Source organism: Bradyrhizobium sp. CIAT3101 (genome assembly GCF_029714945.1).
Classification (GTDB): domain Bacteria; phylum Pseudomonadota; class Alphaproteobacteria; order Rhizobiales; family Xanthobacteraceae; genus Bradyrhizobium.
The window spans coordinates 2,942,633-3,057,975 of record NZ_CP121634.1 but is presented as its reverse complement, the minus strand read 5'-3'; the positions used below and the strand labels follow the sequence as shown (position 1 = coordinate 3,057,975).

The following is a 115,343-nucleotide window of genomic DNA, read 5'->3' as shown; positions in this document are numbered from 1 at the left end:
GCCGAGCACGAAGATCGGATAGCGGATCGCATCCGTCAGACGCCGCTTCAGCGCCTCGCCGCGCGCGCGTTCGCCGGCCAGCACCTCCAGCACCTGATCCAGCGATCCCGACGCCTCGCCGACCCGCACCAGCGCGATGTACATCGGCGGAAACAGTCCCTCATGCCGCGCCAGTGCCTCGCCGAAGCTCTCGCCGGAAACGACGCGCGCCCGGATGTCGGCGACGACGGATCTCAGCCGTCCGAAATCCGGATCGGCGGCGAGCAGCTCGAGCCCGTCATTGATGCGGGCGCCGGCGCGCAGCAGCAGCGCGAGGTCGCGGGTGAAGATGGTGACGTCCTCGGCCGTCGGCCTGTTGAAGAGGCTGAGCGCGCCACGCGCCGCGCCGCCCTCCTCCGGCGTGACGTTGTCGACCAGCACCAGGCCGAGCCGTTCGATCCGCTGCGCCACGTCGCCCGGCGCCGGCGCGGCGATCGCGCCGGAAACCAGTTCGCCGTTGGCATTGAGCGCGCGGTAGCGAAAATTCGGCATGGTTTCTAGGACACCTGCATTCTCTGAGACACTTGGACGTCAAGACATTTGGATGTTAGCGCACCGTGGTGACGCGGAAGACCTCGGGCACCGTCGTCAGCCCCGAGCGGCATTTTGCGACGGCATCCTCGAGCATCGTCGTCATGCCGCCCCGCATCGCGGCGGCATCGATGGAGTGGGAGTCGGTCTGCGGCCCGATCAGCGCACGGACCTCGTCGGACATCTCGAGGATCTCGAACACGCCGTTGCGGCCGCGATAGCCGGTACCGCCGCAGCGCTCGCAGCCGCCGGCCTCGTGCACGACCTCACCGCACTTGAAGCCGATCACGGCAAAGCGCGGGTCCTTGGCGAGATCGGCCTCGGTCAGCGCGTGCGGCACTTTGCAACGGTCGCACAGCATACGCACCAGTCGCTGCGCCACCACCGCGCGCAGCGTCGACTTGAGCAGGAAACCCTCGATGCCGAGATCGATCAGGCGCGGCACGGCCGCAGCCGCGGTCTCGGTGTGCAGCGTCGTCAGCACGAGATGGCCGGTGAGCGCGGCATGGATCGCGATATGCGCGGTCTCGGCGTCGCGGACCTCGCCGACCATGATCACGTCGGGGTCCTGGCGCACGAAGGAGCGCATGGCGGCAGCGAAGGTCAGGCCGATCGACGGCTTCACCTGGGACTGGTTGATGCCGGGGATCTCGTACTCGACGGGATCCTCGATGGTGAGGATCTTGCGCGTCGGCTCGTTGAGGATCGACAGCATGGTCGCAAGCGTGGTGGTCTTGCCGCTGCCGGTCGGACCCGTGACCACGATCATGCCGTGCGGCATCGCGAGCAGGCGCGTCATCACGCTCTCGTCGCGGGTCCGCAGACCGAGCTTGCTCATCTCGAGCAGGCCGCGATCCCGCGGCAACAGGCGGATGACGGCACTCTCGCCATGTTGCGTCGGCATGGTGGCGACACGTACGTCGAGCTCGCTACGTCCGACGCGGACGCGCGCCGCGCCGTCCTGCGGCAAACGCCGCTCAGCGATATTGAGGCTTGCGAGAATCTTGATGCGCGAGATCAGCGCCTGCGGCGGGATGCCATGCGGTGACGGCAGCGGGCGCAGCAGGCCGTCGACGCGCATGCGCACTACGAGACCAGCCCGGAACGGCTCGACATGGATATCGCTGGCACGCAGATCGACCGCGCGCTCCAGCAGATCGTTGAGCGCGCGCACCACAGGCGCACCGCTGGCGAGATCGCGCAGGCTCTCGATGTCGTCGTCGGACTGCCCCGCGCGGCCGGTGCTTTGGTCTGCATTCGCATCGTCAGCATCGGTTCGCTGGTCCAGGACCGTCGTAATGTCCTCATATGACGCTACGACGACATCGACCGGCGTTCCGAACACGATTTCGGCGGCACGAATGGCCGCCGTGTCGGAGGGATCGGCAACAGCCAAGCGAAATCCACCATCCGGCGCGCCAAAGGGAAAGATGGTGGATTCGCGTAAAAATCGCCGCGAAAAACCTTCAAGGCTGGGCGTGGTCGTAAGCAGTTGCGGAAGGCTCATCCGCGGCAGGGCAAAATAATCGGACAGTTCGTCGGCGAATTCCGCCGCCGACAGATCTGTGGTCTCCCAAAATTCTCGCAGTGGATGCGTCTGCGCCGGATTGGCTGACCGCTCGACACGAACATGCGCTCGCGGCGGCAGTGAATATTTTTCCAGGAGATGCTGCCTGAAGCTATCGGCGGAGCGGTCGCGCATCGCATTCACGGCGTTGACCTTGTTACTTGAATACAACAGCTTCTATGGAGCACGGAAGGTCCTTTGCCCTTGACTTATTTCTTAGCAAAAACATAATCGTGCGGCAAATTATTGCGCGTCCGAGCCAAGGGGGATCGGGCGCTTTTTCTCGCAGCGTTGGTAGGCGTATCTTGTTCGAAGTGGTCCGACCGCTTTTGCGCCACCGCTCAGCGTTGACTGGAACGCTCGTCCTCCTGTCGTCTGCCTTCCTGCTGACAGCGTGCATCGTCACCGCCGACCAGTCGGTCGAGGCGGACCCGAAGGACCCGCGCGCCCAGGACCTTGTCGACAAGATCCGCGGCATCGATCTCCAGCCCCGGCAACCTGCGGATGCAGGGGCAACCGGTGTTGGCCAGCCGAGATCGTCGAAACCTGCGATCTATCTGAGCGATGGTGCGCCGCAAGGCGGCGCGCTGGCCGAGCGCGATGATGGCGGCGGCAGCGGATACGACCTCAATTTCGAGAATGCGCCGGTCGCGACCGTGGCCAAGGTCATCCTCGGCGACGTCCTCAATGTCGGCTACACGATCGATCCCCGCGTACAGGGCACCGTGACGCTCGCCTCGGTGCGTCCGGTTCCGAAGGCGGACGCGATCTACGTTTTGGAGAATGCGCTGCGCATGTCCGGCGTGGCGCTGGTGCGCGACCGCACCGGCTATCGTCTGCTGCCGGCGCCGGAAGCCGGCCCCGGCGGCATCGACCGCTCGGCCAGTACCGAAGCCGGCCAGGGCATCACGGTCGTGCCGCTGCGCTACACGTCGGCGCAAAACATCTTCAAGCTGCTCGATGCTTTCGGCGTGAAGGCCTCGACCATGCGCCCCGACAATTCCCGCAACACGCTGATCGTCAGCGGCAGCGGCACGGATCGGGCGACCGCGGTTGACACAATTCTGTCATTCGACGCCGACTGGATGCGTGGACAATCGGTCGGCATCTTCCCGGTGCGCAATTCTGCCCCCGAACCTGTGATCTCCGAGATCGAGAAGATCATGGATTCCGGCGAAGGCGGCATGGGCCAGAACGTCATCAAGCTCCAGCCGATCGCGCGGCTCAACTCGATCCTCGTGGTGAGCCAGAAGCCGGAATATCTGAAGCGCGCGCAGACCTGGATTGCGCGACTCGACCGTTCCGATACCGATGGCGTGAACCTGAAATCCTATCCATTGCGCTACGGCAATTCCAAGGTGGTCGTCGCGCTGTTGAACGACATGTTGTTCAACCAGAGCTCGGCGAGCAACTCGTCGCTCGACAGCGCGTCGAGCCAGGTCGCTCCCGGCGCGGGTCTCACGACGTCGACCTCAACCAATCCTATCGCCTCGCTGAGCGCACTGCCGACCGCCGCTTCAGGCGCCGCAACGCCGGTGACCGGACCGGCGGGCTCGGCGCTGGGTGCCCGCGCCGCTCCGGCGGCAGCCGCGACGCCGGCGCAGGACAACAATAACTTCGGTAGCCCCAACGGCAATGGCGCGAAATCCGGCGTCAACGGCATCCTGCAGAATGTGCGGATCACCGCCGACGTCACCAACAATGCCGTTCTCGTCTATGCCAACCAGGACGCGCAGCGCATCGTCGAGCAGACCATCCGCCAGATCGACAGGCCGCAGCGCCAGATCGCGATCGAGGCGACGATCGCCGAGGTGACGCTGAACGACCAGTTGAACTATGGCGTGCAATTCTTCCTGGCGAGCCAGAAGGGTTCGGTCTCCAACGTCATCTCCGGCGTCAGCAATGCTGCGACGGTCGGCAGCGGTGCCGTCGAAGCGGCGTCCAACGCCGTCAACGCCGCCTCCGGCGCGCTGCTGGGACGCGTTTTGCCCGGCTTCAACTTCCTGATCGGCTCGGAAAACTCGCCGCGCGTCATTCTCGACGCGCTGCACGGCGTCACCGACGTCAAGGTGTTGTCGAACCCGTCGCTGGTGGTGCTGGACAACCAGGCCGCGACCTTGCAGGTCGGCGATCAGGTGCCGTTCTCGACCGGCACCGCGACGGTGCTGACCGCCAACAACACCGTCGTCAACACCATCGATTACAAGAACACCGGCATCATCCTGCGCGTGCTGCCGCGCGCCAATGCCAACGGCAATGTCGTGCTCGATATCGAGCAGGAGATCTCGAGCGTGGCCGCCGGCAGCGCGAACTCGCTGACGCCGACGATCTCGCAGCGCCGGGTCAAGAGCTCGATCGCGGTGACGAGCGGTCAGACCGTGCTCCTCGCCGGCCTGATCAGCGAGACCGAGAACAAGCAGCGCCAGGGTATTCCCGTCCTCGATTCCATTCCCGGCGTGGGCGACGCCTTCTCGCACCAGACCACCGCTCGCGCCCGCACCGAGTTGATCCTGTTCATCCGCCCGACCGTCATCAAGGACGGCGTCGATGCCCATGTCATCGCCGAGGAGATGCGCTCCAAGATGAACAGCCGCCTGGTCGGGACCAGCAATCCCGTGGTCACCGTCAGCCCGCCCAGGGCCGCGCGCTGACGGCGTGACCGGGGAAGATGCGCATGACGGGATAAGCGCCCCGCTGGCCCTCAGCCTCGCGCTGCTCGTCGCCGTGTTCGCAAGCCTCGTCGCGGCCCCCGCCGCGGAAGGCCTCTATGGCGCGTTCCTGGCCGCTCTGATGCTCGCCATCGCCACGAACGATGCCCGCCATTACCTGATCCCGAACGAGCTGACCGGGGCCGCGTTCGCGCTTGCCCTGCTCCGCGCTGCCGCTGCCGTGCCCGATGCGGGCGCCCAGGCGCTGCTCTGGCCGGTCGCGCGCACCGTAGCCGTGGCGCTTCCGCTGCTGCTGCTGATGCTGGCCTACCGGTACTGGCGCGGCCGCGACGGGCTCGGGCTCGGCGACGTCAAGCTCGCCGCCGTCAGCGGGGCCTGGCTCGATCTTGCGACGGTGGCGGCGGTGATCGAGCTCGCGGCGCTGCTGGCGATCGGCGCCTATCTCGCCAACGCCGCATTGCAGCGAAAACCGCTGCGCGGGACCGCCTTCCTGCCGTTCGGACTGTTTTTGGCGCCATCGATCTGGATCGGGTGGCTGGGCGAGACCTGGTATCTGAACTGGCTCGGCGGCTGGGCTGGCTAAAGCCCGGTGCGCTCGGGGTGAATCCTCACCGCGGCGCAGGCGGAGGCATCCGGCCTCCTACCGTCGTCTACTGTGCATGGGGTTGTTTTCGACTTTTTTGCCAGAGGCGTCCTGGAACCCCCGGGCGGCCAGCGTCAGCGCTCGCGGCTCGGCGCCCATTCCAGCGCCCGCAGGCGGGCCTGGGCGATCTCCCCGCGCGTCATCTTGGTGGTGACGGCGTCGCGGATCCGGGCCCGGGATTCCCGAACCCGCGGCGGCGACGCGGCGGCCGACAGGTTCAGCCATTTGGAGGCTTCGACGATGTCCTGCGGCACGCCCTGGCCGCGGTCGTAGAGCAGCCCCAGCGAATACTGCGCGCGGGTATCGCCCTGCTCCGCCGCCCGCCGGTACCACATCGCGGCTTCCGTGTAGTTCTGCGGCACGCCGCGCCCGGTCTCGAACAGGAAGCCGAGATAGGACTGCGCCGCCACGTTGCCGCGCTCGGCGAGCGGAATGAAGACGCGGGACGCCGCCACATAGTCCTGCCGCTTGAAGGCGGCGAGGCCTTGGCCGAGGGATTGGGCGTGGGCGGGAGCAACGGCGCAGAGTAGAAACAGCGCCACAGCCAAGCCGTTTGTGAGCGCAGCGCGGTTCGACACCAAGCCGCGCCCCGACCGCTGCGCCAAGCTTCCAGCCCGACAGTTATCAAAGACTCGCTTCATCGCCGCTCGCATTGGCCTCCCAACCTCCGCGAAATCTTAGACGTGCCGGCCGGTGAAATCCATACCACCCGCCTATGACGATCCCGTTGCCGCGCGACCGCCTACTCGATCCGCATCAACCTGCCGATGAATTCCGCACCTTCGATTGTGAGATGACCATAGTCCCACGTCAGCAATTCCGTCCGCGACGATGCCGTGTGCGTCAGGCAGCCCGCTTCGTTGCACAGCACCGCAAACGGCGAAACGAACCGCACGCCCGTCTCGGCCGCCATGCGCGCCAGCCCCATATTGATGGACTGATAGTTTTCGGTGCGAGGCGGCAAGCGATCGGGAAGCTGCCCGTTTGATCGCCAGAAATCGTAAACCTGTATTGGCAGATCAGGTGTCCAGAGCGGCGGCGCACCAACCAGGATCACCTCACCGACTTCGGTCTTTAGCTGGCGAAGTATCTCGGCCAGACTACTGCTCATCGCGTTTTCCGCGTTGAGCCCCTTGTACTCCGGGTAGCTGGTCCAGACCGCGAAAAGAATGACCCTCTTTGGCTTCAGTTCAGCGATCTTTGCGAGAATCGCGCGATTGCTGACGGCGCAAGCCGCTCCTCCTTCGAGCGCCGAGGGCGGGCAACTGTCTCGCGTAAACTGCGCGATCTCGCTGGTGCTTTGCTTTAGCGCCGCCAGCCCCGCATAAAGGCGCCCGGCGTGAGAGTCCCCCCAAACCAGGGTGGAACCCTCACTGCATTCGGGACGATAGCTTTCGAAACTCGTCGTCAATTCCAGCCAGCATTTAAGAACCCGGCCACCTAACGCCGGATTGTATTCCATGACCGCTAAAACCGGACGGATCTGCTCGGGGAATCGCGCGAAAACACCATCATCGCCCCAGACCGCCGTCGACAGGACGAGCACCGAGGCCATCAACGAAAGCGAAACGGCAACGCTCGACGGACGCAGCCAGCCAAACCGGATCGGGCGCTCGATGAACGCGGTCGTCAGCGCCGCCAGAACCAGGCTTGACACTATCACGGCGAGCTTCGCCGGCACCGACACGAAGCCGGCCAACGCCGCGAACGTCAGCAGCGGCCAGTGCCACAGATACAAGGGGTAACTGATCAGGCCGATCGATACGATCCACTTCTGCCGCAGAATACGCGAGCCGAAGATGATCACGAGCGCCGCGCCCGTTACCGGGATCAGGGCCGCAGGGCCGGGGAAAGCGTTCGACCTCTTGAGAAAGAACCCGCCTGCGACGATCAGCACGATCCCCGCAAGCGACATGAAGTCGGACCGCTTCGTGGCAGGAAATTTAGCCGTTGCGAGGAATCCGCCAATCGCAAGTTCCCACAGCCGTGATATCGGAGAATAGAACGCCGTGGCCGCGTGGTATCGCGTTGCATAACAGCAATAGAGGAACGACACGATCGCCACGAATATCAACCCGACCGTCGACCATTTCGGTATCTTCTTCAGACCCAGCAGCAGCAGCGGCCAGACCAGATAGAATTGCTCCTCGACACCGAGCGACCAAAGGTGCAGCAGCGGCTTGGTCTCTGCCGCCGCGTCGAAATATCCGACCTCGTTCAAAAGCAACAGGTTGGGAAAGAACAGCGCGCCGGCGATAGCGTGGAGACCGAGATTGTGAAACGGCAACGGCAGCATTGCCACCCATCCGATCGCCAGCGCGGCAAGAAGCACAGTCGCAAGGGCAGGAAGAATTCTTCTCGCGCGCCGCGCATAGAATTCCCTGATGCTGAAGCTGGATGAATTAATGCCGGAGAGAACGATACCCGTGATCAGGTACCCACTGATCACGAAGAACACGTCGACGCCGATGAATCCTCCACTCATGGCGCGCGGGAACGCGTGGTAGACGACGACCAAAATCACTGCGACCGCCCGAAGACCGTCGATATCGGCTCGATACTTCTCGGTCATCTTGCAGGGGCGGAATCATACCGAAGCGGCCGATCGCGCGCTGGCCCCCGGGCATGCCGGCGGCCACGATCCCGACGGACTATGGACACCGGAGGCAGGAACGGCGACAAGCAGCCCGATGTGGTAATCGTATGGGAAGTCCTGAAGATCATTGAATTCCAACTTACCATTTGTGTTACCAAGTCTGTCAACCATACACTCCTCAGGTCACCACTTGCGCATCTGCATCATTCAGTCCTGCTACATTCCCTGGAAGGGTTTTTTTGACCTGATCGGGCAATGCGACGAGTATGTAGTCTTCGACCGCGTGCAATATGCCAAACGTCACTGGCACAACCGCAACAAGATCAAGACCGCCAACGGCGTGCAATGGCTGACCATTCCCGTGCTCGCCAAGGGCCGGTTTGAACAACCTATCGACGAGGTCGAGATCGAGCAGCCGTGGGCAGAGAAACACTGGCGCACACTTGAGCTGGCGTACAAACGAGCCGCGTGCTTCGAGCAGTTCGCGCCAACGGTGAAGGGCTGGTACGAACGCGCCGGCAAGGAACGTCTGTTGACCGATGTCAATGCGATCTTTCTCCACGGCATCGTCGAACTGCTCGGGCTCAAGACGCGCATTACCCGGGATACCGCCTATCCGGCGCAGGGCATCAAGACAGAGCGACTACTGGAGATCGCCCGCGCGGCCGGCGCGGACCGCTACCTTAGCGGGCCGTCGGCGCGTGGCTATTTCGACGAGTCGATGTTCACGACCGCCGGCGTCACTCCGGAATGGATGAGCTATGAGGGCTATCCGGAATATCCGCAACTTCACGGCGGCTTCGAACACGCCGTGACCATACTAGACCTGCTGTTCAATACCGGGGCGGACGCGCTGCGCTATATGAGCCGCACCGGCCAGGTCGATCGCCAGCCGGCCTCATCCTGACCGCGCCACCGCTGACTGTCCCGCCGCCAGAAGAAGAGCCTCGGACATCGCTGTCCGGGGCTCTTCATCCACTGCCTGGCGACGCGACGGCCAGATGTTGAGCGAATTGCTACTGCTCGCCGAGGTTGGACGAGGCTCCACCGGCCGGCGTCACCGCAACCCCGAAAGTCGTATTTCCGGCCAAACGATTGTTTCCATAGGAAACTGTCGCCGAGCCGGCGAACCCTGTGGCGTTGAGCGTCACGTCGGAATTCGACAGCCGGATGATTCCGTTCGCCGTGACGCCGGTACCGTTGCTGGTGATCGAGCTGCTATCCACATTGATCGCCGAGCCACCGTCGTTCACGATCCCGCTGGCTGCGTTGCCGGCAATCACGGTCCGCGTGACATAAGCGTTATTGAGATTGCCGACGCCGAGGCCGCTACCGACGCTGTTGATCAGACTTGAGTCTTCAATAACTGCCTTGTTGGCGGCGGTAGCAGTCAGACTGATGGCGTTTCCAGTATTGTAACTGATGATCGTGTTGCGAACGAAAAGCAGAGTATTGCCCGCAGTCCGGACATCGCTGATGCCGGCTTGCGAGAATTGCGTGATCACGCAGTTCTCGATCGAAACCGACGCCGCAGTGAGGATACGGACGCCGTTGAGACCAGGGGTAGCGGTACCCGCAAGGCCTTGAATCTGGATGTTGCGGAGGATGACTTTGTCGGTGGCCGCCGCACTGATGACGATACCATTCGTGCCTGCGACCAGCACTGATCCGATCGTGGCACTGCAGTTCAGGGTCATCGACTTGGTGATCGTCACGGCGCCGTAGCCGCCCGGATCCAGACAGTTGATCTCACCGAAGGCTGCTGTTTTGGAAATCGCGCCGGCGAAGGTCTTGCATGGCGCAGTGCGGCTACAGGGATTTGCGTCATCACCCACACCCGACACCCAAGTGCGGGAGGCCTGGGCATGTGCCGGGGCCGACGCGAATATTCCCAAAAGAACCGCGAGTAAAGCTATACGACGCATTATCGTCCTCCTCAAATGAGCCGGGTTTCGCCCGGCCGGCTGAATAGCTGCTTAGGTTGGTTCGACGAATGAAACGGGGGTGGTTGGGTCGGCTGACATCCGCAGGGAATAGACAAAATACCCCTCTTCCCCAAGACGGCAGGCCTTTAGACGGTGGGCTTCTGAGTGGCAGGCTTAAAACTGCAATTCCAAACTACACTTAGCAATACTTTTGCGGCAAACTCCCCTGGAGATTGCGTGCTGAGGGCAGGCACAACTCGCCCCAGTGGTAAGTCGCCGACAGCCACACCTGAGGTTCAACGTCAAAGACGCTTATTTGGCGTGCTGGATTGATTGACCTTTTCTCCTCACGCCGCGGAGGACGGATTTGAGGAGACGCGCCCGGCGTTTGCGGCTTCAGGCAAATTGCCCTATTAACTGCCAGCGCGCCGAGGCCTCCCGTGGAAACTCACATAAGATGCTGATGGTAATTGTCTTTTATATCGTCACGGAGACATTTGGGTGAAACTCTCCATCGTGACAACTCTCTATCGATCCGCCGCCAGCATCGAGGAGTTCCACAACCGCGCAATGAAGGCCGCGGAAGCCCTCACCGACGATATCGAACTGATCATCGTCAACGATGGCTCACCGGACAACAGCCTCGAGCTCGCGCTTGAAATTCAGCGCAGCGACCCACGCGTCGTCATTGTCGATCTGTCCCGCAATTTCGGACACCACAAGGCGATGATGACGGGTCTCGCCCAAGCCTCCGGCGACATGGTCTTTCTCATCGACAGCGATCTCGAAGAGCAACCGGAAGATCTCGCGGCTTTGTATCAACGCTTCTCGCAAGGCGACTGTGACGTCGTCTATGGGATCCTGACGACGCGACGCGGCAATGTTTTCGCCAGGTTGCCCGGCGCAACCTTCTTCAGTCTGCTCGACCTCCTGAGCGACCATCCGGTTCCGCGTAACGTCTTCACCGCGCGCCTGATGACACGGGAATACGTCAAGGCTCTCGTCCGGCATCGCGATCGTGAGTTCTCGATATCCCATCTCTGGGAGGTGACGGGCTTTCGCCAGCAAGCACTTACGCTCAAAAAACTCTCGCTGTCGCCCACCAGCTATACTTTCCGGCGACGGGTCGAAATGGCGATACGCGACATCACGACAACGTCGAGCAAATTGCTGTATTTGATCTTCTACGTCGGCCTTTCGATATTCGGCCTGTCAATTGCGGTCATCATCTTTTTTCTGGGCCGGTATTTCACACGGGGAGTTGGCGTCGACGGGTTCACGTCGGAGATCGTCTCGATCTGGTTTCTTGGCGGACTCATCATCCTCGTCCTCGGCATCTTTGGAATCTACATTGCGAACATCCTGGCCGAGACAAAACGCAGGCCGTACACGATCATACGCCGGATCTATCATCCGGAAAGCGCGACAGTCCTGCAATCGAGCGCGCCAGACAAGGACATCAACGGATGAAGGACCGGGTTGACGCTGCAATCCTGCCTCAAGTGGCGTCGTATTACGCTTCGAAGCTTGAGCAGCACGGAACGACTTCGCAAGGCGTGGACTGGAACGGGACTGCTTCGCACGATCGGCGCCACAGGCAATTTCTTCGTCTGCTCGAGGGTAGTCCAAACGCCAGCGTCATCGATCTCGGCTGCGGGTTCGGAGACTTCCTGCGCTTCCTCCGCTCCGAAGGGTTTCAGGGCCGCTTCACCGGCTATGATATTGCCGCGAGCATGATCGAGAAGGCGCGGGAGCTATATGGCGAGGGCGAGGATCGTCAGTGGCGCATCGGCAGCGAACCGGAGGAAGTGGCCGACTTTGCCATCGCGAGCGGCATTTTCAACGTCAAGGGCGACGTTCCCGCGGAGGCCTGGATCGACTATGTCAACGACACGCTCGATACTCTCGCGCGCGCCGGCCGCCGCGGATTTGCATTCAACATCCTGAGCCTGTCGAGCGACCCCGAAAGGCGGCGCCCCCACCTTTATTACGCCGACCCGGTTGCCATGCTGCGCCATTGCCTTGCGAAGTACGGACGCTCGGTCGCTCTGTTGCAGGACTACGAGCTCTACGAGTTCACCGTTCTCGTCCGGCACCCCGACCGGGGGTGATTCGCCCGCCGACTTAGGGGGTTGCAGAACGCCGGTCAATTGATATCAATCGACCGGTGAATGCTCGAATTTTCTCCGGAAGGGCTGATCTTGCGAGGCAACGACTGCCTGGATGCAGGCTCTTCCGAGCCGAGGTACTGAAAGATGAACATAGCCGAAATCGATCCCGCCGAGATTGATCGCGAACTGAACTCGAACGGATACATGATTTTTCGCGATCCGGAGATCGCTCAGACGAGCGTGCAAGCCCGGGCCGAATATGTACGCTGCCTGCAGGCGTCCAAATTGCATCCCACGCGCGAGAAATTCCACTACACCACGCTCGCAAGCGAGCCTTGGAGAAAACTTGCGATCGGCTCGAGCAACGGTCTTGGCGAGAGTTACGCCCAGAATTTGCAGTCGATCTACTTCGACGCGAATGACAAGAATTACCCGGCGCTCGGATCGCTGTTCAAGACCATGATCCAGATCCGAAACAAGCTGATGGGCGTCGACCTGTCGTTCGGGTCCGATCCGGAACGCGAACGTTTCTGGGACGCCTGCCGGGTCCATCACTATCCGCGCGGCGGCGGTTTCATGGCGACGCATCGGGACACGCATTTTCCGCAGGTCATCAGTGCCGAGATCGCCAAACCGTTTTATCAGATCTGCGTGCTTCTCAGCCGCAAGAATACCGACTTCTTCACCGGCGGCGGCGTCATCTATGACGGCAACAAGCAACGCATCGACCTCGAAACCGATGCCGGCTTTGGCGCGCTGGTCCTGTTCGACGGGCGCACCTATCATGGTGTGGAGGACGTCGACCTCGATCAGGTTATCGACTTTTCCCGGACCGACGGACGGCTGGCCGCCTTCGTGAATCTTTACTCCGTCCCGGCGGCCTGACGTATCCGGAAGCAGCACGAGGTCACATGCAACCGGCCAATTCCAAACGGTACGGCGTTATCGAGCAAACCGCCTCGGAGACAGACATCGCGTATGCCTGTGAAACGATCCGGCAGCTCGGCTACGCCGTGATCGATGGCGGCTACGATTCGGGCTGGCTTGGCAGTTTATCGGATGCATTCGAACGTGCGCGGCAGCGTCACTACGCCGAACACGGCGGCATCGAGGCCCTGAAGGCGCTCGACGAGCATAACACCGTCAGATTGCCGATGGCTTATGAGCCGCTATTTCTCGAACTCGCCACCAACAAGACCATACTCGAGATCTGCAATCGGCTGATTACCGGCTACAGCATCCTCAATCAGCAGAACGGCGTGATCAATCCGCCGCACGCCGAACGATACAATCAAGGTGCGTGGCATCGCGACTTGCCGTATCAGCACTTCGTCTCGTCCCGCCCGCTTGCGATCAACGCGCTGTTTTGCCTGGATGCCTTCACGATCGAGAACGGCGCAACCCAGGTGTTGCCCGCTTCGCATCGGCTTGAGGCCTTTCCGTCGGACCGTTTCCTGGCGAGCGAAGCGGTCACCGTGGTGGCGCCGGCCGGCTCCTTCATCATTCTCGATTGCATGATGTTTCACACCGGCAGCGTCAACACGACCGATCGGCCGCGACGCGCCGTCAATCACGTCTATACGATCCCGCTGCTGCGCCAACAAATCGATTTGCCGGCCGCACTCGGCGAGAAATTCACGACCGACGCTCAGCTCCGCAAATTGCTGGGATATGAGGTCCGTACGCCCGGCTCAGTTACCGGATATCTGGCGTCGCGCAGCAAGAAGTCATAGCGGGTACGCCGGACGGAACCATTTTGGTCGCAACATGCAAGCAGCAGAACATGCTGAGCAGGACCGGCTCCCAGGGACATCACCAAAATGAAATTCGTACGGATCAACCCGCCCGGCAGCTTCTGCACTCAGGAGGCGCTTCGCGACGCGTTCAGGCAACGCGGCGGGGCGACCTTTCTCGATGTCGGCTGCGGTGGCGGCGATCTCTCCAAGCTGTTATGCGATGAAGGCCTCACCGGCGTCGGAATCGATTTTTCCGAGCGCGCGCTGGAAGTCGCCGCGACGCTGCTCGATCCCTACATCCAGCAGGGCAAATACCGGCTGAAACTTGGCGACCTGCACGACCTGCCCGACGATTTCGTCAAGGTGGACCTTGCCATCAGCTACATGGTCATGGAGCACATCGAGGACGATGTGGCGTTCCTGCAGAAGATCGCGAAGTTTGTAAAACCGGGCGGCAACATCATCCTCGGGGTTCCCGGACGTCGCGACCACTGGTCCCTGGAAGACGAGACCGTCGGCCATTTCCGCCGTTATGACCGCGACGACCTGGACGCGGTTTTGCGCAAGGCCAATCTGGACCAGACCTCGGTCTGGTCGGTTGGCGTTCCCACCATCAACATGCTGTTCAAGGTCAGTCTGTGGATGATCATCCGCAGCGGCGCGGCCGCGAAAAAAAACGAGAGCCAGAGAGAGCAGACCGAGACGAGTGGCATCCGGGAAATACCCTGGAAGACGGTGTTTCCCTCCTGGGTACGGATCATTCTGAACCGGGTGACGCTGTACCCCCTCTTCCTGATCCAGAGACTGTTTTACCGAACCGGCCTCGGCGTCGTCATGATGGGTATGGGCCGGGTACCCGATTAGAGTACAACTCGAAAGGGCGAAGCCGACTTCCCGGCAAGCATGCCGCTACCTGGTTGAAGCACGCCCTAGAGTGGAAGTTCGCCTTCCCAGACCGCCAGGCCGAAACCGGTCGCGCCATAGCCGTTGCCGTTATGAGCGAGCCAAAGCCGTTCCCGATGCCAGAACAGGGCCGGATAGCAGGTCATCTCGCTATCCCATCCGCTGCTTGACGGGCTCAGTCCCATCGCTTCGTCAAGCCGCGTCCAGTTCAAGCCGTCATGGCTCGATGCCGCACCGATACTGTAGCGCTCGCCACGACAGGCGAAACACATCAACAGCTTTTCGCCGATCTGCACGACGCTGGGACGTGCGAGCGCATATTCCGCGGCCGTCGCAAAACCGACGGCAACTGTGCCATCACGTGTCCAGCGAACGCCATCTCTGGAACGCGCGACCTTAATGGCATGCTGCATGTCTGCATTGCCGACGGCGGGCGCAAGGTTGGAGCCGTACCACATCCACCAGTCGCCGGGTCCGAGCCGCAATACGCTTGGATAAGAAAGGGTGTAGGGGTCCTCGGGCGAACGATCGAGGATCGGCCCCGGCGAAAAACGATCGAACGCCCTCGACAGCGTCTGCGATTGCGCCAATCCGATTGCATTCCGCCACGGCGAACGAATGCCGAGATTCCAGCCCATGTAATACAGTGAAAAACCGTCTGCTGTTTTGACGACGCAACCGACCCCGACACCGCTGTCGTCGAAGGCGCCGTCCTCACCCGGCGCCATCACAGGCGCATGTGCAGCGGCGTCGACGCGCGGTCGATCAGAGACTTCGACGTCCACCCATCCGACATGCGAACGTCTATCCGTATCGCGCGAGCTGTAGAAAAAGCGAAAGATGTCGCCCGCGAGGTGGACAGGCGCCGGAAGCGCGGCATGGCTATGCGCCCAGGGCGATTTGCCGTCGGGAGCGAAGACTTGGCCGAGACGCCGCCAGGCCATTCCTGGTCTCACAAATTTCTAAGGCGTGTGCTCGGTACCGCCGAGCGCTCGGTTCCGCGCGGTGCCACGACTGAAAAATCCGGCTGATCTTCCAGCACCAAGGCCCCGGCGCCAAGCACGCACTTCTTGCCGATCGTGACGTGATCGCGGATCGTGACATTGACGCCGACGAAACTCCCCTGCCCGATCCGCACGCCGCCGGACACCACGACATGCGACGCCAGAAAGACGTCGTCCTCGATGGTCGAGTGATGGCCGATATGGTTGCCGCTCCAGAGCGTCACGTTGGCGCCGACCGTCGCGAATGGCTGGATCGTATTGTCTTCCAGAATGAAGCAATTCTCCTTCGCCTCGAACCCGGGAAACACCGTGGCGCGACTGCTCAGATAAGTCGCAAGCCGGTAACCCTTGGCGCGGACGGCCGCGACCTTTTCGGCCCGAACCGCATTGATCTTCGCGTAGCTGACAGCGACGAACATATCGTTGCTTTCGGGCGCGAATTTCGTAGCGACGTCTTCGAACGCCACGACCGGCCGGCCGCGAAATTCCGACTGCTTCTGGAACGCAGCATCGACGGTAAAGCCCGCTACTTCGTAGCGTGAATCTTGTGAAAAATAGAAATCTGCCAGTTCCGCAATTTCGCCTGTACCAAAAATGACGATTTGCTGCTTCTGCAATGGAATACCCTCACCGGGCCGTTATATCCGTTTACGGGCCGACCGCAACAAAAGACGCCCCATGATGGTCGTCCGCCCAGGGGCATGCAACAAGATCGGCCCTATCGGCAGTGCCGATCGGTGGTCCCGTCGGATCTAGACAATGTGCCAATGGCTTGCGAGCAGGCCGGGACCGGAAACGGCGGCAGCATTCGGATCGGGGATATTTGCATGGGCGCCGATCACGGTGTCACCGTTCAGGTCCTGATGGAAGCTTGCCTCGAGCGCTTCGAACGCTGCACTGGACCCGGAACCAGGCATGTACAGATTTCCGGTATAATTGCCGCTGCTATCGGTGCTCCACACCGAATACAGATCGGCGCCGGCCATCTTCCACGCCACCTCGTAGCCGGTTGAAGTCTGCTCGACGCCGAGCGGCGTGTAACCGCCAAACTGACCGGCGGTCACGGCCGCCCCGCCATATTTCAACGTTGGGCCGGTACCAGTGCTGATGTCTTTCAGATAGAAATTCTGACCGACCTGCACGAGGCTCGTTGCCCCCTGCGCTTCGATCACAGTGCCGACAATAGTCGCCACGCCGATCACACCATCACCATTCAAGTCCTGATGGAAGCTTGTCTCCAGCGTTTCGAGCGCCGCGTTGGAGCCGGGACCAGGCTGATAGGAGTTTCCGGTGTAATTGCCGTTGCTGTCGGTGCTCCACACCGAATACGTATCGGCGCCCGCGACTTTCCAGGCCACCTCGTAGCCGGTCGAAGTCTGCTCGACACCGATGGGCGTGTAACCGCCGAACTGGCCGGCGACCACAGCCACCCCGCCATATTTCAACGTCGGGCCGGTACCGGCACTGATGTCTTTCAGATAGAAATTCTGACCGGCCTGCACCAGGCTCGTCGATCCCAGTGCCTCAACCACGGTGCCGGCAGGCACCGGAACGCCGATCACGCCATCACCGTTCAGGTCCTGATGGAAGCTGGGCTCCAGCGCTTCCAGCGCTGCGCCGGAGCCGGGACCGGGCTGATAGTAGTTTCCGGTGTAGTTGCCGTTGCTATCGGTGCTCCACACCGAATACGTATCGGCGCCCGCGACCTTCCAGGCCACCTCGTAGCCGGTCGAAGTCTGCTCGACACCAATCGGCGTGTAACCGCCGAACTGACCGGCGACCACGGCCACTCCGCCAAATTTCAACGTTGGGCCGGTGTTGGTGCTGATGTCGTCGAGATAAAAATTCTGACCGACTTGCACCAGGCTGGTCGATCCGAACGCTTCGGTCACAGTGCCGACAATAGCCGCCAGGCCGATTGTGCCGTCACCGTTCAGGTCCTGATGAAAGCTTGACTCCAGCGCTTCGAACGCTGCACTGGACCCGGAACCAGGCATGTACAGATTTCCGGTATAATTGCCGCTGCTATCGGTGCTCCACACCGAATACAGGTCGGCGCCAGCCATCTTCCACGCCACCTCGTAGCCGGTTGAAGTCTGCTCGACGCCGAGCGGCGTGTAACCGCTGAACTCGCCGACCGTGACGGCTGCTCCCTGATATTTCAGCACCGGCCCGCTGCCGCCGGCCGTCGGATTGAGCAGATAGTTACCGCCACTCTCCACCAGGCTGGTGACGCCGACCGCCTCGACCACGACCGGGGGAAGGAGCTGGCTGATCAGCAAGGCGCTCGAGATCGTCCCGTCGGCGAACTGAAAATTCTCGACGTTGGTGACCGTATCGGTGCCGTCGGGCGAACCCGAACGTAGATCCGTGAATGTAAATGTCTGCGAATTCGCATTGTAGGCGATGCCGTAGTTCGCGCGGCTGCCCGAATACACCGCCGTATCCGTACCGGGACCGCCGTCGATGGTGTCGTTGCCGCCACCGCCGGTGATTGTGTCGTTACCGGCACCGCCCTTCAGGATATTGGCGATGGCATTGCCGATGATGATGTCGTTGCCGGAGCCGCCCGTGGCGTTGTCGATATAGGAGCGCGCGTCGCCATTGTAGAGATAGGCGTTGTAGACGTTGCCGGCGGCGTAATGGCCGTTGCCGAGATAGGCCAACTGCGTGGTGGAGAACACCGACGAAGCGCCGGGATTGAGATTGATCGTGAGATTCGTCGTGTAGTTCGACAGGTCGTAGGTATCGACGCCATTGCCGTCCCAGACCGTGTCGTAGATGCGGTTGGCCGAGCCGCCGACGCCGCCACCCGGCGCGAGCTGCCCGACGCCGTTGATGAACTCCTGCCCCGTCGTCGGGCTCCAGGTGTAGACGGTGTTGCCGCTCTGAGTATTGTAGTTCGCGCCATACAGTGTCTGCAGGGCGAGGATATCGTTGGCCATATAGGTCTGCGGATATCCGTAGGCTTCATTGGTGTAGCCGGTCAGGGGCCCACCGACATAGCTGCGATAGCTCATGACGGTGTATTCGCTGTCGTCATGCGCGCTCGGCACCGCGACATTGGCGACGCCGCCGGTCTCCTGGCTATGCTTGAGGCCCATGGCATGCCCGAGCTCGTGCAGAGCCGTCGTGAAATAGTAGTTGCCGAGCTGTGCCTGCGTGTAGTCGTACTGCGTGCCGAACCAGACGTCGCCGCCGGCCGCGTAGTTGCCGGGGTAATAGGCGTAGGAGGTCGGATTGGCCGCGGGCGATTGCGCGACCATGATGTCGGCGGAGCCCGAGCCGTTATACGTGATGCTGGCGTTGGTGTAGCTCTGGATCAGCGCAATGGCGTAGTTGATCGCCGCTTGCATCTGGGTCGGCGCAGCCGAAAAGCCCGACGTCGTCGGTTCGCCACTGCCGCCGGAGTAGGGATTGGCATAGGTGCTGGACGACGTGGGGAAGCTGTAGCTGATCGTGCCGGACCATTTGGTACCCGCCAGCAGGCCGTCGATGTCTGCGTTGTTGGTCGCACTAACGTTGACGGAGGTGGCCAAGGGTATCTCCGGAGCAGCAAGCCCCCGGTCGATTCGGGGCGCGGACGGTTGATTCTATCTTCAGAAACACACGTTTGGTTTAAATTTGGCGATGCGGCCAGACCTCTTCCATAATGCCGTGTGAGGAGCCAGATTCAGTACTTATACGGGCAACGACCACAAGGCCGGTTCCAGCTGCCCCACCCATGATTATAAAGGGCAATCATGAAACTACGCCTGCTCTCGGCCGGCTTTTTCGGTGCCCTGGTGACATTCGCCGGGATGGATCACCTACCCCTCGGAGGAGTGCCTGTCATGGTCGGAAAAGCCAATGCGGACGACGGCAGCAACGCGCTGCGCGCGCCCTCGGTTCCACCGGCCCGCGCCCCTTCGGCAGCCGTCGCCGAGGAATACGAGCTTGCCCGCCAGAAGGGGACCCCGGAGGCGTTCGAGCTGTTCATCGCGCGCCACGGCGACGCCCCCCTGGCCGAGAAGGCACGCGCCGAGCTGAAGCGCTTGGCGCGCTGATCGCTCCAAGGGACCCAGGCAGCACGAGGCCAGCATTTTGGCAGACGGCATCGGCGCCGGGCCGGACTTGCCGCATGATGTTTCGGCACTATGGTAGGCCCGCAATCTGTTCCCGGAGCCGCCCAAAATGCCCTTTCCGCATGCCTCGGAAGCCCTGTCGCGCTTCACCGTGCTCGATCTGACCCGCGTCCGCTCCGGGCCCACCTGCGTGCGCCAGCTCGCGGACTGGGGGGCCACGGTGATCAAGATCGACGCGCTCACCGAGGATTCCGGCGGTGAGCAGCCGGGCGGACCGCGGCGGGGCTCCGACTTCCAGAATCTGCACCGCAACAAGCGGGCCATGACGCTGAACCTGAAGGACGAGCGCGGGCTCGCCGTCTTCAAGCGCCTTGCGGCCAAGGCCGACGTCGTTGTCGAGAATTTCCGGCCCGATGTGAAGAAAAAGCTCGGCATCGACTATGAGAGCCTGCGCGAGATCAACCCGCGCATCGTCTATGGCAGCATCTCCGGCTTCGGCCAGGACGGCCCCTATCACAAGCGGCCGGGCTTCGATCAGATCGCACAGGGCATGGGCGGGCTGATGTCGATCACCGGTGCGCCGGGCGAGGGCCCGATGCGGGTCGGTATTCCCGTTGCCGACCTCACCGCCGGCCTGTTCTGCGCCATGGGCATCCTCACCGCGCTGCTCGAGCGGGAGGTTTCGGGCAAAGGCCAGTGGGTCCAGACCTCGCTGCTCCAGGCCCAGATCTTCATGCTCGACTTCCAGGCCGCGCGCTGGCTGATGGAGAAGGAAGTCGCCAAGCAGGCCGGCAACAACCATCCGACCAGCATCCCGACCGGCGTGTTCAAGACCTCGGACGGCTACATCAACATCGCCACGACGGGCGGGCGTATCTGGGAGCGCTGCGCGCAGGCGATCGGCGCGCCGGAGCTCTACAGCCATCCCGATTATGCGACAGCCCCTGCCCGTTCCAAGAACCGCGATGCGCTCAACGCCGAGATCGAGAAGCGCACGGTGACGAAGTCGACCGAGACCTGGGTCCGCGAATTCAACGAAGCCGGCGTGCCCTGCGGGCCGATCTACGCCATCGACCAGATGTTCGAGGATGCGCAGGTCAGGCATCTCGGCATCGCCCAGGACGTGCCGAACGACGAGGACCGCCACATCCGCCTGGTCGGTCAGCCCGTGACGCTGTCGCGCACACCGAGCAAGATGGTGGCGCGGCCGCCGGAATTCGGCGAACAGACCGACGAGGTGCTCGCCGAATTCGGTTTCGATGCCGACGAAATCGCAAAACTCAGGCAGGCCAAGGTGGTGTAGGCATCCGCGCGGCCGCCCCTTGCGGAGCCCGCGCAGGTGCCGAGCGACACATCGAACTCGTTCGCTCTAGCCATCAAGCCTGTAGATCACGAACGAGTGGTTCGCAAAGACGACGGGAAACGACAGCGAATTCCAACCGGCTTTGCGGACCAGGTAATCTCCACCAAACTCGCTTTTGAACGCTCGCCATTGCTTTTCATCAAGCCTGGCCCAGCCTTCTGAATCATCGACGATCATGTTCTGCGTTTTGAAGTCGGCCATCCGGGCGTTGTAGCTCTGCGCCTCGGGCGTCGAAACATAGACGTTTCCGACAGCATAGGTCACGATCGTCTGACGCCTGCTGACCCCGCGCCAGGCCAATGGCGCCAACCCGGTGTTGATGAAAGCCGATCCAGGCCGGGTATGATCGCGCGCCCAGACCTGCGCGTCGTACAGGTCACGATGTTCACCCGTCGTCTCCGTCAGACCCATAGCATCGTTGTCCAGCGACATCGCGACGATGAGGGCGCAGGCCACGACGGCAACTGCCACGCGAAACTCGACAATCTTCCTTGCAGGCAATGCGATCAGATCCTGTCCCCAGGAGGTCCGGGCAAGGATGCTCGCCAGCGCGATCATCGCAGCGCATGAGATCACCAGATCCCATCTGAACAGATTGAGCCTGTTTTCCGTCAGCATCCAGCCGATGGTTTGCCCCATCCAGAACAGCACATTGTGATCAACGGCTGTCGAATAACCGGCCACATGACGAACGAGCAGAATGGCTGACGTCACGGAGGCGACAGCGCTGCCCAGCCACGCCAAAGCAGTTCTGACACGGCTCCCGGCGATCCCGGCAGGATACGAGGACAGCGCAACGAGGCCCAGGATCGAGAGCGTGCAGCAATTGAAGAGGAGTAACAGTGCGGCAATCACACGGAGCGCCGACCCGCTCACGAGATCAGCCACCACTCGCCGCATGACAAAGGGAACACTCACGAGAAGAAGAAGAATGCAGGCGCGCGACAGGATCAGATTCATGACCGGAGCGAACTGAAAGATCACCGCAAGAGCATGCAGCGCACAGGCGACGCCGGTCATCGCGCCCGCGCTGAACAGGAACCAGCGCGCCTGGCGGCTCGCGCCGTTCAGGCCGGACAGCCCGAGCAGAAACAGTCCAACCGTCCAGAATATGCCGTTGATGAAGGCTGCCAGACCATAGGGATACTCGGCCCCCAACGGATAGATGTGCGCGTTGTTCAACAGCGCCTTGGCCGACATCGAAATTGTCGCCAGTCCGCGTGTCGAAATGTACCCCGGAACATAGGCCACGAGGAGAACCGCCGTCCCCATGCCAGCGGCGAGCAACAAGGTGCTGAAATCCAGTCTACGCTGCGTCAGGACATAGGCGACCACGAACATGGTGGCGATCAGCGCCATGATCGGATGAATGGCGGCACCAACGGCAAGCCATATCGTGCTGGATCCGAGGCGCCCCTCGATCACCGTCGCCGCCGCCATGATGAGGCAGGGCAGCGCGAGCCAATTGGCATAGGGCATCCAGTCGAGCCCCCCGATGAGAGCGGGACTGAAGAAGTGTGGCCGCCACATCAGCACGAACAGCGCGGTCAGCCAGGAGATGCCCCGCGACTTGAACAACGTCATCGCGAAATAGTAGCAGGCACAGCTGAGGCCGGCGGCCTGCAAGATGACGAAGAGCGCGTAGAATATCTCGGGCGGGACGGAGAGGTATTTGAAGAGAAACGCCGGAAGCCAATTCGTGACTGAGCTCATCGCAACATGAGACCAGATTTTCATGTAGGCATCTAACGAGAAGTCGCCGGGGTTGGCGAAGAAATAGGCGTGCGCCACCGGACTTTCGTCGATCGGCGGCTGCGACAGCCGAACTCCGAAATCCCGCACGAGAAGCCAGACCTCGACCGTGCTCAGCAGCGCAAGCAGGGTCATATCGACGGCGCCGCGGCTTACTTTCCGCGGACTCAGGAAGTCCCACCTCCAAGGCATTCTCAGACTTTTCCTGATCTCGCCGACGAGCTCAGAGCAATCGAGCCCCCAACTGCTCCAGCTTGCTTGCTCACCACGGCCAGCATCGATGGACCGAAGACGGGACCCATCGGACTGGCGCGTGGGATGGTTCAGGACGGCCGCGTTCCGATGGCCGCCCAGCTGTAGCCGTGCCTGTGAACCATCTTGATGTCGGTAAATCCCGCAGCTTTGAACAACTGCCGCAGCTCTGGCCCCCGATAATAATGCGCATAGGTCGGATTCAACTGGTCAAACACGAGCATGACCCGTTCATGCCACGCGACCTTCATGAAAACCGAACGAAAGTAGACATGCATCGGCAAGGGAGCGACTCGACACAGCGAGCCGTAGATCGATGCGCAACCAGCGAAGAACTTCGATACGCCCACCAGCCAGGAATCGGGCAGCTTGGTCGTCATCCATCGCAGCGGAAGCACGAAGTAATAATAGAAGGCGTTTCCTTCCCGCGACATCAGCAGGACATAAAACCGGCCGCCAGGACGCAACGCATTGCGGATGGCACGAAACGTCGGCAGCGGGTTCTCGATATAGCTCACGACGCCGAGCGAAATCGCGATGTCGACATCGGAGTCGATATCGATCTTGTCTCCGGTGCAGTTCTTATAGGTAATTCTTTCGGATCGCTCGCGCGTGTTCTCTTTCAGGATCTCGATCGTTTCCGCGGGCTCGACCGCGTAAACATGCTGCGCACCCGACTTCAATATCCAGCGCACGATGCGACCGGTGCCGCTGCCGAGATCAAGAACCCGCTTGTCCGAAAAATCATTCAAGCTCAGCAAGCCGGCGAGCGAGTCCTCGAACAGATCGATAGAAACGAAATAGCCCGAATTGTCCGGGAACGTCGTCCATTGGCTCGAAAAGTCGGCGACTGTCCTCGAGCTCCGCGGCTCACCGTTCATACTCACACCCTGGCCCTCGCGATGCATGATGCTCACTTGTCAAGCAAATTTCGGCATTTGACGCCTCTGTAGACCGCGAACCCTCCAGTATCAAGAGAACAAAAAGAGCCATCCCAAGGCCTCCGGAACCTGCCTTTCGGGGACGCCGGACCGAGCCTGCATCCAGCACGATGCGGGGCCAAAAGCCCGACTGAGATGCACTTGCTTGCACCATCTGCCCGGCGCCTGGCCCGTCGATGCCGAAGCCGCGGCAACCGCGGCGCCCCGATTCCACGGCACGCTCCGCGAGAGCTCTGTTGGCTACTCAAATAGCGAATTGACAAATCGGGCCGTTATGGCCATGGGCAAATGGGACCACGATTTTTTGGAATCCCGCACTGGCCGCCGTCTCTCACCGCCTGGCCGTGCTATGGTGCGCGAGGTGCCACAAGGCCGCTACGTTGGCGCTGGCGGCGATCGTAAGGGCGAAGCGGATCGAGGCGGAATGTTGGGGCGGCGCGGCTTTTCGGTTTTTACAATTTTCGCAAAACACGAATCCGATCGAAACGACCGAAGACTTCTCGGACGTTGCGCGCTGGCCGCAATCTGCCTGATCGTGGCCGCATTTCCAGACGTCATCTTTTTCAAAGCCAGCCTGAGCAACGCGAATATCGTCAACATCACCTATGATCAGCAAAGGAAGGTTCGGTTTTTTCCCGAGCGGGAGAACCGCAGCGTCGCCGACGGGCTGACTGATCCGGGAGGTGCGGCATTCCAGTCCGAGCCGGGCATACAATTCGTCCGACGCAGTTTTCGCGATGGGCAATCGATCTACTGGAATCCGTATTCGGCGACCGGTTCATATGGTCCTGAAACACTCGTCGATATCAAGACGTCGCCCCTCTCGATCGCAACCGCGCTTCTTGGCGGCAGCGACGGGGTGTTCCATGCCGTCTTCCTGTTCTTCAACCTGATCGCCGTCTTTTGCCTGCTCGTGTTGCTGACGATCGAATTCCGGCTCTCATTCATCGCAGCACTGGGCGGAGGCGTCGCATATCTGCTGAATGGATATTTCGTTGCCAATATGGGCTCGAATGTCTCGCAGACATGGCTCTACTTTCCGGTTTTGACGTTGGCGCTGGTGAGCTTCGCCCGGCGTCCGAGCGCCCTGAAGATGACGGGAATTTCGTGCGGGGCAGGATTGATCCTCGCCACGACGTTTCTGCCAACGACGATCCTGGCAATGGCGACCGCTCTGTTGGTCGGCGCGGCCGCGTCCGTCGGACATTCAATCTTGCGGGAGCGAGGGCTGGGCTCGATTTCGAGGTCTGCCGGACGGTTGATTGCAGGCCAGCTTGGCGGCGTCGCGCTGGCGCTGCTCGCGCTTGCAATCGTGTATCTGCCGATTTTCGAAGCGCTGAAATACATGGGCACCGGCGACTTCTATGCAAAACGGCAATTCTTCCCGACCAACCTCTTCAACCTGATCTCGCTCTTCACGCCGAAGCATGCCTTCGAGTCCTATGTCGCCGCCACGCCGCAACTCGCGGCGATGCGCGGCAACTTCGCATTCCACCAGGGCATCATCGGCGCCCTGCTCGCGACCCAGGTTGCGCGGCCATGGCCGGTTTTTCAGCGAACCATCCTTATTCCACTCTGCGCGATGCTCCTGTTGCTCATCGGGCGGGTCTACGGAGTGGCCGGCGTAACGTCGGTCGTCGATGCGCTGCCGGTACTTGGCAATCTCGGTGAACAATATGTATGGATCAGCATCGGGCTGATCTTCGCGATCATCGTCGCATTCGGGCTGCACGGCTTGCAGAATGGCGGACTGCGATGGATCCCGTTGCTGATCGGCGCGGCGGTGATTGGAGGAGCTTTCGCTTATACAACGCTCCTTTGGGGCAAGGAGAATATCAAGCAGCCGCTCTATCTTGCGGTCACACTGGCCGTTCTCGAGGCAGGCGTGGCACTGATCATTCTGAGACGAACACGGGTCGCTTCGATCGTCGTGGCGTCGAGCCTGGTCGTGCTCTCGTGGGGCGAGCTCACGTTCGACCTGAATCACTATAAGCCGGTGCGGTACGACCGCTTCCTCGAGCCTGCGCCTTTCATCGGCGTCCTGCAAAAGCAGGGCGGCCTGCACCGGATCGCGAGTTACGGGCAGCCAGGCGTTCCGCCGGAATACGGTAGCGCTTATGGATTGTATCAGATCGGATCGATGAACTTTCAGCTGTTCCCCCGATATGAGGATCTTTTCAATCGCCTGGTCCTGCCCAATCCGGCCCAGCGCTGGGAGACATTCGCAACGCTGGTGCTGGCGCCTGACACCGATTTTCTCAACCTTCCCGGGCTCGATTTCCTGGGCGTCAGGTTCCTGGTGTTGCCGGCGACGTACGGGCGCCTTCGTCACTTCGTGGCGGATTCCGGCTGGAAGACCATTTACGAAGACCCCAAGTTTGCGATCGTCGAAAACCCCAACCCACTGCCGCGCGCGCTCATTGTCCATCAGGTTTCCGAAGGACATCAGACGCCGCTGGATATCGACAGGTCGCCGCGCGACGTCGTGACCTCCGACGATCCCGTTTTCATAGCGGAGGCAAGAGCGCGTGGAATTCTGGGCCCGAATGCGGAGCCTCCGAGCCAACCCGAGCATGCCGAAATCACGCGCTACGACCATACCCGGCTCGAGATCTCGGCCAGCGTGTCGCAAAAGGGCGTCCTGGTGCTCAACGATGCCTGGCACCCGAACTGGAGGGTCTGGGTCGATGGCGAGGAGCGCCATCTCGGCCTGGTCAATCAGGCCTTCCGGGGCGTGCTGCTGGACCCGGGCAAGCATGTCGTCGAGATGCGCTATGCCCCCCGGACATTCTTGATAGGCAAGATATTTTCGGGCATTGGGCTTGCCGTCTTGGTTTGTCTCGTTCTATTCCGGCGGTGGATTGATCCGCGGCTGGCGGCCCTGATGGGAAGGGCCGCTGACGGCGCCTCTGCACAGGTCCGGCATGCCGGATAGTGGATCCTGTATCGGTTAGCCCTGTTGGAGATCTGCACTTGCAAGACCCCGCCGACGCTTCGTCCCGTGCTGCGAGCTCCCCCCCGGCGGAAAGTGCCGACACGTTGCCGAGCTTTTGTATTGCGCTGCCCACCTACAATGAGGCGGCTGCGATCGAGAACTGCGTCACCAACATTTCTTCATTCCTGAGCACGGTCCCCACGCGGACGGCAATCATCGCCGTCGACGACGGCAGCAGTGACAAGACCTGGGAGATCCTGCTTCAGTTGCAGCGCAAGTTCCCGTCGCTCATTCTCGAACGCCACGCTCAGAACGGCGGTTACGGCGCAGCTCAGCGGACCCTTTGCAGGGTCGCGGTTGAAAATGGTTTCGAGTACGCGCTGGTCATGGATGCGGACGGAACGCAGGCGCCGCATTTCATCGCCAACTTTTTCGAACCGATGCGGCGCCATATCGATCTGGTGAAGGCGACCCGGTACGATAAGGGCGGCACCGTCAAAGGCGTTTCCTGGCAGCGCTACTGGATCTCTCGTGCGGGAAATCTGCTTGCCCGGATGGTGATGGGCCTCCCGATCACCGACTTTACCAACGGCTTTCGCGCGATCCGCACCCAGGCCTGGACCAGGATCTCGACGACCGAGCGAGGCTTCATCGTCCTGATCGAGGAGGTCTATCTTGCGGGCAAGCTGGGCTTCAGCTTCGCCGAAGTGCCCTACGTCTTGACCGTGAGACAAGAGGAGGGATCGGAGTCGAAATTCACCTACCAGTGGAGCATCTACTGGCGCTACCTCCACTACATCTTCAAGAGATGATGCCGCCGGAGACCGTCGTCCGGTCTCCAGCATCCGGGGTCCGGGATAGCCGGCCTCCGCTCGAAGCCGGCACCCCGTCCATCCGTTCGGCGCGCCCGCTCAGAACCAGTTGGTGATCTGGCTGCGGATGCAGTTCACGACAACCGAGGACGCCGCGAAGTTCTCGTTGAAGTCGTAGCGCACCTGCCAATCCTGACCGGTCACCGTTTCCACGGCGTCGACAAGGTTGGATACTTCCATGCCGCCGACAACGACGGCGCCAGCCTCGACGGTCTCCGGCCGTTCCGTGGTCATGCGCAGGCTGACGCAGGGCACCTTGTAGAACAACGCCTCTTCCGGGGCAGTGCCGGAATCCGAAAGCACGCAGAAGCTCTCTGACAGCAGCTTGTTGAAATCGTAGAATCCGAGCGGTGCCATGACGCGAACGCCGTCCGCGATCTTGATATCCTTCAGCTTGCTCTTGGTGCGCGGGTGCATGGGATAGATCACCTCACGCTTGAAGCGGCGCGCCATCTCGCCGAATGCCTCGAAGAGACGGGCAAGATAGACCGGATTGTCGACGTTCTCGCTGCGGTGCGCGGTGACCAGAATGTAGCCCTTCGGCGACAGGTTCATGCGCTTGAGGACGTCGCAAGCCTGGATTTGCGGCAGGAAGTGACGCATCACCTCGAAGGTCGGATTGCCGGACAGGAATATCTTCGAGGGATGAATGTTCTCACGGAGCAGATTCTCCCGGTGATAGGCATTGAACGGCAGCAAGATGCTGCTCATGTGGTCGATCAGGATGCGGTTGCGCTGCTCCGGCATCCGCTTGTCCCACGCGCGAAGCCCGGCTTCCATGTGGAAGATCTTGATGCCGCGCTGTGCAGCCGGCATCACCGACAATCCGCTGAACGTATCGCCGAGGATCAGCAACGCGTCCGGCTTGTGCTGTTCGAACAACTGATCGGACTTGATGATCACGTCGGCGACTTCGCGCGAATAGCTCGAGGTGTCGATATTGAGCTGATGATCCGGCTCGCGCAGTTCGAGATCGCGGAAGAAGAAATCCTTGAGCTCCGGCGTGAAATTCTGGCCGGTATGAACCATGATGTGCTCGAAGTTCAGCGCGTCGAGCTTCTTGAACGTCGACCACATCTTGATCATTTCCGGCCGCGTGCCGAAAATCGACATAACTTTCATTCTAGTCTCCGACTTTTACCGGGCAGTTCATTTTCTAGAGCAGGTCATCCGAGGTCGGATAGAACGTTATCCGCACATCGGGAAGCGGTACCATCAACCGGCCGCCTTGCGCGACGTAATCCGCGCTCTTCGCTGCAATTTCGTTGAAGAAACTCCAGGCAAAGATCAGCAGATAATCCGGAGGATCCGTGCGCAGCACGTCGTTGCTGCGGATCGTGAGATGCGAACCGGGCGTCGAATAGCCGTGCTTTGCCGGCGCATCATCGATCATGTATTCGAGATGCTCGCGTCCGATCCCGCAATACTGGATGATGGTGTTGGCACGGCCGGACGCGCCGTATCCGGCGATCGTGCGGCCCTTTGCGCGCAGCCGCGTCAACAGGTCCATCAACCGTTGGCGGCGGTCGGCGCAGTTCGCCGCAAAGGTCGTGTAGGTCTCTGGACGATCGTAGCCAAGCGCCCGCTCCTCGTTCCGCAGATTATGCACGCGGACCGAGATGTCCTTGGCGTGGAAACTGTTCTTCTTGCAGACATAGTAACGCATCGAGCCGCCGTGGATCGGTATCGGCTTGATGTCGAACACGGTCATGCCGTGACGGGCGAAATGATTTTCGAGCGCGAGCAGGGAGTAATAATACAGGTGCTCGTGATAGATCATGTCGTACTGGAGATCCTGGATGATCTTGCCGAGATAGTGCACCTCGAACACAAAGACGCCGTCGTCCTTCAGGATCCTCTCGACCGCCCGTGTCACGCCGTTGATGTCAGGGATATGCGCGAACACATTGTTGGCGAGAACCAGATCGGCCTTGCCGAAACGCCCGATCAACTCCTCGACGAGCGATTCGTTGAAGAAGCCATGGACCGTGTTGATTCTCGGATCATCGATCGTCTTCAGAATGTTGAGCGCGGGATCGACGCCGATGAGATTGGCGATGCCCTGGTCCGCCAGCGGCTTCAGGAGGATGCCGTCATTGCAACCGAATTCGAGCACCGTGGCATGGCGCGGCGTGACAAATCGCGCCACCACCTCCGTCGCGTAATCGTTAAAGTGCTCCCGCAACGTCCGGATCGCCGACGAGAAATAGAAATAGTCGGCGAACAGGAGGTTCGGATCAACCTTGTCGGGAACCTGAACCGCGTAGCAACTCGGGCAGAAGCACACGCGCAGGCGGAATTTCGATTCCCGGGCGAACGCTTCTTCCTTCAAGAACCCGCCGGCCAGCGCCACGTCACCGAAATCAATGACTTCTACCAGACCCTCTGTCTCACAAAATGCACATCGCTCATTCTGGGGGTCAATCGGATGCAATCTTTCCATAACGACTGTCGAGGTCCTACTTGATGGGGGCGAACCCCGAGATTAGGTCCAGATGCGCGGCAGTTAGCGAGTTTTATAGCCAGCAAGCCCTATGCACCAGCCGTGCGCCTGATGGCAAGAACTTGTCAAGCGGGACCGAACCGCCGGACGGACGGGAAATGACACATCAAGTTACCCTCGGTCTGGGCCGGCCCACGCGAAATCCGGAATTTCTTGACAGACCGGTGAGATAGATGCCATCCGCTGAGATGCTCAGCCACGTCAATCGTGAGTGGAAATGAAGAATGTCGTCGGAATTGCCGCCTGATCCACACACGGCTCGCCGCGTCCCGCACGTGCTGGTGCTCGGAGCAACCGGCATGCTTGGGCACAAGCTTGTCCAGAGGCTGGCGGCACAGGGCCTTCAGGTTTCCGGAACGATCCGTTCGTCTTCGATTCCCGACACGCCCGCAGCGCGACTGGCCCTGGCTGGCGCTTACCGAATTCAGCCGAATGTAGACGTGCTGCAGGACGCAGACCTCGAGGCCGCGATCGAGACGACGAGTCCCGACGTCGTCATCAATGCGGTCGGCGTCATCAAGCAGATCGATCTGGCGAAGGACGCCATTACTTCGATTGCCGCCAACGCGATGCTTCCGCACAGAGCCGCAGCGCTCTGCCGGAAGCGCGGCGCTCGCCTGATACAATTCAGCACCGATTGTGTGTTCGCCGGTCGGAAAGGTCCGTTTTCGGAGAGCTCGCCTACCGATGCGGAGGATCTGTACGGACGCAGCAAGCTGCTGGGCGAAGTCTCTGGGCCCGGCTGCCTGACCATTCGATCGTCCATCGTCGGCAGGGAACTGCGCGGACGCTCCAGCCTGGTCGAATGGTTCATTTCGCAACGTGGCGGGCACGCGAAGGGATTCGCCGGCGCTCTCTATACCGGCCTTACGACCAACGCCATGTCGGATCTGGTCGGAAAATTGATTACGGAACATCCAGACGTCGATGGCGTCTGGCACGTCGCCTCGGATCCGATCAGCAAATTCGAGCTTTTGCAGATCGTGAACGCGCAATACGGGCTCGGCGTGACCCTCGAGCGCGACGAGAAGTTCTTCTGCGATCGCAGGCTCGATGGCAGCAATTTCGCCAAGCGAACCGGATTCCGTGCCTCCGACTGGCAAACCATGATCCGGGACATGCATGACGATCCGACGCCCTATGATGGGCATTGATCGCATTGTGACGTCACCCTGATCCACGACAGGGACAGCCGTACATCGTCCATAGAGGTATAAAAATACCCCCATCCACCTCTCGCCGCCGGCAGTCTTTACGGCCGAAATTGCGCCCGATCTTCAGGCCGACGAGGTCTGTCAGTCGTGCCTCGCACGCAACCTTGCGGACCTGCCCGTCATTAGGGAAGAAACCTGCGATGGCACCGTGACGATGCGGCAACCGCGCTTCATCCTCGTCGCGGGGCGCGCTCTATCCGCCGGCCTTGTCCCAGTTCCATCTCGGCGGAACAAACGCCTACAAGCTGCATGTCGAACCCGACATGCAGACCATTGAGGTGCAGGTCCCCTTCCCCAAAGGCTTGGCTGACCTTGGGGCTGAGGTCTCAGCCCGGCGGCCCCGGAAGCAATTCGTCGATGCGGCCGGTGGCCCGATAGGTGATCAGGCCGAGCCACTCGCGGACCGCGATGTTGGTGCGCGACAGACCGTCCTGTGCAACGTCCGTGAACGAGAGGGCGTCCCATCCCGTGCCGACACGCCAATCGACCGGACAAGGCTCGACCGCAAATCCCACTTTCCGAAACAGACCGATCGACCTCGGCATGTGAAAGGCCGACGTCACGAGCAGCCAGCGCTCGCCGGGTTTCGGATCAACCAAGGCTTTGGTGAACAGCGCGTTCTCGTAGGTGTTGCGGGCGCGGCTTTCGAGGATCAGCCGGCTCTTGTCGATCCCCAGGCTTTCGAACAGCCCGGCTGCGAAGTCAGCCTCCTTCGCCTCGCCGGAGATCAGGTTGGCGTTGCCGCCCGTATAGACCACGCGCGCGTTGGGATATTTCCGAGCCAGCGCAGCGGTGACGATGATCCGGTCGGACGCCGCCGTTACAACCGGCGTACCGTGAGCCGCGGACAGATCGACGTCGATCGACGCACCGAGAACGATGATGCCATCCGGCGCGGCCTGGGACGGGCTCCAGGCCGGGAAGCGGGACTCCAGCGGATAGAGCAGAAGGTTTCCGACCGGTGCGAACCCGCACACCGCGAGCATCAATGCAGCCAGGACCAGAAGCGTGCGACCGAGCCTGAGGAATCGCGTCATGAGCAGGAGCGAGCCGAGTACGCCGAGGGCGATCAGGAAATTAAGCGGCAGCGCCATGATGCCGAGCGTCTTGGACAGAACGAAGAACACGATTTTCCTCCGGTCACAAAGATGGCCGTCATATCATCGATTGACGGAGGAAGCAGGCGTCGCTCCAAGCCGCCAAGCGAGGTTCGACGAAGCGCATCGACAGAAATGGTCCGACTGATCCGGTTGCTCAGCCCTAGCGCGATGTCGTCCTGGTCCGCTGCGTCCATCCGACACGGCCGAGCAACCCGTCGATCGCCGGCCAGAACAGCAGCACGATGGCCAGCGTCGTGATCGAGCCGACCAGTCCGTTCGACCAGAACACCTTCAGGTCGCCGCCTGAGCCGATCATCGAGAGGCGGAAGGCGTCCTCGGCGCGGTTGCCGAGCACGAGTGCCAGCGTGAACGGCGCCAGCGGAATGCCGATCTTCTTGAAGACGTAGCCGACGACACCGAAGCCGAGCATGAGCCAGATGTCGAACATCGCATTCTGGATCGCATAGGCCCCGATCGCGCAGGACACCACGATCATCGGCGCGACGGCCGCGAACGGCACGCGCAGGATCGAGGCGAAGATCGGCACCGTGGTCAGCACCAGCACGAGCCCGACGACGTTGCCGAGATACATCGAGGCGATCAGGCCCCAGACGAAATCCTTGTGCTCGACGAACAGCAGCGGTCCGGGATTGAGCCCCCACACCATCAACCCGCCGAGCAGGATCGCAGCCGTGCCGGAGCCGGGAATGCCGAGCGCCAGCATCGGCAGCAGCGCCGAGGTGCCGGAGGCATGCGCGGCCGTCTCCGGCGCGAACACGCCCTCGATGCGGCCCTTGCCGAAACTCTCGGGCTCCTTGGCAAAGCGCTTGGCGAGATTGTATCCCATGAAGGACGCCGCGATCGCGCCGCCCGGGGTAATGCCGAGCCAGCAGCCGATGAAGGAGGAGCGCAGCAGCGTCACCCAATATTTCGGCAGGTCCTTCCACACGCTCAGCACCACGCGCAGCGAAATGCTCGCCGCATGGCCTCGCAGCGCCAGCCGCTCCTCCATCGTCAGCAGGATCTCGCTGATGCCGAACAGGCCGATGACGGCGACGAGGAAGTTGATGCCGCGCAGGAGCTCGGACGAGCCGAAAGTCATGCGCAGCTGGCCGGACACGGTGTCCATGCCGACGCCGGCGAGCAGAAGCCCGAGCGACATCGAGATGACCGTCTTGTGCTTGGCCTCGCGGCCGAGGCCGACGAAGGAGCAGAAGGTCAAGAGATACACCGCGAAGAACTCGGGCGGGCCGAACTTCAGCGCGAAGGACGAGATCATCGGCGCCAGGAAGGTGATGAGCAGCACCGCGACCAGCGAACCGATGAAGGACGACGTGAACGCCGCGGTCAGCGCCTCGGCCGCCCTGCCCTGCTGCGCCATCGGATAGCCGTCGAAGGTGGTCGCGACCGACCAGGCTTCGCCGGGGATGTTGAAGAGGATCGAGGTGATCGCGCCGCCGAACAGCGCGCCCCAATAGATGCAGGACAGCATCACGATCGCCGACGTCGGATCCATCGTGAAGGTGAGCGGCAGCAGGATCGCGACCCCGTTGGGGCCGCCGAGGCCGGGCAGCACGCCGACGAAGATGCCGAGCACGAGCCCGACCATCATCAGCACCAGCGTCTTCCACGTCAGCAGGACGGCGAAGCCGTGAAGCAGGAGACCGAAAGCTTCCATCGCGGGTCCGCCTAGTAGCCGAAGGCCGCTTCGAGCGGCCCCTTCGGCATGATGACGTCGAAGGCGATGTCGAAGGTGACGAACATGATCGCCGTGAACAGGAAGGCCGTGAGCAGCGACTTCCACAGCGCGATCTTGCCGATCGCCCGCATGAAGCCCGCGATCAGGAGAAAGCTCGCGACGTAGAGGCCGAGGAACTGCGTCACCACGCAGAACAGCAGCGTCGGCAGGAACACCGCCATCACCCGGCGCGCCTGCGCACGCGTGACGAAGGTCTCGGCGGCCCCGCGGCGCGCGACCAGCGCGGAGATCAGGCCGTAGAGGCTGCCGCCGCCGAGGATGAGCGACAGATAGAACGGGAAATAGCCGGGCTCGGGCCCGGTCGAGTCCCAGGAGGCGCCGGTGCGCCAATTGTCGTAGCCGAGGGTCGCGGCCAGCGCGAGCAGCAGGAGGCAGACGATGATTTCGACCGTGCCTGAGCTCGTGACGGAGGGGGAATTCTCTTCGGGCGCGGTCGGATCGTCGACGACGATTTCAAGATCGGTTTGGGACATGCTCTGCCAGATTAAATTACGCTGTCATCATCCGCGAAAGCGGATGATCCAGTACGTCGTGCAGAAGCCGTCTTTCGTCGAACTCTGTGCAAGACTGGATGCCCCGCCTTCGCGGGGCATGACGTGGAGGATGTGGTCACTTCGCGACGAATCCTGCTTCCGTCATCAGCGCCTTGTTCTGCGCATCGTCCTCCTCGAGGAACTGCACCATGTCCTTGCCGGTGAGGAAGATCGGCTTCAAGGCCTGCTTTTCCATGTAGTCCTTGTACTCCGCGGTCTGCGTCACCTTGTGGAACAGCTCGACATAGAACGCCTGCTGCTCCGGCGTGACCTTGCCGGGCAGGAACATCGCGCGCAGCATCAGATACTGGACGTCGACGCCCTCCTCCTTGCAGGTCGGGATGTCGGCCCAGGACTGCGTGTCGGTCACCTTGCCGGTGTAGGAGATGCGCTCCTTGTCGAACACGCAGAGCGGCCGCACCTGGCCGGCACGCCAGACCTCGAGATTTTCGCTCGGGTTGTTGACGTTGGATTCGGTGTGGTTGCCGACCAGCTGGGTCGCGGCCTCGCCGCCGGACTTGTAGGGCAGATAGGAGAATTTCGCGCCGGTCTTCTGCTCCAGGAACACGGTCAACACGTGATCCTCACGCTTGGAGCCGGTGCCGCCCATCTTGAACGGGGCGCTCGCCGCTTTCGCGGCGTCGACGAACTCCTTCACCGTCTTCGGTCCCGCGCTGTTGTCCCACAGCACGAACTGGTCGAGCGCGATCACCGAGACCGGGGTCAGCTCACGCCAGTTGAACGGGATCTTGGCCGACAGCGGCAGCATGTAGATCAGCGAATAGGCGATCAGCACCTTGTTCGGATCGCCCTCGCTGGACTTCATGTACATCAGCGCTTCCGCGCCGGACGCGCCGCCCTTGAGCGAGACCACAATGGGCTGCTTCATCAGATTGTTCTTCTGGATCGCGGCCTGCATCATCCGCGCCATCTGATCGGAGGCGCCGCCTGCGCCCGCCGCCACCACGATCTCGACGGGTTTGGTCGGTTCCCAGCCGGCGGTCGCCGGCGCGACCCAAAGCGCAGCCGCCAGGGTCATTGCGGCCTTCAGTCCATGTCCCACGCGCGTCTTCCTCAATTCTTGTCTATGTTCTTGTTCGGATTGGCAATTCGTGAAAGCCAAAGACCAGCTGCATTGTGCGGGCGAACGCCGGCCAGTTCAAGCCGCCCGGCGTCGCACCGCTTATGACTTTGGAATGAGACCGATTGCAAGCGCCGCCGGCCCGCAAAAAAGCGCGGACCCCTTGCGGAGCCCGCGCCCGGTTCGCAAGGCCGGTGCGGCGACGGCTACACGATCAGGATGTCATGCGGATTGATCACCGCCGCGGCCTGGACTGCGACGATCGCATGCGCCGAGCCTTGCGTCCCGTCCGCGCTGAAATAGAGCGTCTGGTTGGCCGTATCGAAGTGGAATTCGGCCGCGCCGGTGAACGTGTCGTCGGCCGAGCTTTCGAATATCGACGTCACGTCCATGCCAGCCGTCAGGCCGCCGCCGAAGCCGCTCGCCGAGATCGCGATGCGATCGTGCTCGGTGGTGGTGTTGAAGTCGGTGATCTGGCCGGGCGCGGTCGGCGGCTGGAGGAAGGCGAAAGTATCGTTGCCGCTGCCGCCGGTCATGACATGACCGGCCGGCGTTCCGATCAGGACGTCGTTGCCTGCGCCGCCATTCAGAGCCTCGGTCCCGTTGGTGGCGATGAGGATGTCATCGCCGCCGGTCCCGTTCAGCACTGAGGCGCCGGCAGCGTTGTTGATGATGGTCGCGGTTGCAGTGTTGGCCGATGTCGTCATCCCGTCCGAAGCCGTGTAGTCGAACGAACCGCCGGGCGTAGCATCGTCGGTGAAAGACGCCTGACCCAAGGTTGCGCTTGCGCTGCCGCCCGAGCTCGCCGTGATCGCGCCGAGCGCGAGGTGGTCCGTCGTATCGGGGTCGGTGTCGTTCAGGGCCAGCGCCCAACCGGGTATCGCGACGGAGCCTCCGGCACCGACATCCGTGACCACGGTTTCGCCGACCGCGGTCGGCGCGTCATTGGTGCCGTCGAGGGTCACCGTGACATCCTGCGTGGCCGTACCGCCATGACCATCGTCGATCGTGACGAAATAGTCCTGGGTCAGCGTCTGGCCCTGTGCCAGGAACTGGATGTCGGCGTTGTTCACCGTGAAGTGCCAGCCGACCGATCCCGTTCCTCCGGACTCGCTGAGCGGATCGAGCGAGAACGTGCCGAGATAACCACCGCCCGCGGGCGCAAAACTCGCGGTGTGGGTGTCGCCGATCTCGGCATCGGAGAACGAGATCGAGCCTGCGGTGGCCTCGGTTGCCGGACCCGTCGCAGGGCTGACATTGACGGAATCCAGGATCATTCCGTCGCCATCGTCGGCATAGGTGAATTGCAGCGTCGAAGTCGACAGCGTGGGGTCACCGGCGACCTCGAATGCATAATGATGGACGCCCGGCTCGATATTGCTGACCGAAAGCAGCGGCACGACGGCATCGTCCCACGTCACCGTGAGCGGCGTGCCGAACCCTTCGGGATCGCCGATGATGTCGAAGCTGACGAAGTAATGCTGCCCGGGCGTCGTCGCGATCGCCTGAGAGAGTGTCTCCGCGCTGCTGGTCGGGGCAAGCTGTGCCGAGAAGTGTCCGAAGCTGCCGCCTAACTCGTAGTTCAAGACATGGATGTGCGAGCCGCTGGCGGTCCATCCGGTGAGATCGCCGGTCTCGAAATCACCGTTGATGATGGAAGCAGGACCGGCGTCCTCGGTCACCGATCCGCTGGCACTGGCCGCGGTGATGAGGGGATTGTCATCGGCGCCTGTGATGTTGATCGTCAGCGTCGTCGTGGCCTGATGGCCCTGTCCGTCATCGACGGTGTAGCTGAACTGATCGCTGATATGGTCGCCGGAATGGAGCGCATCGACGGCTGCATTGGCGATGTAGCTGAAGGAGCCGTCAGCGTTGAGGACCAGGAAGCCATAGATGCCTGCGACAGGCACGCCGACGTCTCCTGTGCTTCCGTTCACTGCCGTGATCGTCCTCGGCGTCGAGAGATCGACGGGATGACCGGCGTCCGAGACGGAGCCGCTCAAAATCGGACTGCCGGCATCGGTGGCGGCCGTGTCGGTCGCCGCGACCGTGACCGGCGTCAGGACCAGCGGATCGGACGCGCCGTCGATCGTCACGGTCACAGTCTGGGTTGAACTGGTGGTCGCATCCGCGACCGTCACGTCGTACTGGACCGTAAGGGTCTCCCCGACACTGAGGAAGTCGAGGTCGGCATCGGGAATGGCGAAAGTCCAATCGATGCTGCCGATGCCCGTGCCGGTGGAATCGTGCAGCGCAGTCGCGAGTGCTGTCTGGAGGTCGGCGAGGGTGTCTGCCGGCATCGAGCCGGGGTTGGCCGACCACACCGCCGAATCCAGCGCGACGCTGACGGAATGGGCGTCCGACAGATCGACATCATTGAAGCTCAGCGTTCCCGTCGGCACTGGGCTCGTGGTGTCGATGGCACTCGATCCGGTCACGCCGGGCTGCTCGGACAGCGACGCCGATTGCGGCGCGCTGGTGATGACGGGCGCATCGTTGGCGCCGGTGATGACGACGGAGACGGTCTGGGTCGAGCTGGTCGAGCCGTCCGCGACCTTGATGTCGTAGTTCACCGTCAGCGTCTCGTTGGCCGCGAGATAATCGAGATCCTTGTCGGGAATCGCAAAATTCCAGTCGATGCTGCCCGTGCCCGTGCCTGTGGAATCGTGCAGCACCGTCGTCAGCGCCGCCGCAAGATCGGCCTGCGTCGCGGCCGGCGGCGTCGCGCCGGAGGTCGAATCCAGCGTCACGGCCACCGTGTGCGTGTCGCTGGTGTCCTGGTCGGTGAAGGCGAGCGTGCCGGCCGGCGTGGTCGGCGTCGTGTCGGGCGCGGACGAACCCGTGGTGGCGTCCTGCTCGGCCACGGTGGAGGATTCTGGAGCGCTGGTGATGACGACGGGATGATTGACGCCGAGGATGGTGATGGCGACATCCTGCGTGGCGGTGCCGCCGTGACCGTCGTCGACCGTGACGTGATAGACGAGCTTGAGCGTCTCGCCATTGCCAAGGAAGTTGGCCTCGGAATTGGGAAACGCGAAATTCCAGTCGATATCGCCGATCACATGCCCGGTCGAATCGTGGAGCGAGGTGCCGAATGCGGCCAGCAATTGCGCATTGGTCAGCGGGATCGCGCCGCCGCCCGAGCGGGTCGCCGTCACCGTCGTCGAGACAGTATGCGCGTCGGCGAGATCGATGTCGGTAAAGAGCAGGCTGTCATGCGCGGTCAGATTGCCGGTCGGATCGACATGATGATCCTCGACGAGGGCGGCCGATTCCGGACACGACAGGAACGCCGGCTTGTCGTTGGTGCCGATCACGGTGACCGTGACCGTCTGCGTCGAGAGTCCACCGGCGTGATCGTCGAGCTGCACGGTGTAGGTGATGTCGAGATGCTGGCCGGCCGCAAGATAGTCGAAGGCGAGGTCGGGCGCCGAAAAGGTGGTGTTGATGGTGCCGGCGCTCGAGCCGGAATTCTTGATGACATTGTCGACATGATAGAACGCCATCAATTCGGCGTCGCCGAGCGCGCCCGGCAACAGGCCCGCGGTGGCGCCGGATGCGGATACGCCGATCACGGTCGCGGTGTGGCCGGTGTTGGTGAGATCGTCGTCGGTGAAGTTGAGCGCGACGTGGACCGTGTCGGGCGACAACGACAGCGTCTGGTTGGCCTGCTCGCTGACCGTCGCCGTCGTCGTCATGTTGATGACGGGCTTGTCGTCGGTGCCGGTGACGGTGACCTTGACGGTCTGGATCGCGGTGCCGCCGTGATTGTCGGACACCGTGATGTCGTAGGTCAGAACCAGCGTCTGGTTCTTCGCAAGGAAATCGAAATCCTCATCCGCGTCGCTGAAATTCCATTTGAGTTGGCCCGAGCCGTTGGAATCGCTGAGAATCTGCGAATGCATCGCAGTCTGGAAATGCGCCAGGGAGGCCGCCGGAATGATCGTTCCGCTGGACAGCACCGCCGACTGCAGCGTCGCCGACGTGGTGTGGATGTCGGTCTTGTCGCTGTCCTTGAAACTCATCGTGCCTGACAACGTGTGCAACGTCGTGGAATCGGTGGTGTCGGCGAATTCGGTGAAGCTGCCCGTTGCGGATGAGGACGTGAAAACCGGCGTATGATTGGTCATGGAAAAATCCCTGCCTGCGTTTGTCATCAAGGCGCCGCCGCACGAGGGCACGGCGACGCAACTAATCGCGTCCGGGAGATCGGACGTGACTCAACGTTCGGGAAAAAAGGCCTTGGCTTAAGGGTCTTGGCTTAGGGGCTTGGCTTAGGAGCTTGGCGTGTTCGCGATGCCGTGCCTGGCTTCGGGAGGTCAGCAGCAATGAATTTTGGCGCGGCTCGCGTCGTCGAAAGCTAGTTCATTACGTCTACAGTTCAATTTCAGTTCAATGACGTCGGGTTGCAGCAAGGTCGGCCGGAACGCTTCACGCAATTCACGTCACTCAATTTGACTGGACTTGAAATCACTTGCCGGCCGGCCCGTCAAAAATGCGAGACGGCCCCATGCAACCTCTGCGATATTATGCCCGGCCGCATCGCGGCGTCAACGTGAACGCGCAAGAGCGCACGCTTGCAATTGCGGTTCCGGGCAACGGAACCGCTTGACTCATTTGTGACATCGGGAGTTGTGCTGAACGACTGACGATTGACGCCAGAGATCGCCTTGGCTTTTCGTGCCAGTGCAATGGCGCGAAAAGCAAAGTGCCGGCGCTACTTGCCCTTCCAGTTGGGCGTGCGCTTGTTGAGGAAAGCGTCCATGCCCTCACGGAAATCCTCGCTCATATAGGCCTTGAGGATCAGGTCCTCGCCCTGCTCGCGCGACAGCGTGGGGCGAATGCGGCGGACCGCTTCCTTCGTCGTTTCGAGCGTCAGCGGCGCGTGGCTCGCGACGAGCTTTGCCGTCTCGTCAGCGCGGCGCTGCAGGGTCTCGACATCAGGCACGATTTCGGTGAGCAGGCCGAGCGACAGCGCTTCCTGCGCCTCGACCAGCCGCGCCCTGAAGATCAAATCCTTGGTGCGGGCGGGACCCACCAGCGAAACGACGCGGCTGATGTTGGACATCGACAGGCAATTGCCGAGCGTGCGCGCGATCGGGAATCCCATGCGCGTCGTCTCGGTGCCGATGCGCAGATCGCAGCAGGCGGCGATGCCGGCGCCGCCGCCGGTGCAGGCGCCGGCGATGGCCGCGATCACGGGGACGCGGCACTGCTCGAGCGTGCCGAGCACGCGATCGATCCGTGCCTCGTAGTCGAGCGCATCCTGCGCCGTCTTGAACGCGCGGAATTGCGAGATGTCGGTGCCGGAGGCAAACGCCTTGTCGCCGGCGCCGGTGAGGATCAGCGCCTTGATCGAACGGTCGGCGTTGATCTCCAGGCAGATCTCCGCCATGCGGTCATACATGGCGAAGGTCATGGCGTTGCGCGCCTGCGGGCGGTTGAAGGTGATCCGCGCGATGCCGTCCGTGACGGAGTAGAGCAGGTCTTCGTTGGTCGTCGTCGGTGCGTTCATCGCGCTATCACCTTCCAAGTTAGTTCAGGCCACCTGAGCCTTGGTCATCGGCACCGCGTCGCGTCCCTTCAGGACGTCCATGGCCGCCAATACGCCGCCGCTCCGGTGCGGAATCTTTGCAAGATCCAGGCCCATCTCGACGCCGGCGAGCGTGCCCATCAGCATCAGATCGTTGAAATGACCGATATGGCCGATGCGGAACACCTTGCCCTTGACCTTGTTCAGGCCGGTGCCGAGCGACATGTCGAAGTTCTCCAGCACCACCTTGCGGAAGGCATCGGCGTCGTGCCCGTCGGGCACGCGCACGCCGGTCAGCGCCGGCGAATGCGCGGCCGGATCGACGCATTGCGTCTCCAGGCCCCAGACCTTGGCCGCGGCGCGGGTCGCGGCGCTGTGGCGCTTGTGGCGGGACCAGACGTTCTCCAGCCCTTCCTCTTCCAGCATCTTCACCGCTTCACGCAGGCCGTAGAGCAGATTGGTCGCGGGCGTGTAGGGGAAGGTGCCGAGCTTGTTGAAGCCGATCACTTCCTGCCAGTCCCAATAGGAGCGCATGCCGGGGTTGGCCTTCGCCACCGCGAGCGCCTTCTCCGAGACGGCATTGAAGCTGAGGCCCGGCGGCAGCATCAGGCCCTTCTGCGAGCCGGCGACCGACACGTCGATGCCCCAGGCGTCGTGCTCGTATTCCATCGAGCCGAGGCCGGAGATGGTGTCGACCATCAAGAGCGCCGGATGCTTGACGCGGTCGAGCAGCTTGCGCACATCGAGCGGCGGCGTCACGCAGCCGGTCGAGGTCTCGTTGTGAACGACGCAGACCGCCTTGATCGCGTGCTGCTTGTCGGCGACGAGGCGCTTCTCGATCTCGGCGAGGTCGGCGCCATGGCGCCAGTCGCTCGGAATGAAGTCGACGTCGATCTTGAATTTTTCGGCAATGCCGCGCCACAGCACGGCGAACTGGCCGGTCTCGCACATCAGCACCTTGTCGCCGGGGGCGAACACGTTGACCATGGCCGCTTCCCAGGCGCCGGTGCCGGACGAGGGGAAGATGATCACGGGCTGCTTGGTGCGGAATACCCGCTGCATCGAGGCCAGGACCGCGAAACCGAGCTCGGCGAACTCCGGACCGCGATGGTCCAGCGTCGGCATGTCCATTGCCCGCAGCACGCGGTCGGGCACGTTGGTCGGTCCTGGAATCTGGAGAAAATGCCTTCCAGTATGCACGGTCATAGGCGTCCTTCCCGGTCTAGCCTTGTTTTGATGGCCGCCGAATAGCACCATTTGACCGGCTTGTCCCCTCTCCAAAGGGCTGCTCCCATGCATAAGCGGGGCCCCTCCGCCGCCCCTACTCCGCGGCCACCACGTTGCCGGACGGCAGGCGCCCTTCGGCCTCGGTAAACGGCCGTTCCGGGTGCATCAGGAAGGCCGAGACACCGCCGAGCAGCAGCAGCCCCATCGACATCAGGAACGGCAGGTACCAGTTTCCGGTCGCGTCGATCACGAAGCCCGCGACCAGCGGCGAGACGATGGCGGCAAAGGCAGAGCCGGTGTTCATCAACCCCGACGCGGTCCCCGAATATTTCGGGGCGATGTCCATCGGGATCGACCACATCGGGCCGATCACCAGTTCGGCACAGAAAAACCCGGCCGACAGGCACAGCGCCACGATCGTGATGTCGTGGACAAACAGGATCGGGAACAGCGAGAGCAGCGCTCCCGCAAATCCCGCAACGGTGACGCTGAGCCGCGCCAGGCGGACATTGCCGGTGCGATCGAGGATCTTGTCCGAGATCACGCCGCCGACGCTGTCGCCGATCACGCCGGCGAAGAAGACCCCGGAGGCGAACAGCGCCGAGTTCTTGATGTCGAGATTGTAGTTGTTCTTGAAGAACAGCGGCAGCCAGTTGAGATAGAGCCACAGGCACCAGCCGTAGCAGAAATAGGTCAGCGTCACCGGCCACATCCGCCCCAGCAGCGGGCCCCACGGGACGCGCGGCCGCTCGCCGGTCGGGCGCGGCGGCAGCGCGGCAAGCTCGGCTTCCGTGATGGAAGCGTGTTCTTTCGGCTCGTTGCGGAAGTACCAGACCCAGATCACGCCCCAGACCAGGCTGACGAGGCCGAGCACGACGAAGGCGCCGCGCCAGGTCAGCCAGAGGATCAGGAGCGCCACCACCGGCGGCGTCACGGCATTGCCGAGCCGGGCAAAGGAATGGGTCAGGCCTTGCGCAAAGCCGCGGCGATTGGCCGGCGTCCAGTATTGCATCGCGCGCGTCGCGGTCGGGAACGTCGCGCCCTCGCCGAAGCCGAGCGCGAAGCGGGCGACGAACAGCGCCGTCAGCCCGTTGACGAAGCCGGTCGAGATGGTCGCGACCGCCCAGATCATGCCGCACCAGAACAGCGTCTGGCGCGGCCCGAACCGATCCCCGACCCAGCCGCCGATCACCTGGAACAGCAGATAGGGATAGGCGAAGGCCGAGAAGACGAGGCCGAGCTGGGTGTTCGAGAGCGCGAGCTCCTTCTGGATCTCGCTCGCCGCAGTGCCGATGTTCACCCGGTCGACATAGGTGATGAAATACATCGCGCAGAGCATCGCCAGCACGACATGCGTGGCCTTGAACCGAATTCCCATCTCCACCCCTCCTGATCGTTCTTATGATTGGCCTTGCGTGTCCCCGCGCAATTCTAAGTGCCGACCACTTTCAGATGCGGCGATGCATTGCCCTGCGGGCGTTGCTCCAGGAGCTTCATCGCGACGTCGACGCCGCCTGAGCGGTGCGGCACGCCGGCAACCGACAGGCCCATCTCCACGCCTGTGAGCGCGCCGAGCAGCGTCAGCGCATTGCATTCGCCGAGATGGCCGATGCGGAAGACCTTTCCGGCGACCTTCGACAGGCCGGAGCCCAGCGACATATTGTAATTCTCGAGCACGATCTTGCGGAACTGGTCGGCATCATGTCCCGGCGGCATCAGCACCGCGGTCAGCACCGGTGAGAACTCCGACGGCTCCTGGCAAAGCACTTCGAGGCCCCAATGATTGACGGCGGCGCGCGTCGCAGCCGCGAGCCTCTCGTGTCGTGCGAACACGTTGTCGAGCCCCTCTTCGAGCAGCATCGCGATCGCTTCGCGCAGGCCGTAGAGCAGATTGGTCGCCGGCGTGTAGGGGAAGAAGCCGTTGGCGTTGGGCTTGAGCATCTCCTCCCAGTCGAAATAGGAGCGCGGCATCTTGTTGGTCTTCGCCGCCGCGCGCGCCTTCTCCGAGATCGCGTTGAAGCCGAGACCGGGCGGCAGCATAAAGCCCTTCTGCGAGCAGCTGACGCTGACATCGACCTTCCACTCGTCGTGGCGATAGTCGACCGAGCCGAGCGAGGAGATGGTGTCGACCATCAACAGCGCGGGATGCGCGGCGCGGTCGATCGCGGCGCGGATCTCGGCGATGCGGCTGGTGGCACCGGTCGAGGTCTCGTTGTGCACGACCATCACGGCCTTGATCGCGCGCGCCTTGTCTTCGGTGAGTTTTGCTTCGACCACGGCCGGGTCGGCGCCGCGACGCCAGTCGCCGGGCACGAAATCGACCTCGATGCCGAAGCGCCCGGCCATCTGCCGCCACAGCGTGGCGAAATGGCCGGTCTCGACCATCAGCACCTTGTCGCCGGGCGACAGCGTGTTGACGATCGCGGCCTCCCAGGCTCCCGTCCCCGAGGAGGGGAAGATGATGACCGGGCCTTTGGTCTGGAAGATCTTCTGGCTGCCTTCGAGCACGGCGCGGCCGAGCGCGCCGAATTCGGCGCTGCGGTGGTCGATGACCGGCATGTCCATGGCGCGCAGGACGCGCTCGGGGACCGGGCTCGGACCCGGAATTTGAAGGAAATGGCGTCCCTGATGCATGAAAACCTCCCTGGCAACGGATTCTGGCTGGCTCGATCGCCATTTTGCATTCATTTTTTGTCATTTCAATCGAAATTTGGTATTCGATTGTGGACGTCGACGCGGTTAATCGAGCAAACTATTGTGCTGCAAATGAAATCCACGATTCCCGACACCGGGGTCCCGATCGCCCCACCCGCCACGAATGGCGGCGACCGCGAGGCGGCCTCGCTCCATGGCGAGATCCTGCTGCGGCTGCGCGACTACGTCGTGGAAGGCAACATTCCCGACGGCGCCCGCGTTCCCGAGCGGCAGCTCTGCGAGATGCTCGGCATCTCCCGGACACCCCTGCGCGAAGCACTGAAGGTGCTCGCGGCCGAGGGCCTGATCGAGCTGCTGCCCAACCGCGGCGCCCGCATCCGCCAGCTCAGCCAGCGCGACCTGGAGGAGCTGTTCGACGTGATGGCCGGACTCGAGAGTCTGGCCGGGCGCCTTGCCTGCGAGGCGATTACGGACGAGGAAATCACCGCGATCGAGCAGCTGCATTACGAAATGTACGGCCACTATCTGCATCGCGACATGCACGGCTATTTCCAGGCCAACCAGCGCATCCACGAGAGCATCGTCGCAGCCGCGCGCAATGAGACGCTGAAGACCGCTTACGCCAATTTCGCCGGACGCATCCGCCGCGTCCGCTACTCCGCAAACTTCGCCCGCAAGCGGCAGCGCTGGGCGGAGGCGATGCGCGAGCACGAGGCGATCCTGGACGCCCTGCGCCGGCGAGCCGGCAGCGAGCTGAGCGACATCCTGTTTCAGCACCTGCGCAACAAGCGCGTGGCGGCGATCGAACACCTGGCCGAGCCCGAAGCCGACGCACCGGCAGCGCCTTAACAGGCAGCAGGCTTGCTCATTTTGAATTCATAATATATTCGGTCAGAAACAAGAATGAATGCCCGGCTTAGCCAGCAGCCGCGCGGATCGCTCCAGGACCAGGGATGACAAACGCCTCTTCGCTCGAACGGCGCCTGCGCGCGGACATGACCGGCGACGTCCTGTTCGACGGCTTCAGCCGCGGCCGTTACGCCACCGATGCCTCGTTCTACCAGATCGTGCCATCCGGCGTCGTGGTCCCCAAGACCATGGACGAGGCGCTGCGGGCCCTGGCGATCGCCCGGGACGAGGGCGTGAAGGTCACCCCGCGCGGCGGCGGCACCTCCCAATGCGGCCAGACCGTCAATGACGGCCTCGTGGTCGACCTCTCGAAGCACCTCAACCGCATCCTGTCGCTCGACGTCGCGGGCCGGACCTGCGTGGTCGAACCCGGCATCGTGCTGGACGACCTCAACCGCCAGCTCAAGAAACACGGGCTCTGGTTTCCGGTCGACGTCTCCACGGCGTCCCGCGCGACCATCGGCGGCATGGCTGGCAACAATTCCTGCGGCGGCCGCTCGCTGCGCTACGGCACCATGCGCGACAACACCCTGTCGCTGGAGGCTTCGCTCGCCGACGGCACGCTGAGCCGTTTTGGCGAGGTCTCGCGCGATCTCTCCGACCTCGATGCCGGCGACGGCATGCGCGCGCTGTTCCGCGACATGCTCGATCTCGGCGCCCGCGAGGCCGACGAGATCGCGGCGCGCTTTCCCAAGGTGCAGCGCCGCGTCGGTGGCTACAATCTCGATGCGCTGACGCCGCGCAATGCGCGCAACAACATGGCGCATCTCTTGGTCGGCTCGGAAGGCACGCTGGCCTTCACCACCAAGGTCGAGCTGAAGCTGTGGCCCGTCATCCGCAACAAGGCGCTCGGCGTCTGCCATTTCGGCAGCTTCTACGAGGCGATGGATGCGGCCCAGCATCTGGTCAAGCTCAAGCCGATCGCGGTCGAGCTGGTCGACCGCACCATGATCGCGCTCGGCCGCGATATCGCGATGTTCAAGCCGATCATCAATGCCGCGATCAAGGGCGACCCGGACGCCGTGCTGGTCGTCGAGTTCGCCGAGGAAGACCAGGCTGACAACCTCGCACGCCTCAAGCAGCTCGGCGAGCTGATGGGCGATCTCGGCTTCGGTTGGAACAACGACACCCGCAAATGGGGTGGCGTGGTCGAGATATCAGAGCCCGCACTTCAAAGCGGCATCGCCGATTTCCGCGCCGCCGGCCTCAACGTCATGATGTCGATGAAGCAGGAGGGCAAGCCGGTCTCCTTCGTCGAGGATTGCGCCGTGCCGCTGCCGCATCTCGCCGACTACACTCAGCGCCTGAACGAGGTGTTTGCCAGGCACGGCACCAGCGGCACGATGTATGCGCACGCCTCCGAAGGCTGCCTGCATGTGCGCCCCGTGCTGAACCTCAAGCTCGACAAGGACGTCAAGGCGATGCGCGCCATCGCCGAGGAGGCCTTTGCGCTGGTGCGCGAGTACAAGGGCTCGCATTCCGGCGAGCACGGCGACGGCCTGGTGCGCTCCGAATTCCACGAGACCATGTTCGGCGAGCGTCTCGTCGCCGACTTCAGGGAGGTGAAGCACCGCTTCGATCCCGACGGCGTCCTCAATCCCGGCAAGATCGTCGATGCGCCGAAGATGGACGACCGCTCGCTGTTCCGCTTCAAGCCGGACTATCGCGTCGCAGACCTCAAGACGAAGCTCGACTGGTCGGCTTATCCCGGCGCCGGCGGCGGTTTCCAGGGCGCGGTCGAGATGTGCAACAACAACGGCGCCTGTCGCAAGCTCGAGGGCGGCGTGATGTGCCCGTCCTATCGCGCCACGCGCAACGAGAAGGACGTCACGCGCGGGCGCGCCAACACGCTCCGGCTCGCGATCTCCGGCCAGCTCGGCCCCGATGCGCTGGCCTCCGACGAGATGATGGAGACACTGAAGCTTTGCGTCTCCTGCAAGGCCTGCCGCCATGAATGCCCGACCGGCGTCGACATGGCCAAGATGAAGATCGAGGTGCTGGCCGCGCGCGCAACCTCCCACGGCCTGACGCTGCGCGATCGCCTGGTCGGCTACCTCCCGCGTTATGCCGGCCTTGCCTCGCGTTTTGCACCGCTCGCCAATTTGCGTAACCACAGCCCGCTGCTGCGAAAGCTGTTCGAGCGCTTTGCCGGCATCAGCGCACGCCGCGCCCTGCCCGCGTTCCGCAGCGACGTCTTTGTGCCACCCGCAGAAACGGTTGGTCCGGAGACCGGCCGCGAGGTCGTACTGTTCGCCGACACTTTCAATCGTATCTACGAACGCGAAAACCTCGACGCTGCGCTGCGCGTGCTGACGGCCGGTGGCTATCGCGTGCATCTGCCGAAGCCCGCGAGCGGCAACCGGCCGCTGTGCTGCGGCCGCACCTTCCTCTCCGCCGGTCTCGTCGACGAAGCCAGGTCCGAGCTCGATCGTCTCGTCGCCGCCTTCGCGCCCTTTGCCGCGCGCGGCGTGCCGATCGTCGGCCTCGAGCCGAGCTGTCTCCTGACACTGCGCGACGAGCTCGCCTCGCTGCGCAAGGACGACGACGCCAAGGCGGTCGGCGCGCATGCGCTGACCTTCGAGGAATTCCTGATGCGCGAGGCCGAGGCCGGCCGGCTGCAACTGCCGCTCGGCACCGTCGCCGAGAAGGCGATGGTCCACGGCCATTGCCACCAGAAATCCTTCGGCGCGTTCAAGCCGGTCGAGCAGGTGCTGCGGCTCGTCCCGGGCCTTGAGGTCAAGACCATCGAGTCGAGCTGCTGCGGCATGGCGGGCGCTTTTGGTTACGGCGCCGACACCTATGATGCCTCGATCGAGATGGCCGAGCTGTCGCTGCTGCCCGCGGTGCGGACGGCTGATCAGGCCACGCTGGTCGTCGCCGACGGCACCTCCTGCCGCCACCAGATCCACGACGGCGCGCAACGCGAGGCGCTGCACGTCGCCCGCGTGCTGGCGATGAGCCTCGATCGCGCCACAACCAATTCCACTTCAACCGCTGTAAAGGAACCCAGCCATGGCTGATCTCACGCTCGACACCGCCCGCAAAATCCTCGACGCCGCATTCGCGAAGGCGACCGAGCTGAAGCTCAAGCCGCTCGTCGTCACCGTCCTCGACGCCCGCGGCGTGCTCAAGATCGCAGCCGCGCAGGACGGCACCAGCCTGATGCGCGCCGAGATCGCCCACGGCAAGGCCTATGGCGCGCTCGCCATGGGCCTGGGCTCGCGCGCGCTGTTTCAGCGGGCGCAGGAGCAGCCCTATTTCATCGACGCCGTGAACACGATCGCCAAGGGCGCGCTGGTGCCGGTCCCCGGCGGTGTGCTGATCATGGACGGCGCGACACTGCTCGGCGCGGTCGGCATCTCCGGCGACACGTCCGACAATGACGAGGCCTGCGCGGTGGCCGGCATTCAGGCGGCGGGGTTGAAGGCCAACGCGGGGTAGCTCGTCATCCGGGACGCACCACCCGGCGCGCGCCGACAAATGACGTCAGGCGAGAAACCCGATTCTGCCTTGATACAGCTGTTTTGCCCGACGGAGCAAGCAATTTTCGGTAAGACCGAAAATTGTCCAGGCGCTTGAACTCCATCTCTACTGTGCATGGGGTTGTTTTTTCGTTTCTTGCTCCGTCACCGTCCCGTCCAGACCGGCTTCCGCTTCTCGCCGAACGCCTTCAACCCCTCCTTGGCGTCCTCGGTCATTGCGAGCAGTGCGATCTGGCTCTCGGTGTAGGCGATGCTCTCGTCGAACGACATCGAGGCGATGGCACGCATGGCGTATTTGCCGCGGCGGATCGCGGTCGGGGATTTGTCGACGATGCGGCCGATCAGCCAGTCGACCTTGGCGTCGAGCTCGGCTGTCGGCACGACATAGTTGAGCAGGCCCGCGGCTTGCGCGGCATTCGCATCGAACGGCTCGCCGGTGAGCGCCCATTCGTTGACGAGACGTCGCGGCGCGATCTCCTGCAACAGGCTCAGCACCTGCATCGGGAACACGCCGACCTTCACCTCCGGCAGGCCGAAGATGACATGATCGGCCGCCACCGCCATGTCGGTCATGCAAAGCAGGCCCATGCCGCCGGCCATGCAGACGCCGCCGACGCGCGCGATCGCGGGCTTCGTCGCGTTCTGCGACAGGCGCAGCAGATCGGCATAATCGACGTTCGGCCTGGAATGATCCATCGCGAAGGCCGCACCGGAGTTCTGCAGATCGGCGCCGGCGCAAAACGCCTTGTCGCCCGCGCCGGTCAGCACGATGACGCGAACGTCCTTGTCGTCATGGGCATCGCGATAGCCGCGGGTGATACCGGCGATGACATCGCCGTTCAGCGCGTTGCGCTTCTCCGGCCGGTTGATGGTGATCCAGAACGCCTGCCCGCGCTTCTCGGTGATGACGCCTGTGGTGTCGGTCATGACGCAGCTTCCTTGCTTCCGGTTTGCAGCCATTTGCGGCAGCTCGGGCGCGCGGTGCAAGGGCAATTTATCACGCGCTGCGGCTTTAGCGCCTCGACGCAAATTTGCGCGCGATCAGGGCACGAGCGCGGCTCAGGCCGCGGCCGCTTTCCTGATCCAGACCTTGTTGTCGTGGAACGCAGCGCCGCCGATCGGGGCGATCGTATCAGCACCGGTCAGCATGTTGATGCCGCGGCCACCGATGTGATTCTTGTTGGGATGCACGGACTCCGCGATCAGCACGCCGCGCCGCACGCCCTCGAACAGCGCGGCAATCAACGTGGTCTCGCCGCGGGTGTTGCCGAGCGTCACGGCGTCGCCGTCGGCGATATCGAGTGCAGCCGCATCCAGCGGATGGATCATCACGCTCGCCTTCCCCTCGCGCGCCTGCGAGGACGGGGTCTCGTTGAAGGTGGTGTTGAGGAAGCTGCGCGACGGGCTGGTCGCGAGCCGGAACGGATGAGCCTGATCGGTGTGCTCGATCACCGCCCAATGGTCCGGCAGAGAAGGCATCTTGTCGAAATCGCCCATGGTCTGGCCGAACGGCGGATGCGCCCAATCCGCCTTAAAGTGGAACTTCTTGTCGGGATGCGCGAAGCCGTCGAGATAGTGCGAGGTACGGAAGTCCGGCTGCAGATCGCGCCAGATGTCGGCCTCGAGGCCGGCGATGTCGCCGTGGTCGCTGAGCTTCAGCGTCGCGTCGATCAATTCGCGCGGCGTCATCTCGAAGCCCGGATGCTTCGCGCCAAGCCGCGGCGCCAGCGCCTGCAACACCTGGTGGTTGGAGCGGCATTCATCGGGCGGGTCGATCAGCTTGGGGCCGACCGAGATGTGCTGATGCCCGCCGCCGTAATAGAGATCGTCATGCTCCATGAACATGGTCGCGGGCAGCACGATGTCGGCCATCAGCGCCGTCTCGGTCATGAACTGCTCGTGCGCCGCGACGAACAGATCCTCGCGCGCAAAGCCCTGCCGCACCAGCGCCTGCTCCGGTGCGACCGTCATGGGGTTGGTGTTCTGGATCAGCATCGCCTTGACCGGTCCCTTGCCCAGCAGGGCCTCGGCATCGCCGGTGAGGATGCGCCCGATCTGCGACTGGTCGAGCGCACGGACCGTCTTGTCGATCGCATCATGGCCTTCGATGACGGCTTCATTGAAGTGCCATAGCGCATAATTGTTGAAGAAGGCGCCGCCGCCCTCGTACTGCCAGGCACCGGTCACCGCAGGAATGCAGTTCGCCGCATGCATCTGCGTCGCGCCGTTGCGCGACCGCGTAAAACCGTAGCCGAGCCGGAAGAAGGTTCGCTTGGTCTCGCCGACAGCCTTGGCGAAGGCCTCGATCTCCGCCACCGGCACGCCGCAGATCGCAGATGCCCATTCCGGCGTGCGCGTCTGCAGATGCGCCTCGAGCTCGGTGGGGCAGTCAGTGTATTTGTCCATGTAAGCGCGGTCGGCATAGCCGTCGCGGAACAGAACATGCATCACGCCGCAGGCAAACGCGCCGTCGGTGCCGGGCCGCAGCAGGATCTTGATATCCGCCTGCTTCATGGTCTCGTTGTCGTAGATGTCGACGGCTGCGATCTTCGCGCCGCGCTCCTTCCGCGCGCGCGCAGCATGCGTCATCACGTTGACCTGCGTGTTGACGGGGTTGGTGCCCCAGATCACGACGAGATCGGACAGCGCCATCTCGCGCGGATCGACGCCCGCGATCTTGCCGGTGCCGATGGCAAAGCCGATGCGCCCGACATTGGCGCAGATGGTCTGGTAGAAGCGCGAGTATTTTTTCACATGCGTGAGACGGTTGAGGCCGTCGCGCATCACCAGCCCCATCGTGCCGGCGTAGTAGTAGGGCCAGATCGACTCCGCGCCGAACTCGCGCTCGGCCTGATTGAAGCGATCGGCGATCTCGTCGAGCGCCTCGTCCCACGAAATCCGCGCAAACTGGCCGGAGCCCTTTGGCCCGATCCGGCGCATCGGAAACGTCACCCGCTCCGGATGATGGATGCGCTCGGCGTAGCGAGCGACCTTGGCGCAGACCACGCCGGCCGTATAGGTCTGCTTTTTCGAACCGCGAACGCGGCCGATGCTGCGGCCCTCGACCACCTCGATATCGAGCGCACAGGCCGACGGGCAATCGTGCGGACAGGTGGAGTGGCGGATCTCGATCTTGGCGTGCTGGTTCATGACCAATTTGGTAACACCAAAATAAGAGGCAGCCGAGGGCATTTATCCGGCAATGCCCATGCAAAATGCTCAAACCGTGCGCCCGGCCTGTTCCTCCCGCGACCGCGAAATGCCCCGCGGCCACACCGAAAACGGCCCGATATTCCAGCCGAAATCGACTTTGTGAGGCGTCGACAGTCTGCGCCCGCTGCCGCTACAGTGCCCGCCAATAAAAACGAGTTCAGGGAGGTGGGTGTGACGGCCCGACAATTGATGCTGGTGCTGGCCGCCGGCCTGCTCACCGCTTTCTCCGCGACCCCGTCCCTGGCGCAAGGCTACCCCGCGCACGCAGTCCGCATCGTTGTTCCCTTCGGCGCCGGCGGACCGGCGGATGTCGCGGCCCGGCTGATCGGCCAAGTGCTGCAGGAGCGCTTTGGCCAGCCCTTCGTGGTCGAGAACCGCACCGGTGCCGGTGGCGTCATCGGCACGGTCGAGGCCGCGAAGTCGCCGGCCGACGGCTACACGTTGCTGATGATGTCCAACACCCAGACCGCGAATGAATCGTTGCTGACGCCGGAGCAGCGCAAATACGAGTTGATGCGCGACCTCGCGCCGATCGCACCAGTGAACTATTCCGATCTCGTCATCGTGGTGAACCCGCAAGTTCTCGCGAAGACGCTGCAAGAGTTCATCGCGCTCGCCAGGACGCAGCCGGGCAAATTGAACTATGCCTCGTCCGGCCAGGGCACGCCCTACCACATGGCGGGCGAACTGTTCAAAGCGATGGCCGGTATCGAAATCGTCCATGTCCCCTATCGCAACAGCGGCGAGGCGCGCAGCGGCGTGATCGGCGGGCAGGTGCAGATGATGATCGACGCGGTGCCCGCGATGGCGCCGAACATCGGCGAGAACCAGGTCCGCGCACTCGCGACCACCGGCCAACAACGCTCCGCAGTGCTGCCCAATGTGCCGACCGCCGGCGAAGCCGGTGTTCCCGGCTATGAGGCGACGATCTGGCTCGGCCTGATGGCCCCTGTGGGCACGCCAAAACCCGTCATCGACAAGCTCAACGCCGCCGTGAACGCGATGGTGAAGCGGCCCGACATCGTCAAGCTCTGGACCGAACAGGGTGCCGTGCCCATGTCGATGACGCCGGAGGAGTTCGACAAGTTCCTGCGGGGCGACATCGCGAAATGGGCGGATGTCGTCAAGAAGTTCGACAAGTCCTGAGGCAGGTCATGCCCACCATTCAGTTCCAGCTCAACGGCGCGGCAGTGGCAGTGGACGCCGATCCAGATCAAGCGCTGCTCGACGTGCTGCGTAACCGGCTCGGCATCACCAGTCCCCATTTCGGCTGCGGCGCCGGCGAATGCGGCGCCTGCTACGTCCTGGTCGACGACCGCGCGATGGCCTCCTGTGACATGCCGATGTGGTCGGTGGCGGACAAGCAAGTCGTCACACTGGAGGGCCTCGGCACGGCCGAACAACCGCATCCGCTGCAACGCACCTTCATCTCCGAACAGGCGATGCAATGCGGCTATTGCGTCTCGGGGATCCTGATCAGCGCGGCGGCGTTGCTGAAGCGCAATCCGTCACCGACAGAGGCGGAGGTTAGAACGGCGCTCGATCGCAATCTGTGCCGCTGCGGATCGCAGAACCGCATGGTCCGCGCCGTCCTCCGGGCGGCGACGGAGATGGCGACGTCATGAGTGCGCCGGCGCCTACCCCGAAACTGCCGGTCAGCCTCGCCGCCAATCCGAGACTGTCGTCCTGGGTGAAGTTCACCGGCGAAGGCCGTGTCGCGATCTCGCCCGGCAAGGTCGAAATCGGCCAGGGCATCGTCACGGCACTGGCGCAGATCGCAGCCGACGAGCTCGACGTCGAGATCGGCCGCATCGAGATGATCCGCACCTCGACGGCTGCGAGCCCGAATGAGGGTGTCACCTCCGGCAGCCTGTCGATCCAGCAGTCCGGCCGGGCGCTGCGCCACGCCTGCGCCGAGATACGCCAGCGCTTCCTCGCGGCAGCCTCGGAACGTCTCGGCGTCGACGCATCGCTGCTCGGTGTCGAGGACGGCACGATCTCCGGGCCCGGTAATGTCAGAACCAGCTATTGGGAGCTGGCCGGTGACGTCTCGCTGGATCACGATGCGACCGCAGGGGCTTCGGCGAAGACTGCCGCCAAGCGCGCGGTCGCCGGGCATTCGGTCCAGCGCGTCGACATACCCGACAAGGTGTTCGCGCGGCCGCGATTCATCCATGACCACGCGTTGCCGGGGCTGGTCCATGGACGCGTGCTGCGGCCGGACACCGCGGGCGCCAGGCTGACTGCGCTCGACGAAAAAGCCGCGCGCGCTGTGTCCGGGCTCATCGCGATCGTCCGCGACGGTCGCTTTGCGGGCGTCGTCGCCGACAGCGAGATCGCCGCGGAAGCGGCGCTGAAAGCCCTGCGTAAGGGCGCGACATGGACGGCCGGCGAGCCGCTGCCGGATGAAAACGATCTCGCTGGCTTCCTGAGAAGCCAGCCGGTCGAAACGACCGTCATCGACACCAAGGCGGCGGTGACGACAAAGGCTGCACGCACGCTCCGCCGGCAATATACCCGCCCTTACATCGCACACGGCTCCATTGCACCGTCCTGCGCGATGGCGCGATGGGATGGCGAGCGGGTCCATGTCTGGACGCACAGCCAGGGCGTCTATCTGCTCCGCGCCGATCTCGCGATCGTGCTCAAGCTGCCGGCCGAGAACATCGTCGTCGAGCATATGGAGGGCGCGGGCTGCTACGGGCACAATGCCGCCGACGATGTCGCGCTCGATGCCGTGCTGCTGGCGAAAGCTGCCGGCGGCCGTCCCGTACGGGTGCAATGGTCGCGCCACGACGAGATGTCCCATGCACCGTTCGGCGCCGCGATGGCGATCGAGATCGAGGCCGATCTCGATGCGGATAACGAGGTCGTCGGCTGGCGCCATGCGATCTGGAGCAACGGCCACGCGGCGCGGCCCGGGCGTGCGGCGCAGCCTGCCCTGCTCGCCGCATCCGAGATCGCAAGTCCATACCCTCGCATGATCTCGACGAATCCACCGGCCGCCAATGGCGGCGGTGGCGACCGCAACTCCGTTCCGCTCTACGATCTACCGGCCTGGACGATCACGAGTCACCGCCTGCTGACCATGCCGGTGCGCACCTCGGCTCTGCGGACTCTCGGCGCACAGGGCAACGTGTTCGCCATCGAATCCCTGCTCGACGAAATCGCAGCCTTGCGCGGCGAGGACCCGATCGCGTTTCGCCTGCGGCTCCTCCGCGACGAGCGGGCACGCGAGGTCATCTGCGCAGCGGTGCGACGCGCGGCCTGGAAACCCGAGAGGCGATCCGGCATCGGCCATGGCGTCGGCTTTGCCCGCTACAAGAACACCGGCGCCTATTGCGCTGCCATCGCCGAGATCGAAGGTACCGACGACATCCGCGTGAGGCGGCTCACGCTGGTGGTGGACGTCGGTGAGGCCATCAATCCGGACGGCGTCATCAACCAGATCGAGGGCGGCGCGATCCAGGCGACGAGCTGGGTGCTGAAAGAACGCGTCCGGTTCGATCCGTCGCGCATCACATCGACCTCCTGGACGGGCTATCCGATCCTGACCTTCAGCGAGGTGCCCATGGTCGATGTCGAGATCATCCAGCGACCGGAGATCGAGCCCGTCGGCGCCGGCGAAGCCGCGCACGGACCGGTGACGGCGGCGATCGCCAACGCGGTTTCCGATTGCCTCGGCGTGCGCGTGCGCGACCTCCCGATCACACGCGACAAGATCATCGCAGCCATGGAGCTTGCATCGTGACCACAGTCAACATCTTGAGCGGCGGCGCGGCGCAAGGCCTGGTGCGCGGCCTCAGCGAAGCCTTCAAGGCGAAGACCGGCTTCGGCATCGACGGCGAGTTCGGCGCGGTCGGTGTCATGGCGGACAAGCTGCGCGCGAGCACGCCGGCCGATCTCGTGATCCTGACGCAGGCCCTCCTCGCAAAGCTTGCCGCGGAGAAGCTTGTCGTTCCCGCCTCGATCGCCGATGTCGGCCGGGTCGAGACCGCGCTGGCGGTCCGCAGCCGCGATCCCAGGGTGACCGTAAGGACGGAAGCCGATTTGCGCGAGGTCCTGCGCTCCGCCGACGCCATCTACGTTCCCGACACCAAGGCCTCGACCGCGGGCCAACACGTTGCAAAGGTGCTGGATCAGCTCGGCATCGCCTATGAGCTCACGTCGCGCCTGAAGATCTTTCCGAACGGCGCAACGGCGATGCGCGAGCTGGCGACGTCCACTGCGACGCGGCCGATCGGGTGCACGCAGGCGACCGAGATCATCGCGACCGACGGCATCGCGCTGTCGGGTTCGTTGCCGCCGGGCTGCGAGCTAGTGACGATGTACACGGCTGGCGTGACCACACAAGCGGCGCACCCGAACGAAGCGTCCGCGCTGATTGCCCTGCTCACTGGCGCAGATCACAAAGAGCTGCGCCAGCGCGTCGGATTTGCCGGCTAGATGCGAACCTTATGTGTGCAGCTGGGTGAGACCGGTCGGCGGGCCATCGACCCCGGTCCAGCCGCCGTCGACAAAGAGCGTGCTGCCACTGACATAGCTCGCGGCATCGGAGGCGAGATAGGCGACGGCGGTGGCGACCTCGTCGGCGCTGCTCCAGCGGTTGAACACGGTGTGGCCGGCGTAGAGATTGTAGATGTCGGGCCGCTGCTTGAACGGGCTGGTCAGCGCGGTCTCGGCGATGCTCGGCGCGATCGCGTTGACGCGCACGCCGGAGCGGCCGACCTCGGAGGCAAAGCCCTTCACCAGGAGACCGATCGCCGCCTTGGTCGATCCGTAGACGCCAAGGCCGGGCTCGATGGTCACCGCGCGCACTGACGAGCAGGCGATGATGCTGCCGCCCTTTTGCTCGACCATGATGCGGCCAAAGGCTTGGAAGAACCACACCGTGCCCTTGACGTTGAGGTTCAGCACGCGATCGAGATCCTCCTCGGTATAGTCGAGGATGGTCTTGCGGATATTGAGCCCGGGCGTGGTCACGGCGATGTCGAGCCGCGAAAATTTCTGCATCACGGTTTTGGCGAGCGCATTGACGTCGCCAGCGCTCGCGGCGTCGCAGCTAGCTTCTTCCGCCCAGCCGCCCTTGTCGCGGATGCCCGCAGCCGTCGCCTCTGCCGCGTCAAGCGCACGATCGGCGCAGACGACGCGGGCGCCAAGCCCGGCCAGCGCCTCGGCCGACGATTTGCCGATGCCCGATGCGGCGCCGAGCACCACGGCCGTCTTGCCGGTGAGGTCGAAGAGCTTGCGATAGTCAGTCACGGACAGATTCTCCCTGTTGCTGTGACGCAAACTATCGCAAGCGCGGTTCGCCGGCCAATGCCGGCGAACGCACGACAGCTATCCCTTGTATCCCATCAGCAGACGGGGCAGCCACAGCGAGAAGGCCGGGACGTAGGTCACGAACATCAGCGCTGCGATCAGGGCGGCGTAGAACGGCAGGATGGTCCGCATCACCGCGCCCACCGAGATGCCGCCGATGGCGCAACCGACGAACTGCGTGGTGCCGACCGGTGGGGTGTTCAGCCCGAGCGCGCAGTTGATCAGCATCAGCATGCCGAACTGCACCGGATCCATGCCCGCCTTCATCGCGATCGGCAGGAAAATCGGGGTGCAGATCAGGATGGTCGCCGCCATGTCCATGAACGTGCCGAGCACGAACAGGATGATGTTGATCAGCAGGAAGATCATCCAGGGCTGCGAGGAGACCTTGCTCATCAGGTCGCCGGCGAAGTCGGCCACCTCATACAGGCCCATCAGATACTGGAACATGGTGGAGACGCCGATCAGCAGCAGCACCACGCCTGTCGTCTTCACCGCCTTGGCGGCGGCGTGCAGGAAGTTGTTCCAGGTCATGGTCCGGTAGATGAAGAACGTCAGCACGATCGTGTAGGTGACGGCAACAGCGGCAGATTCAGTTGCCGTGAACACGCCGGACAGGATGCCCGTCAGGATGATGCCGACGATCAGGAGGCCCGGCAGAGCGGCCGCGAACGAGCGAAACACCTCGGCCCAGCCGGGAAACTTGCCGGCGGGATAGCCGCGCTTCACTGCGACGGCGTAAGCGGCGACCAGCATGCAGATCATCAGCACCAGCGCCGGCAGGAGGCCGGCCGCGATCAGCGCACCGATCGAGACCTTGCCGCCGGCGGCGAGCGCGTAGATGATCATGTTGTGGCTGGTCGGCATCAACGCGCCGACGAGCGAGGCGTGGGTGGTGACGTTGACGGCGTAGTCGGTGTCGAACCCCTCTTTCTTCATCATCGGGATCATCACCGCGCCCATCGCCGACACGTCGGCCACGGGCGAGCCGGAGACGCCGCCGAACAGCGTGCAGGCGACCACGTTCGACATGCCGAGACCGCCGCGGATGTGGCCGACGAGATTCTTGGCGAGTTGCACGATCTTGTCGGCAACGCCGCCGTGCAGCATCAGCTCACCGCTGAAGACGAAGAACGGGATGGCCAGGAACGAGAAGATGTTCATCCCCGACATCATCTGCTGGAAGATGACGGCGACCGGCAGGCCCTCATAGAGGATGGTGCAGATGGCCGAGAGACCGATCGCAAAGGCGACCGGTACGCCGAGGATCAGGAAGCCAAAGAACGTGGCGCCGAGAATAATCAGTTCCATGAGGGGACGACCTCTTCGCCACGCAGGAGAGCAATGATGTGCTCGATTGAAAAGGAGACGATCAGAATGCCCGAGGCAACCAGCGGCACGTAGCGAACGACCTCAGGGAAGCCGAGATTGGGGATATGCACGGTCCCGACCGAAGCACCGAGGATCCAGCCGTTGTAGACCATCGCCACGCCGAACAGAGCCACAAGGACATGGATGACGAGCTCGACCTTCTCGCGCAGGTGATCCGGAAGCATCACCAGCAGACTGTCCATGCCGATGTGTCCGGCATCGCGAACGCCGACGGCGGCGCCGATCAGCGTGACATACAGGATCAGGACCAGCGCGAGATTTTCAGTCCAGGTCGGACTGGAGTTGAGAACGTAGCGCCCGAACACCTGGTAGAACACGATGGTGACGATGACGAGCAGTCCGGTCACGGACAGGTACATCCCCGCCCGGGCGATGGGCGCATTGATCCGCGACAGCAGACTGGTCGACGGACGTCCCGCCTCCTGCTCGTTGTCTGCGACGTGTGGGTCTGTCATCTCGCCCCTCCTTGTGAGGATCCGGTGTCACCTCGCGGCGACACCGGACCCGATCCCCGCTGTGTTTTACTTGGTGTCCTGGATCCGCTTGACGAGGCTCGAGAGCTTCTCGTCGCCGGCGAACTTCTGGTAGACCGGCTTCATTGCGTCCACGAACTCCTGCTTGTTCGCGATCGTGACGACCTGCACGCCGGCCGCCTCGACGGTCTTGCGCGACGCTTCCTCACGCTCGTCCCAGAGCTTGCGCATGACCGGCACCGATTCCTTCGCCGCCTTGCGGATCATCGCCTGATCCTCCTTGCTCAGCGTGTCCCAGACCTTCTTGGACATCACGAGGACCTCGGGGGCCAGCGAGTGCTCGGTCACGTTATAGAACTTGGCGGCCTCGAAATGGCGCGAGGACTCGTAGGAGGGCCAGTTGTTCTCGGCGGCGTCCACGAGACCGGTCTTGAGCGCGGTGTAGACCTCGCCGTACGGCATCGGCGTCGGATTGGCGCCGAGGCTCTGGATCATGCCGACCCACAGGTCGGACTGCTGGACGCGGATCTTCAGGCCCTTGACGTCTGCGAGCGACTTGATCGGCGCCTTGACGGTGTAGATCGAGCGGGCGCCGCTGTCGTAATAGGCAAGACCGACCAGGCCCGCCGGCTCCATGGCCGCCAGGATCTCGTCGCCGATCGGACCGTCGAGCACGTTGCGCATGTGCTGGGTGTCCCGGAAGACGAAGGGCAGACACAGGGCGACGGTTTCCGGCACGAAGTTGTTCAACGGCGAAGCGTTGATCCGCATCATGTCGAGCGCGCCGATCTTGAGCTGCTCGATGGTGTCCTTCTCCGACCCCAGAGCGCCGTTCGGAAACACCTTGACGCCAAGCTTGCCGCCGCTCGCGGTGGCGAGCTGCTTGCCCATGAACTTCACGGCTTCGACGGTCGGATAGTCGGCGGGATGGACGTCGGCCGAGCGGAAATCGCGTGCGGTTGCGAGCGGCGCCGACACCGCCAATGCAGCGGCTGCGATGATACCGATTAACGTCTTCATCTGGGGTCTCCTCCTGAGTTGATTATGTCGTCGTTGGGCACGTATTGCGGGCCGCCTTGGGTCGCTCCACTTCAGGTGTGAAGTCAAGCGCTGCAACTGCACCACCTTCGTAGGATTGCGTGGCGGAGTCGAGGGGATTTGGCTGACTGGTAATGTCTGCCCGGGACAGTGCGACGCGCATCGCGCCCGCTGCTGCGGGGGACCTGTGCGGCAAATGCCGGCTCCCCGGCAATCGAGCCGCGTCACCGGCCGATGCCGGATGCGCGGTAACGATGCTCATCGTATCCATGGACGTTCCTCGGGTTTCGTGCTCGACCGCTATTGATTGCGGCTTGAGGTTCGGGCGAGACGATCGGCTCATCCTGTACGAACGCGCCGCATCGGCGCGATATCGCCAGTGTCGTCCCTAGGGCGGGCGGCATTCTGAGTCCAAGCCAAATGCGGCATTGATCGATGCTGGAGTTGCATTGATCAATCACGCGGCTCCCCCGAGAACGATCGGCGGAAAATTTCAATTTTCCGAATATTGCCCCGAGGAAGCGTTACTTGATCGACATCTCGGTGCCGTTGCAGAACGACGTGCCGGCCGATCCGTCGGACAATCACCCGACGATCCAGTACATCGATGACCAGCAGGGACTGCCGCGCATGCTGCAGTTTTTCGACGGCCTCAAGGCGGAGGACCTGCCGGACGGCCAAGGCTGGGCTGTGGAGCAGGTCTCGCTATCCACCCACAACAGCACCCATCTCGACGCGCCCTGGCACATCTGCCGGATGGCTATGTCGCAACCGCCGACGACGTCGCGAAGGAGTTCAAGCGGATCGGCCACACGCCCTCGCCGCTCGAGATCGTCGTCGTCGACACAAGCGCCGGCGCAAAATTCGGCCAGGCGAATTACGTCAACTCCGGCTGCGGCTAGGTAAACGCGATCACTCGCCGTCGAGGCCGCTTTCGGCAAGCTCGCGCAGCGCATCGGTATCGAGCACGACGATCGCGCCATGCTCGAGGCGCACCCAACTCCGTCCGGCCCAGGCGCGCAATTGCTTGTTGATGCTCTCGCGAGTCATGCCCACCATCTCGCTGATCTCCTGCTGGGTGATCGCGAGCGTGCCACTGCCGGAGTCGAGCTTGCGCTCCTCGGTGAGGCCGAGCAGCGCGCTCGCCAACCGGCCCGGCAGATTTTGCAAGATCACCTGCTCGACCTGCTGGCTGGTCCAGCGTAGCCGCGCGCAGAGCAGTTCGATGAATTTCATCGCCAGCGCCGGCTGACTCTTCACGAACGGCAGGAAGTCGCGGCGGTCGATGATGTAGAGCTCGCAATTGGTGTTGGCGGTCGCATCCGCCGACCGCGGTGCACCATCAAGCACAGCGATCTCGCCGAAGATTTCCCCGGGACCGATCAGATTGAGAATGGCGTTCCGTCCGTCCGGCGATGAAGAGGAAATCTTCACTGTTCCGGAGATCACCGCGAACAGATTATTGCCGGGGTCACCCTTGGCAGCGATCGTCGCGCCACGCTTGACCGTGGTGTGTTTGGCATAGCGGCAGAGCTGATCGAGCGCGTCCGGATCCAGATCTGCGAAGATCGGATGCTTGCGCAGAACCGACAGTTTGTTACCCGACGGCTGCCGGGGGTCGCCGGTCTTGTCCTGAGGCACGCCGGGACTCCTAAGACTGCGAGGCACTTGCAGTTCCTGCGTAGTCAACGTTAGCAGGCTTTTCAACCGGAAAGCACGGACACAGTTTGAGGCAAATGCCGCTAAAGTGCCGCGTTCGTGCTGCGAAATCGCACCCGCAGGGTGCGTCGATACTTTTCACGCCATGCAGAGTTGCATGGACGGCAAGCTACAGTTGGGCCTGCCAACCAAACTTACCGGCTGTCGCGTCAAAATGCGACAATGATCTCAGGAGCTTCGGCGCTGCGTGTCCGAATCGAGCCGGCCCGCGCTGGTTTGTCGATCCGCCCAAGCCAGCGCGGCTGCGAATGTCACAAAGATCGCCACGACGGCAATGATTACCAGCAATGCGTCAATCGGCATCGCACCCTCCCACCTTGTTCCGGCCATTATTCGCGACGCGCGACCGGCGTCATTGATCGGAATCAAAAATGGGCCGGGGTCGGGCTGGGCTGGGACTTAGGCCGCAGCCAACGCCTCGACGCGTGCGGGATCGCGCAGGCTGATTCCGCCATGGAGGATCTCGATCGCTCCATGCCGTTCCAGTTTGGTGAAGGTGCGGCTGACGGTCTCAATGGTCAGACCGAGATAATCGGCTATGTCCTGCCGGCTCATCGGAAGCGGGACAGTACGCGACGATCCCTTGAGCGAAACCAGCCGCTCGCGCCAGCCAAGCAGAAACGTCGCAACCTTCTCCTCCGCGGAGCGACGGCCGAGCAGGATCATATGGTCGCGCGCCTGGCTCAGCTCACGGATCGCCAGCTCGTTGATTCGCCTGAGCAGATGCGGCCGGTCCTCGATGAAGCGACCGAACGGCCCCTTGGCGAACTGGCACACAGTCACCGCCCCAATCGCATCAGCCGAGAAATTGTGGCGCCCGGATATATTCATCCCCAGGAAATCACCGGGCAGCGCAAAACCCACGATCTGCCGCCTGCCGTCAGGCAGCAACTTGTAGAGCCGCATGACGCCTTCGAGCAGATTGTAGAACGAGGTCGTGATGTCCTCCTCGGAGAACACGGTCTCTCCCGCGACGAAATGAACGCGACGCCCGAGATGCTCGAACTCCCTCAGCTCGGCCGGGTCCAGCGACGAACAAACCGCGAAGCCGCGAACCGCGCAATCGCTGCAAAAATGACCATTCGGCTCGATCCTCACCACGGAAGTCCTCATCCATCGTTCAAGCGCCGGCTGCATTTTACTGCACTGCGCCAAAGTCGATTGACCCAGATCAATTTCGAGTGTCAGACCGCCTGCACCGTCCAGCCAATCAGCTCCTTGGCGATGCGGGCAAAGGCCGCGTCGAACGCCGCAACCGCTGCAGCAGGCTCGACCTTGTCGAGCTTCTCGCTGGTTTCAACGAGGCGTGAGGCGATGACCTTGCCGGCCTTGTCGACGATCCGCGCCGACAGTCCGATCTCGACCCGGGTCTCGCCCTCCGTCGTGATCCGGAAGCGCCGGATGTCGATCAGGAGCTGGTAGTCCGCTTGCCCCAGGTCGGTCGTCCGCAGCGGCGCATGCGCGATGTCGTAATTCTCGAAGCTGTCGATCAACCGCGCCTGCACCAGCTTCGGAATGCTGTCGGCCCACATGAAGTCGGCAAAGCCCTGGTTGTCGCCAACCGGTGCGAACAGCATGCGCTGCGTCTGCAGCATCGCGACAGCGGTCGGCTCGGGAATGGCCAGCGACGCCGAGAGCGTCTTGCCGGCCGGCCCAAGATTTTGCGGCGCGCGGAGATCATAGGTGATCTTCTGCGCCGGTGTACCGCCACCGGTCATCTTTTCGAGGCCCGCCAAAATGCCGTCAAGCTTGCCGGTGTTGCGCGCCAGGCCGTCGGAGAATGTCTTGAAATTGGCGATAGTATCCTTCAGTGGACCGGAATTGTCCTCCAGCACGGTGTCGACGCGCCGCAAGGCATCGCGCGCCGCCTGCGTCATGCTCTGGCCTGCGCCGGCCTCGGCGATCAGGATCCGCGGCTCGCCGGATTTGGCGAGGATCGTGCCCCCCTCCAGCGTCACCACCGGCACGCCGGTCAGCCCCTGGAAATCGAGCCCGACCTTGGTGTCGGTGTGCACCGGCGTTGCCGATGCGACCGAGATCGTCGCGTTGACGAAGCGAGGATTGTCAGGCGCCAGGCCGAGTTGGGTCACCTCACCGACACGGATGCCGTTGAACAGCACACCGGCCCCGACCAGAAGACCCGGCACCGGCCCCTGGAACTGCACGTGGTAATTCGTCCGTGGGCCGACGCCGCCGCTGTTGTTCAGCCAATAGACGAAGCCAAACACCGCGACGATCGCGGCCAGCACGAAGCTGCCGATCAGCACGTAGGGAGCGCGCGTTTCCATGTCTCATCTCATCTCGTGGTGAAGCATCTGCGAGCGTTTGCCGTGGAAATAGGCCCGCACCCAAGGATGCTCGGATTGCAGCAATTCGCGCATCGGGCCGATCGCCACGATCTTGCCGTCGGCAAGTGCGGCGACGCGGTCGCAGACCGTCGTGAGGCTCGCGAGATCATGGGTCACCATGAAGACGGTGAGCCCCAGGGTCTTTTGCAGGGTCCGGATCAGCGCATCGAAATCGCCAGCTGCGATCGGATCGAGACCCGATGTCGGCTCGTCGAGGAAGAGGATCGGCGGATCGAGCGCGAGCGCGCGTGCCAGCGCCACGCGCTTGGTCATGCCGCCGGACAGTTCTGACGGATATTTGTCGCCGTCCTGCGCCCGCAGCCCAACCATCTCGAGCTTGGCCGTCGCGATCTCGTCCATCAGTTCCTGTGACAGCGCGAGATTTTCGCGGAGCGGAAATTGCACATTCTGCCGGACCGTCAGCGAGGAGAACAGCGCGCCCTGCTGGAACAGGATGCCCCAGGTCGCTGCCCGGCTGCGGTCCTGCGCGCCATCAATCGGCCGTCCCATAACTTCGATAGTCCCGCTGCGACGCGAGATGAGGCCGATGACAGTGCGCATCAGCACCGACTTGCCGCCTCCGGACGCCCCCACCAGCCCGAGGATCTCGCCACGGCGGACGTCGAGAGACAAATGATCGAGCACGGTCTGGCGACCGAAGCCGACCACGAGGTCATGGACGCGGATCGCGAACTCATCCTGAGGCTCGGGCATCGTCACATCCCGATCGAAGCAAAGAAGATCGCGAACAAGCCGTCCAGCACGATCACCAGGAAGATCGACTTGACCACCGACGTCGTCGTCTGCCGACCGAGCGACTCTGCGCTGCCCTTCACGCGCAATCCCTCGCTGCAGGCGACGATACCGATCACCAGCGCCATGAACGGCGCCTTCAGGATGCCGACCTCGAAATGGGTGACGGAAATGGCCTCGTGCAGCCGCGCGACGTAGATCGCCGGCCCCATATCGCCGTAGAACTGCGCGACCAGGCCGCCGCCATAGAGCGCGGCAATCGATCCGATGAAGGCGAGAATTGGCAACGCGATAACAAGCGCGGCCACGCGCGGCAGGATCAGAACTTCGACGGGATCAAGCCCCATGGTCGAGAGCGCATCGATCTCCTCGCGCATCTTCATCGAGCCGAGCTCGGCCGTATAGGCGCTCCCTGAACGCCCCGCGACCATGATGGCAACGATCAGCACGCCGAGCTCGCGCAAGATGAGGATGCCGACCATGTCAACAGTGTAGGATTCCGCGCCGAACCGGCGGAAATGAAAGAATCCCTGCTGGGCGATGATGGCGCCGATCAGGAACGTGATCAGCACGACGATGGGAATCGCCTGAAACCCGATCCGGTTGAGCTGATAGACCAGCGACGTCAGCCGTAGCGAGCGCGGCCGGCGCAAGACGCCGATGAGCGCCATGAACAAGGCGCCCAGCATTTGCAGAAAAATCGTGACGTCTTCGCGGGCATCGATCGTGGCCTTGCCGAGATCGTTCAACCTGAGCAGCACCGGATTGGTCGGGGCCGCTGGCGGCGGCGTGTGCCGGTTGACCTGGCGCACTTCCTCCAGCAGGCCGCTGAAACGATCGGCCACACCGACGATCTCGGCTGGCCTGCCGGATGATGCAGCCTTGCGCGACAATTTCTCCAGGATCCAAGCACCGAGCGTATCGAGCGCGCTGATGCCGGACATGTCCAGCGTCACGGTCCTCGACCGATCGACATCCGTTCCGACAGATCGGGACAGGGTTTCAAGCTTTGCGACGTTGGCCGCAATCCATGGCCCCTCGGGCCGCAATTCGAGCGCATCACCCGACGGGGTTGCCAGCAGCAGAGGTTCCGAATTCACGCGCATATCCTCATGGGACGACCGGCCCCAATGGTTCTGTTCTAGGCCGGCAACGAGCGGGTCGATTGACTTGCCTCAAACAGACTTGCCTCGAACAGACCTGTCTCAAACAGATCTGCCTCAAACACAGGCGCACTCTCGCCCCCTTGACCCAAATCAAAGGCCGTCAGGCTTGTCCGCATAGGCTCGCGCCATTGAATGGAGACCGCCAATGTTCGACACCGGCAGAATGAGCGACGAGCTGAAAGCGCTGAAGATCGACGTCACAAATCTGCTGAACACCGCTGGCGAGGGGATGTTCGAGACATCGAAGGATCGTACCGAGGCCCTCGCCGCTCAGATCAAGGCCGCGCTGGCCGAACTCGGCGAAACCGTCGGCGACGAGCAGGAGCAGCTGCATGATCTCGTCGCCGAGCGTCCAGTGGCTTCGCTCGCGTCCGCCTTTGCGCTCGGCGTGGTCGTCGGCTTCATGCTGAGGAGGCACTAGGTGAATACGGAGAATGTGGTCAAGCATCTGCGCGCCTTGTGGCGCACGGACAGGATCATCGCGGATATCAGGCTCCACCATCTGCTGACCGGGCTTGGTCTGCGCGCCTTCGCGGCGCTGATCGCCGCATTCGGACTGCTGATGCTGGAGTTGTCCGCCTATTTCGCCCTCGTCCAGATCTGGAGCGCAATCGCCGCGGCGGCGGTGCTCGGAGCGATCAATTTCGCCATCGCGGCGGTTCTGTTCATCATCGCCGGACGCCCGCCCTCGGGCCGCGACATCGAGCTTGCCAATGAAATCCACGGCACGTCGATCGAGGCTCTCCAGGTCGAAGCCCGGGCGCTTCAGGCTCAATTATCGGGCGCGGTCCATCATCCGCTTAGCACGATCGTACCGGTATTGGTGCCGCTGATCGCAATCATCGTCAAGAACATGCGAAAGACGGCCAGAGAACCCGCCGCAGATGCAGCGCCCGAAGCACGCTCTTAGCTGGCCGCACGTCAGAGTTTCAGGCGGACGTCGCAGATATCAGGTTCCGTCGGATCGGGCTTGATCTCAAAACCGAGCTGCCGGCACATCTCCAGCATCACGACGTTCTCCTTGAGCACGTCGCCAGAGATGGTCTTGAGCCCTTCCGACCTGGCGTAGTCGATGATCAGCTGCATCAGGGCCCAGCCGAGCCCTCTGCCCTTGAGGTCGGAGCGCAGCAGGATCGCATATTCGCCGCTCTCGTAGATCGAATCCGAGTGAAGCCGCACCACGCCGACCATCTCGCTGTTCTCGTCAAACGCGATGAAGGCCATGGCACGGGCATAGTCGAGCTGGGTCAGGCGCGCGATGAATTCATGGGTGAACTCCTTCATCGGCGCGAAGAAGCGCAAGCGGAGATCCTCAGGCGTGACGTGACGCAGGAATTCGTGGATGGTCGGCTCGTCTTCGGGCCGCAGGGGCCGCACGAAGATACGCCAGCCGTCCTTGAGCGCGAGCCGGCGCTCCCATTGCGAAGGATAGGCGCGGACGGCGAAGTTGGCGGGGCCGGAGCCCGCAAACTTCCGCTGTGGCGGCCCCACCGCGACGCGGGCGTCGACCGCCGTCGCACCGGTCTCATCCGCGAGCAACGGATTGATATCGAGCTCGCGGATTTCGGGGATGTCGGTCGCCATCTGCGCCAGCTTGACCAGTACCAGCGCGACGGCGTCCTGCTTGACCGCCGGCACGTCCCGGTAGGCGGGCAACAATCGCGACACGCGCGTGCGCTCGATCAGGTCGCGGGCGAGCTGGAGGTCGAGCGGCGGCAGCGCCAGGGCCTTGTCGTTGATGATCTCCACCGCGGTGCCGCCCCGGCCGAACACGACGACGGTGCCGAACGTTGGATCGTCAGCGAGGCCAAGAATCAACTCACGCGCCTTCGCCTTGACGACCATTGCCTGGACGATGAGGCCATCAATACGGGCTTCAGGACGCAGCTTCCTCGCCCGCGCGAGAATGCCGGCGGCGGCCGCGCGTACCACACCCGGATTGGTCAGATTGAGCACGACACCGCCGACGTCGGACTTGTGCACAATGTCGCGCGACATGATCTTGAGCACGACGGTGGCGCCTTGGGCGAATATCTGATCCGCACAGGCGACCGCCTGCTCGACATCTGCAGCCGCATAGGTCGGCACCATTGCGACGTCATAGCAGCCAAGCAGATGCTTGATCTCGACGGGATCGAGCCATTTGCGCCCGTCAGCGATGGCCGTCGTGACGATCTGCTTGGCAGCCGCGACATCCGGCACGAAGGTGTCCGGCATCGCCGGCGGAACCTGGCTTAGCTCGTCCACGACCTCGCGATGCCGGACCATATGCATGAAGCCACGCACCGCGTCGTCTTCGGTCGGATAGTTCGGAATGCCAGCGGCGGACAGCTTTGCAATGATGTCCTGATCGGCACCGACCCAGGCGGCGAGCACGGGCTTGGCCCAACTACGATGCTTCGCGCGATACTTGAGGACGAGTTCAGTCACGGTCGTCGCGATCTCGGCGGCCGATGCGATCGCGGTCTGCACGTTGAGCACGAGAATTGCGTCATTGCCGGGATCGTCGACCAGCACCTCCAGCGCAGCGGCATAGCGCGCCGCATCGGCGTCGCCGACGATATCGACGGGATTGGCGCCGGACCAGGTCGACGGCAGCACCGCGTCGAGCTTCCCGCGCGTATCGGGTGTCATGGGCGCGGGAATTCCGCCGAGATCCGCGAGCCGGTCGACCGCCAGGACACCAATGCCGCCACCATTGGTCAGGATAGCGAGGCGCTTTCCCGCCGGCGATCCGATCCGGCCGAGCGTCTCGGCACAATCGAACAGTTCGCGCAGATCGGATACCCGGAGGACGCCGGCGCGCCGGAAGGCCGCATCGTAGACGGCGTCGGCACCTGCGAGCGCGCCCGTATGCGTGGCCGCAGCCTTCGCGCCATGCGCCATGCGCCCGGATTTCACCACGACGACCGGCTTCACGCGCGCCGCAGCGCGCGCCGCCGACATGAATTTTCGCGCGTCCTTGATGGCCTCGATGTAGAGCAGAATGGCACGGGTCTTGTGGTCCATCGCGAAATGGTCGAGCAAATCAGCGATGTCGACGTCGATCTGATCGCCGATCGTAACGATGCCGGAGAAGCCGACGCCGCGCTGCGCAGCCCAATCCACCATGCCGGCCGCAATCGCCCCCGATTGCGAGATCAGCGCGAGATTTCCAGCCCGCGGCATGTGCGCGGCGAAACTCGCATTCAGATTTGCGCCAGGCATCATGATGCCGAGGCAGTTGGGGCCGATCAGCCGCATGCCGTATTTGCGGGCAGCCGCGATGGCGGCCTCCTGAAGCGATCCCGGTCCATGACCGAGTCCCGCCGAGACGATCAGGGCGCCGGCCGAACCGCGCCGACCGGCCTGGTCGATGATGTCAGGGATCTCTCGCGCCGGCGCGGTGATGACGACGAGCTCAGGTACGAAGGGCAGCCGGTCCAGGCGGCTCACCGTCGCGACGCCGCCGATCTCGGCATGGCGTGGGTTCACCAGGCCAAACTGCCCCTTGAATTCCGCCTTGCGAATGTTCTCCAGGACAGCGCGTCCAACGGAGACCGGGCGGGAACTTGCGCCGACCAGCGCAACCGACCGTGGCGACAACAGGTTTTTCAGGCGATAAGTCGACATGATCACAATCATCCGATCGGGCAACGGACCCGATAGATGCGATGCTAGCCCGGTTATGGAGTGAGCGCACCTGGTGTCCTGAACCGGATGTTGCGGAATCGCGTCGCGCTCTGCTGGGGCATTGTATCGGCAGAAGCGCTCGATGAGGCAAGGATGTCGTCAGTGGACCAGTCTCCCGCGGGAACGACTTGGGATCGGCGTTGTGTCGGTCGATGGACGAGGTGATGTCAGCCCTGAGGGCGGCGACGTTGCGATAGGCGTCGCGCCCGACGGCCTTCCGATCAGGTCAGCACGATCGGGGCTCTTGGAGCCAGCTCACCGCCTCCCGCCGCAGCGACTTCAGTCCGCCGAGCCCGTCATCGCTCGATATCAGGGCGCAAGTTGCTAGACCGCCATCAGAAACTCTGTCGCTGCTGCAGTCCCCATCCTAGTGGAGCAACGCGAACCTTCTGCAAATCGTCCCAAGCTTTGCTTATGCAATGTGCCAATCGTTAGGGACCAAGGTCCCATTGGCGACGATATGCGCGGCGCCAAGCTGCCCATTATCCCAGATCGACACCGCCCCATTGTCGTTACGCCAGAGGATGTCACTGTGGCCATTACCGTCGTAGTCGCCTGTGCCGGCGATATGCCAGCTATTGGGAACGACGCCCGCCGCGGCCACGATATGGGCCTTGCTGATGTCGCCGTTATCCCAAATCGACACTGCGCCATTGTCGTTGCGCCAGAGGATGTCGCTCTGGCCATTGCCGTCAAAGTCGCCGGTGCCGGCGAAATGCCAGCTATTGGGGACGACGCCCGCTGCGGCCACGATATGGGCCTTGCTGATGTCGCCGTTATCCCAAATCGACACTGCGCCATTGTCGTTGCGCCAGAGGATGTCGGTCTTTCCATTACCGTCGAAGTCGCCCGTGCCGGCGAATTGCCAGTTATTGGGGACGACGCCTGCTGCGGCCACGATGTGGGCCTTGCTGATGTCGCCGTTGTCCCAGATCGACACTGCGCCATTGTCGTTGCGCCAGAGGATGTCGCTCTTTCCATTGCCGTCGAAGTCGCCCGTGCCGGCGATATGCCAGCTATTAGGGACGACGCCTGCTGCGGCCACGATATGGGCCTTGCTGATGTCGCCGTTGTCCCAGATCGACACTGCGCCAGTGTCGTTGCGCCAGAGGATGTCGCTCTCGCCGTTACCGTCGAAGTCGCCCGTGCCGGCGATATGCCAGCTATTGGGAACGACGCCCGCTTGGGCAACGATATGAGCCTGGTTGATATCGCCATTGCTCCATATCGACACTGCGCCATTGTCGTCGCGCCAGAGGATATCGCTATGGCCATCGCCGCTGAAATCGAAATTGGCGGTCAGGCCGAAGGTGGTCACTGCAAGTGCGTTCGACGCGATGCTGGTGTTCCCGGCTGCGTCAGTTGCCTTCGCTGTGATGCTATGAGTTCCCTCCGCCAACGTCGATGTCGCAATGCTGAACGCGCCAGTCGTCGGGTCCGCGGTGCCTGTGCCAAGCACCGTCGTGCCGTTGCTATCATACAGCGTCACCGTACTGCCGTGCTCGGCCGTGCCGTCGATCAACACATGAGTGAAGCTGGTGATACCGTCGCCTTTGATGCCGCTGTCCGTCGTCGCGTCGAGGGACAAGCCGGTCGGCGCGACCGGCGCCGCGCTGTCCTCCGTCACGGCAAGGACGGCAGATGCCGCACCGGTGTTGCCCGCCGCATCGGTCGCTTTCGCGGTGATATTGTGCGTCCCGTCGGCTAGCGCCGTAGTCGTAATGCTGAACGCACCAGTCGTCAGGTCCGCAGTGCCCGTACCAAGCACGGTCGTGCCGTTGGTGTCATACAGCGTCACCGTGCTGCCGTGCTCGGCCGTGCCGTCGATCTTGACGTGCCCAAAGCTGGTGATGCCATCGCCGATCGTACCGCTGTCCGTCGTCGCGTCGAGGGACAGGCCCGTCGGCGCGACGGGCGCCGTGCTGTCCTCCGTCACGGCAAGGACGGCGGACGCGGTGCTCGCATTCCCCCACGCATCGGTCGCCTTCGCGGTGATATTATGCGTCCCATCAGCCAGCGCCGATGTCGTGATACTGAACGCACCAGTCGTCAGGCTCGCGGTGCCCGTGCCAAGCACTGTAGTGCCGTTGCTGTCATACAGTGTCACCGTGCTGCCGAGCTCGGCCGTGCCGTCGATCTTGACGTGCGAAAAGTTGGTAATGCGATCGCCGATCGTAGCGCTGTCCGTCGTCGCGTCGAGAGACAGGCCGGTCGGCGCGACCGGCGGCGTCGTATCCGGATGGACACTGACCTGAGCTACCGCCGTTTGCCACCATCCGTTGGCAATATATTCATTCGATATCCAGAATCCGCCCGGGTTGTTCGGATCGGCGATTGCGGTCGAATAGGTGCCCCAGCGCTGGTCGTTCAGAGCACCGGAATCGAAAAACGTAGTGCTCGCCTGGTAAAGCGTCGGCGCGGTGAAGGCGGAAGCGCCGGCGCCGAGCACCGTATAATAGTCGGCGGGATACATATTCGACCCGGAGGCCGAAAAATTGATGAGCACGTCGCCGTTGTGGTCGACCGCAATCGAAGGATTGAACACAGCGACACCCGTGCCGATGGAGGCGCCGGAAATCACGTTCCCGATGACAAATTGCGGATTCGTGGGATCGGTGACATCGAGCTTGAACCACTCGATTTCCGCGGGCGCCCCCGCGCTCGGCATGACTTCGCTCACGCCAAAGACGTAGTTGTGTCCTCCGGAGGAGGTATAGGCAAGGCTTTGGAGGCGCCCGTCGTTAATGTCGAGCGTCTTGGCCGTGCCTAGCTGCGCGGCGGTGAAGTTGTTTCCGCCCCCTCCCACATCGGCGTCGCCGAGGAAGAGCGTTTGGGTCCCGCTGAAGCCGTGCGTCGGATCGTAGGTTTGATATGTGAGCCCTGTCTCCCTGCCGGTCGAATAGGTGCTCAAATAGTAGGTTTCCCCGTTATCGCCGGCGATATTGCGCACGATGCCGCCGGTCGGTGACACGCTTTGGCTGGCGTCGGGTGCGATCGCGGCGTTTCCGGCGGCTATGACGCTGCTTTCGTTGATGACGAATTCGCCGTTGTTGTAGCCGCCTCCCGCGTCGAGATATTCGGGCGTGGAGATGTAGATCTTGCCGTTGCTGACCGACAGATAGGGCATGTCCGCTTGGGTCGTGTTGCCGTTGGACGTGTCGATCGAAGCCAGATACCAGCCGTCGTTCGGATTGCTGTCCACCGACACGGCGATATCGATGTTGGTGGCGAAATTCCCGGTTCCCGGCTGGAAATTTTCCGCGATGATCACATAGTGACCGGTCGAACTGTCATAGGCGGCGCGCGCGTCGAGCAGCCTGTTGTCGAGCGTGGCGCCAAGCGGCGAGAACAAGGTGGACAATGATCCATTGGATACGATCGGATGCCCGCTGAGGTCGGTTATCTCGTAGTGAGTGGTCTCCGCGGTGAGAATGTAATTCGAACCGACCGCTAGCGCATTTTGGGGCGGAGTGTTGGTCAGATCGGACAATCCGGAAAATGACAGGTCGACCGAGGTGGAGCTCGTCGGCGGCGTCGCCGAATAGAAATTGAGCGCCGGCACGCCGGCGCTGGCACCGATCGCCGTGGCGCCGTAAAGGCTTTCGATCGTGGCAAGCAGGGAATATTGATCCGCCGGCGAATCGTTGACGACCCCCGCCGGGACACCCGCGCCGACGACGATCCCTGCAATGTGATCGGGGTAGGTCACCGCCGGATTGGTGTTATTCTCGTCGAAGGTGACGATCAGCAGCGAATTGTTTGCCTGCGCCCAGGCAACGTAGGAGGAGAGATTGGCCTGGACCCAGGCGTCGCCCGCCGGAATGCCGCCGCCGTTGTCGCTCGTCGGCGTCATGTTGTGGGCGTCGTTGGGCGAAACAAAGGAGACGGTTGGAAGGTTGGCGAAGCCGGCCGCGGTCTGAGGAAAAGTGCTGAAATCGTGACCGTCGTTGGCCGAATTGGCGAAGTCCATCCAAGGTTGCCGTTCGGGATCCGCCGTCGTCTCGGCGTAACCGCCGAAGGTGTAACCGTGCGCGGCGAGCGTGCTCGCCAGTGTCGGCACGCTGGCCGGAAGCTGGGTAACGGGACCGTTGGTGGTGACGCCCTGTGTCGAGCCGGAAAACAGGGCAATGTAATTGGGCTGGCTCGGATGGGTCACACCGTAGAAGTTGGTGAGCAGCATCCCCTGGGAGATCAGCGAGTTCAGGTAAGGCGCCTGGGCACTCCCTACGATGTCGGAATAGTTCTCATTTTCCAGGGAAAGGACGACAATGTGGCTCGGAGTTGTGGTCATGATCGTCAGCCCTCCATTGCGGTTCGATCGCAGTGCCTGTTGGTCGAGAGTGCAGGTTCCAAGACGACCGCTGCCACGGTCTCGAAACGCGGGCTACTTGGCGTCCGCATGAATTTCCCTCCGGAGCGCGGCAATAGACATCCAGGCGCACCGCTACCGCGGCTCGCTCGGCCTCTCCAAAACAGCAGCTAACAGAAAGTCCCAACTCGCTGAATCCGAGACGCGACAAACTGCGATTTGTCTCGATACTCGCTGAGTTCACCTATCGAGCCAATGGCTCGGAGGGGGTACCTCATTCAATCACATGAGGCATGATGTGCTGAGAACTCAATAACCATTTCGGTTATCAGCGCCCACCAAAGGCCTGCTTGCGACCGACGATGAAGCTTGTAATTGCAACAAAGAAAACGATCCGGCTCGCTATCGTGCAAGAGCATTTCATGGTCCTGCACGCGCCCGAGCGCGGGAGAGTCCCGATGTGACCAGCATCGCCCCTTATCGCAGGCCGCAGCTTGGACCTGGCTCAATAAGAGATTTGCGGCGTGTGCTGCTGATCCAACGCAAGATGAAATTAGGGATCATTTTCGGGCACTGGCTGCCGTTCAGCGAAAGTTCGCCTGCTAGATCGGGCTCGAGGGCACAATCTCAAAAATACGCGACAGCATCGACGCGATGTTGCGAACTTCCGGTTCAGGACGCTAGTGCGACATCATCACCCAGCACGGTGGCTGGCCGATGATGGTCTTCGTTACGCCGCCCCAGACGATCTCGTTCAGACGCGAATGGTGGTAGGCGCCCATGACGATGGCATCGACAGCATGCGACTGCGCGAAGCTTCCCAGCACCTTGCCGATCGAGCTGCCACCGCCCTTCACGGTTTCGAAGGATGCATAGACCCCATGCTCCCTGAGATGATGGACGAGACTGGTGCCGGATTGCGTGACCGCTTCGTCCTTGTCGTCCGCCACCGTGATCACCCGCACCACAGCGGCAGCCTGCAGGATCGGTAACGCGTCGCCGACCGCACGTGCCGCGCGTGCCGAATGGTCCCAGGCAATCACGACGTTCTCGAATTCCGGCCGCAGCGCCTCTACGTGCTGCTCCGGACAAAGCAGCAATGGCCGGCCGGATTCGAACAGGAGCGTGTCAACGATGTTTTCCGTTCGGCTGTCGTGCGGCTTCACGGGGACCATGGTGAGGTCGCTGAAGCGCGCGTGCTCGGCCAGGGTCGAGGCGATCTGGTCCGCCGGGACTCTGCCTGACCGGCTTTGGGCGCGAATCCCGGCACGCGAGGTCGCAGTGGAGAACGTGTCGAGGAGTTGCTGCATGTCGTCCGCCTCGCGCGCGGCACTGAATTCGGCGGCCTCCGGATCGTCAGGGAACACCACCTTCGGTCGCGCGAAGGCATCGTCCTCGAGCGCAAGCCCGGTTATCCTGGCGCCGAGATCGGCGGCAACGGCGACGCACTTCTCAATCGTGGCCAGCGTGGACGAGCGCGGCTGGCCAATGAGCGGCAGAAACACGTCCTTGATGGGCATCGGATTCTCCTTGCCGGCCAGAATAGGCCGCCTTCGGTCCGGGGCCTTGATCTTCCTCAAGCCGGGAAAACTCCACATCGCCAACCGACGACCGGCCTTGACGGAAGTCAAGGACTGGTCGCAGTCCCGACCTAAAGGTTACCTTGGTGTGCGGCCGGACCGCTTGGCGCCCTCATCTGCAATAGGCCGGAAGGGATGACCGACAATTCTGCGACCCAGGAACGGATCTTCGCGGCACTGACCGCACATCCCGGCGCGAAGCGGATCGACACACACGCGGCCTCGGTCTTCCTCGACGGGACGCGCGCGCTGAAGATCAAGCGGGCGGTCAAATATCCCTTTCTCGATTATGCGACACTTGGGAAACGCAAGATGGCGTGCGAGGAGGAGGTCAGGATCAACCGGCCGCATGCGCCACAGATCTATCATCGCGTCGTGGCCATTACTGAAGAACCGGACGGGTCGGTGAAGGTCGACGGCAGCGGCAAGCCGATCGAATATGCCGTGGACATGTCGCGTTTCGACGAGAGCCGAACGCTGGATCATCTGGCGAAGGCCGGACGGTTCGACGCGGACTTTGCGTCGGCCGTCGCCGACGCGATCGCGGCTTCGCATGCGGCAACGACGCCCGCCGACGGCAAGGCCTGGATAACCTCCATCCCCGCCCTGATCGACGGCAACAGCAATGGCCTGCGAATCGGCAATCATCTCCCGGCCATAGAGATCGAGCAGCTTGCGCAGGCCTCGCACGCGGCATTCCTGCGCACCCGTCCCTTGCTCGAAGAGCGCAGCCGCCAAGGCTTCGTGCGCCGCTGTCACGGCGATCTGCATCTTGCAAATATCGTGATGATCGAGCAGCAGCCCGTGCTATTCGATGCCATCGAGTTCGACGCACAGATGGCGACTGTCGACGTATTCTATGACCTCGCGTTTACGCTGATGGATCTGCTCCGCCACCATCAGCCGCTGGCAGCCAATACCGTTCTGAACCGATATCTTGCCGCGACACCGCTGAATAATCTCGACGCGCTCGGCGCGCTGCCGCTGTTCATGTCAATGCGCGCAGCGATCCGGGCCCAGGTGGCGTTGGCACGGCTGAAGCCACCACATTCCGACGATGCCGGCATTCTCGATGAGGCGCGCCATTATTTCGACCTTGCCCAGGCGCTGATCCAGCCTCCCGCTCCCCATCTGATCGCGGTGGGTGGACTATCTGGCACCGGCAAGACAGTTTTGGCACGCGCGCTCGCGCCTACCGTCGCTCCGCAGCCTGGCGCCGTCGTGCTGCGCAGCGACGTCATTCGCAAGCAGATGTTCGGTATTGCCGACACGGACCGGCTGCCGCCGTCCGCCTATACGCCCGAGCTTGCGGCCCGCGTCTACGAGGCAATGGCCGAGCGCACCCGGCGTGTGCTGGCTCAGGGCCATTCAGCAATCGTCGACGGCGTGTTCGCCCGCGATTTCGAGCGGGATGCCACCGCCACGTTGGCGAGGAATTGTAAGGTACCTCTCACCGGCCTCTTCCTGGTCGCGGATCTGGCGACCCGCCAGGCCCGAATCGGCGGTCGCAGCGGTGACGCATCCGACGCGACGCAAGAGGTTGCCGCGTTGCAAGAGCACTATAATATCGGCCATATCGGTTGGACGACCATCGATGCATCCGGGACACAAGCGCAGACGCTCCAGAGCTGCCAGGACGCGATCGCTGAGGGCAGGTAAGGCAATCTGATTGGCGCGGGCTAGGATGGCGCGACCCACCACGAGTTCGACGGCGACCGCCCTCGCCAGGCCGGCGGGGAGCCGCAATACGCTGCCCGGACGCCTCAGCCCCGGCATGGCCTGCGACACCGCCTTTCGGATCATCGCCCGCCGTCACCTCGCCGCCGTCCTTGCCCAGCACGACGGGACCTGTCGAGGCGATCCGGAGGCGCTGCATCAGATCCGAATCGCGCTGACGCACCTGCGGACCGCGATTCGCTTCTTTTCGCCCATGGTCGACGATGCGCTGCGCCCCAAGGTCTGGGCCGAGTTGAAATGGCTGAACAGCCAGCTCGGCATGGTGCGGGATCTCGACGTCGCCATCGAACGCGTCGTGGCCGAGACCGGGAACGAGCTCGCGGTGATCGCCGAGCTGCAGCACTGGGACGACAAGCGCGCCGAAAGCCATCGCCTGCTGGCCCGCGCGCTGCAATCGGCGCGATATCGCCGCCTGGTCGAACAGACCTCGAGCTGGATCGAGAGCGGCCCCTGGTCGACCCGGCGCGGCAAGGAGGCCATCAGGCTGCGCCGTTGCCCGCTCGCCGACCACGCGACGGCGCAACTGACCGAATGGGAAAAGACGCTGCTCAGGAAGGCCAAGAAGCTGCGCAAGCTCGACGTCGAGAAGCGGCACAAGCTGCGGATTCTCAACAAGCGACTGACCTATTCGATCGAGTCGCTGGAGGACCTGTTCGCCGAGAAGTCGCTGACGAAGCAGAAGTCGATTCTCAAACAATTGCGCAGGGCGCAAAAATCGCTCGGACAGCTGAACGACGATGCGCGCGGCCAGACGCTGGCCGCGTCGTTGAACGAAGCCGCCCCCGAGGCCGCCGTTCGCTTTCTCGACCGCAAGCGGGAAAAGAAGCTGTTGCGAACGGCTTCGACGGCCTATCGCAAGCTGGACAAGGCAAAGCCCTTCCGCTCCTCCGACCTGACGCCAGACCCGGAGCCGGAGGACTAGTTCGACGCCAGCGCTGCTTGACCTGCGTCAAACCAGGCCGCTGCCGCTGATCTAAGCTCCGCACATCGATATTCGTGTGAACTTGCGGAGCCCCCCATGCGCGCCCACCAGATCATGACTCGCTCGGTTATCTCGGTCACCCCCGACACCAGCATCGTCGAGGCCGCGAACATCATGCTGAAGCGCCACGTCAGCGGCCTGACTGTTGTCGACGGTAGCGGCAAGCTGGTCGGCGTCGTCTCGGAGGGCGACTTCATCCGCCGCAGCGAAATAGGCACCGGGCGCAAGCGCGGCCGCTGGCTGCGGTTCATCCTCGGTCCCGGCAAGACAGCCAGCGATTTCGTCCACGAGCATGGCCGCAGGGTGTCGGAGGTCATGACCGCCTCGCCCGTCACCATTACCGAAGACGCCGCGCTTGCGGAAATCGTCGATCTCATGGAACGGAACAACGTGAAGCGGCTGCCGGTGGTTCGCGGCGACAAGCTCGTCGGCATCGTATCACGCGCCAACCTTCTGCAGGCCGTGGCGGGCCTCGCTCGCGACGTGCCGGACCCGACCGCCGACGATGATCACATCCGCGGGCGCATCATCGATGCCATGGAGAAGAACGATTGGTGCCCGTTCGGACTGAACGTCATCGTTCGCGACGGCATCGTTCATTTGAGCGGCGTCATCACCGAGGAGCGCGCGCGGCAGGCTGCGGTCGTTGCCGCGGAGAATGTCGCGGGCGTCAGGAAGGTGCACGACCATCTATGCTGGGTCGACACCATGTCCGGCGTCTATCTGAACTCACCCGAGGACGATGATCTCGCCAAGGCAAGCTGACAAGGCAAGCTGACGCGGCGAGCTGAGTGTCGTTCAGCGAGGAATGACGGCGGTTGCTTCGATCTCGACGCGTGCCGCTTTCTCAACAAGGCGGACGACCTGGACAAGCGCCATTGCCGGATAATGCGCGCCGAAGATCGTGCGATAGATCTTGCCGAGCTCCTTCAGGTTCGTCAGGTATTCGTCCATGTCGACGACATACCAGGTCAGGCGCACGAGGTGCTCGGGCCGCGCACCGGCCTCGGCAAGGATTTCCGCGATGTTGCTCAGGGTCTGACGCACCTGCGCGACAAAGCCGTCCGCGAGACGCTCCTCGGCATCCCAGCCGATCACGCCGCCGGTCACCACGAAGCGCCCTTCGGCAGCCATGCCGTTGGCATAGCCCTTCGGCATCGGCCAGCCGGATGGCTGGAGCACCTGTGCCCTCGGGCTGACGTCATCCTCGGCTGCACCGGGCAGCACCGCGAGCTGTGGGCCTTTCGGCGTCGTCACGGACAAATCCTGATCCTCATCTCATTCTGCCGCGACGCCCGAGGACGTCGCCGCCGCTTGCGCCAATTGCCGCAAGGCGAAGCGCTTCAATTTTCCGGTCTCGGTTTTCGGCAGCTGGGTCACGAACTCGATCGCGCGCGGATATTTATACGGCGCGATCTCGCGTTTGACATGCTCCTGCAACTCGGCTGCGAGCTTTGCATCCGGCGTCACGCCGGGTGCGGCAATGACATAGGCCTTCACAATCATCCCGCGCGCCTCATCCGGCGCACCCACGACGCCACACTCGGCAACCGACGGATGGGTGAGCAGCGCTGCTTCCACATCCGTTCCCGCGATATTGTATCCGGATGACACGATCATGTCGTCGGAGCGCGACTGGTACCAGAAATAACCGTCGCTATCCATCAGATAGGTGTCGCCGGTGATGTTCCAGCCGTTCTGGACATATTTGCGTTGCCGCTCGTCGGCAAGGTAGCGACAACCGGTCGGCCCGCGCACTGCAAGCTTCCCCATCGTGCCCGGCGGCAGGTCATTGCCATCATCGTCGACGATCTTCGCCTCATAGCCAGGCACGGGCTTGCCGGTCGCGCCGGGGCGAATTTCGTCCTCCGTCGCGCTGATGAAGATGTGCAGCAGCTCAGTCGAGCCAATTCCGTCCATCAGCTTGATGCCGGTGGCCTTGAGCCAAGCGTCGAATGTCGGCTTGGGCAGCGTCTCACCCGCGGACACGCACTTCCTTAGCGAGGAAATGTCGCGCCCCGGAAGCTTGCCGATCATGGCGCGGTACGCGGTCGGCGCCGTAAAGCAGACCGTGGTCCTGTACTGTTCGATCGCCGTCAGGATGTCGTCGGGCGTCGTCTTCTCGAGGACGACAAAAGAAGCGCCGATGTGCATCGGGAACAGCACGCCGCCGAAGCCGAAGGTGAAGGCCAGCGGCGCGGAGCCGACGAAACGGTCTTTCTGCTCGGCCTGCAGGATGTTGCGCGCATAGCCGTCGCACACCGCCAACATGTCCCGATGGAAATGCATGGTGCCCTTTGGATCGCCGGTGGTCCCCGACGTGAAGGCGATCAGGCAGATATCGTCAGCGGCGGTATCGACCGCGGCGAACTCGGCGCTCGCATCCGCGATCAGTGCTTCGAGCGAGTCGGGTGCACCGTTGCCCCAATAGACCACGTGCCTGAGATCCGGCGCAGCCAGCTTCGCCTTCTCCATCTCGTCGGAGAGTTTTCCGTCGCAAAGCGCAATCGTGATCTCCGCCTTCTGGATCGGATAGGATAGCTCCTTGGCGCGCAGCAGCGGCATCGTCGCCACGCAAATGCCGCCGGCCTTGATCACCGCAAGATAGGTCGCAACCATCATCGGGCTGTTGGCGGAGCGCAGCATCACGCGGCCGCCGGTGACGAGACCGAGTTTTCCGACCAACACATTGGCGATGCGGTTCACGAGCGCCTGCAACTCGCGATAGGTGTAGCTGACGGCGGGGCTGATGACGCAAGGCGCATCGCCCTGCCCCTGCTCGACCCAGCGGTCGAGGAAATAGCTGACGCAATTCAATCGCTGCGGATAGCGCAGCTCCGGCCGTGTGAAGATGAACTCCGGCCACAGCTCTGGCGGCGGCAGATGCTGCCGCGCAAACGTGTCGACGTGGGCAGTCACGGCGTTGCCGTCATGCGAGCCCGAAACTTGAACCTTGGCGGCGTTGGCCATCGCACGCTCCTTTCAGCATGGAAAGCACCCGGCAGCACTCAACGGAAAACATTTTAGGCTTAAAACAATTCGGCGCAATAGCGGATTTTGGGCATCCCATGCATTTTCGTGCGGCAAAAGGGATTGGAGACCAGTCGCCCGCGGACCTAGGGCCGGCGGCGGCCGGCCGATTTCTGCGCCGACGCCTTGGTCTTGGCCAGGAGCCGCATCAATTCGCGAACGTCCTTCGGCGTCAAATCGGCAAAGAGATCAGCGATCCAGGTCTCGTGTTCCGAGGCCATCCTGCGAAACTCGGCACGACCAAGCTTCGTGAGGCGGATCACCTGGACGCGGCGGTCGGTCTCCGAGGTCCGGCGATCGAGATGGCCGGATTCGACCAGGCGCTCGACGAGGCCGGTGACATTGCCGTTGGACACCATCATGCGCTTGGAGACATCCGACAGCGTCATGCCGTCAGGCGCCTTGTCGAGCTGCGCCATCAGATCGAAACGGGGCAGCGTGACGTCGAAACGTTGCCGCAGCCGGCCGCGGACTTCTCCCTCGATCAGGGTCGTGCAGGTGAGCAGGCGCAACCACAGCCGAAGCTCTTCGGCATGGTCCTCCGGCGTTTCGACGGCCTTGGTCTCGGAATCGAGCATCTCGCTGCAGTCACTCACGGCCGGCATTGGCGCCGGCACGGATTCCCAACGTTTTGAGCTTCAAATAAATCGACGCCGGCCGCAAGCCCAAAGCTGCAACAATCGACCGCACATCAATTTCTTTAGGCTTCAAATAATTGGCGCGCGGCTTGCATGCGCCGCTTTCGCGCGCGATGGCGACGCCTTGAGCTCAGCTTGCCGCGGTAGCCATCATCGGCATAAGCTTGGATCGAAGTATGCGGCCTGCAGCGCAGGCCCGATCGCCACGGGGGGACAGATCATGAAGACGCAAATGACTTTGGCCGCAGCCGCCTTGCTGCTCGGCACAACGATGAGCCCTGCCCTCGCACAAGAGAAGATCAAGCTGGGCGTGATCGTGACGCTGTCGGGGCCCGGCGCGGCGCTCGGCCAGCAGGTTCGCGACGGTTTTGCCCTCGCGGTAAAGGATCTCGGCGGCAAGATGGGTGGCCGCGACGTCGAGGTCATCGCGGTCGACGACGAGTTGAAGCCTGACGTCGCCGTGACCAAGGTCAAGGGTCTTCTGGAGCGCGACAAGGTCGACTTTGTGGTCGGGCCGATCTTCTCCAACATCCTCCAGGCCATCCACCGGCCGGTCACGGAATCCAAGGTATTCCTGATCAGCCCCAACGCCGGCCCATCGACCTTTGCCGGCAAGGACTGCAACCCGTTCTTCTACGTGACGTCCTATCAGAACGACCAGGTGCACGAGATCCTCGGCAAGGTGGCGCAGGATCGCGGCTACAAGCGCATGTATCTGATGGTGCCGAACTATCAGGCCGGCAAGGACTCGGTCGCCGGTTTCAAGCTCGACTACAAGGGCGAGATCGTCGAAGAGTCTTACATGCCGCTCAACACGCTGGACTTCCAGCCGGAGCTTTCCAAGATTTCCTCGCAGAAGCCCGATGCGCTGTTCACGTTCATGCCGGGCGGCCTCGGCGTCAACCTCGTCAAGCAATACAAGCAGGCCGGTCTCGCCGACAACATTCCGGTGCTCTCAGCCTTCACGGTGGATGAATCGACCCTGCCGGCACAGCAGGACGCGGCGGTCGGCATGTTCGGCGGCGCGAACTGGGCGCCCAATCTCGACAATCCCCAGAACAAGAAGTTCGTCGCCAGCTACGAGGCCGCCTATAACGGCGTGCCCGGCACCTACGCCTTCCAGGCTTATGACGCTGCAATGCTGATCGACAGCGCGGTCAAGGGCGTGAAGGGCGATCTCTCCAACAAGGACGCCGTTGCGGCCGCCCTGAAGAAGGCGGACTTCACGTCGCTGCGCGGGTCGTTCAAGTTCAACACCAACGGCTATCCGATCCAGGATTTCTACCTGACCAAGGTCGCCAAGCGTCCGGACGGCAAATTCCAGACCGAGATCGTCCAGAAGGTTTTCGAGAACTACGGCGATCGCTATGCCAAGGACTGCAAGGCGGCAAACTAACGCCGCGCGTCGCGTTAAGGGAGGACTGCAATGAAGAGCGAAATTACCGGCATCACGCGGGCTAACGAGGGGATCCAGGGCATCTCCTGGAACATCCTCGGCCAGACCTATGTGCCGAAGAGCAACACCGAGAACAGCTTCTCCTGGCACGCCACACTGCCGCCGGGCACGTTCGTGCCACCGCACATTCATCCCGACCAGGACGAATATCTCTACATGCTGGAGGGCAAGCTCGACTTCGTGCTCGGCAATTCGGAGGCGCAGGCGACGCCCGGCGATCTGATCCGCCTTGGCATGGGCGTGCCGCACGGCATCTTCAACAAATCGGACCAGACCGCAAAAGTGCTGTTCTGGGTGTCGCCGACCAAAAAGCTGTTCGACCTGTTCTGGGGCCTTCACAACATGAAGGAGCAGAAGCCCGAGGATGTTGTGGCGATGGCCGCCGAGTTCAACATCCACTTCCTGCCGCCGCCGCCGGGCGCCGGCTAAGGGCTCACGTCAGGCGCGCACCGCCGCGAGGCCGGGTACCGCGGCAAAGCCGGCTTTTGTGGCATAACCACGCACGATCGCCTCGCGCTGGGAGTAGCTCAGCACGTTGTCGACATTGTCAAAGCCGTCGGGCGCCAACTGCTCGACGGCGTCGATGACGCCCTCGGGCCCGCCGCGCCGGTTGGAGCGGACGATGTCCGCCGTCATCGGCAGGCGCTTCTTCTCATATTCCATCAGGGCCTGACGCGGATGCTCGGCGCGTACCAGCGCGTCCGCAAGGCAGCGCGCATCGAGGATCGCCTGCGAGGCGCCGTTGGAGCCGACCGGATACATGGGATGCGCGGCATCGCCGAGCAGGGTGACGCGTCCGGACGACCAATAGGGCAACGGATCGCGGTCGCAGGTCGGATATTCATAAAACTCCGGCGTCGCCGAAATCAGGCTCTTCACGTCGATATAGGGCACCGAGAAGCGCGCGACATGCGGCATCAGCTCCTCGCGCCGGCCCGGCCGTGACCAGTCTTCCTTCCGCGGCGGCGGCGCATTGCCCTCGCCCACTTTCACGAGCACCGCCCAGTTGGTAAGACGGCTCGCCGAGCTCGATCCCTCCGCGATCGGATAAATCACCACCTTGGCGTTGAGGCCACCGGCAACGATCATCGATTTTCCGGTGAGGAACAGCGGCCAGTCGCGCGCACCGCGCCACAGCATCAGGCCGTTCCAACACGGCGGTCCTTCGTTCGGGAACAGCGTGTCGCGTACGCGTGAGTGGATGCCGTCGGCGCCGATCAAAATATCGCCGCGCGCGGTGTGGATATGCGAGCCGGCACGATCGAAGAAATAGGCCGTGACGCCACCCTCGTCCTGCGTGAAAGCGCCAAGCCGGCAGCCGGTGTGGATCGTCTCCGCTCCGAGCCGCTCCTCGACGGCGCGATGGATGACACCCTGAAGGCGGCCGCGGTGGATCGAGAACTGCGGCACGTCGTGACCCGCATCGACGCCGCGGGCTTCGCGCCAGACCTCCTGGCCATGGCGGTTGAGGTAATAGAGCTGGTCGGTGCGGATCGCGACGTCGTCGAGCTTTTGCAGTAGGCCGAGACTGGCAAGCTCACGCATGGCGTGGGGCAGCGTATTGATACCGACGCCGAGTTCGCGGATCGTATCCGATTGCTCGAAAATCTCGCAGCCGATGCCGCGGGCCCGCAGCATCAAAGCCGTGGTGAGACCACCGATACCGCCGCCGACGATAATCGCCTTCATCGCCCTTAACTCCACTCAATACACAGGCAACCGGGTTAACGTCGCACGAGCGGTCACTCCGCCGCAAGCGGCTTTGTCGCCTCCGCCTTGAGCTCAGCTCGGGTCTTGGGCTTAGCCTTAATTCTCAGCTCCTCGAGATCCTGCCGATCGCGCACGCTGTTGCGGAAAATCTGGTCCTTCCCGGGCAGATATTGCGGCGGGCAGAATGCGTCGTTTGCGCCATACCAGGCCGCCGCCTTCATGGTGAAGAAAGGATCAACCAGGTGCGGCCGCCCGAGCGCGACGAGGTCGGCCCGACCAGCTGCCAAGATGGTGTTGGCCTGGTCTGCGGTCGTGATGTTTCCGACGCACATGGTTGCCACGCGCGCCTCGTTGCGGACCTGGTCGGAGAATGGCGTCTGGAACATGCGGCCATAGATCGGCTGTGCATCGCGCACGGTTTGCCCGGTCGAGACATCGACGAGATCGACACCGGCCTCGGCAAAGGCGCGCGCGACGGCCACCGCATCATCGCCGGTAATGCCGCCGTCGGCCCAGTCGGTCGCAGAAATACGCACCGACATCGGCTTGTGCCTCGGCCACACTGCCCGTAGTGCCTCAAATATCTCGAGCGGGAAGCGCAGCCGATTTTCAAGCGAACCGCCATACGCGTCAGTGCGGGTGTTCGTCAGCGGTGAAATGAAGCTGGCAAGAAGATAGCCGTGGGCGCAGTGCAGCTCCAGCATATCGAAGCCGCAGCGCTCACCACGCTCCGCTGCGGCGACAAAAGAGCCCTTCACCGCATTCATGCCGGCGCGGTCGAGCTCGCGGGGCACTTGGCTGTCTGGAAAATAGGGTAGCGGCGACGCCGAGACGACATCCCAGCCGCCTTCGTCCAGCGGACGGTCGATGCCATCCCACATCAGCTTGGTCGCCCCCTTGCGGCCGGCATGGCCGACTTGCAGGCAGATTTTTGCGGCGGAGTTACCGTGGACGAAATCGACGATGCGCCGCCACGCCGTCTCCTGCTCGTCATTCCACAATCCGGCGCAGCCGGGTGTAATCCGGGCGTCGCGGCTGACACAGGTCATCTCGGTGAAGATCAGGCCGGCGCCACCGATGGCGCGCGAGCCGTAATGCACGAGGTGGAACTCACCGGGAACACCTTCCTTCGCCGAATACATGCACATCGGCGACATCACGGCGCGGTTGGCGATCTCCATCTCGCGCAAGCGGAACGGCTGGAACAGCGGCACCATCGGCTTGTCGGTGCTGACCTCGAACCCATTGCCGCGCACTTGCCTGGCGAAGGACTTCTCGACCTCGGCGACGAAATCCGGCGCGCGAAGCTTCAGATTGTCGTAGGTAATCGCCTTCGAGCGCGTCATCACGCCAAAGGCGAACTGCACGGGATCGAAATCCCAGAAGCGGTCGACATGCTCGAACCAGACCAGCGAGACGTCGGCCGCGTGCTGGGTCTTCTCAACCTCTTCGCGGCGACCATGCTCATAGACGTCCAGCGCAGCTTTGATGTCGGGCGCCTTCGCCATCGCTTCGGCCAACGCGATCGCATCTTCCATCGCGAGCTTGGTGCCGGAGCCGATCGAGAAGTGCGCGCTGGCCTTGGCGTCGCCGAGCAGCACCATGTTGTCCTTGACCCAGCGCTTGCTGCGGATCATCGGGAAATTTCGCCACATCGAGCGGTTGGTGAGCAACTTGTGCTCGCCCAGGAACCAGCCAAAGATCTCGGCCATCTGCGTGGCGGATTGGCTCTCGTTCAGCCCCGTCAGCCCCGCGCGCTCGAACGTCTCCGGATCGGTCTCGAAGATCCAGGTCGAGTGACCGGCTTCGTATTGGTAAGCGTGGGCGATGAACGGCCCCCACTCCGTCTCCTGGAAGATGAAGGTGAAGGCATCGAGCGGCTTGGTCGAGCCCATCCAGGCAAATTTGTTGGTGCGGAGGTCAATCTCCGGCTCGAAGTGATCTACATGTTTCTCGCGGAATCGGCTGTTGATGCCGTCGGCGAGCAAGACGAGATCCGCATCGGCAAAGCGCGACTCGTCCTCGACATCCACTTCGAAATGCAGGCCGACACCGAGCTCTCTCGCGCGCTCCTGCAGGATCAGCAACAATTTCTGCCGCGAGCAGCCGCAAAAGCCGTTGCCCCCGACCCGATGCACGGTGCCGCGAAAATGCACGGCGATATCATCCCAATAGGCGAACTCCTGGGTGATACGACGGTAGCTTGGAAGGTCGTGCTTTTCGAAATTGTCGAGCGTGGCATCCGAGAACACCACGCCGAAGCCGAACGTATCGTCGGCGCGGTTGCGCTCATAGACAGCGATGTCGGCGCCAGGGCGCTGTTTCTTGAGCAGGATCGCTGCGTAGAGACCCGCGGGTCCACCACCGATGATCGCGACTTTCATGGGAGCCTCGCCAATTCACCCGGCCATGAAAACTATTTTAAGCCTAAAATAATTTCTGGCAAGTCCCCATTCCAGGCCTTCCCGCAGGAAAAGGCTGGTCAGTCGCCCCGGAAGACCGGCTTGACCTTGTTGGCAAAAGCCTCGAAGGCGCGCTCGAAATCGGCCGTCGTCATGCATAGGGCTTGAGCCACGGCCTCCGCTTCGATCGCTTCCTCCACCGACATCGCCCATTCCATGGCCAGCATCCGTTTGGTCATGGTGTTGCCGAAGGTCGGGCCTTCCGCGACCTGCTTGGCCAACAACTGCGCCTGGGGCAGAACCTGCTCCGGCGTGACGATGCGGCTGAAGAACCCCCAGCGCTCGCCCTCCTCCGCGGTCATGAACCGGCCGGTGAACAGAAGCTCGGAGGCGCGGGACTGACCGATGATCCGCGGCAGGATCGCACAGGCGCCCATATCACAGCCGCCAAGACCCACCTTGTTGAACAGGAACGCGACCTTGGCCCCGCTCGCGGCGAGCCGCATGTCGGATGCCATGGCGATGATCGCGCCGGCGCCGGCGCAGATGCCCTCGACCGCCGCCACGATCGGCTGCGGGCAGGCCCGCATCGCCTTGACGAGGTCACCGGTCATCCGCGTGAACGCGGTCAGCCCCTTGGTATCCATCTTGACCAGAGGCCCGATGATCTCGAACACATCGCCTCCGGACGAGAAATTTCCGCCGGCGCCGGTGATGACGATCGACTTGACCGCGTCGTCAAATGCGCAGGCGCGAAAGAAATCCGTCAGTTCGCGATAGCTCTCGAACGTTAGCGGATTCTTCCGCTCGGGCCGATTGAGTGTCACGGTGGCAACGCCATCGACCACCGCCAGCAGGAAGTGTTGCGGCGAATAGTCCGCGAGCGGGACGGTGACGGGATTGGCTGGTCTGCTCATGAGATTTCCTTCCTTGTTCCGCGCGGTTAGATCTCGCCACCGGCGACAGCAATCGCCTGCCCCGTGATCGCACTGGCGTTCGCGCTGCACAGCCAAAGCACGGCATTAGCCACTTCCTGCGGCGTGATCAGGCGTCCTTGCGGATTGTGTTTTGCGAGCTCGGCGATCGCCTGCTCACGGGTTCGCCCGGTCTTCTTCATGATGTTGTCGATGCTGCCGGCAACGAGATCGGTATCGGTAAAGCCCGGGCAGACCGCATTCACGGTGATGTTGCTGCCGGCCATCTCCAGCGCGAGCGAACGCACGAGACCAATCACAGCGTGCTTGGCCGCCGCATACGCGCTCACATAGGCGTAACCCTTCAGCCCCGCCGTCGATGCAATCGCGATAACCCGGCCATAGGGGCGATCCTTCATTCCCGGCAGGACTGCGCGGACGGCATGGACAACGCCCATGAAGTTGACGTCCATCATGCGCGCAAAAAGGGCGCTGTCCGATTTCGCGAACGGCGCGGATTCGGCGCTGCCGGCATTTGCGATCAGGATATCGATCGGCTTTCGCGCATGCGCCGCGGAGATAGCCGCCTTCAGCCCAGCCTCGTCCGAGACATCGGCAACGGCTGCATGATGCGCGGCCCCTGCGCTTACCGCCTCTTCGAGAGTAGCCGCGTTCCGACCGAGCACCGTCACGATGGCACCAGCGTCGACAAGCGAAGCTGCGATCGCGCGGCCAATGCCGCGACCGCCACCGGTCACCAGCGCGTGCGGCGAATGCGGCAATGCGGACATGAGCGGGCTCCCTCGAGATCTGCTGATCCTTCCTCCGATATATTTTAACCTTCAAACTTTTGCAACGAAAGCGCAGATCGGCGACGCAAACGCGCGCGCGCGAAGCGGCCCGAAAATTGCTTTAAGTATAAAATTATCTCTTCCCATCGCCCGCAGGCCTGTTAGCATCGCCGGGCCAAGCAAAAGGATGTCGCGTGTCGCAGCCTGCGCCAATGATAACAAGGGACGGACGTTTCGCCTATGAAGCTGCGGGCGATCCGACGGCGATACCCCTTGTTTTCCTGCATGGCATTGGTGGCGCGGCGCGGGCCTGGCGGCAGCAGCTTGCCACGTTCGGCAATCGTTTCCGCGCGATCGCATGGGACATGCCGGGCTATGGCGGCTCGGCACCACTGGCCAGCGTCAGCATCGCTGCCCTGGCCGATGCGCTCCAGCAATTCATCGAGCAGATCGGCGCGACAAGCCCCATTCTGGTCGGCCATTCGATCGGCGGCATGATCGTCCAGAAATGGCTGGTGCAATCGCCGACACTCGCGCGCGCTGTCATCCTTGCGCAAACCAGCCCGGCCTTTGGCAAGACCGACGGCGACTGGCAGAAATCGTTCATTGCGGCACGCCTGGGTCCACTCGATCGCGGCGAGACCATGAAATCGCTGGCGCCGTCGCTGGTGAAGGAGCTCGTCGGCGACGAACCCGATCCCAAGGGGATGGAGCTTGCGCGCGAGTGCATGGGGAGCGTGCCCGAAGCGAGCTATCGCGCCATGATGCTGGCCCTGATCGGATTCGACCAGCGCAGCACGCTCAAGGACATTTCCGTACCGACGCTGTTGCTCTCCGGTTCGAAAGACAACAATGCGCCTGCGCCAATGATGGCAAAAACGGCAACTTACATTCCCTCGGCCGAATATGTCGAACTCCCCGGCGTCGGCCATCTCGCCAACCTCGAGCGGCCCGATGCCTTCGACAAGGCTCTTGGCAACTTCGTCGACTCCGTTGCTGCAAAACACCGGTAACTGCGCCATGACCATGCAAGTCAGCAAGACCATTGGCACGAGCGACAAGGTCGCGCTGGATGCGCCGATCTTCGATCCCGTGGCTTTCCGCTTGAGCGACGAACAAGCCGGGATCATCGCGCGGGCGCGCGAGATCGGCCAGAGCGTGTTCGCGGGTCGCGCGGCGGCTTACGATCGCGAGGCGATCTTCCCGACCGAGAATTATCGCGACCTGCACCGCGTTGGCCTGCTCGGCATCGCCATACCGAAGAAGCATGGGGGGCTCGGAGCTGACTACCAGACCTACGCCCTTGCAGCGGCGGAGATCGGCCGCTATTGCGGCGCGACCGCGCTGACCTGGAACATGCATGTCTGCTCCACCCTGTGGTCGGGCCCTTTGGCAGATGATCTCGACATGGATGCGGAGACCCGCGCGGAACACGAAAAGCGGCGGGCCGTCCACTACAAGCGCATCGTCGAGGACGGCGCGATCTATTCGCAGCCATTCTCCGAAGGTGGCGCGGCAGCCGCAGGCGGCGTTGCCTTCGGCACGGAAGCGAAGCCTGTCGAAGGCGGCTGGATCGTCAACGGCAAGAAGATCTTTGCATCCCTCTCCGGCCACGCCGACTATTACGGCGTGCTCTGCACGGAAATCGAGGAAGGCGCGAAGGCCTCACGCCGCAATACGCTTTACCTCGCGATCTCCGCCAAATCACCGGGTGTTTCCGTCGTCGGCGACTGGGATCCGCTCGGCATGCGCGGCACGGTCTCGCGGACGCTGCTGTTCAAGGATGTGTTCGTGCCGGAAGACTCTGCGCTGATGCCGCGCGGCGTCTACTTCCAGGCGGCCATGCGCTGGCCGCATATGTTCCTGACGCTGTCGCCTACCTATATGGGGCTCGCGCAAGCCTCTTACGATTTCACGGTGCGCTATCTGCGCGGCGAGGTGCCGGGCATGCCTCCGGTCAGGCGCCGGATGTACCCGACCAAGCAGATCGCGGTCGCGCAGATGCAAATCAAGCTCGAGCAGATCAAGGCAATCTGGTTCCAGGCCGTTACCGAAGCGCGCGCCAATCCAAGCAAGGAGCAGACCCTCCGCGCCTATGCCGCGCAATATTCGGTGATGGAAGGCGCCAATGAACTCGCCGCGCTTGCGATCCGCACCTGTGGGGGACAGGCGATGCTCCGCTCGCTGCCGCTCGAGCGCATCTATCGTGACAGCCGCTGCGGCTCACTGATGCTGCCCTGGACGGCCGAGCTCTGCCTCGACCGGATCGGTCGCGAGGCGCTGTACGAGGCCGGCGAAACGGACGACTGACGGTGGACCTCTGCAGTCTGATCGATCGCAACGCGGCGTTTTCGCCGGACAAGACCGCCATCGCCTTCGAGGGAGAGCGGCTGAGCTATGCTGCGTTCGCCGATCGCATCGAACGGGCGGCAACAGCCCTGAAGCAGGAAGTCGGTGTCGGCCGAGGCGACCGCGTCGCGATCCTGAGCCTGAATCGGCCGGACTATCTGGTCCTGCTCTATGCATGCGCGCGGCTCGGCGCGATGCTGGTGCCCTTGAATTGGCGGCTGGCGGTCGCCGAGCAGCTCTTCATCCTCACCGATGCCGGCGCCAAAGTGCTGGTGCTCGAGCAGGCATTTGAGGGAATTCTTCCTGAACTCGCGCCGGGCACCACCTGCATCGGCCTCGATTTTGCGCCAGCGCACGGCACGGCCTTTGAAAGCCTGCTGGCGCGCAAGGGAAGCAGCGGACGCAATCCGCACACCGATCTCTCCTGCCCGCTGCTGATCGTCTACACGTCAGGAACGACCGGGCGGCCGAAAGGCGCGGTGCTGCGCCAGGAGGCGCTGTTCTGGAACGGCGTCATGAGCCAGCACATGCACAACATGACATCCGACGATCATGTGCTGACGGTGTTGCCGTTCTTCCACGTCGGCGGGCTCAACATCCAGACGACCGCCGCGCTCCAGCTTGGCGCAACCGTCACGATTCACGCCCGCTTCACGCCCGACGCGGCGCTCGCGAGCATCGAACGGGAGCGGCCGACGCTGACAGTCATGGTACCGGCGATCATCCAGGCCGTCAGCGAGCACCCCGCCTGGGCCACGACCGATCTCTCATCGCTGAAGGCCGTCGCCACCGGCTCGACCATCGTGCCTCCGCACCTGATCAATCGCTTCGTCGCGCGCGGCGTGCCAGTGCTACAGGTTTACGGCTCGACGGAAACTTGCCCCATCGCCGTCTACACCCGCCTCGGCGGCGACCTGTCGCACGCCGGATCCACCGGGCTTGCCGGCCTGTGCTGCGAAGCGAAGGTGATCGATCAGGCCGGCAACGAGGTGCCGGCGGGCACGCCGGGCGAGATTGCGGTCCGCGGCCCCAACGTCCTCTTCGAATACTGGGGCAATGCTGACGCCACACGCGAAGCGCTGCACGACGGCTGGTACCGCACCGGCGATATCGGCCTGTGCGACGCGGACGGCTACTTCTGGGTCCGCGACCGCAAGAAGAACCTGATCATTTCCGGTGGCGAGAACATCTATCCGGCCGAGGTCGAACGGGTGCTGCTCGAGCATCCTGACGTCAGCGAATGCGCCGTGATCGGCCGGCCGGACCCGCGCTGGGACGAAGTCCCCGTCGCCTATGTCATCCGGCGAGCCGACTGCCATCTCGAAGCGGACGAGCTGAGAGCGCACGTTCAGGCGCAGCTCGCCCGCTACAAGGTTCCACGCGACATCGTCTTCGTCGCTGACATGCCGCGCACAGCGCTCGGCAAGGTCCAGCATTTCTTGCTGAAGCAGATTGATGCGCAGTCGCGCGCGCAAGGAGAAGCATCTTGAAGATTGCGGTTCTGGGTGGGGGAAACGGCTCTTTCGCGGCCGCAGGCGACTTTGCGCTGTCGGGACATGAGGTCCGGCTGTGGCGCCGGGACGCAGAGCAGGTCGCTGCACATGGTGCCGCTGGCTCACGCATCCTGGTGAAGGATCACAACGGCCAGCACGATGTGAAGCTCGCGCTTGCGACGACCGATATCGCTGAAGCCGTCAACGGGGTCGAGCTGATCGTGTGCCCTGCTCCCGCCTTCGCGCAGCAGGACATCGCCCGGGTCCTCGCACCGCATCTTCGGGATGGTCAGGTCGTGTTTCTGCCACCCGCGACGTTCGGCTCAATGATCTTCGCGCAGGCCGCGCGCGACGCCGGCAATCGTGCCAAAGCAAGCTTCGCGGAAACGGGAACGCTGCCGTGGCTCACCCGCAAGCACGGGCCATTCGAGGTCGCGATCACCATCCGTGCCAAGCGGCTGCCAGTCGGCGTGTTCCCGCTCGACCGGGCGTCACATGCGCTCGAGGTGATCGGACGCGCCTTCCCAGGCGTGATCGAGCCGTGTGGTGACGCGCTCTCGGGCGCGCTGATGAATGCAGGCTGCATCATCCACCCGCCGCTGATCGTGATGAACGCCGGCCCGATCGAGCATTTCGAGCGGTGGGACATCCACAAGGAGGGAACGCAAGCCGCGATCCGGCGAGTGACCGACGCACTCGACGCCGAGCGGATCGGCGTGCGCGAGGCGCTCGGCTATGGCGCGCCGCATTTTCCGCTCGCGCACCATTACGCCAAGGAAGGCGAGATCTGGATGTATGGCCGTGGCTCCCATGACCGCCTGACGGATTCCGGCGACTGGCGCGAGCGGATCGTGCTGAGAGAACATCGCTACATGCGCGAAGATCTGCGGCTTGGCCTGTCGCTGCTGGTGTCGGTTGCGGGGCTCGCGGGCGTGGCCACGCCGCTCGCCAAGGCTCTCCTGGCCATCGGCGGCGCAATCTGCGGCGAGGATTTTACGCAAGGCGGGCGGACGCTGGAGACGCTGGGGCTTGGCAAGCTTCACAAGGCCGAATTGCAGTTGCTGCTTCGCGAAGGATTCTGACCGATGACTCGTCGCGCCAACATTGCCTGCCTCGGGGCCGGACGCATGGGCCGCGGTATCGCCGTCGCGTTCGCCTATGCGGGGCATACGGTCACGATGATCGACATCAAGGCCCGTTCAGCCGACGATTTCGCCAGGCTGGAGGCGGACGCGCTCAGCGAAGTCCGTAAGACCTTTACCAGCCTCGCAAAGCTGGGGCTGCTGACCGAGACCGACGTCGATCCGCTGATCGCGCGGGTTTCGGTGGTGCCGGCGAGCCAAAGCAGCGCCGCGCTGTTGGAAGCCGGAATTGTGTTCGAGGGCGTTCCTGAGGTCGTCGAGCTCAAGCGGGAGGTGCTGGGAGCGGCTTCAAAACAGGTCGGCCCCGACACGATCATCGCATCGACCACGTCGACCATCCTGGTCGACGATCTCTCCGGCGCGATCGTGAACCCTCGCCGCTTCCTCAACGTGCACTGGCTCAACCCGGCCTATCTGATCCCGCTGGTCGAGGTGTCGCCCGGCAAAGCCACCGATCCCGCCATCATCGACGAGGTCAAGGCGCTGCTCGAAGGCATCGGCAAGGTGCCCGTCGTCTGCGCGGCGACGCCCGGCTTCATCGTTCCGCGCATCCAGGCGCTGGCGATGAACGAGGCCGCGCGCATGGTCGAGGAAGGCGTCGCCAGCGCGGAGGAGATCGACAAAGCGATCCGCTACGGCTTCGGCTTCCGCTATGCGGTGCTTGGATTGCTCGAATTCATCGACTGGGGCGGCGGCGACATTCTCTACCACGCCAGCCGCTATCTCGAAGGCGCGCTCGGCAGCGACCGCTATCGGGCGCCGGACGTCATCTCACGCAACATGCATGAAGGCCGGATCGGCCTCCGCACGGGCGCAGGCTTTCTCGACTATTCAGGCATGGACGTTGACGCCTATCGCGCAAAGCGGCTCCAGGCCATGGTCGACCTGCTCCGGCACTTCGACCTCGCTCGTCCGCCGGTGCTCGACCGCGACTAGCCGAAGACGTCCTGAAGCACGCCGTCCCGCACGACCGCCACGCCATCAAGCTCGATGGTCGTCCCCATCATCGGCAGGTCGAAATGGCCGGCAGTATAGCGGCCCGCGAATTCATTGGCACCGGTCGAGAACAGGAAGTTGCCGGAGACGGCGCGGATCTCCGTGCCGTTGGTGTCGCGCTGGTCGTACATCGACAACGCCTCGTAGCGCGCACCCGGGTTCATGCCGAAACCGACGTGCGACACAGCATAGGCCTCCCGATCGCCCCAGGCGGCAAGATAGGCGCGCATCATGGCGGCATCCGTGCCCTCGCCCTCCAGCTCGACCACGTAATCGTCCTTCAACGTCATCTTCACCGGCGACGTCAGGTAACGCTTGAACGTGAGATTGATGTCGCCCGGGGCCATCACCAGCGTGCCATTGATCGTCCCACTCTTCGGGAAGCTGACGACGATGCCGCCCGGCCAATGCGCCAACGTGCCCGGCTTGTCGGTCCAGCCCCACACGCCGACCGTCGAAGCGCCAACCATGTCGACATCAAGTGACGTGCCGGCCTTCGAGGTGACCCGCATGCGCTTCGTCCCACGCAGCATTTTGGCCGCTGCGCGAACGCGCTTCTCCAGCGCCGGGTCCGGCACCATGCGCTCCAGCGCCTCGGGATGTTCGTTGGAGATCACGAGTATCCGCGCGCCGGCCTTCAGGATTTCTGGCGTTTCCACCGCATGCATCAGGCCTTCGACGGTGCAATCCACCACGAAGCCGGCTTGCTGAAGTGCAGTGATGACCGGCCCAAGCTTTTGGATCGCTTCGCTGGCGCCGGTTGAGCGGACCGGAACGATGTTCCGATTGCGCGGCGTCGGCATGACGACGTGAAAAGGCTTCGCCCCCATGCGCAACAGCGCGAGCTCCGCCAGATGTACATTCAACGCGCGCGACTGCGTCTCTGAGAGAATCGCCGCGGTATCGCCGGCCTTGACGGCGCAACGCTCAAAGATCTCGCAAAATGCGTCGATCCATTTTGCCTCGATGCGATCAGCCAGCATGGTTCACTCCCGGTCTTCTGGTTTCTTGTTTGTCAGGTCACGCTTCGGGGAAGCCCCGCAAGAGGTACGACCGCACGGCGCCCAACAGGCCGTTCAAGATCAACCCCAGCAGCGAGATCGTAATCAACGGCACGAACATGTCGACGGCCTGGAAGGTACGCGCCGCCGTCACGAGGGCATGGCCCAATCCGTCCGTCGACGTGATCATCTCGGCCAGAAACACCACGATGCACGAAATGACAAGGCCGATCCGGCACCCCGTCAGGATCGACGGCATCGCAGCCGGCAAGACGACCTTGAACAGGATTTCGTAGCGCGGCGTTCCCGCCGCCATGGCCGACCAAATCAGCTTCTGCTCCACCGTTGAAGCCCCGTAGTAGGTCGACAGCAGAATGGGAAAGAGCGCGTCCGCCGCTACCAGCGTGATCTTCGATCCGTGGCCAAAGCCAAGCAATAGCAACAGAGCCGGATAGAGCGCGACCTTCGGCAATGGCGCCAGCACCCGCACAATCGGCCGGACGATGGCATTGATCGCCGGACTGGCAGCAGCCGCGATGCCAATGCTGACGCCAAGCACGACCGCAATCGCAAAACCGGCGAATAGCCGGATCAGGGTCGCCGCGATCTCCTGCTGGAACGTCCATGTCACGAGTTGCTGGAGCAGCCGACTGAAGACGACACCCGGCGGTGGCAGCAGAACCGCGGGCGCGAAACCGAATGACACCAAGCCTTGCCACAAAGCAATCACCAATACGATTGGCGCGAGCCCAAAGATGACATTTGCTGAGAGAGAGCGCGACATCATGAGAAGCTCAACGGCATGTCGAACTGAGGTTCGGACCAGCGCACCAGTCTTGCGCGGACGCGCTCGAAGACCGCATCGAGACAGATGCCCATGGCGCCGACGATGATGATCATCGCGTAGACCGTATCGTATTGGCCCATGTCGAGCGCGTTGAATAGGATGTTCCCCGCTCCCGATTGACGTGCGATCATCTCGCTGGTGATCATCGTGATCAGCGCCAGCACCAGGCCGGTGCGGCACCCCGTGAGGATCTCCGGGAGCGCGGCAGGCAACACGATCCGGACCAGACGCTGCAAGGGCGAAAGCCCCATCGCCGCGCCCGACCACAGCATCTTCTCTTCAACGGCCTTCGCGCCTTCAAAACTGTGATAGATCACCGGAAGGCTGACGCCGAGGAAGATCACCAACGTCTTGGTGATGTCACCGACGCCGAGCCACAACATGATGATCGGCATCAGCGCCGCCTTCGGCACCGGATAGATCACCATCAGGAGCGGATTGAAGAAGGCTGCGACGGCCCGGCTACGGCCCATCAACAGGCCCAGTGGGATCGAAACCAGCACCGCTATGCCGAACCCGATCGTCATGCGACGGAGCGAAGCCAGGATGTTGATCAGGGATTCCTTGTCGCCGAGGATATCCGGGATCGCGCGGATCGCTTCGATAGCCGTCGGAAAGCTGTCATTCTTCAGCGCAAGCGACGCGACCTGCCATACCGCCAATAGTCCGATGCAGGCCAGCACTGGCGCAGCACGTTTCGCCATGGCGGCCGGCGAGATCATGAGGGCGAACCCGCTTCGTCGCTTTCATCGAACATGCGCTCGATGTCGACGACATATTTCTGGTAGCGCGGATCGAGCAGCAGCTCTTTGCGGCGCCTCGGCCGCGGCAGATCGATATCGATGATTTCCCGGATGCGGCCCGGAGACTTCGACATCATCACAACCTTGTCCGAGAGGAAGACGGCTTCGTCGACCGAATGGGTGACGAACAGCACGGTCTTGCGGTCACGCTCCCAGATATTCAGGAGATCGTTCTGGAGACGCGTCCGGGTATGAGCATCGAGCGCACCGAACGGCTCGTCCATCAACAGGACTTCTGGATGATAGGCGAGCGTCCGGGCCAGTGCGACGCGCTGCTTCATGCCCCCCGACAGCTCCTTGGGATAGAAATTCTCGTAGCCCTTGAGCCCGACCATTTCGATCAGAGCGCGGCTCTGCGCTTCCGCCTCTACGGCTCGCACACCCTGCTGGCGCGGGCCATACATCACGTTGCCAAGTACGGTCTTCCAGGGAAATAGCGCAAACTCCTGGAATACCGGCCCGCGATCCGGACCCGGGCCTGCGATCGCCTGTCCTTTCATCTTCGCCGCGCCGCTGGTCGGGCTGACGAAACCACCGACGATGTAAAGCAACGTCGACTTCCCACAGCCGGACGGACCAAGGATGGAAACAAACGCCCCCTCATCGATCGTCAAGGAGATGTCCGACAGTGCCACATGATCCTTGCGCGCCGAGGTCTGGAAAACCTGCGAGACGCGGTCGATCTCGATGATTGCCGAAGCCGGCTTCTGTGACGTCACCGGTCTCACCCATTCGCTCGATCTCGAAGGCACTACCTTCATCCCCGTCTCTCGCTTCACTCGCGCGCAAACGTCACGCAACCGACCTGCTGAATGTCCTCCATCAGCGGAACAAGCTTAGCAAGAAACCTGCCAAACGGGTCGCCATTTTCGCACGCGCACGACTTCTCAGTCGAACCACGGCCACTCCGCCGGTCCCTCATGCGTGACCGCTCCACCCGGTGCCTGGCCGACAAGACGCGCATATTTCGCCAGCGCACCGGCGCGATGACGCGGCGGGCGTTGCTTCCAGTCGCGTCGGCGTGCAGCGAGTTCCTGCTCATCGACCAGCAGGTCCATGCGGCGACCGGCGGCGTCAATCCGGATCTTGTCTCCATCGCGGACAAGTGCCAGCGGACCGCCGACAAATGCTTCTGGAGAGACATAGCCGATACACATGCCGCGCGTCGCACCGGAGAACCGACCGTCAGTAATGAGGGCCACCTTCTCACCCATGCCCTGGCCGTAGATCAGCGCGGTGACGCCGAGCATCTCGCGCATGCCAGGACCACCCACCGGCCCTTCATTGCGGATCACCAGGACCTCGCCAGCCTTGTAGCTGCGGTCACGAACGGCCGCGACGCAAGCCTCTTCATCCTCGAAGACGCGCGCTACGCCCTCGAAGAACTGGCTCTTCAAGCCGGCGACTTTGATGACCGCGCCGTCGGGACAGAGATTGCCCTTGAGGACCGCGACACCGCCGTCGGGCATGATCGGCGCGCGGGCCGTGTAAACCACCTCGCCATCGGGCACGTTGGCCGCGCCATATTCTTCCGCGAGCGTACGGCCGGTGATGGTGAGGCAACTACCGTCGATATGCCCGCTTTGAATCAACTCGCGGATCACAACGGCCGCACCGCCGATATCGTAAACATCCTTCGCGGTGTATTTGCCCCCCGGCCGCAGATTTCCGATCAGCGGCGTCCTGGCAAAGACCTCGCCGACATCATCGATCGTGAACGCAATGCCGGCTTCGTTTGCGATCGCAGGCAGATGCAGCGCCGCATTGGTCGATCCGCCCGTGGCGGCAACGATTGCGGCTCCATTCTCCAGAGATTTCCGCGTCACGATGTCACGCGGCAGCGGCCCACCTCGTTCGAGCATCTCCATGATCAACCGCCCTGCGTGGCGCGAGATCTGCGCACGCTCCGCATAGACGCCGGGCACCATCGACACATTGGGAATGGTCAGGCCCATGGCCTCCGATACCATTCCCATGGTGTTCGCGGTGAACTGACCGGCGCAGGCACCAATGGTCGGCAGGCAGGCGCGCTCGATCCGCTCGAGCGTCGGGGCGTCGATCTCTCCGGTCATGAAGCTGCCGACAGCCTCGTACGAGTCGAGGACGGTCAGCGTCCGTCCATCCACGCGACCCGGCAGCGAGCTGCCGCCATAGATGAAGATGGAAGGCACGTTGCAACGAACCATGCCCATCATCACGCCCGGAAGCGTCTTGTCGCAGCCGCCGTATCCGATCAGCGCGTCGTAGGCGAGACCATGGACGACGGCCTCGATGGAGTCGGCAATCAGCTCACGCGAGAACAGGGAGAACTTCATCCCCTCGTGATTCATGCTGATGCCGTCGGACACGGAAATGGTCGAGAATTCACGCGGTGTGCCACCGGCTTCCTCGACCCCGGTCTTGGCTGCTGCCACCTGAAAATCGTGGGTCATGTTGCAGGGCGTCTGCTCGCCCTTCATGCTGACGATGCCCACCATCGGTTTGGCGATGGCCGCGTCGTCCAGCCCCATGGCGCGCATGAACGCACGGTGCGGAGCCCGGTCGAGGCCGTCGGTCGTTATCCGTGATCGCAACTTCTTCATGCCTGCATCATCTTCATGCAATGTCCCGCACGTGGCGGGACATTGCGACCTCATGGTCCTGCAAACACCTATTGCAGTGGCGCGACGATCGTCGGGTGCTTGAACTGAGCAACATCCAGCTTCGGCAGCATTCCCGTTTCCGCGTAGATGTCGAGCATCTTCTGGATCGCCGGGAAATTCGGTGCCGCGCCGGGATCGCGACCGAAATCGTTGTCCTTGAGCAGATAGGTCTCGAGCACCGGGATGGGTGCTTTCAGGACTTCATTGACGACCTTCAACGTCTCTTCGCGGTTCGCAAGTGCCTTTTTCATGCCCGACGTGATGTCACGGACATAGGCCTTAACCAATTCCGGGTTCTTGTCGACGAAATCGGCGCGGCAGGCTTCCAGGATATGCACGATGTTTGGCATGGCCTGCGACAGCGAGAACAGTTTTCTCGTGCCGCCCTTGGCCTCAGCTCGCGCCGCAAACGGCTGGTTCATGTTGACCGCATCGACCCGACCCTGACGCAGAGCATCCTCGGAGACGGCAAAACCGACCTCGACCAGCTTGATGTCCTTGGCCGGATCGACGCCGTTCTGCTTCAAGAGCAGGTTGAACGGGCCCTGCGTGCCGCCGCCGATGACGGAAATGCCGACCGTCTTGCCCTTGAGGTCTGCAATCGTCTTGATCGGCGAGTCATCCATGACCGCCCAGTAGACCGAGAAGCCACCGGGTTTCTCGAAGACGTGTTGGGCCACGATGTAGGCCTTGAGATTACCGCCGACCACGCCGTTCGCAAGTGAGAGCGGCGCCTGCGTCGCGCAATCCAACGCACCAGCCGCCAACGCCTGCGTCATCGGCGCCGTACCCTGAAACTGGGTCCACTCGATGTTATAGGTCTTGCCGATATCGGGAAATTCGGCCGGCCTGCGCATCATCCAGTATTTGGATTCCTCGGCCGGGATGGTCCAACCCACGCGGATCGTCTGCTGCGCCCATGAGGGGCTCGCACCGGCGATCATAGCCGCCACAGCCCCTGCTGCCAGCATCCACCTCGAAACTGCCCGCATCGCGCCCACTCCGTTGCTCCGGCGTCGACCGACGCCACCCAACCCGACCACCTCAAATGTTTCATGGTTCAAACAATCAAGCAAGCCATGCAAGCGGACCCGGTTTCGCTACGGGATGCGTTATGTATGGTGCGCAGCGGTCGCGCGGCGTTGCGCCGCGACAGAAGGAGGCAACCTATGGCTGATGCGAGCAAGGCAAACCCGCAGGGCGTCGAGAGGCTCGGCTATCTCGGCCTGGGACTGATGGGGACGCCGATGACCCGGCGCCTCCTCAAGGCGGGCCATCACGTCAGCGTCTGGAACCGCTCGGAAGGCAAGGTCGTTCCACTCGTCGAAGCTGGCGCCAAGCGCGCGGGCACGCCACGTGACCTGTTGGCGAATTGCGACATCGTCTTCATGTGCGTGACGGATGCCGCAGCCGTCGAAGAGGTGATCTTCGGACCGGAAGGTTTTGCAGCGGCTCCCGGCGCAGGCAAGCTCGTGGTCGATTTCTCGTCGATCCATCCCGACGCTGCGCGCGAACTGGCAGCGCGGTTAAAAGCTGCGAACGGCGCAGGCTGGATCGATGCGCCAGTGTCAGGCGGCACCAAGGGTGCCGAAGAAGGCACGCTTGCCATCATGGCCGGCGGAGAGGCCTCCGATATCAAGCGGGCACGGCCCTATGTGCTGGCTATGGCGCGCAGGTTCACTCATATGGGTCCCACCGGCGCAGGCCAGACCACAAAGCTTTGCAACCAGGTGATCGTCGGCTGCGCGATGGCCGTGCTCGCAGAGGCAACGCGCCTTGCCTCAAACGCCGGAATTGATGCAAGCCGGCTGCCTGAGGCGCTCGCCGGCGGCTTTGCGGATTCGATCCCGCTTCAGCTCTTCGTGCCGCGCATGGTCCAGGGCATTCATTCGCCTCCTCTCGGCCACATCGCGACGATGCTGAAGGATCTCGACACTGTCGCCGACGTGGCCCAGACAACGTCAACACCGGTGCCGATGGCGACCCTCGCGGGACAGATCTTCAGGCTCGCGAAGGCTGCGCGTGGCGCAGACGCGGACGCTCTGGAAATCTACAAGCTCTCGGCCACGGACCGTTGAACCGACGAGCGTCCGTGGATCGCCCTATGGCGACTTCTTGCGTTCGTCGTCGGACAGAAACCGGCCATATCCGCCCCGCGCAAACAGCAGCGGCTCCTTTGCGTTGTAGGCATAGGCCTCGACCGCACCGAGAAAGATCACGTGATCGCCGCCATAATAGCGATTGACGGACCGGCACTGGAAATTGGCCACGCTCTCGGCGAGCACTGGCGCATTGCCGAGGCCCGGCGCCCAGTCGACGCCGGCGAACTTATCCTCGGACGATTTTGCGAACTTGTTGGCAAGCGCCTGTTGCGCTGTGCCGAGCACGTGCACGGTGAAATGGCTGGCGTTCTGAAACACGCTCAAGCTCGAGGAATAAACTCCAAGGCTCCAGAGCACGAGGGGAGGATTCAAGGAGACCGATGCGAATGAATTACAGGTGATGCCATACGGCTTACCATCAGCGGCCGTGGCTGTAATGATCGTTACGCCCGTTCCATACGTGCCGAGCGCATTGCGAAAATCACGCGGATCAATCTGCGAGCTGTCGCTCGCGAACTCGTTGGCTGGATCGGGAGCGGCAGGCTGCTTTGGCTGGTCATTCATCGGCCGGCCTCACAAGGTGAGATTCTCGGACGGCAGGCCGAGTGCCACGCGTCCATAGTTGGTTCCGGCCGCATCGAAATTGAATGCGAGGTGCGAATTGATGGCATGCGCATCTCGGAACTGCCGTTGCAACACCCCCGTCGTGAACAGGCCGCGCGCGCCACTTGCCGCGAACAGCATCGAGACGGCATCCGTGCAGAGATTGACCGAGAACGCCCCATCACGCCGATACCTGGTCTTGATCGCCATGTCGGGCGTGTGCTTGCCGCGCGCGTGCTCCATCGCCTCGATGCAGGCCGCACGCATGATGAGGCGCGCAGCATCGATCTTGGCGGAAGCCTCCGCGATCTTGATTTGCGTGCTTTGGAAGTCGCTTAGCTTGGCGCGGTTGTATGTTGATATGCGGTGACGTGCGACCTCCGCATAGTCGTCGAGGCACGCCTGCGCATTTCCGAGCGCGACGCCGGAGAGAACATAAGGAAACAGTGAGAACACCGGCAGCGCGTAGAGCGGATTGGGATTCATACCGCTTCCGGGCGTTGCGCCTCCAGCCAAATCACGGACAGCGACCGTCATATGCTCGGGCACGAAGGCGTCCTTGACCTCCACATCCGACGATCCGGTGCCGCGCAGTCCGGCGACGTTCCAAGTGTCGAGGATCTTATAATCGGCCTTCGGCAACAGGAAGATGCGGTATTCGATGCCGTCAGCCTCGTCGTCGGACGACACGACGCTCGCGAGCATGTTCCATTCACAGGAGCCGACACCAGACGAGAACGGCCAGCTTCCGTGCAATCGGTATCCGCCCTCGACCTTACTGGCGCGGCCGGCGGGGAAGATGAACGATGATGCGATCAGAACGTCCGGATCACGGCCCCAGACCAGATCCTGCGCGCGCGGCTCGAACATGCCGAGCATCCAGTGGTGGCTTGCCAGATTGGCCAGATTCCAGGCGACCGACGCATCAGCGCAACCGAGCAGCTCGGCGCAATCGATCAGGGCGACGTAGTCGAGCTCCGAACCGCCGATGCGCCTCGGCTGAAGCATCCGAAACAGGCCGGCATCGTGCAGGTCTCGTTCAGTTTCCGGTGGCAGATGCCGCAGTTCCTCGGTGCGAGCCGCGCGTTCCCGCAATTGCGGCACGAGCGACTGGGCCTTGGCAATCATCGTCGCATAGGCTCGTTCGCCGGGGTCCGTCGCTACCGACCGACCCATGTTCGGCTCCTGACCAGGCACCATTCGTGTCCCTCGCTCTGACGCATTTATGCGGCGGGAACCTTGCCAAATCAAGCCGTGCAGCGCGCCGTCTAGGTCCCCGGCTTGCGCTGCCCGAATGCGCCTTTTTGGGCCAAAGCCGCAATCCGGCCCTCGTCATAGCCGAGCGTTTCACGCATGATGCCGTCGGTATGCTCGCCCAACAAAGGTGCAGCCACGGGATCAATTGCTGCCGTCAGGCTCATGTTGATCGGCGACTCAATGTTCGGCACCCACCGCGCCGTGCGATGCGGGATACGGCTCAAGCGCGCGCGTTCGCGTGCTTCGGGCGCATTGAATCCCTCTTCGACGGTCCGGAGATAGCCGACCGGGATATTGGCCAGCTTCATCCTTGCCATCCAGTTCTCAAGCGTGTCGCTCGCGAACACCTCGGCGATGGCTGCGCGCAATAGCTCCTTGTTCTCGGATCGCGCCTTGCGCGTGGCGAACTGCGGCTCGTTGATGAGATCCGGGCGATTCATCACCTCGACCACCAGTCGCCGATACAGCCGATCATTGGCGCAGGCCATGTAGAGCGGACCGTCGGATGCCTCGTAGACACCGACAGTGGGAGAGCCACTCGGCGAATTGCCGAACCGGCCGGGATTCTCGCCGCTGATGAGATAGGCCATGCCGTAGAATCCAGTCATCCCCATGGCGACGTCGAACAGCGCGACCTCGACATGCTGTCCGCGGCCGAGTCGATCCCGCGCTATCAGTGCCATCAGGATTGCATTGCAGGCCGACATCCCCGTCGCCATGTCGACAATCGGCGGGCCGGTCCGAACCGCCGGACCATCGGCAAATCCGTTGAGCGACATGAAGCCGCTCTCGGCTTGCGTGATAGGATCGAAACCGGGGCGCGAGGCAAATGGTCCGGTTCGTCCGTAAGCGGAGATCGAGCAATAGACCAGCCGCGGGTTGAGCGGCGCAACGGCCTCGTAGTCGAGGCCGAATTTTTTCATGACTCCGCTGGAAAAGTTCTCGACGACCACGTCCGCCTTGCGGATCAAATCCAGTGCAATCTCGCGCGCCTCCGGCACGGCGAGATCGAGCGCGATGCCGCTCTTGTTGCGGTTCAGGCTGAGATAAGCTGCACTCTCACCGCCGATGTCGGCATGTTCATAGGCACGGGTGTCGTCGCCCCCATCGGGATTCTCGATCTTGATGACGCGCGCGCCGAAATCCGCGAGCGTCTGCGTGCAGGCCGGACCCGCGACCACGCGGGTGAAATCGACGACCAGAAGACCATCAAGCGCGGTTGGTCCTCCCGCCGCCCGCGAGGGCCGTTCCGGCAATTGAGGCTTGGTGGACATCCTAGGCGCTCCTTTACATCGGCTTGTGCTCGCCGAATTTCCTGCAAGCGAACTTAAAGCCCGATGGGGACGGCTGCGCAAGTGCTGCAACAGCAGGGCTTCAATACGCAAAAGAACCCGGCAGCGGTCAAGCTGCCGGGTCCAAAGCCATCTGCGAACGGCACCTTCCGCACCACGGGAAACCCCGTTCAGCGAAGCGACCTTCGCCAATAAAGCGTATGCGGCCAGGCCCAAGGCACCTCGGGTTCATACAGCCGATAGCCCGCCCTGATGAAATTATTCGCGGAGAAACTGTTATCCGTCGTGTCTGAAACGATACCATTCCATCCGATGCGCCGGCCTCGCGCTTCGACGGCCCGCATCAATCGGAGCTGAAGGCCCCTGCCCCAGTGCCGTTGCAAAACGCCGACTCGGGAAAAGTAGCCGGAATTCCGTGCATAGGTGGATGGCACGGCGCCCGCGAAGGCGACCGCATCGTCACCTTGGTAGACAAGCCACCACGCTCCAAGATCGAAATCCGGCATGGCGGCGGCATCGAAGAACGTCGATCGATGCAGGTCAGCCAAGGTCTCGGCAACGTCATCATCGGACGCATCAACCATACGAATTTTGTACATGGCATGCCCCAAGGCAACGAAAAGATTCTGATCGACCACGCGGCTACGCCACCGCTACGAGAGAATCACTTGCTCAGAACGACCTTCACGCCGAGCCAGACAGCCCCCATCAGGCCGGTCGCAATCACGGTAATTACAGCCTTATAGGTGTACGTCTGCGCCTGCTCTACGCTCCTTCGCCACCGCCGCAGGTGTTGGAAATCCGCCCTCAGCTCCCTACGGTCATCATCTTCGATGCCGAAGGAAGCCAGCACCGATGCCACCGCTTTCAGCACGATCGCATCGATGCTGTCCTGCTGGAGCCTCTGCTGCTCGGCCAGCGTCTCGGCGACGATCGCCCTGATGTCGGCATCCTGCATCTTCACCGCTTGATGATCCTTGCAACATTCTCAAAACCGCGTTTGGCGAAGTAGAAAGAGACAACGAGATTGGCGGTGATCGCCGCAAACCCCGCCAGAGGATCCGTCGACCCGAGGCCCAGAACCTTGTCCCAGACAAGAAGCTTCGCGAAATAAATGGTGACGCAATACCCGATCAGCTTATCCGGCTCATGCCAATAGCCTAGCTCTGCCGTTCTGAATTGCATGACGGCTTTGGTTTCGGCCGTCTGCGCCGCGATCTCGCTCGCGGCGAGATCCGCCGCGATCCTGGTATCGACATTCTCGGCCTTCAGCTTCGCGCTGTACGCGTCGACCAGCGCCTTCACGACAGGGCCGCCGAGGAACGAGATGATCGTCATCCACATCAGTTTGTCCTCCGTAGCGTTCGCAGCCGCGCGATGATCGTCACGATCGAGATCGCAAGCATGATACGTCCCGTGATCTTGACATCGCCGATGGCCGCGCTGATCTGATCCTTCACGCCGGGATCGCCAAAAGCGTCGGCAAGGTCGTCGACGATCGCGGCCAATGCACCGGCAAGTGCGATGCAATAGCTCCAGGCGATCGTCACCGAATGCAGGCAAGCCGCCTTGATCTTGGCGAGCATCACAGCAAAGCCCGCAGCGTTGCGAGCTTGGTTTCGAGCAATTTGACCCGAGCCTCGGTGCCGGTCACGAGCCGGAGCAGCGTGTCCTTGGAAAGCCAGCAGGCACCGAAGCCGGCGGCAAAGACGATGACGTCAAATATGGTCTGCATGTTCACTTCCTCCCGAAAATGGCTTTGATCAAGCTGACGACGAACGCGCCGATCGATCCCTTCGACGGATTCGTCAGTGACGGCCTGGCCGGATCGCTGCTTGCCGAGCCTTTCGCGATCTTTGTTCCTGCGAAGCAGATGTCCGGATCGAGTTCCATCAGTGCCATCAACAACGCCGCGCATCCCAACTGCGGATCGACCTTGCTCGGATCGTAAACGCCGTCGCGCACGTACTTTCCGGCCCTGTACTGATTGGTCCCTGACCAAAGATAGGGCGACGGCACACCGCGAACTGCGTAGCCGATGCCATTGTAGGTCTCGAGCGCAGTCAACGCTCCCGCGATGGTCCAATCCTTGTGGCGCGCCAGAAACGGCGGGCACTTGACCAGCGCGTCGACCGCAGCCGCCTCCCAGGAGTCAAATGGACCTCGACCAGCCGGGACATGAACCGATACCGCGTTCCAGGGATCGCCCTGGGCCAGCGAGGCATTCCATTGCTGGGATGATTCCCGTTCGTGGATGACCGCGATGGCCGGCCAGGGAACGCCCGTGTGCCGCTCGACGGCTTGGTAACGTTGCTTGGCCCGATAAAGGCGCACCGCAACGCTAGCGGCCTCTGCCTTCCGGCTCAGCTTGGCATTCGCCCAGCGCTTCGCATTCGCCGCAGAGAGGGCGTTCAGATCTACCATGGGTTGACTCGGGCTGGGGTTGTGGTGGTATTCAGACACAATGAGAAACGTTCTGAAACAAAGCGCTTTACTTCGCCGCACCTACTACAAGGTCCTGCTGGCGAGTGCTGCCGGCCAATCCGACGAGAGCCAAATTGTTGAGCGGCTGGCAGTTGACGCGCCGCGAACATTTATCGAGATCGGATTCCACCCGATTGAGTTCAACTGTATCAGTCTCGCTCGCTCGCCAGACTGGCGAGGGTTGCTTATTGATGGGAACGAGCGTCAGGTGGCCGACGCCAAAATTCTGTTCCACGACGGGGTCGATATCGTTCACCGTTTCCTGACGCTCGACAACCTTGATTTCATCAAGAGGCGCTTCCGCGAAGTCGGTATCTTGTCGATCGACGTTGACGGGAACGACTATTGGCTCCTGAAGTCGCTGATCGACATCAGGCCCGCCGTGATCTCTGTCGAGTACAACGCTAGCTTCCGCTTAGAGCCGGTCGCGGTGCCCTACGATGAATCCTTCGACCGCCACGAGAAGCACCCAACAGGGTGGTATCATGGCGCGTCGATTACTGCGCTTGCGTCCCTCTGTGCGCAATACGGATATGGTCTAGCCGCCGTCTCTGGCGCGGGTGCAAACGCGTTCTTCACACCAGGCGGAGCCCTTGATCCAACCGAGGCATGGCGGCCAAACTCTCTGCGAGACAAGTGGTCACATTCGACGCCGGAAGAACAATGGCGTCAAATTCAGGGCCTCCCATTGATCTCCGTTTAGATGATACGAAGCAGCTTGTTCGCAATGATCGTTGGCTGAACGATCGGGAAAGCCGTACTGGTGCCCCCTTGGGCGGTGCCAGTAAAACTTGCACTCATCGATGACGCCAAATTTGCGATAGATCCACCTGAATTCCAGGCGATGCCAAGAAGCGAGCCTCCACCAGCACCCTGTATCGAAATAATCGTGTTCGGATTGATAATCGTCGTATTCGTGCTGCTCAAACCCAGATTGCCAGACGGCGTATAAGGCGGAAGATTTCCGGTAGTAAGTGACTTTGTTTCGGTTGCGGAGCTGGTTGAACCGAGTCCCGTTCCGCTCATGGTCGCAGCGGTTAAGCGGTTCGCCGCAATGCCGCCCATACCATCAGCGCCAGCAATAATACGTCCCCGGCAATCCGGAATATTGAACGTCGTCGAGCCGTCGCCAACGCCGTATGTAGTTCCGAACAGTGCGAAGAGCGCCGCATACGTGGTGCGGCTGATCGCCTGCCCGTACATCAGGGCAAACGAACTGTTCGGCGCATTTGGGCCCCAAAAATCGACACTGGCACCGATCGGGATAAGGGACGAGCTCGCTCCGTAAAAGCCCTGCAAATAGAACGCCGCATCAGCATTGTTATATTGGGCTACATAAGGCGTCCCCTGCACAATCGTGCCGGCTGGTAATTCAACTCCTGGTGCCGACCGGAGCGGCTTGGCGCCGAGGCCGTCGACATTGATCGTGACCGTCGCACCATTTGTCGTGTGGGGCGTGAATGCGACGATCTGCCCGCCCAGTTGCGACAGCGACTGAAACACCTGGTACGAGCTCACCACGTAGGCGGTACTGGTCCCGCTTGTCACGATCGCGCCAGCCATGTCGTCGCGATACTTGGCTATCGCCGCCATCATCGCTCGCGCGGAGTCGTTGACGCTGGAAGGGGATTGCCCCTCGGCCCAGTTGATCGTCGAATCCGCCGTTGCGTCGGCTGAGGCCGTTTGAGACCATTTGTAGAGAGTCATCTTGCTTCCTTGATGTAGGGGCGCGCATCGTCCGTCGCCGTTGTAGCTGCCGAAGGCCTCACCTGCCCTATGACTGTCAATCCGGAGTCTTCGCCTCGCTGCCACACAGCTCGATATACTGCGCACAGCGACAGGCTGGCGCGCGAGCCGTGAGCAGGTTGCGGATCACGCCCGGTGGCACCCCTGGGCTCTCGCTTGCAATTTTCGCCACGCGCTCGTCGATGATGCCGTCAATCTCTGCGCGCAGTTCTTCGATCCGCTCTTCAAGTCTCATCCCGCGCTGTTGTCTCGTCGCCATGCGTCCCTCCGTCCTTCAATCGGTTTTCAAGCGCCGCCAGCTTCCGGCAGGCGGACGCAGCTTCGTTCTGCGCACGGCGGAGCGCGCGTTCGCGCTGCGTCTCGTGAGCCGCGAGGTAGGCCTGGATGTCGTAAGGCAGTGTGCGAAATCGCTCCTTGAACCGCCCGGGCCAGGATCGGGGCGGAACGACCGCCGCCGCTGCGCTCATCGCAGCCGCCGCGGGGCCGCCAAGCGTAGGGTCGGCAAGACCGAGCGACGCGTGCATCCGGGATATCTCCTGCACGGCCGGCCAGAGCCGATCCACACCGAGGGATGCACAATCAATCACGAACCGCGCCACTGACGAGGGCGTCGCCGGACAAGCAATCACATCGTGCAGCTCGCACCACCGAACGAACATCGGCGCATCGCGGCGCCGCGCCTGCGCGAGCGCCGTCAGCAGTGGATGGGTCATCGCTTCGCTTTGCGCAGCGCCTCGTGGAGACTGCCCATGCGCCGGCGCAGATCGACGAGCTGAACGCGCCTTCGCAGACTGTGGGGACTCGAATCGATCTCGCCGCCCAGCTCGGCATCGAACCGTTCGAGCGCGGCGACGCGCTTCCTCAGGCCGTAAAGCGCAAAATTCTCCGCAATCCGATCCGGCGACATCGGTTCACCGTAGAGATTTCCGGTGATGGAATCAGCGCGTTCGATGAAATTTCTATCGTCCTCGCTCATGCTGCGTTCTCCTGTCGTAAGTCCAATTGGATCGGCTGGTCGGTCATCATGAGTGCGTGTGAAAGCATGCCAATCCGGCCCCGCGATCAAGACAAGGATCGCAGGAGGATTCGGCTGACGAATAAGGACAACGAAGGTGGATCAGCGGCGTTCTCGAACGCTCGCGTGGGCTCCCTCACCTTCGACCGCCTGTCCTCGCCTGGTAGAGCGCGACCGCGTCCTTGAGATCGCCCGAGTTGGAAAGCCGGGCGCTCAACGCACGCAGATCATGCTGATCGCGCTCACCTCGGCTCGCCGCCATACCCGGCCTTTGCACCGGCGGTATCGGCTTTGCCGTGACGGCATCCCTCGCTTTCATCATCAGCCGGTATTTGCCGGCGTCATCTTGCAACCCGCGGAAGATGATCAACCCGCCACCGGGTGTCTCGATCTTGTCGCTGTAGGGCTTGAAACCGTGACCGAGCCCGAGGCTCGCGATCTTGCCTTCGATCAGCCGCTTCGACGACTGCGCCAGCGTCCGCTGCGCCTCGCGGATACAAACCGCAAGCGTGCCGCGCTCGGCCTGGCAGGTCTCGACCAAGAGCTCGCCGAAGAAATGCGACTTGCCCGAGCCGCGCCCCCCGTAAACGCCCTTGTAGCGCGCCGGTTTCAGCAGCGGCGCGAAGATCTTGGCCGTTGGAATTTTCAGGATAGACAATGGATGCGCTCGCCCTAGATCCACATTGCGGACCAGTCTTCTTTGTTGGAAGGGCTGTCAGGTCGATCTTGCGGAGCTTGACTAGAACCGACAAGGACGCCCTCGGAAGAAATAGGCCACGATCCGAAGCGTCTCACGACGTCGCTTTGCGACGGAGGTCGCGGCTTGCTCAACCTATGGGTGATCAACTATTCTGAGGTCTACTCTCTCCGACAGCTCGCCACACCTGGTACAGGACCAAAATCGTGCAACTGAATCGAATGAAATGGCCCGCCCCGCTATTGATGGTTGTCGCCTCCTTGTTGCTGTGCGATGGCCTATCGCTCCACGCCGAGGAGAGCTCCAAAACGGGCTCCGACAGATGGCGGCCAAAGGACGGCACCTATGCAGAGCCGGGCTCCGAATTCGATGCGAGATGCGGAGAGTACGGCGACACACAAATCGATTGGAGTTCAAACTTTATCTCGGGCGGCGAGGAAGGCTGCAAGATCGCCAAACTGTCGGATACCGCTCCTGGTAGCATCAGGCTTGATGTCGTCTGCAGGTCCGCTGACAGAGAAGGACAGCGGTACAAAGAGATCATTCTCCTGAAGAAGATCGACGAGAAGACGATTTTCATTCGCGAAACCCAGGATGGAAAGTTCAAACGTCCGGGAGCTCGTATGACCTATTGTCCGGACGAGTTGCAGCGCCAGTATAGGGAGAACAACAAGAAGAGCTGATTTGATCTCCATCCGGTATCATCACGCGAGATAGAGGCTATCCAGGTGAGCTGTGATCTTCGCCGGCGTTCCCGACCGAGACTTGCGGCGACTCAAGCATCGGCCCCGGCATCATCGGCTCCAACACGTCCCGGATGCACGATGATGCGCTCGATCCGGTGGATCAATTCCAGCACGCCGTCTTCGCCATTCTCGATCGGTTGCGCCACCTTGCCCCAGCCGCGATCGAGGATCGCGTTGGCGGCCGAGACGCGGGCGGCCGGCGTCGCCTCATCGCTGCGCATGATGCCGACGAGCACGTTGATCGCTGTCCTGGTATGGCTGCGCGCAACCGATCGTATCTCGGTCAGCGCTCGCGATTTCGTTGGCTTCTTCGCGGCGGGCCGATAAACGTCCGCCATCTTCGGCTCGTATTCAAGTCCGTCACTCAAGCAAACGCCTCCCACACGACAATTGCGACCAGGCCCGCGAGCGCGAGCGATATCAGACAGACCGTCATCGCTTCTCCAAGAGAAAGACAAGAAAACAACAGTGCGGCAGATCGCGAGACGAGGCGCGATCGTTTCGGCGCGAACCTTATCCCCTCCGGGGACCGCGGCGGCGCAAGCAGAGGCTCGCGCCGCGGGCCGGCACGTTCGCGCGTGCACGGCCAATCAAAATGGTTCGGACGGCGGCGCTTGTCGGCGCTCCATGAACGCGTTTCAACGAGGGCGAGGCCGCGATGCGCGGGACGCCGTCCGATCTCGACAATCGAAACGAAAAAGCCCGCAGCGGATGCGTCCCGCGCGGGCCTGACAAACTCGTTTCGATGATGCCAGTGTGCCGGTGTTTTGCCCGACGTGTCAAACCTTGTTTGCAATTGGATCGCGGCCTTAGCGATCGCGACGCGATCCCGCGACAAGTGCGGCGTCATGAAAAATCCCGCAGCGGGCTATTCCGCGCGGGCTCGACCAACTTCTCTCGATGATGCCACTGTGCCAGTGTTTTGCCCGACGTGTCAAACGGAGTCGAGTCGAGTCGAATTCATGGAAACTTCCGGCGAGTTATTACTCCTGACGAAGCAGCGGCTGTATCCAGCGGGAGAACCATTCGCCCGCGTCGTCTCGTGGATTGGCCGGATCCCCCACCCCCCAGATGGGCGGAGGGACGACATGGCTCGGCTCATCCGCGAACGCGCCAATCGACCTGCTCGCCCCCGGCGACTGCATGCTGGCCAACATGCTCCATTTACCGGGTCGGTCGTTCAACTCCGGAGGGAGCAGATATGGGACCGGCGCAGTCCCTGATGCGAACACACTGCCTGCATTAGACTCATTCACGCGGGTAAGACGCCGGACCTCTTCGGGCGCGACCGCGCCGGTGGCAGTGTTGCCAGGAGCACCGCCTAGCAGGCGTGGCGCTTGAGCCGGCGCGGTGCCGGCAGGTGTCCCGGTCCAATTGCCAAAGCGGTCATCAAAGGAGCTGGCGTGATCTGCTTCTTGATCAGGTGCCCTGCTCGAGATTGGTCGCCCGAAAGTAGATCCGCGCAAGTTGCCGCTGCCGACGCTGGCGCCAGTAGCAGGAAGAGCCTGGCTGAATGCGTTGTACGGAGCCGCCCCCTTTGAGAAGACGCTCGCATCCGTTCCTGCATCGCTTGAAGCAGCAGCA

The 115,343-nt window shown here is 62.7% G+C and carries 100 protein-coding genes and 2 pseudogenes (2 of these 102 running past the window's edge); 36 read left to right on the top strand and 66 right to left on the bottom strand.

The window, feature by feature from the left end:
* Positions 1-531, bottom strand: the beginning of a protein-coding gene (locus tag QA645_RS14295) for a type II secretion system F family protein (RefSeq protein ID WP_283050977.1). It extends 681 nt beyond the left edge of the window; 531 of the gene's 1,212 nt are visible here — the first part of the coding sequence; it begins with the start codon at positions 529-531; its stop codon lies beyond the left edge, outside the window.
* Positions 532-586: 55 nt separating this feature from the next.
* The gene (locus QA645_RS14290) at positions 587-2,281 is read right to left on the bottom strand and encodes an ATPase, T2SS/T4P/T4SS family (RefSeq protein WP_254135470.1); all 1,695 of its coding nucleotides are present in this window, start codon (positions 2,279-2,281) and stop codon (positions 587-589) included.
* Positions 2,282-2,484: 203 nt separating this feature from the next.
* Here QA645_RS14290 and gspD point away from each other — a divergent pair, with 203 nt between their 5' ends.
* Together gspD and QA645_RS14280 are read left to right on the top strand one after the other, a co-directional pair.
* On the top strand, positions 2,485-4,788 hold the full coding sequence (gspD, locus tag QA645_RS14285) for a type II secretion system secretin GspD (RefSeq protein WP_254132756.1): 2,304 nt from the start codon (positions 2,485-2,487) through the stop codon (positions 4,786-4,788).
* Positions 4,789-4,792: 4 nt separating this feature from the next.
* Complete coding sequence (locus tag QA645_RS14280) at positions 4,793-5,389, top strand: A24 family peptidase (RefSeq protein ID WP_283050974.1); 597 nt, start codon at positions 4,793-4,795, stop codon at positions 5,387-5,389.
* A 134-nt stretch (positions 5,390-5,523) separates the two neighbouring features.
* On the opposite strand, the gene QA645_RS14275 is transcribed toward QA645_RS14280, so the two are convergent.
* Both QA645_RS14275 and QA645_RS14270 read right to left on the bottom strand, forming a co-directional pair.
* Positions 5,524-5,985 carry a tetratricopeptide repeat protein gene (locus QA645_RS14275; RefSeq protein ID WP_283053191.1) on the bottom strand — a complete coding sequence of 154 codons (462 nt, stop codon included), beginning with the start codon at positions 5,983-5,985 and terminating at the stop codon, positions 5,524-5,526.
* A 206-nt stretch (positions 5,986-6,191) separates the two neighbouring features.
* Positions 6,192-8,021, bottom strand: a complete 1,830-nt coding sequence (locus QA645_RS14270; protein ID WP_283050973.1) for an acyltransferase family protein — start codon at positions 8,019-8,021, stop codon at positions 6,192-6,194.
* Positions 8,022-8,235: 214 nt separating this feature from the next.
* On the opposite strand from QA645_RS14270, the gene QA645_RS14265 reads away from it, so the two are divergent.
* Positions 8,236-8,952, top strand: coding sequence for a WbqC family protein (locus QA645_RS14265; protein WP_283050972.1), 717 nt, complete (start codon positions 8,236-8,238; stop codon positions 8,950-8,952).
* A gap of 109 nt (positions 8,953-9,061) precedes the next feature.
* Here QA645_RS14265 and QA645_RS14260 read toward each other — a convergent pair whose 3' ends face one another.
* On the bottom strand, positions 9,062-9,880 hold the full coding sequence (locus QA645_RS14260; protein WP_283050970.1) for a right-handed parallel beta-helix repeat-containing protein: 819 nt from the start codon (positions 9,878-9,880) through the stop codon (positions 9,062-9,064).
* Between the two features lie 591 nt (positions 9,881-10,471).
* On the opposite strand from QA645_RS14260, the gene QA645_RS14255 reads away from it, so the two are divergent.
* From QA645_RS14255 to QA645_RS14235, 5 genes are all read left to right on the top strand, one after another.
* Positions 10,472-11,440 carry a glycosyltransferase family 2 protein gene (locus tag QA645_RS14255; protein ID WP_283050969.1) on the top strand — a complete coding sequence of 323 codons (969 nt, stop codon included), beginning with the start codon at positions 10,472-10,474 and terminating at the stop codon, positions 11,438-11,440.
* The gene (locus QA645_RS14250) at positions 11,437-12,081 is read left to right on the top strand and encodes a class I SAM-dependent methyltransferase (RefSeq protein ID WP_283050967.1); all 645 of its coding nucleotides are present in this window, start codon (positions 11,437-11,439) and stop codon (positions 12,079-12,081) included. Before QA645_RS14255 ends, QA645_RS14250 begins: the two co-directional genes overlap by 4 nt.
* Positions 12,082-12,225: 144 nt before the next feature.
* On the top strand, positions 12,226-12,966 hold the full coding sequence (locus tag QA645_RS14245; RefSeq protein ID WP_283050965.1) for a hypothetical protein: 741 nt from the start codon (positions 12,226-12,228) through the stop codon (positions 12,964-12,966).
* Positions 12,967-12,992: 26 nt separating this feature from the next.
* Complete coding sequence (locus tag QA645_RS14240; protein ID WP_283050962.1) at positions 12,993-13,814, top strand: phytanoyl-CoA dioxygenase family protein; 822 nt, start codon at positions 12,993-12,995, stop codon at positions 13,812-13,814.
* Between the two features lie 87 nt (positions 13,815-13,901).
* Positions 13,902-14,681: a class I SAM-dependent methyltransferase gene (locus QA645_RS14235; RefSeq protein WP_283050959.1), complete on the top strand. Its 780-nt coding sequence runs from the start codon at positions 13,902-13,904 to the stop codon at positions 14,679-14,681.
* Between the two features lie 65 nt (positions 14,682-14,746).
* Here the strand turns inward: QA645_RS14235 and QA645_RS14230 are convergent, their stop codons facing one another.
* The 3 genes from QA645_RS14230 to QA645_RS14220 all read right to left on the bottom strand — a co-directional run bounded on the left by QA645_RS14230 (position 14,747) and on the right by QA645_RS14220 (position 19,263).
* Positions 14,747-15,664 (bottom strand): hypothetical protein, encoded by a 918-nt coding sequence (locus QA645_RS14230; RefSeq protein ID WP_283050958.1) that lies wholly within the window; start codon positions 15,662-15,664, stop codon positions 14,747-14,749.
* Positions 15,665-15,672: 8 nt separating this feature from the next.
* On the bottom strand, positions 15,673-16,341 hold the full coding sequence (locus QA645_RS14225) for an acetyltransferase (protein WP_283050956.1): 669 nt from the start codon (positions 16,339-16,341) through the stop codon (positions 15,673-15,675).
* A 135-nt stretch (positions 16,342-16,476) separates the two neighbouring features.
* On the bottom strand, positions 16,477-19,263 hold the full coding sequence (locus QA645_RS14220; protein WP_283050953.1) for a M10 family metallopeptidase C-terminal domain-containing protein: 2,787 nt from the start codon (positions 19,261-19,263) through the stop codon (positions 16,477-16,479).
* Positions 19,264-19,557: 294 nt separating this feature from the next.
* On the opposite strand from QA645_RS14220, the gene QA645_RS14215 reads away from it, so the two are divergent.
* Entirely contained in the window at positions 19,558-19,770 is a 213-nt protein-coding gene (locus QA645_RS14215) for a hypothetical protein (RefSeq protein ID WP_349253178.1), read from the top strand.
* 127 nt (positions 19,771-19,897) lie between these two features.
* Positions 19,898-21,091, top strand: coding sequence for a CoA transferase (locus QA645_RS14210; RefSeq protein WP_283050949.1), 1,194 nt, complete (start codon positions 19,898-19,900; stop codon positions 21,089-21,091).
* Positions 21,092-21,157: 66 nt separating this feature from the next.
* Here QA645_RS14210 and QA645_RS14205 read toward each other — a convergent pair whose 3' ends face one another.
* Together QA645_RS14205 and QA645_RS14200 are read right to left on the bottom strand one after the other, a co-directional pair.
* Positions 21,158-23,038 carry a hypothetical protein gene (locus tag QA645_RS14205; RefSeq protein WP_283050947.1) on the bottom strand — a complete coding sequence of 627 codons (1,881 nt, stop codon included), beginning with the start codon at positions 23,036-23,038 and terminating at the stop codon, positions 21,158-21,160.
* Between the two features lie 188 nt (positions 23,039-23,226).
* Entirely contained in the window at positions 23,227-24,063 is an 837-nt protein-coding gene (locus QA645_RS14200; RefSeq protein WP_283050945.1) for a class I SAM-dependent methyltransferase, read from the bottom strand.
* Between the two features lie 178 nt (positions 24,064-24,241).
* Here QA645_RS14200 and QA645_RS14195 point away from each other — a divergent pair, with 178 nt between their 5' ends.
* Both QA645_RS14195 and QA645_RS14190 read left to right on the top strand, forming a co-directional pair.
* On the top strand, positions 24,242-27,031 hold the full coding sequence (locus QA645_RS14195; protein ID WP_283050943.1) for a YfhO family protein: 2,790 nt from the start codon (positions 24,242-24,244) through the stop codon (positions 27,029-27,031).
* Between the two features lie 38 nt (positions 27,032-27,069).
* The gene (locus QA645_RS14190; protein WP_283050942.1) at positions 27,070-27,843 is read left to right on the top strand and encodes a glycosyltransferase; all 774 of its coding nucleotides are present in this window, start codon (positions 27,070-27,072) and stop codon (positions 27,841-27,843) included.
* Positions 27,844-27,942: 99 nt separating this feature from the next.
* Here the strand turns inward: QA645_RS14190 and wecB are convergent, their stop codons facing one another.
* The gene (gene wecB / locus QA645_RS14185) at positions 27,943-29,025 is read right to left on the bottom strand and encodes a UDP-N-acetylglucosamine 2-epimerase (non-hydrolyzing) (protein ID WP_283050940.1); all 1,083 of its coding nucleotides are present in this window, start codon (positions 29,023-29,025) and stop codon (positions 27,943-27,945) included.
* 34 nt (positions 29,026-29,059) lie between these two features.
* The gene (locus tag QA645_RS14180; RefSeq protein ID WP_283050937.1) at positions 29,060-30,346 is read right to left on the bottom strand and encodes a class I SAM-dependent methyltransferase; all 1,287 of its coding nucleotides are present in this window, start codon (positions 30,344-30,346) and stop codon (positions 29,060-29,062) included.
* A gap of 284 nt (positions 30,347-30,630) precedes the next feature.
* Between QA645_RS14180 and QA645_RS14175 the strand changes: the two genes are divergently transcribed.
* Positions 30,631-31,560 (top strand): SDR family oxidoreductase, encoded by a 930-nt coding sequence (locus tag QA645_RS14175; RefSeq protein ID WP_283050935.1) that lies wholly within the window; start codon positions 30,631-30,633, stop codon positions 31,558-31,560.
* Positions 31,561-31,946: 386 nt separating this feature from the next.
* On the opposite strand, the gene QA645_RS14170 is transcribed toward QA645_RS14175, so the two are convergent.
* The 9 genes from QA645_RS14170 to QA645_RS14130 all read right to left on the bottom strand — a co-directional run bounded on the left by QA645_RS14170 (position 31,947) and on the right by QA645_RS14130 (position 45,487).
* Positions 31,947-32,747 carry a YdcF family protein gene (locus QA645_RS14170; RefSeq protein WP_283050933.1) on the bottom strand — a complete coding sequence of 267 codons (801 nt, stop codon included), beginning with the start codon at positions 32,745-32,747 and terminating at the stop codon, positions 31,947-31,949.
* Between the two features lie 133 nt (positions 32,748-32,880).
* Positions 32,881-34,398 carry a tripartite tricarboxylate transporter permease gene (locus tag QA645_RS14165; RefSeq protein ID WP_283050931.1) on the bottom strand — a complete coding sequence of 506 codons (1,518 nt, stop codon included), beginning with the start codon at positions 34,396-34,398 and terminating at the stop codon, positions 32,881-32,883.
* Between the two features lie 11 nt (positions 34,399-34,409).
* The gene (locus tag QA645_RS14160; protein ID WP_283050929.1) at positions 34,410-34,952 is read right to left on the bottom strand and encodes a tripartite tricarboxylate transporter TctB family protein; all 543 of its coding nucleotides are present in this window, start codon (positions 34,950-34,952) and stop codon (positions 34,410-34,412) included.
* 136 nt (positions 34,953-35,088) lie between these two features.
* Positions 35,089-36,051: a tripartite tricarboxylate transporter substrate-binding protein gene (locus tag QA645_RS14155; protein ID WP_283053189.1), complete on the bottom strand. Its 963-nt coding sequence runs from the start codon at positions 36,049-36,051 to the stop codon at positions 35,089-35,091.
* A gap of 248 nt (positions 36,052-36,299) precedes the next feature.
* Positions 36,300-40,223 (bottom strand): VCBS domain-containing protein, encoded by a 3,924-nt coding sequence (locus QA645_RS14150; RefSeq protein WP_283050927.1) that lies wholly within the window; start codon positions 40,221-40,223, stop codon positions 36,300-36,302.
* A 587-nt stretch (positions 40,224-40,810) separates the two neighbouring features.
* On the bottom strand, positions 40,811-41,608 hold the full coding sequence (locus QA645_RS14145) for an enoyl-CoA hydratase/isomerase family protein (RefSeq protein ID WP_254132776.1): 798 nt from the start codon (positions 41,606-41,608) through the stop codon (positions 40,811-40,813).
* A 24-nt stretch (positions 41,609-41,632) separates the two neighbouring features.
* Positions 41,633-42,832: an aminotransferase class V-fold PLP-dependent enzyme gene (locus QA645_RS14140; protein ID WP_283050925.1), complete on the bottom strand. Its 1,200-nt coding sequence runs from the start codon at positions 42,830-42,832 to the stop codon at positions 41,633-41,635.
* A gap of 115 nt (positions 42,833-42,947) precedes the next feature.
* Positions 42,948-44,231, bottom strand: a complete 1,284-nt coding sequence (locus QA645_RS14135; protein WP_254132778.1) for an MFS transporter — start codon at positions 44,229-44,231, stop codon at positions 42,948-42,950.
* 53 nt (positions 44,232-44,284) lie between these two features.
* On the bottom strand, positions 44,285-45,487 hold the full coding sequence (locus tag QA645_RS14130) for an alanine--glyoxylate aminotransferase family protein (RefSeq protein ID WP_254132779.1): 1,203 nt from the start codon (positions 45,485-45,487) through the stop codon (positions 44,285-44,287).
* 132 nt (positions 45,488-45,619) lie between these two features.
* Between QA645_RS14130 and QA645_RS14125 the strand changes: the two genes are divergently transcribed.
* The 3 genes from QA645_RS14125 to QA645_RS14115 all read left to right on the top strand — a co-directional run bounded on the left by QA645_RS14125 (position 45,620) and on the right by QA645_RS14115 (position 49,858).
* The gene (locus QA645_RS14125) at positions 45,620-46,357 is read left to right on the top strand and encodes a GntR family transcriptional regulator (RefSeq protein ID WP_254194665.1); all 738 of its coding nucleotides are present in this window, start codon (positions 45,620-45,622) and stop codon (positions 46,355-46,357) included.
* Between the two features lie 104 nt (positions 46,358-46,461).
* Complete coding sequence (locus QA645_RS14120; RefSeq protein WP_283050922.1) at positions 46,462-49,437, top strand: FAD-binding and (Fe-S)-binding domain-containing protein; 2,976 nt, start codon at positions 46,462-46,464, stop codon at positions 49,435-49,437.
* Positions 49,430-49,858, top strand: a complete 429-nt coding sequence (locus QA645_RS14115; protein ID WP_283050920.1) for a heme-binding protein — start codon at positions 49,430-49,432, stop codon at positions 49,856-49,858. Before QA645_RS14120 ends, QA645_RS14115 begins: the two co-directional genes overlap by 8 nt.
* Positions 49,859-50,043: 185 nt before the next feature.
* Here QA645_RS14115 and QA645_RS14110 read toward each other — a convergent pair whose 3' ends face one another.
* Positions 50,044-50,826, bottom strand: a complete 783-nt coding sequence (locus QA645_RS14110) for an enoyl-CoA hydratase/isomerase family protein (RefSeq protein ID WP_283050918.1) — start codon at positions 50,824-50,826, stop codon at positions 50,044-50,046.
* 132 nt (positions 50,827-50,958) lie between these two features.
* The gene (locus QA645_RS14105; protein WP_283050916.1) at positions 50,959-53,049 is read right to left on the bottom strand and encodes a molybdopterin oxidoreductase family protein; all 2,091 of its coding nucleotides are present in this window, start codon (positions 53,047-53,049) and stop codon (positions 50,959-50,961) included.
* Between the two features lie 252 nt (positions 53,050-53,301).
* Here QA645_RS14105 and QA645_RS14100 point away from each other — a divergent pair, with 252 nt between their 5' ends.
* The 4 genes from QA645_RS14100 to QA645_RS14085 are packed head-to-tail and all read left to right on the top strand — an operon-like array spanning position 53,302 to position 57,558.
* On the top strand, positions 53,302-54,258 hold the full coding sequence (locus QA645_RS14100; RefSeq protein ID WP_283053187.1) for a tripartite tricarboxylate transporter substrate binding protein: 957 nt from the start codon (positions 53,302-53,304) through the stop codon (positions 54,256-54,258).
* 8 nt (positions 54,259-54,266) lie between these two features.
* Positions 54,267-54,737, top strand: coding sequence for a (2Fe-2S)-binding protein (locus QA645_RS14095; protein WP_283050915.1), 471 nt, complete (start codon positions 54,267-54,269; stop codon positions 54,735-54,737).
* Positions 54,734-56,863, top strand: coding sequence for a molybdopterin cofactor-binding domain-containing protein (locus QA645_RS14090; protein WP_283050914.1), 2,130 nt, complete (start codon positions 54,734-54,736; stop codon positions 56,861-56,863). Before QA645_RS14095 ends, QA645_RS14090 begins: the two co-directional genes overlap by 4 nt.
* Positions 56,860-57,558, top strand: coding sequence for a substrate-binding domain-containing protein (locus QA645_RS14085; RefSeq protein WP_283050912.1), 699 nt, complete (start codon positions 56,860-56,862; stop codon positions 57,556-57,558). The genes QA645_RS14090 and QA645_RS14085 overlap by 4 nt, the downstream gene beginning before the upstream one ends.
* 9 nt (positions 57,559-57,567) lie before the next feature.
* Here the strand turns inward: QA645_RS14085 and QA645_RS14080 are convergent, their stop codons facing one another.
* The 4 genes from QA645_RS14080 to QA645_RS14065 all read right to left on the bottom strand — a co-directional run bounded on the left by QA645_RS14080 (position 57,568) and on the right by QA645_RS14065 (position 61,319).
* Positions 57,568-58,374 carry an SDR family oxidoreductase gene (locus QA645_RS14080; RefSeq protein WP_283050910.1) on the bottom strand — a complete coding sequence of 269 codons (807 nt, stop codon included), beginning with the start codon at positions 58,372-58,374 and terminating at the stop codon, positions 57,568-57,570.
* Between the two features lie 78 nt (positions 58,375-58,452).
* The gene (locus QA645_RS14075; protein WP_283050908.1) at positions 58,453-59,745 is read right to left on the bottom strand and encodes a TRAP transporter large permease; all 1,293 of its coding nucleotides are present in this window, start codon (positions 59,743-59,745) and stop codon (positions 58,453-58,455) included.
* Positions 59,736-60,281 carry a TRAP transporter small permease gene (locus tag QA645_RS14070; RefSeq protein ID WP_254132799.1) on the bottom strand — a complete coding sequence of 182 codons (546 nt, stop codon included), beginning with the start codon at positions 60,279-60,281 and terminating at the stop codon, positions 59,736-59,738. The genes QA645_RS14075 and QA645_RS14070 overlap by 10 nt, the downstream gene beginning before the upstream one ends.
* A gap of 66 nt (positions 60,282-60,347) precedes the next feature.
* Positions 60,348-61,319, bottom strand: coding sequence for a TRAP transporter substrate-binding protein (locus tag QA645_RS14065; RefSeq protein WP_254132800.1), 972 nt, complete (start codon positions 61,317-61,319; stop codon positions 60,348-60,350).
* A 525-nt stretch (positions 61,320-61,844) separates the two neighbouring features.
* On the opposite strand from QA645_RS14065, the pseudogene QA645_RS14060 reads away from it, so the two are divergent.
* Positions 61,845-62,236 (top strand): annotated as a pseudogene (locus tag QA645_RS14060) (cyclase family protein); the annotation flags it as partial.
* Positions 62,237-62,249: 13 nt separating this feature from the next.
* Here QA645_RS14060 and QA645_RS14055 read toward each other — a convergent pair.
* From QA645_RS14055 to QA645_RS14030, 6 genes are all read right to left on the bottom strand, one after another.
* Positions 62,250-62,978, bottom strand: a complete 729-nt coding sequence (locus tag QA645_RS14055) for a Crp/Fnr family transcriptional regulator (RefSeq protein ID WP_254132801.1) — start codon at positions 62,976-62,978, stop codon at positions 62,250-62,252.
* 246 nt (positions 62,979-63,224) lie between these two features.
* The gene (locus tag QA645_RS14050; RefSeq protein WP_256561808.1) at positions 63,225-63,359 is read right to left on the bottom strand and encodes a hypothetical protein; all 135 of its coding nucleotides are present in this window, start codon (positions 63,357-63,359) and stop codon (positions 63,225-63,227) included.
* A 96-nt stretch (positions 63,360-63,455) separates the two neighbouring features.
* The gene (locus QA645_RS14045) at positions 63,456-64,169 is read right to left on the bottom strand and encodes a helix-turn-helix domain-containing protein (RefSeq protein ID WP_283050904.1); all 714 of its coding nucleotides are present in this window, start codon (positions 64,167-64,169) and stop codon (positions 63,456-63,458) included.
* Between the two features lie 71 nt (positions 64,170-64,240).
* A complete protein-coding gene (locus QA645_RS14040; RefSeq protein WP_254194683.1) occupies positions 64,241-65,344 on the bottom strand; it encodes an ABC-type transport auxiliary lipoprotein family protein in 1,104 nt (367 codons plus the stop codon).
* A 3-nt stretch (positions 65,345-65,347) separates the two neighbouring features.
* The gene (locus tag QA645_RS14035) at positions 65,348-66,118 is read right to left on the bottom strand and encodes an ABC transporter ATP-binding protein (protein WP_283050901.1); all 771 of its coding nucleotides are present in this window, start codon (positions 66,116-66,118) and stop codon (positions 65,348-65,350) included.
* Between the two features lie 2 nt (positions 66,119-66,120).
* Positions 66,121-67,257: an ABC transporter permease gene (locus QA645_RS14030; protein ID WP_283050898.1), complete on the bottom strand. Its 1,137-nt coding sequence runs from the start codon at positions 67,255-67,257 to the stop codon at positions 66,121-66,123.
* A 211-nt stretch (positions 67,258-67,468) separates the two neighbouring features.
* Here QA645_RS14030 and QA645_RS14025 point away from each other — a divergent pair, with 211 nt between their 5' ends.
* Entirely contained in the window at positions 67,469-67,744 is a 276-nt protein-coding gene (locus QA645_RS14025; protein WP_283050897.1) for a hypothetical protein, read from the top strand.
* Positions 67,745-68,233: a phage holin family protein gene (locus QA645_RS14020; protein WP_283050895.1), complete on the top strand. Its 489-nt coding sequence runs from the start codon at positions 67,745-67,747 to the stop codon at positions 68,231-68,233. It begins immediately after the preceding gene.
* Between the two features lie 11 nt (positions 68,234-68,244).
* On the opposite strand, the gene QA645_RS14015 is transcribed toward QA645_RS14020, so the two are convergent.
* From QA645_RS14015 to QA645_RS14005, 3 genes are all read right to left on the bottom strand, one after another.
* Positions 68,245-70,935, bottom strand: coding sequence for a bifunctional acetate--CoA ligase family protein/GNAT family N-acetyltransferase (locus QA645_RS14015; protein WP_283050894.1), 2,691 nt, complete (start codon positions 70,933-70,935; stop codon positions 68,245-68,247).
* Positions 70,936-71,407: 472 nt separating this feature from the next.
* Positions 71,408-75,286 (bottom strand): Ig-like domain-containing protein, encoded by a 3,879-nt coding sequence (locus QA645_RS14010; RefSeq protein ID WP_283050892.1) that lies wholly within the window; start codon positions 75,284-75,286, stop codon positions 71,408-71,410.
* 698 nt (positions 75,287-75,984) lie between these two features.
* Positions 75,985-76,824, bottom strand: a complete 840-nt coding sequence (locus QA645_RS14005; RefSeq protein WP_283050890.1) for a universal stress protein — start codon at positions 76,822-76,824, stop codon at positions 75,985-75,987.
* Between the two features lie 195 nt (positions 76,825-77,019).
* On the opposite strand from QA645_RS14005, the gene QA645_RS14000 reads away from it, so the two are divergent.
* The 3 genes from QA645_RS14000 to QA645_RS13990 all read left to right on the top strand — a co-directional run bounded on the left by QA645_RS14000 (position 77,020) and on the right by QA645_RS13990 (position 80,368).
* Positions 77,020-78,543, top strand: coding sequence for a bifunctional aminoglycoside phosphotransferase/ATP-binding protein (locus tag QA645_RS14000; RefSeq protein ID WP_283050888.1), 1,524 nt, complete (start codon positions 77,020-77,022; stop codon positions 78,541-78,543).
* Positions 78,544-78,568: 25 nt separating this feature from the next.
* Entirely contained in the window at positions 78,569-79,543 is a 975-nt protein-coding gene (locus QA645_RS13995) for a CHAD domain-containing protein (RefSeq protein ID WP_283050886.1), read from the top strand.
* 96 nt (positions 79,544-79,639) lie between these two features.
* Positions 79,640-80,368 carry a CBS domain-containing protein gene (locus tag QA645_RS13990; RefSeq protein WP_283050884.1) on the top strand — a complete coding sequence of 243 codons (729 nt, stop codon included), beginning with the start codon at positions 79,640-79,642 and terminating at the stop codon, positions 80,366-80,368.
* A gap of 33 nt (positions 80,369-80,401) precedes the next feature.
* Here the strand turns inward: QA645_RS13990 and QA645_RS13985 are convergent, their stop codons facing one another.
* The 3 genes from QA645_RS13985 to QA645_RS13975 form a co-directional block, all read right to left on the bottom strand.
* Entirely contained in the window at positions 80,402-80,866 is a 465-nt protein-coding gene (locus tag QA645_RS13985; RefSeq protein ID WP_254194693.1) for a RidA family protein, read from the bottom strand.
* Between the two features lie 15 nt (positions 80,867-80,881).
* A complete protein-coding gene (locus QA645_RS13980) occupies positions 80,882-82,573 on the bottom strand; it encodes a benzoate-CoA ligase family protein (protein WP_283050880.1) in 1,692 nt (563 codons plus the stop codon).
* Between the two features lie 146 nt (positions 82,574-82,719).
* The gene (locus QA645_RS13975; protein WP_254132816.1) at positions 82,720-83,238 is read right to left on the bottom strand and encodes a MarR family transcriptional regulator; all 519 of its coding nucleotides are present in this window, start codon (positions 83,236-83,238) and stop codon (positions 82,720-82,722) included.
* Between the two features lie 253 nt (positions 83,239-83,491).
* Between QA645_RS13975 and QA645_RS13970 the strand changes: the two genes are divergently transcribed.
* Together QA645_RS13970 and QA645_RS13965 are read left to right on the top strand one after the other, a co-directional pair.
* A complete protein-coding gene (locus QA645_RS13970) occupies positions 83,492-84,667 on the top strand; it encodes an ABC transporter substrate-binding protein (RefSeq protein ID WP_283050877.1) in 1,176 nt (391 codons plus the stop codon).
* A 30-nt stretch (positions 84,668-84,697) separates the two neighbouring features.
* Entirely contained in the window at positions 84,698-85,156 is a 459-nt protein-coding gene (locus QA645_RS13965) for a cupin domain-containing protein (RefSeq protein ID WP_194481488.1), read from the top strand.
* Positions 85,157-85,165: 9 nt separating this feature from the next.
* Here QA645_RS13965 and QA645_RS13960 read toward each other — a convergent pair whose 3' ends face one another.
* From QA645_RS13960 to QA645_RS13945, 4 genes are all read right to left on the bottom strand, one after another.
* Positions 85,166-86,416: a flavin-dependent oxidoreductase gene (locus QA645_RS13960; protein WP_283050875.1), complete on the bottom strand. Its 1,251-nt coding sequence runs from the start codon at positions 86,414-86,416 to the stop codon at positions 85,166-85,168.
* A gap of 53 nt (positions 86,417-86,469) precedes the next feature.
* On the bottom strand, positions 86,470-88,821 hold the full coding sequence (locus tag QA645_RS13955) for a bifunctional salicylyl-CoA 5-hydroxylase/oxidoreductase (protein WP_283050874.1): 2,352 nt from the start codon (positions 88,819-88,821) through the stop codon (positions 86,470-86,472).
* Between the two features lie 98 nt (positions 88,822-88,919).
* Entirely contained in the window at positions 88,920-89,756 is an 837-nt protein-coding gene (locus tag QA645_RS13950) for an enoyl-CoA hydratase family protein (protein ID WP_283050871.1), read from the bottom strand.
* Between the two features lie 26 nt (positions 89,757-89,782).
* Positions 89,783-90,544: an SDR family oxidoreductase gene (locus tag QA645_RS13945; protein WP_283050869.1), complete on the bottom strand. Its 762-nt coding sequence runs from the start codon at positions 90,542-90,544 to the stop codon at positions 89,783-89,785.
* A gap of 194 nt (positions 90,545-90,738) precedes the next feature.
* On the opposite strand from QA645_RS13945, the gene QA645_RS13940 reads away from it, so the two are divergent.
* Genes QA645_RS13940 through QA645_RS13920 form a run of 5 tightly spaced genes read left to right on the top strand, consistent with a single transcriptional unit; the run spans position 90,739 to position 96,464 of the window.
* On the top strand, positions 90,739-91,557 hold the full coding sequence (locus QA645_RS13940; RefSeq protein WP_283050867.1) for an alpha/beta hydrolase: 819 nt from the start codon (positions 90,739-90,741) through the stop codon (positions 91,555-91,557).
* A 7-nt stretch (positions 91,558-91,564) separates the two neighbouring features.
* Positions 91,565-92,854: an acyl-CoA dehydrogenase family protein gene (locus QA645_RS13935; protein ID WP_283050865.1), complete on the top strand. Its 1,290-nt coding sequence runs from the start codon at positions 91,565-91,567 to the stop codon at positions 92,852-92,854.
* Between the two features lie 2 nt (positions 92,855-92,856).
* Positions 92,857-94,383: a long-chain-fatty-acid--CoA ligase gene (locus QA645_RS13930; protein ID WP_283050862.1), complete on the top strand. Its 1,527-nt coding sequence runs from the start codon at positions 92,857-92,859 to the stop codon at positions 94,381-94,383.
* A complete protein-coding gene (locus tag QA645_RS13925) occupies positions 94,380-95,468 on the top strand; it encodes an NAD/NADP-dependent octopine/nopaline dehydrogenase family protein (protein WP_283050860.1) in 1,089 nt (362 codons plus the stop codon). The genes QA645_RS13930 and QA645_RS13925 overlap by 4 nt, the downstream gene beginning before the upstream one ends.
* A 3-nt stretch (positions 95,469-95,471) precedes the next feature.
* Entirely contained in the window at positions 95,472-96,464 is a 993-nt protein-coding gene (locus QA645_RS13920; RefSeq protein ID WP_283050858.1) for a 3-hydroxybutyryl-CoA dehydrogenase, read from the top strand.
* On the opposite strand, the gene QA645_RS13915 is transcribed toward QA645_RS13920, so the two are convergent.
* From QA645_RS13915 to QA645_RS13890, 6 genes are all read right to left on the bottom strand, one after another.
* Complete coding sequence (locus QA645_RS13915; protein ID WP_283050857.1) at positions 96,461-97,507, bottom strand: peptidase M29; 1,047 nt, start codon at positions 97,505-97,507, stop codon at positions 96,461-96,463. The genes QA645_RS13920 and QA645_RS13915 overlap by 4 nt on opposite strands.
* A 37-nt stretch (positions 97,508-97,544) precedes the next feature.
* Positions 97,545-98,312: an ABC transporter permease subunit gene (locus tag QA645_RS13910; RefSeq protein WP_283050855.1), complete on the bottom strand. Its 768-nt coding sequence runs from the start codon at positions 98,310-98,312 to the stop codon at positions 97,545-97,547.
* Positions 98,309-99,094, bottom strand: a complete 786-nt coding sequence (locus tag QA645_RS13905; RefSeq protein WP_283050854.1) for an ABC transporter permease — start codon at positions 99,092-99,094, stop codon at positions 98,309-98,311. The genes QA645_RS13910 and QA645_RS13905 overlap by 4 nt, the downstream gene beginning before the upstream one ends.
* Positions 99,091-99,936 (bottom strand): ABC transporter ATP-binding protein, encoded by an 846-nt coding sequence (locus tag QA645_RS13900; RefSeq protein ID WP_283050852.1) that lies wholly within the window; start codon positions 99,934-99,936, stop codon positions 99,091-99,093. The genes QA645_RS13905 and QA645_RS13900 overlap by 4 nt, the downstream gene beginning before the upstream one ends.
* A gap of 126 nt (positions 99,937-100,062) precedes the next feature.
* Positions 100,063-101,757: a dihydroxy-acid dehydratase gene (gene ilvD / locus QA645_RS13895; protein ID WP_283050850.1), complete on the bottom strand. Its 1,695-nt coding sequence runs from the start codon at positions 101,755-101,757 to the stop codon at positions 100,063-100,065.
* A 68-nt stretch (positions 101,758-101,825) separates the two neighbouring features.
* Positions 101,826-102,809, bottom strand: a complete 984-nt coding sequence (locus QA645_RS13890; RefSeq protein ID WP_254132832.1) for an ABC transporter substrate-binding protein — start codon at positions 102,807-102,809, stop codon at positions 101,826-101,828.
* 177 nt (positions 102,810-102,986) lie between these two features.
* Here QA645_RS13890 and QA645_RS13885 point away from each other — a divergent pair, with 177 nt between their 5' ends.
* The gene (locus tag QA645_RS13885) at positions 102,987-103,895 is read left to right on the top strand and encodes an NAD(P)-dependent oxidoreductase (protein ID WP_283050848.1); all 909 of its coding nucleotides are present in this window, start codon (positions 102,987-102,989) and stop codon (positions 103,893-103,895) included.
* A gap of 24 nt (positions 103,896-103,919) precedes the next feature.
* On the opposite strand, the gene QA645_RS13880 is transcribed toward QA645_RS13885, so the two are convergent.
* From QA645_RS13880 to QA645_RS13840, 9 genes are all read right to left on the bottom strand, one after another.
* Positions 103,920-104,483, bottom strand: a complete 564-nt coding sequence (locus tag QA645_RS13880; RefSeq protein WP_254132834.1) for a flavin reductase family protein — start codon at positions 104,481-104,483, stop codon at positions 103,920-103,922.
* Between the two features lie 9 nt (positions 104,484-104,492).
* Positions 104,493-105,722, bottom strand: coding sequence for an acyl-CoA dehydrogenase family protein (locus QA645_RS13875; protein WP_283050845.1), 1,230 nt, complete (start codon positions 105,720-105,722; stop codon positions 104,493-104,495).
* A gap of 68 nt (positions 105,723-105,790) precedes the next feature.
* The gene (locus tag QA645_RS13870; RefSeq protein WP_283050844.1) at positions 105,791-107,053 is read right to left on the bottom strand and encodes a CoA transferase; all 1,263 of its coding nucleotides are present in this window, start codon (positions 107,051-107,053) and stop codon (positions 105,791-105,793) included.
* A 188-nt stretch (positions 107,054-107,241) separates the two neighbouring features.
* A complete protein-coding gene (locus QA645_RS13865; RefSeq protein ID WP_283053185.1) occupies positions 107,242-107,670 on the bottom strand; it encodes a GNAT family N-acetyltransferase in 429 nt (142 codons plus the stop codon).
* 65 nt (positions 107,671-107,735) lie between these two features.
* Positions 107,736-108,035, bottom strand: a complete 300-nt coding sequence (locus tag QA645_RS13860; RefSeq protein ID WP_283050842.1) for a hypothetical protein — start codon at positions 108,033-108,035, stop codon at positions 107,736-107,738.
* Positions 108,032-108,415, bottom strand: coding sequence for a hypothetical protein (locus QA645_RS13855; RefSeq protein ID WP_283050841.1), 384 nt, complete (start codon positions 108,413-108,415; stop codon positions 108,032-108,034). Before QA645_RS13855 ends, QA645_RS13860 begins: the two co-directional genes overlap by 4 nt.
* Positions 108,415-108,657: a hypothetical protein gene (locus QA645_RS13850; RefSeq protein ID WP_283050839.1), complete on the bottom strand. Its 243-nt coding sequence runs from the start codon at positions 108,655-108,657 to the stop codon at positions 108,415-108,417. The genes QA645_RS13855 and QA645_RS13850 overlap by 1 nt, the downstream gene beginning before the upstream one ends.
* Positions 108,657-108,806, bottom strand: a complete 150-nt coding sequence (locus QA645_RS13845; RefSeq protein ID WP_283050837.1) for a hypothetical protein — start codon at positions 108,804-108,806, stop codon at positions 108,657-108,659. Before QA645_RS13845 ends, QA645_RS13850 begins: the two co-directional genes overlap by 1 nt.
* A 2-nt stretch (positions 108,807-108,808) precedes the next feature.
* On the bottom strand, positions 108,809-109,495 hold the full coding sequence (locus tag QA645_RS13840) for a hypothetical protein (protein WP_283050835.1): 687 nt from the start codon (positions 109,493-109,495) through the stop codon (positions 108,809-108,811).
* 40 nt (positions 109,496-109,535) lie between these two features.
* Here QA645_RS13840 and QA645_RS13835 point away from each other — a divergent pair, with 40 nt between their 5' ends.
* On the top strand, positions 109,536-110,258 hold the full coding sequence (locus QA645_RS13835; protein ID WP_283050833.1) for a hypothetical protein: 723 nt from the start codon (positions 109,536-109,538) through the stop codon (positions 110,256-110,258).
* Here the strand turns inward: QA645_RS13835 and QA645_RS13830 are convergent.
* From QA645_RS13830 to QA645_RS13810, 5 genes and pseudogenes are all read right to left on the bottom strand, one after another.
* A complete protein-coding gene (locus tag QA645_RS13830; RefSeq protein WP_283050831.1) occupies positions 110,255-111,262 on the bottom strand; it encodes a phage tail protein in 1,008 nt (335 codons plus the stop codon). The genes QA645_RS13835 and QA645_RS13830 overlap by 4 nt on opposite strands.
* Positions 111,263-111,338: 76 nt before the next feature.
* Positions 111,339-111,536, bottom strand: coding sequence for a hypothetical protein (locus tag QA645_RS13825; protein WP_283050830.1), 198 nt, complete (start codon positions 111,534-111,536; stop codon positions 111,339-111,341).
* A complete protein-coding gene (locus tag QA645_RS13820; protein ID WP_283050829.1) occupies positions 111,526-112,014 on the bottom strand; it encodes a hypothetical protein in 489 nt (162 codons plus the stop codon). The genes QA645_RS13825 and QA645_RS13820 overlap by 11 nt, the downstream gene beginning before the upstream one ends.
* On the bottom strand, positions 112,011-112,277 hold the full coding sequence (locus QA645_RS13815; RefSeq protein ID WP_283050828.1) for a hypothetical protein: 267 nt from the start codon (positions 112,275-112,277) through the stop codon (positions 112,011-112,013). The genes QA645_RS13820 and QA645_RS13815 overlap by 4 nt, the downstream gene beginning before the upstream one ends.
* Before the next feature lie 382 nt (positions 112,278-112,659).
* Positions 112,660-112,974, bottom strand: a pseudogene (locus tag QA645_RS13810) (phage terminase large subunit); the annotation flags it as partial.
* Between the two features lie 245 nt (positions 112,975-113,219).
* Between QA645_RS13810 and QA645_RS13805 the strand changes: the two are divergent.
* Positions 113,220-113,696 carry a hypothetical protein gene (locus tag QA645_RS13805; RefSeq protein ID WP_283050826.1) on the top strand — a complete coding sequence of 159 codons (477 nt, stop codon included), beginning with the start codon at positions 113,220-113,222 and terminating at the stop codon, positions 113,694-113,696.
* 92 nt (positions 113,697-113,788) lie between these two features.
* On the opposite strand, the gene QA645_RS13800 is transcribed toward QA645_RS13805, so the two are convergent.
* From QA645_RS13800 to QA645_RS13790, 3 genes are all read right to left on the bottom strand, one after another.
* Entirely contained in the window at positions 113,789-114,097 is a 309-nt protein-coding gene (locus QA645_RS13800; protein ID WP_283053182.1) for a hypothetical protein, read from the bottom strand.
* A 26-nt stretch (positions 114,098-114,123) separates the two neighbouring features.
* Positions 114,124-114,609 (bottom strand): hypothetical protein, encoded by a 486-nt coding sequence (locus QA645_RS13795; RefSeq protein WP_283050824.1) that lies wholly within the window; start codon positions 114,607-114,609, stop codon positions 114,124-114,126.
* Between the two features lie 133 nt (positions 114,610-114,742).
* Positions 114,743-115,343: the final stretch of an AHH domain-containing protein gene (locus QA645_RS13790; protein ID WP_283050822.1), read on the bottom strand. 1,040 nt of this gene lie beyond the right edge of the window; the window shows 601 of its 1,641 coding nt (coding positions 1,041-1,641); its start codon lies off the right edge, out of view — the gene reads right to left on this strand; its stop codon occupies positions 114,743-114,745.

What these genes read in the sequence shown, in the direction of transcription:
- QA645_RS14270 (WP_283050973.1), bottom strand. Translation starts at nt 8,021, where the DNA reads ATGACCGAGAAGTATCGAGCCGATATCGACGGTCTTCGGGCGGTCGCA.
- QA645_RS14250 (WP_283050967.1), top strand. Translation starts at nt 11,437, where the DNA reads ATGAAGGACCGGGTTGACGCTGCAATCCTGCCTCAAGTGGCGTCGTAT.
- QA645_RS14245 (WP_283050965.1), top strand. Translation starts at nt 12,226, where the DNA reads ATGAACATAGCCGAAATCGATCCCGCCGAGATTGATCGCGAACTGAAC.
- QA645_RS14240 (WP_283050962.1), top strand. Translation starts at nt 12,993, where the DNA reads ATGCAACCGGCCAATTCCAAACGGTACGGCGTTATCGAGCAAACCGCC.
- QA645_RS14235 (WP_283050959.1), top strand. Translation starts at nt 13,902, where the DNA reads ATGAAATTCGTACGGATCAACCCGCCCGGCAGCTTCTGCACTCAGGAG.
- QA645_RS14230 (WP_283050958.1), bottom strand. Translation starts at nt 15,664, where the DNA reads ATGGCCTGGCGGCGTCTCGGCCAAGTCTTCGCTCCCGACGGCAAATCG.
- QA645_RS14215 (WP_349253178.1), top strand. Translation starts at nt 19,558, where the DNA reads ATGGTCGGAAAAGCCAATGCGGACGACGGCAGCAACGCGCTGCGCGCG.
- QA645_RS14210 (WP_283050949.1), top strand. Translation starts at nt 19,898, where the DNA reads ATGCCCTTTCCGCATGCCTCGGAAGCCCTGTCGCGCTTCACCGTGCTC.
- QA645_RS14205 (WP_283050947.1), bottom strand. Translation starts at nt 23,038, where the DNA reads ATGACCCTGCTTGCGCTGCTGAGCACGGTCGAGGTCTGGCTTCTCGTG.
- QA645_RS14200 (WP_283050945.1), bottom strand. Translation starts at nt 24,063, where the DNA reads ATGCATCGCGAGGGCCAGGGTGTGAGTATGAACGGTGAGCCGCGGAGC.
- wecB (WP_283050940.1), bottom strand. Translation starts at nt 29,025, where the DNA reads ATGAAAGTTATGTCGATTTTCGGCACGCGGCCGGAAATGATCAAGATG.
- QA645_RS14180 (WP_283050937.1), bottom strand. Translation starts at nt 30,346, where the DNA reads ATGGAAAGATTGCATCCGATTGACCCCCAGAATGAGCGATGTGCATTT.
- QA645_RS14175 (WP_283050935.1), top strand. Translation starts at nt 30,631, where the DNA reads ATGTCGTCGGAATTGCCGCCTGATCCACACACGGCTCGCCGCGTCCCG.
- QA645_RS14165 (WP_283050931.1), bottom strand. Translation starts at nt 34,398, where the DNA reads ATGGAAGCTTTCGGTCTCCTGCTTCACGGCTTCGCCGTCCTGCTGACG.
- QA645_RS14160 (WP_283050929.1), bottom strand. Translation starts at nt 34,952, where the DNA reads ATGTCCCAAACCGATCTTGAAATCGTCGTCGACGATCCGACCGCGCCC.
- QA645_RS14155 (WP_283053189.1), bottom strand. Translation starts at nt 36,051, where the DNA reads ATGACCCTGGCGGCTGCGCTTTGGGTCGCGCCGGCGACCGCCGGCTGG.
- QA645_RS14150 (WP_283050927.1), bottom strand. Translation starts at nt 40,223, where the DNA reads ATGACCAATCATACGCCGGTTTTCACGTCCTCATCCGCAACGGGCAGC.
- QA645_RS14145 (WP_254132776.1), bottom strand. Translation starts at nt 41,608, where the DNA reads ATGAACGCACCGACGACGACCAACGAAGACCTGCTCTACTCCGTCACG.
- QA645_RS14140 (WP_283050925.1), bottom strand. Translation starts at nt 42,832, where the DNA reads ATGACCGTGCATACTGGAAGGCATTTTCTCCAGATTCCAGGACCGACC.
- QA645_RS14135 (WP_254132778.1), bottom strand. Translation starts at nt 44,231, where the DNA reads ATGGGAATTCGGTTCAAGGCCACGCATGTCGTGCTGGCGATGCTCTGC.
- QA645_RS14130 (WP_254132779.1), bottom strand. Translation starts at nt 45,487, where the DNA reads ATGCATCAGGGACGCCATTTCCTTCAAATTCCGGGTCCGAGCCCGGTC.
- QA645_RS14125 (WP_254194665.1), top strand. Translation starts at nt 45,620, where the DNA reads ATGAAATCCACGATTCCCGACACCGGGGTCCCGATCGCCCCACCCGCC.
- QA645_RS14120 (WP_283050922.1), top strand. Translation starts at nt 46,462, where the DNA reads ATGACAAACGCCTCTTCGCTCGAACGGCGCCTGCGCGCGGACATGACC.
- QA645_RS14115 (WP_283050920.1), top strand. Translation starts at nt 49,430, where the DNA reads ATGGCTGATCTCACGCTCGACACCGCCCGCAAAATCCTCGACGCCGCA.
- QA645_RS14110 (WP_283050918.1), bottom strand. Translation starts at nt 50,826, where the DNA reads ATGACCGACACCACAGGCGTCATCACCGAGAAGCGCGGGCAGGCGTTC.
- QA645_RS14105 (WP_283050916.1), bottom strand. Translation starts at nt 53,049, where the DNA reads ATGAACCAGCACGCCAAGATCGAGATCCGCCACTCCACCTGTCCGCAC.
- QA645_RS14100 (WP_283053187.1), top strand. Translation starts at nt 53,302, where the DNA reads ATGCTGGTGCTGGCCGCCGGCCTGCTCACCGCTTTCTCCGCGACCCCG.
- QA645_RS14095 (WP_283050915.1), top strand. Translation starts at nt 54,267, where the DNA reads ATGCCCACCATTCAGTTCCAGCTCAACGGCGCGGCAGTGGCAGTGGAC.
- QA645_RS14090 (WP_283050914.1), top strand. Translation starts at nt 54,734, where the DNA reads ATGAGTGCGCCGGCGCCTACCCCGAAACTGCCGGTCAGCCTCGCCGCC.
- QA645_RS14075 (WP_283050908.1), bottom strand. Translation starts at nt 59,745, where the DNA reads ATGGAACTGATTATTCTCGGCGCCACGTTCTTTGGCTTCCTGATCCTC.
- QA645_RS14070 (WP_254132799.1), bottom strand. Translation starts at nt 60,281, where the DNA reads ATGACAGACCCACACGTCGCAGACAACGAGCAGGAGGCGGGACGTCCG.
- QA645_RS14065 (WP_254132800.1), bottom strand. Translation starts at nt 61,319, where the DNA reads ATGAAGACGTTAATCGGTATCATCGCAGCCGCTGCATTGGCGGTGTCG.
- QA645_RS14050 (WP_256561808.1), bottom strand. Translation starts at nt 63,359, where the DNA reads ATGCCGATTGACGCATTGCTGGTAATCATTGCCGTCGTGGCGATCTTT.
- QA645_RS14045 (WP_283050904.1), bottom strand. Translation starts at nt 64,169, where the DNA reads ATGAGGACTTCCGTGGTGAGGATCGAGCCGAATGGTCATTTTTGCAGC.
- QA645_RS14040 (WP_254194683.1), bottom strand. Translation starts at nt 65,344, where the DNA reads ATGGAAACGCGCGCTCCCTACGTGCTGATCGGCAGCTTCGTGCTGGCC.
- QA645_RS14035 (WP_283050901.1), bottom strand. Translation starts at nt 66,118, where the DNA reads ATGCCCGAGCCTCAGGATGAGTTCGCGATCCGCGTCCATGACCTCGTG.
- QA645_RS14025 (WP_283050897.1), top strand. Translation starts at nt 67,469, where the DNA reads ATGTTCGACACCGGCAGAATGAGCGACGAGCTGAAAGCGCTGAAGATC.
- QA645_RS14015 (WP_283050894.1), bottom strand. Translation starts at nt 70,935, where the DNA reads ATGTCGACTTATCGCCTGAAAAACCTGTTGTCGCCACGGTCGGTTGCG.
- QA645_RS14010 (WP_283050892.1), bottom strand. Translation starts at nt 75,286, where the DNA reads ATGACCACAACTCCGAGCCACATTGTCGTCCTTTCCCTGGAAAATGAG.
- QA645_RS14005 (WP_283050890.1), bottom strand. Translation starts at nt 76,824, where the DNA reads ATGCCCATCAAGGACGTGTTTCTGCCGCTCATTGGCCAGCCGCGCTCG.
- QA645_RS14000 (WP_283050888.1), top strand. Translation starts at nt 77,020, where the DNA reads ATGACCGACAATTCTGCGACCCAGGAACGGATCTTCGCGGCACTGACC.
- QA645_RS13995 (WP_283050886.1), top strand. Translation starts at nt 78,569, where the DNA reads ATGGCGCGACCCACCACGAGTTCGACGGCGACCGCCCTCGCCAGGCCG.
- QA645_RS13990 (WP_283050884.1), top strand. Translation starts at nt 79,640, where the DNA reads ATGCGCGCCCACCAGATCATGACTCGCTCGGTTATCTCGGTCACCCCC.
- QA645_RS13980 (WP_283050880.1), bottom strand. Translation starts at nt 82,573, where the DNA reads ATGGCCAACGCCGCCAAGGTTCAAGTTTCGGGCTCGCATGACGGCAAC.
- QA645_RS13975 (WP_254132816.1), bottom strand. Translation starts at nt 83,238, where the DNA reads ATGCCGGCCGTGAGTGACTGCAGCGAGATGCTCGATTCCGAGACCAAG.
- QA645_RS13970 (WP_283050877.1), top strand. Translation starts at nt 83,492, where the DNA reads ATGAAGACGCAAATGACTTTGGCCGCAGCCGCCTTGCTGCTCGGCACA.
- QA645_RS13965 (WP_194481488.1), top strand. Translation starts at nt 84,698, where the DNA reads ATGAAGAGCGAAATTACCGGCATCACGCGGGCTAACGAGGGGATCCAG.
- QA645_RS13960 (WP_283050875.1), bottom strand. Translation starts at nt 86,416, where the DNA reads ATGAAGGCGATTATCGTCGGCGGCGGTATCGGTGGTCTCACCACGGCT.
- QA645_RS13955 (WP_283050874.1), bottom strand. Translation starts at nt 88,821, where the DNA reads ATGAAAGTCGCGATCATCGGTGGTGGACCCGCGGGTCTCTACGCAGCG.
- QA645_RS13950 (WP_283050871.1), bottom strand. Translation starts at nt 89,756, where the DNA reads ATGAGCAGACCAGCCAATCCCGTCACCGTCCCGCTCGCGGACTATTCG.
- QA645_RS13945 (WP_283050869.1), bottom strand. Translation starts at nt 90,544, where the DNA reads ATGTCCGCATTGCCGCATTCGCCGCACGCGCTGGTGACCGGTGGCGGT.
- QA645_RS13935 (WP_283050865.1), top strand. Translation starts at nt 91,565, where the DNA reads ATGACCATGCAAGTCAGCAAGACCATTGGCACGAGCGACAAGGTCGCG.
- QA645_RS13920 (WP_283050858.1), top strand. Translation starts at nt 95,472, where the DNA reads ATGACTCGTCGCGCCAACATTGCCTGCCTCGGGGCCGGACGCATGGGC.
- QA645_RS13915 (WP_283050857.1), bottom strand. Translation starts at nt 97,507, where the DNA reads ATGCTGGCTGATCGCATCGAGGCAAAATGGATCGACGCATTTTGCGAG.
- QA645_RS13910 (WP_283050855.1), bottom strand. Translation starts at nt 98,312, where the DNA reads ATGATGTCGCGCTCTCTCTCAGCAAATGTCATCTTTGGGCTCGCGCCA.
- QA645_RS13905 (WP_283050854.1), bottom strand. Translation starts at nt 99,094, where the DNA reads ATGATCTCGCCGGCCGCCATGGCGAAACGTGCTGCGCCAGTGCTGGCC.
- QA645_RS13900 (WP_283050852.1), bottom strand. Translation starts at nt 99,936, where the DNA reads ATGAAGGTAGTGCCTTCGAGATCGAGCGAATGGGTGAGACCGGTGACG.
- ilvD (WP_283050850.1), bottom strand. Translation starts at nt 101,757, where the DNA reads ATGAAGAAGTTGCGATCACGGATAACGACCGACGGCCTCGACCGGGCT.
- QA645_RS13890 (WP_254132832.1), bottom strand. Translation starts at nt 102,809, where the DNA reads ATGCGGGCAGTTTCGAGGTGGATGCTGGCAGCAGGGGCTGTGGCGGCT.
- QA645_RS13885 (WP_283050848.1), top strand. Translation starts at nt 102,987, where the DNA reads ATGGCTGATGCGAGCAAGGCAAACCCGCAGGGCGTCGAGAGGCTCGGC.
- QA645_RS13880 (WP_254132834.1), bottom strand. Translation starts at nt 104,483, where the DNA reads ATGAATGACCAGCCAAAGCAGCCTGCCGCTCCCGATCCAGCCAACGAG.
- QA645_RS13875 (WP_283050845.1), bottom strand. Translation starts at nt 105,722, where the DNA reads ATGGTGCCTGGTCAGGAGCCGAACATGGGTCGGTCGGTAGCGACGGAC.
- QA645_RS13870 (WP_283050844.1), bottom strand. Translation starts at nt 107,053, where the DNA reads ATGTCCACCAAGCCTCAATTGCCGGAACGGCCCTCGCGGGCGGCGGGA.
- QA645_RS13865 (WP_283053185.1), bottom strand. Translation starts at nt 107,670, where the DNA reads ATGTACAAAATTCGTATGGTTGATGCGTCCGATGATGACGTTGCCGAG.
- QA645_RS13855 (WP_283050841.1), bottom strand. Translation starts at nt 108,415, where the DNA reads ATGTGGATGACGATCATCTCGTTCCTCGGCGGCCCTGTCGTGAAGGCG.
- QA645_RS13850 (WP_283050839.1), bottom strand. Translation starts at nt 108,657, where the DNA reads ATGCTCGCCAAGATCAAGGCGGCTTGCCTGCATTCGGTGACGATCGCC.
- QA645_RS13845 (WP_283050837.1), bottom strand. Translation starts at nt 108,806, where the DNA reads ATGCAGACCATATTTGACGTCATCGTCTTTGCCGCCGGCTTCGGTGCC.
- QA645_RS13840 (WP_283050835.1), bottom strand. Translation starts at nt 109,495, where the DNA reads ATGGTAGATCTGAACGCCCTCTCTGCGGCGAATGCGAAGCGCTGGGCG.
- QA645_RS13835 (WP_283050833.1), top strand. Translation starts at nt 109,536, where the DNA reads ATGAGAAACGTTCTGAAACAAAGCGCTTTACTTCGCCGCACCTACTAC.
- QA645_RS13830 (WP_283050831.1), bottom strand. Translation starts at nt 111,262, where the DNA reads ATGACTCTCTACAAATGGTCTCAAACGGCCTCAGCCGACGCAACGGCG.
- QA645_RS13825 (WP_283050830.1), bottom strand. Translation starts at nt 111,536, where the DNA reads ATGAGACTTGAAGAGCGGATCGAAGAACTGCGCGCAGAGATTGACGGC.
- QA645_RS13820 (WP_283050829.1), bottom strand. Translation starts at nt 112,014, where the DNA reads ATGACCCATCCACTGCTGACGGCGCTCGCGCAGGCGCGGCGCCGCGAT.
- QA645_RS13815 (WP_283050828.1), bottom strand. Translation starts at nt 112,277, where the DNA reads ATGAGCGAGGACGATAGAAATTTCATCGAACGCGCTGATTCCATCACC.
- QA645_RS13800 (WP_283053182.1), bottom strand. Translation starts at nt 114,097, where the DNA reads ATGGCGGACGTTTATCGGCCCGCCGCGAAGAAGCCAACGAAATCGCGA.
- QA645_RS13795 (WP_283050824.1), bottom strand. Translation starts at nt 114,609, where the DNA reads ATGACGCCGCACTTGTCGCGGGATCGCGTCGCGATCGCTAAGGCCGCG.